Genomic DNA, 113228 nt, shown 5'->3' on the forward strand with positions numbered 1-113228 from the left:
GGCGAGGCCCGCCGCTCGATTCGCCCATCGGAAACGCGGATTTCCTCGATCGCTTCGGCTTTGTCTGCCACCAGCGACCAGAGTCCGATTCCCTCCAGAATATGTCGTGAACCGGCCGCAATGGCGGACGCACGCCCGTCGAACGGCGCCGAAAGCACCTTTCGTGGCTCCTGGGCATCGACCACTTCCACCGACAGGCCGGCACCGGATAATGCGGCAGCCAGCGTCAGGCCGACCAGCCCGCCGCCCGAAATCACGACATCGCAAGAGCGCTCTGCGGGCGCTTGCGTGCTCTTTTCCTCCCGAGAGGACGTGGTCTGCTTGCTCATTTTTCCAGAATCGGCCCTCCCCTCCGCCTTGTCCAGCCTTCTGCGTCACAATGGCCTGACCAAAAAATAGGCATGCATATCTTATTGATTAATTTGTGTGCATATTTGCTTTTCCGCTCCCAAGCGTCTGGACACCTAATGATTTATAACTTGTTGTTTTTTCTTGGTTTTATTCACCTTCTCTTGTTCTGGCACGCTTCTTGAAATTCGTTGATGGAACCATCGCTGCCATCCATGAGGTGACCGCCAACAAGGCAAGCAGCCGGTGCAGCGAAACGGGAACAAGAGAAGGGACCAGGCTCATGAAAATGGTTACTGCCATCATCAAGCCCTTCAAGCTCGACGATGTAAGAGAAGCCCTCACCGCCAGCGGCATTGAGGGCCTGACCGTCAGCGAGGTGAAGGGTTACGGCCGGCAGAAGGGGCAGACGGAGATCTACCGCGGCGCCGAATACGCCGTGAACTTCCTGCCGAAGGTGAAGATCGAGGTCGCCGTGGCCGACGATGTCGTCGAGGGGGTCGTGGAAACCATCCAGAAGACCGCCAATACCGGACGCATCGGCGACGGCAAGATCTTCGTCCTCGACATCTCGCACGCCGTCCGCATCCGGACCGGCGAAACCGACAGCGAAGCACTTTAGGAGAACGCGCATGACGAAACTGCGCCAGATTTCAACGGGCGCCGCCGTGCTTGCGGTCGGCAGTCTGCTCACCACCACCGCCTTTGCCCAGGACGAGGCCGTCGGGGTCTCGGGCGAGGTCGGTTTCATCCTGAACACCTTCCTCTTTCTCATCTGCGGCGCCTTCGTGATGTGGATGGCGGCCGGCTTTTCCATGCTGGAATCCGGCCTGGTCCGCAGCAAGAACACCGCCGCCATCTGCCTCAAGAACATCACGCTCTACTCCATCGCCGGCATCATGTACTACCTGATCGGCTACAACCTGATGTACGTGGATGTCGGCAGCTGGATCGGCTCCATCAGCCTGCTCTACAACCCCAGCGGTGCCGAAGCGGCGCTTGTTGGCGGCAGCGAGGATGCGGACGTCCTCAGCCAGGTGGTCGATGCCGGCTATTCGGTCATGTCCGACTGGTTCTTCCAGATGGTCTTCGTGGCCACCGCGGCCTCCATCGTGTCGGGCACGCTGGCGGAGCGCATCAAGTTCGCGCCCTTCATGATCTTCGTGGTGATCCTGACCGGCTTCCTCTATCCGATCCAGGGCGCCTGGACCTGGGGCGCTGGCTGGCTGACCGAAATGGGCTTCTCGGACTATGCCGGCTCGACCATCGTCCACTCCGTGGGCGGCTGGGCCGCGCTGACCGGGGCCATCATCCTGGGGGCACGCAAGGGCAAGTTCGGCGCCGATGGCAAGGTCAATCCGATCCCCGGCGCAAACCTGCCGCTGGCAACCCTGGGCACCTTCATCCTGTGGCTCGGCTGGTTCGGCTTCAACGGCGGCTCGGTCCTGGCCATGGACTCGGCCGCGGCCGTCACCGAGATGTCGCTGGTCTTCGCCAACACCAACCTGGCCGCGGCCGGCGGTGTGGTGATGGCAGTGATCCTGACCGGCATCATCTACAAGAAGATCGACCTGACCATGGCGCTCAACGGTGCACTCGCCGGCCTGGTCTCCATCACGGCAGGCCCGGATGTCGCCAGCCCGCTTCTGGCCATCATCATCGGCGCCATCGGCGGCATCATCGTGATCGTCACCGTGCCGCTGCTCGACAAGCTGAAGATCGACGACGTGGTCGGCGCCATTCCCGTGCACCTCTTCGCCGGAATCTGGGGCACGCTGGCCGTGGGCATTTTCGGTGGCGGCGACCTGGTGGTCCAGTTCATCGGCATCGTGGCCATCGGCGCCTTCATGGTGGTCACATCGGCCATCGTCTGGCTGGTCCTCAAGGCCATCATGGGCCTGCGCCTCAGCGAAGAGGAAGAGATGTCTGGCCTGGACCAGACGGAACTGGGGCTCGAGGCCTATCCCGAGTTCGCCCAGGGCTCCAAGACGGTCTGAGAACCAACGAAACGAGGCTTTTACGGGAGACACAACAACAAGAGAACAGATCATCACAGTCAGCAACGGCGTCCTCCGCCGAAACTCGAGCCCGGCCCCTGTGGCCGGGCCTTTTTTTGGCGATTGTATATTTGACAAACCCGCATGTCGGGATTTAGTGTCCCAATGTGTTTGAAGCAATCAAAACATACCTCCTTGAGGAGTTGGACGTGCTGACCGGCGCGCCCGTTACATTCACGCTGGCGTGTTTGCTTATTGTTGGGCTTGTGTGGGTGGCAATGCGATGGCGATACGGTGGCGTAGTGGAAACCCTTGAAGCTAGGCTGGTAGGTCGTGACGACAAAATTAAGGACTATCAAGAAAAGCTGGAGGGAGCATCACCGGACGAAGCAAAGGCACGGATTGACGCCCTAGAGTCACGGCTTCAACGGCTTGAGCCACGCCGTATAGAGCAAGAGGAATGCGATACAGCGCGGGAAATACTGTCTAAATTCTCGGGTGCTGTAGCGGTAACTCAAGACATGCAAAGCCCAGATGCGCGCCCGCTATCCATCACCTTAGCCGGAATTTTTCAGTCTGCTGGATGGGATGTAAGCTCGCCTGCCGTTCTAGGTCCGGCCAACCCTCCCGTTGAAGGCATCGCAGTAACGATCCACGACCTCAATAACCCGTCTGACCGGGATAGAGCGATTTTTGAGGCGATGGACGCAATTGGTCACCCCTACGGTAGGAGGGGCGGGCTAAATAGTCGTGAACAACTTGATGCGGAGATTCTAGTCACATCTCAAGTCTGAGTGCCGCCCTGCTTTTCCTTTTTGCTACCCTCCGGCTTCTGCCTCACCAGCTTTTTGAGCCGCTCCTCAAACCGCTCTTCGTCGTCGTCCGTCTCCAGCTTGCGGGCGGCGGCTTTGAACTTGTCGAGTTGGGATTTTTTATCCGTCATGTCTTTTCGCCAGTCGATAGTGGGCCTTTGGATCTCGCTCTTTGGTGGAATAGAAATCCAGAATGCCCCTTCGCTCCCTTGGCCTTCTTCTGCTTGGTGCCGATAAAAGTTTTATCGACCTCGACCACCCCGCCGCCATTGCCGAAGTTCACGGCGTCATCGCTGCGCATAGCTTCGCGGATTCGGTGAGACATGAACCATGCGCTCTTGTGTGTTATTTCCAAAACACGGTGAAGCTGGTGGCTGCTGATGCCCTTCTTGCTGGACACCATCAGGTGTATGGCTTGCAGCCACTTGTGCAGCGGAATGTGGCTTTCTTCAAAGATCGTGCCGATGCGCACGGTGAACTGCTTGCGGCACTCTGCACATTTCTTGAGACCGTGGCGCTCAACGCCTTTCGGGTTCTTCTTTGACGGTTTAGAGCGAACACCTTTCAGTTTGTAGAACTTGCCGCAATTTCCGCAGTGCGGGCAGACCGGACCACCGGGCCAGATGATGCTTTCGACATGCGCAAAGGCTGCGGCTTCGTCGTGCATGTAGGGCTTGGACAGAACGGACATGGCAGGCTCCTATCTCTATTTCCTAGATATAGGATTCCGGATTGGGTTTGTAAAGTATACAGTTTCCTTTTTTAAACAAGTTTCAGGCCTGTGCCGGCAGGATCACGGGCGGCGCGCCCGGCTGGCCGGGCAGCAGGTCCACCGGCGTCTCGTAGACTGCGCTCAGCAGGTCAGCCTCCAGCACCCCTTCGGGCCTGCCCTGTCGCACCAGATGGCCGCCGTGGCCGTTCTGGCCGGGCGCCAGCAGGGCCAGGCGGTCGGCATTGCGGGCCGCCAGGTTCAGGTCGTGCAGCACGGCCAGTACACCGAAACCGCGCGCTGCGAGCCGCCGCGCCACCACCATGACCGTCTGCTGGTGGCGCAGGTCCAGGCTGCTGGTGGGCTCGTCCAGCAGAAGATATCGAGTCTGCGTGGCTTCGGGCTCACCGGACGACTCCGGCCAGATCTGAGCCAGCACCCGGGCCAGCTCCACCCGCTGACGCTCGCCGCCGGAGAGCTCCGTGTAGCGGCGCTCCGCCAACGGCAGAACCTCCGCCAAAGCCATCGCCTCCTCGGCCACCTGCCGGTCGCGGGCAGGTCCCGTGCGGTGCGGAGAGCGCCCCAGACAGACCACTTCGCGCACCGTGAAGGGGAAATTCAGCAGGCTGCTCTGGGGCAGCACCGCGCGGCGGCAGGCCAGGGTCCTGGGATCGTGACGATCCAGCGCCTGCCCGTCCAGGCGCACTCTGCCCGAGGTCGGGGTCAGGCTGCCCGCCATCAGGCGCAGCAGGCTGGATTTGCCGGCCCCGTTGGGCCCGACCAGGGCCAGGAACTCGCCCGCTCCCACCGCCAGGTCCACCGCCTCCAGGATTGGGCGGCCTCGCAGATGCAGGGTGACGGAGTCGGCGCTCAGCATAGCGCACCTCCCCCGCGGGCGCGTTGACGCAGCAGCATCCAGAGGAAGAAGGGCCCGCCCACACAGCTGGTCACGATGCCGATGGGCAGTTCGGCCGGCAGCACCAGTGTACGTGCCAGCAGGTCGGCCAGCAGCAGCAGAGCCGCGCCCAGCAGCGCCGAGGCGGGCAGCAGGAAGCGATGGTCCGGACCGGCCACCAGCCGCACCAGGTGCGGCACCACCAGTCCGACGAAGCCGATCACGCCACAGAGCGCCACGGCGGCCCCGGTGGCCAGGGCTGCCAGCAGCAGGATGAACTTCTTGGCCCGCTCCACCCGGAAGCCCAGGTGCGCCGCTTCGGTTTCCCCCAGCAGCAGCGCATTCAGTGCGCGACCGAGGAAGGGCAGAGCCAGTAGCGGCAGCACCAGGAAGGCCAGGGCCGGAAGCAGGGCGGACCAGTTGGCCCCGGCGACACTGCCCAGCATCCAGAAGTTCAAATCGCGCAGCTGCTGGTCGTCGCTGGCGAAGATCAAGAGCCCGATGCCCGCCCCGGCGATGGCGTTGAGCGCGACACCGGCCAGCAGCAGGGTCGCGACATCCGTCTGCCCATGGCCACTGGCCAGACGATAGGCCAGCAGGACGGCGATCAGGCCGCCGCCAAAGGCGCCGAGCGGCAGGAGATAGGGCAGGAGTTCCGGCGGCAGGCCGGAAAAGAGCATTCCGCCGAAGACGATGGTGGTTGCCGCCGCTAACGCGGCCCCGCTGGAGACCCCAATCAGGCCGGGATCGGCCAGGGGATTGCGGAACAGGCCCTGCAGTGCCGCTCCGGATACCGCCAACCCCGCCCCGGCCAGGGCCGCCAGCAGGGTCCGCGGCAGGCGGATATGCAGAAGGACCAGCCGCAGCTGGTCCGGCACGCTCTTGGCGGCGGAGAGCCCCAGTCCCTCGGCCAGTACGGCTACCGCATCCCCGACCGGGATACGGACCGCCCCCAGTCCGAGCGAGAGCAGCACGACCGCAAACAGGCCCAGGACAAGGCCGGCCATCACCACATGCCGCCGTTCGGGCAGGCTGTGCACGGCGGAGCGCGGCAAGGACAGACTCAACAGCGCCATGAGCTCATTGGCTCCTTGGCGTCTCGGGCAGGGCGAGATTCGGCTGCAGCTCGGCGGCCAGCTCCCGCACGGCCTGCGGCGTGCGTGGCCCGAATCCCAGCAGCAACAAGGCGTCCATGACGACAAGGCGCCCCGTCTCGCCGGCCGGCGTACCGGCAATCTCGGGCCGGTCCAACAGGCTCTCGCGGCCACCCAGCGCCTCCAGGGTGTTGCGCGTCACCAGCAGCACCTCCGGCGCTGCCGAGAGGGCGGCTTCCGGACTCAAGGGCTTGAAGCTTTCGAACGCGCGCACGGCATTGCGCCCGCCCGCCAGGGAAATGATCCCATCCGCCGTCGTTTCTCGCCCAGCCGCCATAGGCGCGCCGCGCCCAACCGACAGCAAAAACAGGACCCGTGGGCGCGGCTCCGCTTCCGCCAGGGCCGCCTCCAGAGCGGTCAGTTCAGACTCCAGGCGCTTTGCCAGGCGATCGGCCTCCTCTGCCAGCCCCAGGGCTGTCCCGACGACGCGGGTCTTCTCCGCGACGCCTGCGGGCGTGGGATCGTTGGGAACGATCTCGACGCGCACGCCGGCAGAACGCAGATGGGCCAAGGCCTCGGGCGGACCGGCCTCTTCCAGCGCAAGCACGAGATCCGGCTTCAACGCCAGGATCGGCTCGGCCGAAAGCGCCCGCAGGTAGCCCACATCCGGCAGGCGTTCGAGCGCGTCTGGGGGATACAGGCTGGTGCTGTCCACGGCCACCAACTGCGCCTCCGCCCCCAGTTCATGGATGATCTCCGTCACTGCCCCGCCGATGGAGACCACGCGCTCGTGCGCGGGCTCCCGGGCAGATGCCGGGGCGGTGACGGCAAGGCAAAGCAGGAGGAAGACACCCGGCAGAAGACGGCCCAGAAGAATGTGACCTTGCATGGTCATGCCGACATTTCCTCCATCAGGTCGGCGACCAGCTGGCGCCAGTCCTCGCGTTCCGGAACGCCCGGCTTGCGCACCCCGAACATCTGCACGATCTGATGCCCCTCCGAGTCATAAGCCTCGATGGAGGTGACGCGGCCATCGCTGGTGGGCTTGCGCACCTGCCAGGTCGAGGCGATGCCGGATTCGTGGAGATGCAGGTTGAAGCCGGCATCCAGCACGTTGTACCAGGCGCCTGTCTCGCGCAGGTTCGTGATCGGGCCGCCGTGGATCTGGATCACGCCCTGGCTGCCCACGAAGATCATGATCGGCACCTGGCGCTCCGCCGCGAGCTGAAGGGCCCTTCGGCTCGCGCCCTCCGGCAAGCTGCTGGCGTAGCCCGGCCCGGTCAGCCGCAGGGCCTGGAGCCGTCCCACGCGATGAGTCTGCAGCAGGGGACGGAAGTCGTGGGTATCCTTGAGATCGTCCCAGCCGGTCCGCAGGGACTCCACGTCGATCTCATAGTCCGGCAGGTCCGGCTTCTCGCGATAGGCTTCACGCACGGCAATGGCCGGTGTCTGGTCCTGTGCCTTCAGACGCTCCACGACCCGCCAGAACAGGGCGGGATCGCTGTCGGGGGCCGTGTAGACCTTATGCACGGCCGTGCCCGTGCGGTCGAAGACCTGCAGGCTGCGCCGCAGCCCGCTCTTCACCTCCTCCTCCACGGCGAAGGCAAAGGCCCAGCGATTGAAGAAAAGGCGCAGGTCGATCTCCGGATCCAGCACCAGGCCATGCGCCTTCATCAAACGAATGTCGCTGTAGGTGCCATGCTTCTCGTGCACCGCATGCTCGTTGCGGGTCAGCGCCATGACGCGGCCCAGGTCGGGCAGCGCGTTGACCAGCGCGTGCCAGTCCTCGTCCAGGCGCACCACGCCTTCACCGATGCGGGCGGCCAGCAGCTCGGCCTCACTCACCTGAAGCCGTCGTGCCAGGTCGCGGGCTCGCAACCCCGGCTCCGATTCCTTCAGGGTTGCTAGGCGCGTAGCCAGACCCACACCCACTTCATTTGTGTCTGATATCTGTTCTTCCATGGATTCCTTCTCCTGAACTGAGCGTCACCAGGTCAGCGTATAACTGACCATCCCCTTGAAATTGCGGCCCGGCTCGGCGGCACCGGTGTAGGTTTGGGCGTAAGTCTTGTCGAAAACGTTATCGATCCCGACATCGATGCGCAGACCTTCCAGGGATCCCTCCTGGGGCACCCAGCCGGCATAGAGATCGTGCACCACGTAACCGTCCCGCTCCTCGGCGGGATCGTCGGTCTTGTCGAAGTCGTCGGCCGCCAGAATGCGCCAACCTACAAAGGAATCGAACTCCGGCAGTTTCAGCGTGCCGTCCAGGTTGACGCGCCGTGGAAACAGCATGCCGAGCTTCTCGCCAGTTTCTTCATTCTCGCCGTCGATATCGGCATAGTTGGCTGCCAGCCGGAACCGTGGATGATCATAGGACGCCTCGATTTCGTTCCCCGAAAGCTTGGCGTCGGCCACGTTCACGTTCTGGGTGGTACCGTTGCAGTTCGGGGGGAAACAGGCCGGTGGCCCCGGCTGAACGACTTCCACGTCAATGAAGTCCTCGCCTTTGGTCCAATAGCGCGATCCCTTGATCTGGAAGCGGTCGCGCGCCTCGAAGATGCCCTCGAAATCCAGACCCGCTCCAATCTCCAGAGTCCGGGTCTTCTGTGGCTTCAGGTCGGGATTGGGAACAAAGTTGTTCACCCCGAAGCCGGGAAGCTGGAAGTGAACGCCCGATGGATAGAGCTCGCCGAAAGTGGGCGCACGGAAGGCCTCGCCGTAGCTGGCAAAGAGCAGGCTCCAGTCTGTCGGCAGATAACTGGCCCCTATGCGCGGGGACAGGGCGGTGTCCTTGTTATCCTCCGCACCGTCGCTGCGGGACTTGTAGTAGTCGTACCGGACCCCCGGAATGACCAGAAACTCACCCGGCAGCGCGCCAAAAGGTTCCCTGAAAGAGAATTCTCCCTGCAGAAAGGCGCCCGCGTAGTCCGATTCCGCATCGGGCACTGAATCCCGCGACCCGCCATCGACTCGCCCGGTCTGCTTGTCCCGGTGGGCTTCCATGCCATAGGTGAAGGTGACATCGCTGCTCTCGGAAAGCTGGAAATGGGAGTGGTTTTCCCCCCGGAATCCCAGTGTCTCGATGCGGCGGAACAATCGTTCGCCTTCCGGGCCCGCGCCCAGGTCGTCCAGGCGCAGGTCCTCGACACTGTTCTCCGTGTAATAGGCGGTCACTTGAGGATTGATCAGAGATTCGTCCGGATTGTCGTAACTGTACGAAAGTCGAAAAGTCCGGTTCTGTATGGTCTTTTCGACCTTGTCCTCCCCGCCGGCACCCTGGCCATTGATGGGCTCGCGGGCATCGTTGTTGAAGAACATGGCCGATGCTTCCAGGTTGTGATGCTCGCCCAGCGTCACATCGGTCTTCACCAGTCCTGAGACGATATCGTCGTTGGTGTTGGTCAGGGTATTGCCGTCGCCGAGCTTGATACGACCAGAAGCGCGGCGCGTGACACTGGCCAGCAAGCCAACGTTCTCGTCGGGACGGGCAGCCGCCGTGGTGGTGGCGTGCCATTCTCGATTGACGCTCTGGCCACCCACCCCGGTTCGCAAACCGATGGTATCCCCTGGATCCAGGATGTCATCGGGCCCGATGGTGCGCAGCTCGATTACGCCGCCCGTGGCGCCGCTGCCGTAGAGCGAGGAACTGGAGCCGCGCAGAACTTCGGCCTCGCGCAGCAGGCTGGGATCGACGAACAGCCGACCGCTGTGGCCCGAGAGAAAGTTCTGGCGTGCCCCGTCAAGCAGGAGGACCAGGTCGGCCCCACTGAATCCACGGATACTGGGCATCTCGCCGGTACGACGCGGTCCTCCGGTAAACTCCACGCCGGGCAGGTGCCCAAGGACGTCGTCCATACTGGACGGCTGGCGTCGCTCCATCTCCTCGCGATCGATCACGGAGACCATGCCGGGATAGTTGAAGGCAGCCACAGGATTGCGCGTGGCTGTGATGCTGACAGGATCGAGGTTGAACTGGTCGGCGACTGCCAGCTGTTCGCTCTCAGCTTCATCCTGGGCGAAAGCGGGCATGGAGAGGGCGGTCGCAAGTGCAAGGCCCCACGACCCAATGGTCAGGCGTGCGATATAGCTGTTCTGCATTACTGTCTTTTCCCCTAGATTACGGGAATCGCAGGCGAAAACCGCGCACAGATGCCTGACCCCTCACCTGGTTCGGGCTTTCATCCCCAACCCTCACAACGAGGGCCTGCTTCCCCTTTTCCGGAGACAGTGATATAAGTATTGAGACTCATTTGCAATGATAATGAGTCTCATTTTTGCTTCTCTTTGAAATTCTGTGTTGCTTTCCGCTGAAACTGCCGTGGGTCAGCCCTTGGGTTGGCGCTCAAGATGCCGGCGCAGCAAGCGCACGTTCTTCCGGTTGGCCTTGAAGCCCACGTCGAAGAGCGTGCCCAGAAGGGGTATCGAGCCCACGGCCCAGTCCAGCGCCACGTTTGCAGCCATTCCCAGCAGCACCATGCGGGAGGCCCCCAGGCGCGCAGACTGCCAAATGAGGTAGGCCGACACACAGGCCGTTGCCGTATCGCCGACAACGGGCAGGATGCTGGCCACGCCATCCAGGCCGAATCGGATGGAGGTTCCCGGTATGCGCCAGCGGGTGTCGAGCAGGTCTGCCAGACGCTCCAGTTCGGCCAGACGCTGGGCAAATTCCGGTTTCGGCAAATTCTCTTCAAGGCTGGAGGTCGTCGCCAACATTCGCTAAAGATGGGAAGGGATCTGCCGGTGTGAAAGAGTTGCACATCGACCGGCAACAGGAGAACATTCCGTGTTTGTTCTTTCGATATCTTGGGAGTCGTTGATTGACCACCCCCAGAAGTGGTTTCTTTCGACAGACTGAGGGTCCCTGTTTCCGGTTTGTCCCGCTCGGAGTCCGGAAGAACGCTCCGACTCGCCGTGCCCGCAACCAAAGAAAGCACAGAGCTTCATGACCTCCATCTCTCCTGCTTCATCCCCGGCCACAGCCCAGGCCCGCCGTGATCCGCGAATCTATCAGCCTTTCATGCGGCTTTCGCATCTACTGGATGGGGAGAAGCCTGGTGCCTCTCCCTTGCCCGACGGCGCCCCCATCAGCCTGTCCATAGGCGACCCCCAGCTGTCGGCGCCGCCCTTGCTGGCCGAAACACTGGCTGCCTATCCCAATGACTGGTCCTGCTATCCGCCTTTCCGTGGAACTCCGGATTTCCGCGCCGCCTGCCATGACTGGCTGGTCCGGCGTTATGGCCTGTCACCGGAAACCCTGGATGCCGACCGCCAGATCCTGCCGCTGCCGGGCAGCCGCGAAGGCCTGTTTTTCGCCACCCTTACGGCCATCAATCGCGGCGCTGCCGAGGGACGCACCAAGGTCCTGATTCCCTCGCCGGGCTATCACGTCTATGCCGGGGGCGCGCTCGCGGCTGGCGCCGAGCCCGTCTTCGTCCCGGCCCGCGCCGACAACAATTTCCTGCCCGATTACGAGGGCCTGCCCAAGGAAACCCTGGATCGCACGGCCATTGCCTTCTTCTGCTCGCCCTCGAATCCGGAAGGCGCCGTGGCTTCGCGCGAACAGTGGCGTGCCTGGATCGAACTGGCACAACGGCATGGATTCGTGCTGGCGGCCGACGAATGCTACGCCGACATCTACACGGACGAACCACCGGCGGGCCTGCTGGAAGCCGTGCAAGGCCCCCAGGGCACAGAGGGCCTGTTGACCTTCCATTCGCTGTCCAAGCGCTCCAGTGCCGCCGGCTTGCGCTCGGGCTTCGTGGCCGGGGACAGCGAACTGGTGGATGGAATCGACGCCTTCATGCGCTATGGCGGTGCCAGCGTTCCCACGCCCATCCTGCATGCCAGTGCGGCCCTCTGGCGCGACGAGGCCCATGTGGTGGAAACACGCTGCTACTATCGGACCCTGTTCGAGATGGCCGAGGAAAAGCTCTGGGCCAAGACGGGGTGGCGCATGCCGGCAGGTGGCTTCTTCGCCTGGCTCGAGGTGGGCGATGGCGAAGCCTTCGCGCTGCGCGCCTGGAAGGAAGCGGGCCTGCGTGTGCTGCCAGGACGCTATCTTTGCCCGGACGAAGAGGGCGCCGCCCCGGAAGACAATCCCGGCGCACCCTATATCCGGGTTGCCCTTGTCCACGAGCCGCAGGTCACAGAGAAGGCGCTGGACCGTCTGGCGGAAATGCTCTAGAGCCCACTGGCGTTCACGGCAGGGGAGCCGATTGCCAACATGGCCGCTTCACGCAGTACAGGTACAGCAAAGCGTACACGCCTGCTGCCTTCGGGCACGGGGGGGTTCCTGCGCCTGCGCCTGATCGAACTCGCAGGTCTGGGCGTCATCCTCCTGGGTTTGGTGTTGGCCGCCATCTGCTTCAGCTATGATCCCCAGGATCCTTCGCTGAACCGAGCGGCCCGCGACCAGGTGAACAACCTGCTTGGCCTTCCTGGTGCCTATCTGGCGGACATCCTGATGCAAAGCCTTGGGCTGTCGGTGTTCGGTCTCTGTGGCCTTTTCATCGCCTGGGGCTGGCGGCTGATCCGGAACCACGCGGTTCCCCGCTGGTGGCTACGCCTGCTTGCCGGGCTGTTTGCGGTGCTTTTTGCGGCTACAACCCTGGCCGCGATTCCGGCGCCGGCAAACTGGCCGCTGCGCAGTGGCCTTGGCGGCTTCTCGGGCGCCCTGATCCTGGGCCATGCCTACCAGGCCAGCAACTTGATGCCGGCCATGCTGGCCGTGGCCTCCGGTGCGCTCGCCCTCTTCCTGGGCCTCTTCAGCCTGGCCGTCAGCCTGGGGGAATGGAAGATGCTTTGGCAGGGTCCGACTCGCCTGGCCCGGACGTTGGCCGGCCTGATACGCCGAAACCGCCAGGAAACCGAAGAAGAGGCAAATCCCCAACCTGTACGCACGCGCAAGAAGCAGGCAGACCAGAAGCGTACGGCAAAGAAGCAGGAAGCCGCGGAACCGGCTCCAGAACCCGAGAAGACAACCGAGAAGCCCGCAGAGACCGCGGATGGCGACCTGATCGCCCCGCGGGCACCGCGACCGGCCCAGAGCAGGAAGGCGCAGAAGGATGTGCAGGGCTCCCTGGCCCTGGGTCCCAGCGGCTATGAGGCGCCACCCCTCACCCTTCTGGCCGAAGCCAAGTCAAATCCTGACGCACAACTGAACCGGGACGCCCTGGAAAAGAACGCACGCCTCCTGGAAACCGTCCTGCAGGACTTCGGTGTACGCGGTGAGATCGTCAAGGTACGCCCCGGCCCCGTGGTTACGCGTTACGAACTGGAACCGGCGCCTGGCACCAAGACGAACCGTGTCATCACGCTGGCCGACGACATCGCCCGCTCCATGTCGGCCGTCTCAGTGCGCGTGGCCGTGGTCCCGGGCTCCAGCACCATCGGGATCGAGCTGCCCAACGCCAAGCGTGAAACGGTCTACCTGCGCGAACTGCTCGCCGCAGAGGCCTTCGAGCAATCCAAGGGCAGCCTGCCGCTGGTGCTCGGAAAGGATATCGGTGGCATGCCGCAGGTGGTCGATCTGGCCCGTATGCCACACCTGCTGATCGCTGGGACCACGGGTTCGGGCAAGTCCGTGGGCATCAACGGCATGATCCTCTCGCTGCTCTATCGCATGCCGCCCGAACGCTGCCGCATGATCATGGTCGACCCCAAGATGCTGGAACTCAGCATCTACGACGGCATCCCGCATTTGCTGACACCGGTTGTCACGGAGCCCAAGAAAGCTGTGGTCGCCCTGAAATGGGTCGTCCGCGAAATGGAGAATCGCTATCGCTCGATGTCGCTGCTTGGTGTGCGCAACATCGATGGATACAACGCCCGCATCGAGGAGGCCCGTAAATCGGGCCAGGTCCTGACCCGCCGCGTCCAGACCGGCTTCGACCCGGACACCGGGCAACCGATTCACGAGGAAGAGGCCTTCGACCTGGAGCCCCTGCCCTACATCGTCGTTGTGGTCGACGAGATGGCCGACCTGATGCTGGTGGCCGGCAAGGAGGTCGAGGCCGCCATCCAACGCCTGGCCCAGATGGCCCGCGCCGCCGGAATCCATTTGATCATGGCCACCCAGCGTCCCTCGGTGGATGTCATCACGGGCACCATCAAGGCCAACTTTCCGACCCGCATCTCCTTCAATGTCACCTCGAAGATCGACAGCCGGACGATCCTGGGCGAATCGGGCGCGGAACACCTGCTGGGCATGGGCGACATGCTCTACATGGCCCACGGCGGACGAATCTCGCGCATTCACGGCCCCTTTGTCAGCGATGCCGAGGTCGAAGCCGTGGTCGCACACCTGAAGGCGCAGGGGCAGCCCGCCTTTGTCGAGGGCGTGACCGAGGAAAGCGGCGACGAGCCCGGTTTCCCTGGCCTGCCGGGGGGCGACGACGGATCCGGCGGCGGCTCGGGCGACGAGCTCTATGACCGTGCCCTGGCTGTCGTGGCCCAGCACCGCAAGGCCTCGACGTCCTTCATCCAGCGCCAGCTGCAGATCGGCTACAACCGCGCGGCCCGCCTTATCGAGCAGATGGAGGCCGAGGGCGTCGTCGGCCCGGCCAATCACGTGGGGCGCCGCGAGGTGCTGTTGCCCGACCACGGAGATCAAGGATAGGTCCCATTTGCGCCCTTGAATGGCCCAAATGGGTCCGCATCTCTAGGGCGAACGAAAAGTCGACGAAAGGCAGATTCGCACATGCGCCCTATCCCGAGCATTCTCGAGAGCACACCGCAGTCCAGAGCAGGCCTCTCCGTCCGGCCGCTGGCCTTTCTGCTGGCCCTGTTCGCGCTGCTTCTCTCCCCCTTGTCTGCCAGCGCGTCGCTGGACGAGTTGGACCAGGAACAGCGTGGTATCCTGGAAGAGGTCGAGGAATACTTGAACGGCATTGGCACCATGGAAGGCCGTTTCGCGCAGGTGACTTCGACAGGCAACTATGCCGAAGGCGAGGTGGCTCTGCGGCGGCCGGGGCGCATGCGATTCGAGTACGACAGTCCCAATCCAACCCTGTTGGTGGCTGATGGCTTCAACCTGACCGTCTATGACCGCGAACTCGAGGAAGCCACCATGCTGCCGCTGCGCCAGACGCCACTCTGGCTGCTGTTGCGCGAAGACGTTTCCTTTGCCGCTGACGACCTTGAAGTCCTCGGCGTCCGCGAGCGCGACGGCACCGTCGCCATCCTGCTGCAGCAGGCGGACGAGCCCGGCATGGGCAGCATCGAGATCCAGCTGACCCGGGACCCCATGACCCTGAAGCGCTGGATCGTGACCGATGCACAGGGGGTTGAGACGACCGTTTCGCTGGCGAATCTCTCCTATGATGTCGAGTTCGAACCGCGCACCTTCAACGTCCAGAACCTGCCTGGCGTCATGGCCCCGGGCATGGATCCGCGCAACCAGAACCGCGGGCGCTGAATATCGCCTACCCGCGCAATCGGAAGGGACGCAGCAGCAGGGTCAGGTAGGGGCGCTCGTCTTCACGCTCCACGCCGATCGGCATATTCGGGCTGCGCACCTTGGAACTGCGCGAGCCGAACAGGGGATCCCAGAAACTGAAGATGGTGCCGTAGTTGGAATCGGTGTCTCGCCGAACCTTGTGGTGATGCACCCAGTGGATCGAAGGCGTGATGAACAGCCTGGAAAGCGCCGTTTCCAGGCCTGAAGGCAGGCGCAGGTTCGAGTGATGGAAGATGCTGGCCAACAGGACCAGGACCTCGAAGACCAGGATCGAACTGACCGGAAAGCCCAGAAGGATGATCACACCGGCCCGCGCCGTCGCCGACAACAGCACCTCGCCGAAATGAAAGCGCAGTGCACTGCTGCTGTCCAGGAATCCGTCCAGGTGGTGGACTTCATGGAACCGCCAGAGAAAGGGCAGTTCATGGTTGGCGCGGTGCCACCAGTAGATCAGGAAGTCCAGGATCACGAGATCCAGGGCCAGGCCCGGCAGGCCAGCCCACCATTGGGGCCGCCAGTCGAGGGCATGACTCGCGGCCCATACCGACAGCGGCAGGACCACCAAGGGTGACAAGCCGGTATTGAGCAACCAGAGCCCAAGGTTGCGGATCACCCGCTGTGCCGAGATCGCAAGACGGGCGAAGATTCTCTTGGGGGCAGCCTTTCCCCTTCCATCAGGATAGGGCGCTGCCGGAAAAAGCCGCTCGAGCAGGAAAAAGCCGGCAAACCAGATGGCAACGGCGATGCCCTTCCAGGCCAGCAGGTTTTCGAGAGTCAGATCCATGCCTCCAGTCTAGGTCGCTCCCGGCCGTGGACAAGGGCTCATGCTTTAAAAGCGCTTGAGACAAAGCTCCAGCGGCGCTAGGAGAAAGCTCCATGATCGCCACAACTCCCCGTCCTCTCGTGGGCCTGTCCGCCTGTTCAAAACAAATCGACGAAGCCCCCTATCACGCCATTGGTGACAAGTACCTGCGCGCTGTTGACGAGGCGGCTGGCCTGCTTCCCGTCGTTTTTCCGGCCTTCGGCGAAGCCCTGGACGTGAACGCCCTTCTGGACGGACTCTCGGGCCTGGTCTTGACCGGCAGCCCGTCCAATGTCCATCCACAGCACTACGAACAAACGGAAAGTGACCAGCACGCGCCCTTTGACGAGGCCAGGGACGGGAGCACGCTCGCATTGATTCCTGCCGCCCTGGAACGCGGCCTGCCGATCTTCGCCATCTGCCGGGGCATGCAGGAACTCAACGTCGCGCTGGGCGGCAGTCTTTGTCCAGCCGTTCATCTTCTGCCCGGACACCTGGACCATCGCCGCCCGGAGACCCCCGATCCCGACATCCAGTATGCTCCACGCCACCCGATCGAGATAGATCCCGACGGTCTGCTGGCCACCCTGCTGCCCGAAGGAGATAAGTCGATCGAGGTAAACTCCCTGCATCACCAGGCCATAGACCGCCTGGCCCAGGACCTGAAAATCGAAGCGCGCGCACCGGACGGCACAATCGAGGCCGTTCGCTATGGCAAGGGCAAGAGTTTTGCTGTGGGTGTGCAATGGCATCCCGAGTACAAGGCTACGGAAAATCCCGTTTCCCGCGCCCTGTTTCGGGCATTTGCCCGTGCCGTGCGCCATTATGCCGCAGGACGGTATCGCCTTTGAATCGCTTCGGTTGTCCGGCGCAGGCCGTGCGGACTCCTGCCGCGTGTGTTGCTCCAGGCGAATAACTGGGCCTCACGCATGCAGGAACTGCAGGTCCCTTACCCTTCTTATCTATTGCAACAGGACCAAACTGCTCTAAATTTGTAGTCAAAGGTGATGTCTATCAAATCACCTACATAGTGGGAGCCTGAGGTCCCCTGCCAAAACTCCCACGTCTCCGCGGAGCTACGGAACGCCCGGCTGCCCCCCGACCGGGCGTTCCTTTTTCCGGGTGGCATTCTGGTCCAACTCCCCCCGTTGGACCAGAATTCCCTGGCTGCCCCTCTCCTACTTAGCGAAAAGTTCCTTCCCACAAGCGGTTTACCTTGCCGGCACGATGCATATGATCGCGCGATCAGTCATTCTTGCATCACCCATGTGAAGGAGGCAGCGGGATCGTGAGCCTGAAAATCGCCACCTGGAACGTCAATTCCCTGCGCCAACGCCTGCCCCATCTGGAACGCCTGTCCAAGGAACACGCCCCCGACGTCCTCTGTCTTCAGGAAACCAAGGTGGATGACCCCCTGTTTCCCGGCGAAGCCCTGTCAGATATGGGGTATGAGCACCAGGCCTTCCGGGGACAGAAGAGCTACAACGGCGTGGCCATTGTCTCGCGCGTCCCCTTCGAGAAACGTGATCACAGGATCTGGTGCCAGAAAGACGACAGGCGTCACGTAGAGGTGGTGCTTCCCGGTGGCCTGGAGTTGCACAATTTCTATGTTCCCTCCGGCGGTCCGGACCCGGATCCGGAAAAGAACGACAAGTTCGCTCACAAACTGTCCTTTCTCGAGGAAATGGCGCAGTGGGCGAAATCCCATACGCGTGGCCGGAAGGTCCTGATAGTCGGTGATTTGAACGTGGCCCCCTTGGAAAACGACGTCTGGAATCACAAGCGGCTGGTCCGCAGCGTCGGGCACACACCGGGCGAATCCCAGCGCATGGCCGACCTGCTGGAGGCCGGCGCACTGGTGGATGCGCCCCGGCATTTCACTCCACCGGATCAACCGCTTTACAGCTGGTGGGGCTATCGCTACCCCTTGGCCTTCCAGAAGGATTACGGGTGGCGCCTGGACCATGCCCTGGCCTCCCAGCCACTGATGCCGGACATCCGGGGAATCGAGACCCTGCGCGACATGCGCGCCTGGGAGAAACCCTCCGATCATGTCCCGGTCATGGTTGAACTGGCCGCATGAGCACGCCGACGGAGACCAGGCTGCATTATCCGCCCGGCCACCTCCTGGGAGATGACCTGAGGGCCCTGGCTGGCCTGGCATTTGCGCTGGGCCTGCTGTTTGCCTCGGACTTCGCTCCGCTGGCCCTCTGGATCTGTGGGCCGCTGGCCCTGCTGTTCGCTCTGTTCGGGCTCAGAACCCTGTTGATGCATGTCACCGAAGCCCAGCTTGCGGATTCCGGGCTTGAACGGCAGATCCGGCTACCCGCCTGGACCTTGGCACGCCGACTGGACTGGAACCAGTTGCAGGACCTGCGCCTGCGCTATTACGCGACCCGGCGCCAGCGCCGTGAGATGGAGGGCGGCTATTTCCAGCTCTCTCTGCGTGATCCTCAGGGCCGGATGAAGTTCGAATCGACTTTGGAAGGCTTTGACGACCTGGCTGAAAGTGCAGTGGAGGCCGCACGAAACCAGGGATTGGAACTGGATGAAGCCACGCGTGACAGCCTGCTTCACCTGGGCCTGGACCCCCGCACCTGAACCTCTTACGGAAACAGGCGATAGCCACCCGGTTCGGTGATCAGGATCTTCGCATCCGAAGGATCCTGCTCGATCTTCTGCCGCAGGCGATAGATGTGCGTTTCCAGCGTGTGCGTCGTGACACCGGCATTGTAGCCCCAGACCTCGTCCAGCAGGGTATCCCGTGGCACAGGACGCGCGCCCGCCCGGTGAAGGTAGCGCAGAATCTGCGTTTCCTTCTCGGTCAGGCGGATCTTGCGGCCACTTCCGCTGTCCACCAGGGATTTGGAGACCGGGTGAAAACTGTAGGGCCCGATGGACAGGACTGCGTTCTCGCTATGATCATGCTGGCGCAGTTGCGCACGTAGTCTCGCCATGAGCACGGCCAAGCGGAAGGGCTTGGTGACATAGTCATTGGCACCGGATTCCAGTCCCAGGATGGTATCGGCATCACTGTCCATGGCCGTCAGCATGATGATCGGCGCCTTCACGCCAGCCCGGCGCAGCAGGCGGCAAAGGTCGCGCCCATCCATGTCCGGCAGGCCCACATCCAGCAGCAGGGCATCGAAATATTCCGCACGCCCGAGCCTCAAACCTTCGGCCCCGCTTTCGGCTTCCTGGGTCACGAATTCCTCGTGCAGGCGCAACTGGTCGCAGAGAGTCGTGCGTAGCTCCGAGTCGTCATCGACCAACAGGATCTTGCGAGGGGCAGTGCCGCGCATCTGGTTCTATTTCCTCCCCGATTCAAGTAACCTGTCCCGGTTCATCTCTTCTCAGTCCGCCAGTCGGTATATGGCCCTGAAAACAGCATGACGGCTGTCCGCTAGGGAGTCGACGATGCTGAAGTGGTTGCGGCCAGGCAATTCCAGGCTTTCGCACTTCTGGCGCGCAGTCTTCCAGGCCTGCACGAAATCGCGTTGCTGATACTGGAATTCCTCCGTTTCCTCCCGCCCGACAGCCACGAAAAGCCGGGGCAACCTGCGTTTTGCGGCGGCAGGTATATGATGCAGCGGGCTCGAGCTCTGCACGGCTTCCTCGTCCAGTTGCAGAACCGGCTGCTGGTAACTGTTCCGCAGGGGCTCCAGGTCGTAGATGCCCGAAATCGAGGCGGCGCCATAAAGCAGCTCCTGCGGCAGACCGTAGTCTTCTTGCCAATCAGTCAGGAGTGCCATGACGGCGAGATGTCCACCCGCTGAATGACCAGCCACGACCATGCGCTCCGAATCAAATCCCAGGTCATCGGCGTTTTTGTAGAGCCAGACGAGCGCTGCGCGCACCTGGGCAACCATATCTGGAATCCGCACCTGTGGTGCCAGGTCATAGTTGATCGAAGCATAGGCAAAACCGGCCTCGCGGAAGGCAGGCGCCGGAAATGTGAAATCGCCCTTGTCCAGCGATTGCCAATACCCACCATGGATGAAGACCAGCAGCGGCGCCCCTGGTGCCTTTGGCGGAACGTAGTCCAGCTTTTGCAACGGGCCCTCGCCATACTCCAGGTCCGTGCGCACAGGCAGCGTCTCACGCACGACGGCGCTCTCGGCCGCCCAACGGCTGAAATGCTGACTGTGCTCGGGTGTGTGTTCGCGCTGGTTCAGTTGGCGATCGAGTTCCGCCTTGTTCCAGCCACGCCAGGCTACATCATTCATGATCTGTCATGCCCCTGTTCCTTTTCTTGCGGCACCATTCTTGATCCAGTGTGTATGGCAAATCAATGCCGCCGCCAACTTGAGATACCGTTGATCGTGAACCAATTATGAGGTCTGTTCGTATGAACATGGCAGCTATAACAGCTAAATCATTGCTCCAGGGCACCTCGTGACGCTTGAATGGCCAAGCCGCCCCCCACATCCATTTGATGGCGAGCAAGCAGCGGAAAGTTGGTTTCATGAATGAATTCCCGGTGAACAGTTCCCTACGCGGTCCAGCTGCCCTCGATCCCGATTCCAGGATTGCGGTGGAGCGCGCTGTTGCCGAGCTGCGCCGGGCCTGCCTGGTTTTCCTCTGCGATGCCGAGGCAGCCAAGGGGCCGGGTTACCTGCTTCTTTCTGCCGAGAATGCAGATCACGAAGCCTTGGCGGCGCTTCATCAGCACGGTCAGGATCAGGGGACCTGCTTGCTCCTGACCGCACCGCGTGCCCAGGCACTCGGCCTCGACAGCGAAGCGAACACCCCTTTGGCGCTCGATTGCACAGGCCTGTCCCTTGAGGAAATCGTCCAACTGGCCAATCCCGCAGGCGACAGCAAGGCTCTGGCGCTCCACAATCGCGACAGCCTGGCTGCACGCATTCGGCCCTTCCCGCAGCTATCGGCAGAAGCCGCGCTGGAGTTGACCAAGCTCGCCCGCCTCCTGCCCGCCGCCGTGATGCAACCGATCTCGCAAAGGCCTGACGGCATACTGTCCGTCTCTCCATCTCAGATACAGCATTACCGCAGCACCGCCGCACTGATGCTGAAACAGGTGGCTTCGGCCGAGGTGCCCCTGCTTGGTGCCGAGAATACGCGAATCGTTGCCTTCCGGCCGGCTGACGGGGGACGTGAACACCTGGCCATCATCGTCGGCAGCCCGCGCAACGACCATCCCGTCCTGACCCGCCTGCATTCGGAGTGCTTCACGGGAGACCTGCTGCGCTCACTCCGCTGCGATTGCGGTGACCAGCTGCGCGGAGCGATAGAGGCCATGACAGCGGAAGGGGCCGGGATTCTGCTCTATCTGGCCCAGGAAGGCCGTGGCATCGGCCTGGTCAACAAGCTGCGCGCCTATCGCCTGCAGGACCAGGGAGCCGATACCCTGGAAGCGAACGAAGCGCTTGGCTTCGATGCCGACGAACGTATCTACGAACCGGCCGCCGAGATGCTGAAGCATCTGGGCTACACACGCATCCGGCTGCTGACCAACAATCCCGAGAAGGTTGCAGACCTGGCGCGTCATGGCATCACGGTGGAGGATCGGGTGACCCACAGCTTCCCCTCCAACGGGCACAACGAGGCCTACCTGGATACCAAGGCCCGGCGCTTCGGACACATGTTCGAGATCTAGGCATACGGCGATCTGACAGCCCCGCAGCGGAAATCACATTTACGCCTTATTTGAGGCCTTTCGAAAACACATTCGCGGCCCAATTTCAGACTCACACGGAGACTTCCCCTCTCTGTCAGAGGTTTTCCAGTCGGCCTCCTCAAATGCCCCCAAGCATAGACTGGAACCGCGGCCACCGGACCGACCCCCGGTGGCCGCTTTTTTTGTGGGCTTGATCGCGCTTTGGCAGATACCCCGCTCTCTGCTATAGCGCTTCATCATGAGCATGGCCCCGCACTCCTCCACACAGCAACCGCCCCTGTCGCAACCAAACCGGCTGGAGGTAACCGCCCTGGACTGCCTGCGTGGCGGTTGGCCGGTCTTCTCGGACCTGCAGTTCCGCCTGGAAAGCGGTGACCTCCTGCTCCTGACCGGCCCGAACGGCAGCGGAAAGTCCAGCCTGCTGCGGATTCTGGCCGGGCTCCTGCCCCCGGCCGGTGGAGACCTGCTCTGGAACGAGGCGCCGCTGCATGGCGGAGACAGCCACCCCCCCTCAATCGGCTATGTCGGTCATCGCAATGCCATCAAGGTCAACCTGACGCTGCAGGAAGACCTGGCTTTCTGGGCCCGCTTTCATGGACAACCGCAGCACAGGATTGCCCAGGCCCTGGAAGCCTTCGACCTGACACCCCTGGCTGCAAGGCCGGGCCGCGTACTCTCCTCGGGTCAGGGACGCCGCCTGGCTCTGGCACGCCTGAAAGTCATGCAGGCCCCGCTGTGGCTTCTGGACGAACCCCTGGTGGGATTGGACAAGGCCGCGGTCCTGGCCGTTCGCAACGAGATCGAAAAGCATCGCCGCGACGGAGGAATCATCGTACTGGCCACCCATCAAGACATCTGGCACGTCGAGGAACAGCGCCTGGACCTGGGCACCTTCACTGTATCGCCAGATCAGTTGCAGGAGCTGGAGGCATGAACGCACTGGCCGCCTTGCTGGCGCGCGACCTGCGCCTGGCCCTGCGCCAGAGCGGTGATGTCTTGCTGGCCGTGCTGTTCTTTATCCTGGGGGCCGCGCTTTTCCCCTTTGCGGTTGGCCCTGAACCAAACCTGCTGCTGCGGATTGGTCCCGGACTGATCTGGGTGATGGCGCTGCTGTCCGTCCTGCTGTCCCTGGACCGCCTCTTTGCTCCGGACCACGAGGACGGGACCCTGGACCTCCTGCTGCTTGCCCCGGCCCCGCTGGAAGGCATCGTGCTGGCCCGCATCCTCGCGCACTGGCTGGCAAGTGGGGGCCCGCTCATTCTGGCCACGCCCCTGCTGGCCGTATTTTTCGGCGTGCCGACCTATGCCCTGCCTGTCCTGCTGGGCTCGCTGCTTCTGGGAACATTGGCGCTCAGCGCCCTGGGCGCCCTGGGCGCGGCCCTGACCCTGGGCGCACGTCGGGCCGGAGTCCTGGTTCCGCTGTTGGTGCTGCCGCTCTACATTCCGGTCCTGATCTTCGGGGCCGGCGCCGTGGATGCCGTCCTGACCGGCCTGGCGGCGCGCCCCCACCTTCTGCTGCTTGCGGCCGTCCTGGTGCTCAGCCTTCCCCTGGCCGCGCTTGCGGGGGCTGCTGCCCTGCGACAGGCCGCGGAATAGCCGGCGCAGTCCAGGCCGTTCCGTCCTAAGCCTCCGCAAGGGGTGGTGGATTGCCGCACTGCGGGGCGATCTCTCTGGACCTTTGGGCCCTGAAAAGCCATTTTAGGCGCCGATAAGCACCCCTTTGTCCAGGCAGGGGCCTGGACAAGGCAGTGGGCGCCGGGAAACCGAAGATACAGTGACGCGCGCAACTTCTACATCCAGGCCAACAGCGAGCGCCGGGTCCTGGCATCGTTTTGCCAACCCGGGGCGCTTCCTGCGCATCTCCGGCCATGTCTACCCCTGGTCCCTGGGGCTGGCCCTGCTGTGCCTGGGCGTCGGCCTTGTCTGGTCGCTGGGCCTTGCGCCGGCCGATTACCAACAGGGCGACTCCGTGCGTATAATGTATGTCCATGTGCCAGCGGCCTGGATGGCGCTGTTCGCCTATAGCCTTCTGGCCGCGGCCGGGGCTTCGCTGCTGATCTGGCGCCACCCCCTTGGCGGTGTGGCGGCAACGGCCATCGCGCCTGTGGGGGCCGCTTTCACCTTCCTGGCGCTGGCCACCGGCTCGCTCTGGGGCAAGCCCATGTGGGGCACCTGGTGGGTCTGGGACGCTCGCTTGACCTCGGTCCTGATCCTGCTGTTCCTCTACCTGGGACACATGGCACTCACCCACGCCTTCGAGAATGCCGAACGCGGACGCAAGGCGGCTGCCGTCCTGGCGCTGGCCGGCGTAGTCAACCTGCCGATCATCAAGTTCTCGGTCGACTGGTGGAACACCCTGCACCAGCCGGCCAGCGTGACCCGGATCGGCACACCCGCCATTCACGAGGCCATGCTCTGGCCCCTGCTGGTGATGGCGGGTGGTTTCATGTTCTTCTTCTTCGCGGTGGTCCTGCTGCGCATGCGGGCCGCTTTGGCGGCCCAGCGGGCCGAGGCCCTTGACCGCCGCATCATGCTGGGACGCTGATTTTTCATGGATGGCCTTTTCTCCTTTCTCTCCATGGGCGGTTATGGCGCCTACGTCTGGCCCAGTTACGGCCTGGCCTTGCTGGTCATGGGCGGGCTGTTCCTGCAGGCGCGGCGGGACTTGCGCCACAGCGAGCAGCGCCTGCTGGACCTTAAGCAAAGGGATGCAAGCCAGCAGGGTGGCCGTGACGGAAAGGATAATCCGGAGGCAAGCCGATGACCCGCAAGCGACGTCGCCTCTACATCGCGCTTTCCGGCTTGCTGTGCATCGCCAGCGCGGCTGCACTGATTCTCACGGCTTTCGAGGACAATCTGGTCTTCTTCTACTCCCCCAGCGACGTGCAGGCCAAGGGCCTGCCCGAGGGACGCACGGCGCGCATCGGCGGCCTGGTCCAGGAAGGCAGCGTGGAACACCTGGACGGCAACCGCGTGGAGTTCGTGGTGACGGATGGCGCCCATGACCTGTCCGTGGTCTACCAGGGGGCCCTGCCCGACCTGTTCCGCGAGGGACAGGGCGTGGTGGCCGAGGGACAGGCTGGCGACAACGGCGTCTTCCAGGCCCGTGAAGTCCTGGCACGCCATGACGAGAACTACATGCCGGCCGAGGTGGCCGATGCCCTGAAGGAAAGCGGGGAGTGGCGGCCCGAATCCGGCGAAGGCCCGAGGGAGGCAGAAGGCCAGTGATACCTGAACTCGGGCATTTCGCACTGGTCCTGGCGCTGGTCCTGGCCGCCGTCCAGGGCAGCATTCCCTTCGTCGGCGCCCTGCGGGGCGACAGCCGCTGGATGGATGTGGCCCGCCCCGCCGCAGTGGGGCAGCTGGGCGCCATTGCCCTGGCCTTCGCGGCGCTCACCCATGCCTACGTGGTCAGCGATTTCACGCTTGCCAACGTGGTCGAGAATTCCCACTCGGCCAAGCCGATGCTCTACAAGGTCACCGGGGTATGGGGCAATCATGAAGGCTCCATGCTGCTCTGGGTCCTAATGCTGGCGCTCTGCGGCGCCGGTGTCGCCGTATTCGGCCGCAACCTGCCCGCCACGCTGAAGGCGCGCGTCCTCTCGGTACAGGCCTGGATCGCGCTCGGCTTCCTGTCCTTCTCGCTTCTGACCTCGAACCCCTTCGAACGAGTGGCCAACCCACCCCTGGACGGCAACGACCTGAACCCCCTGCTCCAGGATCCCGGCCTGGCCTTCCATCCGCCGCTGCTCTACCTGGGCTACGTGGGCTTCTCCGTGGCCTTCTCCTTCGCCGTGGCCGCCTTGCTGGAAGGCCGGGTGGACGCCGCCTGGGCACGCTGGGTGCGTCCCTGGACGCTGGCTGCCTGGTGCAGCCTGACCGGCGGCATCGCCCTGGGCAGCTGGTGGGCCTACTACGAGCTGGGCTGGGGTGGCTGGTGGTTCTGGGACCCGGTGGAGAATGTCTCCTTCATGCCCTGGCTGCTGGGCACGGCTCTGCTGCATTCCGCCATCGTCGTCGAGAAGCGCGATACGCTGAAGGCCTGGACCATCCTGCTGGCCATCCTGACCTTCAGCCTCAGCTTGATGGGGACCTTCATTGTCCGCTCCGGCCTGCTGACCTCGGTCCACGCCTTCGCTGTTGACCCTGAACGCGGCAGCTACATCCTGGGCCTGATGGGCATTGCCACCGGCGGCTCGCTGGCGCTCTTCGCCTGGCGCGCACCGGTCCTGAAGGCCGGTGGGCTTTTCGCACCGGTCAGCCGGGAGGGCGGCCTGTTGCTGAACAACCTGCTTCTGGCCACGGCAACGGCCACCGTCCTGATCGGAACGCTCTATCCGCTGTTTCTCGAGGCCCTGACCGGCGGGCGCGTCTCCATTGGCCCGCCCTTCTACAACTACACCTTCGTGCCCCTGATGCTGCCGCTGGTGGGCGCCATGGGCATTGGACCCTTCCTGGCCTGGAAACGGGCCGACCTGGCCGGTGTATTGGGGCGCCTGCGGATGGCGGCCCTTCTGGCGGTGGTGGTGGCGCTGGCCACCTGGTACCTGCAGAACGGCGGACCGGTGCTCGCCGTGCTCGCCATGGGCTTCGCCGTCTGGCTACTGGCAGCGACCCTGATCGAATGGGCTGAGCGCGTTCGCCTGTTCCGCATCCCCCTGGCCGACAGCTGGCGCCGGGCACGCGGCCTGCCGCGCTCGGCCTATGGCATGTCGCTGGCCCATGCCGGCCTGGCCGTCTGCATTATCGGCATGATCGGCTCCAGCGCCTGGAAGGAGGAACTGGTGGAAGCGGTGCAGCCCGGCGACAGCCTCCAGATTGCCGGTTTCACCCTGACCCTGCAGGATGTGGAAACGCGCCCCGGTCCCAATTACCGCAGCACCACCGGGGTCTTCGAGGTCACGCGGGACGGCCGCACACTGGGAATGCTGGAGCCCGAGCGCCGCTATTACCCCGTTGCGGGCCGCTCCACCACCGAAGCCGCAATCCGGACCAACGGCCTGGGCGACCTCTATGCCACCATCAACGAGCCGCCCGAGGAAGGCCAGGACTGGACGGCGCGCATCTATTACGAGCCCCTGGTCCCCTGGATCTGGGTCGGATCCGCCATGATGATGTTCGGCGGCATACTCTCGCTTGCCGACAGGCGGCTCAGGGTCGGCGCGCCGCGCCGCGCCGCTCGGCAGGGTGCCCAGCCGCCGGCTGCCGCGGAATAGGAGTCTTGATCATGCTGCGTCGCCTGCTGTTTATCCTGCCGCTGCTGATCTTTGCAGCGGCTGCGGCCTTTTTCATGTGGGGCCTGGATCCCGAGCGGGATCCCGGGGAGATTCCCTCTGTCCTGATCGACAAGCCGGTCCCTGAGTTCAGCCTGCCGCCCATACGCGGCAGCGAACCCGGAGAGAGCACCTCCACCGGCCTGTCGAACGCCGATCTCAGCGGAGAGGGCATTACGCTGGTCAATGTCTTTGCCTCCTGGTGCATGCCCTGTCGCGCCGAGCATTCCATCCTGACCGACCTGAGGCGCGAAGAGGACATCCGCTTGGTGGGCATCAACTACAAGGATGAGCCCGATGATGCTCTTGCGTGGCTGGACGAACTGGGCAATCCATATGATGCCATCGGCGCCGACATGGAGGGCGACGCAGGCCTGGAATGGGGCATCTCCGGTGTGCCGGAAACCTTCTTCGTGGACAATGAGGGCATCATTCGCTACCGCCATGTCGGCCCAATTCACGAGACCGAAATCGACGACCTGATTCTGCCGATCCTGGAGGAGTTGCGGTGAGGCGCGTCCTTCTGTTCGCCCTGTTCTGCCTTGTCCTTCCGGGGGCCGCCCTGGCTGTGCAGCCGGACGAGAAACTCGATGACCCCGCATTGGAATCGCGCGCCCGGGAGCTTTCGTCCGAGATTCGCTGCGTTGTCTGCCAGCACGAATCCATCGAGACCTCCAATGCCGGCATTGCGCGCGATATCCGCATTCTGATCCGCGAACGGCTGGCAGAAGGACAGGACGAAGACCAGATCCGTGAGTATCTGGTGTCCCGCTACGGCGACTACATCCTTTTCCAACCGCCGATGAAACCCGCCACCTGGCTTCTCTGGTTCGGTCCGGGCTTCGTCTTCTTGATCGGACTCACAGCCGTCATTGCCTATCTCATGAAACGCCGTTCCGGCCAAACAGCGGAACAACTCAGCGATGACGAGCAGCGGCGTCTGAAACAGCTTGTGGAAGAGGATACACGCCCGTGAGCTGGCTGTTCTGGATCCTCGCCGCCGCCCTGACCGCCCTGATCGCCATCTTGCTGGTTCGCCCTCTGTTGAAGGGTCCCGGCCCCGGTCGCGCAGCGGCAGGCGAGGAAGATCTGCAGGTCTATCGCGCCCAACTGCGCGAAGTCGACCGGGACCTGGAGCGCGGTGTTCTGGCCCAATCGGAGGCCAAGGCTGCCCGTCTTGAGATCGAACGCCGGCTCCTGGCTGCCGATGCACGGCAGAAGCCGGATCGGACCGGCCTGCCACAGGGAGCCACACGTCTGATGGCCCTGGCGCTTCTGATAGTGCTGCCGCTCGGCACACTCGGGGGATATCTCTGGCTTGGGCAGCCTGACCTGCCGGGCCAGCCTCTGGCCCAGCGGGGCGAGGAAGTGCAGGAACAGCGCAACATTGCCGAAATGGTCCAGGGTCTGCGCACCCGGCTGGAAAACAATCCCGAGGACATTCAGGGCTGGGAGATGCTGGGGCGCAGCTATGGTGTTCTTGGCCGTTGGGAAGAAGCAGCCGACGCCTATCGAAAGGCCCTGGAACTGAGCGAGAGGCCCCGGCCGGCCCTGCAGTCTGCACTGGGCGAAGCCCTGGTCACCGTCAACCAGGGCGAGGTCAGCCCGGGCGCCGAACGCGCCTTCGATGCGGCGCTGGAAGAGAATCCCGAAGATGCCCGGGCCCGCTTCTACAAGGCCCTGGCCTTGAACCAGCGCGGAGAATCGCGCGCCGCACTGGAACGCTGGATCGAACTGGCCGAAGCCACACCCCAGGATGCCGGCTGGCGCCCCATGCTGATGCAGCAGATTGCCACAACCGCGCAGGAACTGGGCCTGAATCCCGAAGAGGTGGCACCAGACAGCACGGCCGAGGGCTTGGCGAACCAGCCGGCAATCCAGGACATGGACCCCGAGGAGCAGGAAGCCTACATCCGGTCCATGGTTGACGGCCTGGCTGCCCGGCTGCAGGACGACCCCCGGGATCCGGAGGGCTGGTTGCGCCTGGGCCAGGCGCGCCTGGTGCTGAACCAGTATGATGCCGCCGCTGAGGCCCTGGAGGAGGCGCGCCAACAGATCGAGCAGCTTCCCGCCGATGCGCCAGAGCGCGAGTCTTTACAGCGTGCGCTGGAAGCCCTGGAACAGCGGCTTTAGGACCTCAGGCAAGATTTCGTCTTGGCAGTGCGCCAATCTGGCGACTAGACTCCCCGCCAGAATGCATGGTGGCAGGCTCCAGAGCCTTGCACGCCACCAGAACGAGAACATGACCGTGACAGCCAAAAGTCGCGGCAGACTCACAGGGATGCACAACCATGGGGCCAGCCGACACGGCGCTGCGTGTAGAGAATATCCGCAAATCCTTCGGCAATCTGGAAGTCCTGAAAGGCGTCTCCCTGGCAGCCGAGAAAGGGGATGTCCTCACCTTGATCGGCGCCAGTGGCTCGGGCAAGTCCACGCTGTTGCGCTGCGTGAACCTTCTGGAGATTCCCGATTCCGGACACATCTTCCTGGGCACGGAGGAATTGAAGCTGACGCGCAATCGCGCCGGGCACAGCGTTCCCGCAGACCGCCATCAGGTGGATCGCATCCGCAGCCGTCTGGGCATGGTTTTCCAGTCCTTCAACCTCTGGACCCACATGACCATCCTCCAGAACGTCATGGAGGCGCCGGTCCACGTCCTGAAGAAGCCACGGCGCGAAGCCGAGGAACAGGCCATGGCCCTGCTGGAAAAGGTGGGAATAGCCGAAAAGGCGGCAACCTATCCCGCCCACCTTTCAGGTGGCCAGCAGCAGCGCGCGGCCATAGCGCGCGCGCTGGCCATGGACCCTGAAGTCATGCTGTTCGACGAACCGACCTCTGCCCTGGACCCGGAGCTGGTGGGCGAGGTCCTGCGGGTTATTCGCCAACTGGCCGAGGAAGGCCGTACCATGATCCTGGTGACCCACGAAATGGGCTTTGCCCGCGAGGTTTCCAGCGAAGTGGTCTTCCTGCATGAAGGCCAGGTTGAGGAGCGCGGCACTCCGGACAGGATATTCGAATCGCCGCAATCGGAACGCTGCCGGAAGTTTCTGGCGGCTCACCTGAGGTCCTGAATACACAGGAAACGGGACAGACCCAGGTGCGAGACCATGAATGAAAAGGGAGCTTGGTTATGATGAAGAAACTGCTTGGAACCGCCACACTGGCGGCCGCACTGACACTGGGCCTGAATGCCCAGGCCCAGGATCAGGAAAAGGTCCTGATCGGAACCGAAGGCGCCTACCCGCCGTTCAACTACATCGACTCCGATGGCGAACTAGCCGGTTTCGATGTGGAAATTGCCGAAGCCCTCTGTGATGCCGCCAACTTCAACTGCGAGTTCGTTGTCCAGGACTGGGACGGCATCATCCCCGGACTCCTGGCCAAGAAGTACGACGCCATCATCGCCTCCATGTCTATCACGGAGGAACGCAAGGAAGTCGTCGATTTCACGGACAAGTACTACCAGACCCCGGCCAAGTTCGTGAAACCCGAGGACATGGACCTGGAGATCCCGGAGGACATCGACGAAGCCGCGGAAGTCCTGGACGGCATGACCATCGGGGTACAGCGCGCCACGATCCACGAGAACTTCCTGAAGGACAACTTCCCGAACGTGGATCTCAGCCTCTATGCCAGCCAGGAGGAAGCGAACCTGGACCTGACCAACGGTCGTGTGGACCTGGTGATGGCGGACTCCGTGGTCCTGCTTGAGGGTTTCCTGAACCAGGACGGAGGCGCGGACTACGAGTTCGTCGGCCCTGACTACAGCGAGAAGGAATGGCACGGCGAAGGCGTCGGCATTGCGGTGCGTCCAGGTGAGGACGAACTGCTTGAAGCCTTCAATGACGCGATTGCGGAGATTCGCGAGAACGGGACCTACGAGGAAATCAACGACAAGTACTTCGACTTCGACGCTTACGGCAGTTGAGAAAAGGACTCCGGAGCCGCCCCGCCGACACGGGGCGGCTCCCCTGTCCTTTGACCTCGATTCGTCGCTTGAACTGGGGGGTGCATGCTTGATCTGCAGGGCTATGGCTGGATGCTGTTCGAGGGGTTGCAGGTCACCCTCATGGTGGGGCTCTGTTCACTGGCCCTGGCCATCTGCCTCGGCATCCTGGGCGCCGGTGCCAAGCTGTCCGGCAATCGACTCCTGCGCATGGGGGCAAATGTCTACACCACGGTCATCCGCGGCATACCCGAACTGCTGTTGATCCTTCTGATATTCTACGGCACCCCGACACTGATCCAGAACCTGGCCGGCGAACTGGGCTACGACCTGCGACTCGACTTCAATCCCTTCCTGGCAGGCGTGATGACCCTGGGGTTCATCTACGGCGCCTTTGCCACCGAAGTCTTCCGCGGCGCTTTCCAATCCATACCCAAGGGCCAGATCGAGGCGGCCCAGGCCTGCGGCATGCACCGCAGGCTGATCTTCAGGCGCATCATCCTGCCCCAGGTCTGGCGCTTTGCGCTGCCCGGGCTCGGCAATGTCTGGATGGTACTGATCAAGGCGACCGCTCTCATCTCCGTCATCCAGCTCGAGGAACTGATGCGCACCGCCTCCATCGCCATGGGGGCAACACGGCTGCCCTTTACCTTCTTCTTCATTGCCTCGCTGCTCTACCTAGCGATCACCCTGGCGTCGGTGCTGATCCAGCAGCGTCTTGAAGTCTGGGCCAATCGCGGCATCCGGAGGGCATGAGGGCATGAACCTGCAGCTTGTTGTCGACTCCCTGCCCCAGCTTCTGGACGGCCTGGGCCTCACCCTTCAGATCACCATCCTGTCGATCTTCCTGGGCCTGGTTGTTGCGGTGCCGGCCGCACTCATGCGGCTGTCGCCCAACCCGCTCCTGCGCTGGCCAGCGCACGGCTATATCTTCTATTTCCGGGGCACGCCGCTGCTGGTGCAGCTGTTCCTGATCTACTATGGCGGGGGTCAGTTCCGGGAGGAACTCGATGCGCTTGGACTCTGGACCTATTTTCGCGAGGCCTATTTCTGCGCCGTTCTCACGCTGACACTCAACACGGGCGCTTATACGGCGGAGATCCTTCGCGGGTCGATCCAGGCGGTTCCCCATGGAGAGGTCGAGGCGGCGCGCGCCTGTGGCATGAGCGGCTGGCTGCTCTATCGCAGGATCATCCTGCCCAAGGCCTTTCGACTGGCCCTGCCTGCCTATTCCAACGAGGTGATCTTCCTGTTCCAGGCGACGTCCCTGGTTTCGATCATCACGCTGCTGGATCTGACGGGTGTTGCCCGTTCGATCGTCGCCCGCACCTTTGCGGTCTACGAGATCTATATTGCCGCCGGCCTCATCTACCTAGCCTGCAGCTACGGGATTCTCTTTGTCTTCAAACGCATGGAAAAACGTCTGATGGCCCACCTGCGTCCCGAGGAACGCAGGCAGGCCCAAAAGGCGGCCGATCCGGCACAGGAGAACCTGCCGGTCTGATCGGCAAGGTATCAGGAGGCCAGACGCTGCTGCTTCTGGCTGTTTCCGTTGTTCGGGCGGCGCTTGCGCTGGGGGGCCTGACCGTTGCCCCCGGGACGATTGTCGGAACCACCGTTCCTCGGACCGCTCTTGCGCGCTTTCCCGGACGCCGGACCGCGGCTGTTGCCGGACATTTCTGCCGGCCTGGAACTGCCATCCAGAGTCGCCAGATGGCCACCCGTCAGGCGCTCGATGTCGCGCAGATATGTACGTTCGTCCGGACTGCAGAAGGAAATGGCCAGTCCGGATGCGCCGGCGCGGGCTGTCCGGCCGATACGGTGGACATAGCTTTCCGGCACATTGGGCAGGTCATAGTTGATGACATGCGTCACGCCGCTGACATCGATGCCGCGCGCGGCAATGTCGGTGGCGACCAGGATGCGGGCCTTGCCCTTGCGGAAGGCACCCAGGGCACGTTCACGCTGGCTCTGGCTCTTGTTGCCATGCAAAGCGTTGGACTGCAGACCGGCGGTTTCCAGGTCGCGGGCCACACGGTCCGCACCACGCTTCGTGCGGGTAAAGACCAGTGCCCGGGCATCCGGTGCGTCGGACAGAATCTCGCGCAGCAGGTTCGCCTTGCCGCCGCCCTGTACGAACGCGATCTTCTGGTCGATACGATCGGCCGTCGTCGCGGCAGCAGCCACCTCGACGCGCACAGGATCGTTCAGGAACTTGGCAGCCAGGCCGGCGATGGAGTTGGGCATGGTGGCCGAGAACAGCAGGGTCTGCCGCTTGTTCGGAACCAGCTTGGCAATGCGTTCGAGGGCGTGGATGAAGCCCAGGTCCAGCATCTGGTCGGCCTCGTCCAGGACCAGGACCTCGACGTCGTGCAGCTGTACGGCGCGCTGGTCCACCAGATCCAGAAGGCGGCCCGGTGTCGCAACAAGAACGTCGACGCCCTTGTTCAGCGCAATGGCCTGCTTGCGGACGGGCACGCCGCCGACAACGCAGGCGACATGCTGGTGCGTAAAGCGGGCATAGCTGCGCAGATGATCCGCGATCTGGCCTGCCAGTTCACGCGTCGGGCTGAGAATCAGGGAGCGGCAGCTCTTGGGTGCCGGGCGACGGTCCTGCGCCTTCAGACGCTGCAGCAGCGGCAGGCCGAAGGCGGCTGTCTTGCCGGTTCCCGTCTGGGCAATGCCTAACAGGTCCTTATCCTGCAGCACCAGCGGAATGGCGCGCTCCTGGATCGGTGTGGGGGTTACGAAGTTCTGGGCGCTCAGCGCCTTGAGAAGCTCGGCATTGAGGCCGAGATCGTTGAATGAAGTCAATTTACCTATATTTCCGGTTTGCCCAGACGTGCCGCACAAAAGAACGGCTTGCACGTCTTTCCAGGAAAGGCGTGCGCCCGGGGCTGTATGAAAGCCCCGCGTGAAAAGGCTGACGATAATTCATGATTGAGACTTCGACCGGAAGACAGGGACGCTTTGGCAAGCTCCCGCACGCAGTCGGGTGATCCGGTGAAGTGCCCTAATATGTCTATTGTGCAGCGCAAAAAGTCAAGTTGTCTTTTTCAGGCTTCAGTCAAAAATTGAATCGCTCAGGGAAAATACACAGATCTGAAGGAGGTAAACTTGGCCCGCCTGACCCCCCCCTGTGATTGGGAGAAAAACATGACACTCAAGACCCTGCTCGTTCATGTCGATGACACCCCGGCCGGCAAGGCACGACTTGATGCGGCCGTCACTCTTGCCGGCGATAAGGATGCCCACCTCGTGGGCCTTGGAATTCGCCCCCCGGAACCGGTGCCCGCCTATGGGGCCGCCGTCATACCCAAGGCGCTCGTTCGTGACATCTCCAAGGAGAACGACGAGCACATGAGCGCGCTTCGCAAGCGGTTCGAGGAAAAGCTGCGTCAGGCTGGCCGCGAGGCCGCCAGCGAATGGCGTGCCGTCACCGGTGAGCCGGAGGACTCGGCCAGCCTTCATGGTCGCTACTCGGATCTCATGATCCTGGGCCAGGTGGGACTGAAACAGACACCCGAAGCTCTGCGGGACCTGGCCGAGGCCGTGATCCTGGAAAGCGGCCGGCCGGTCCTGGTGATTCCGGAAAAGGGTGCGTCAACCTCCATCGGACGCCGCATCCTGGTTGCCTGGGATGGCAGCCGTGAAGCCGCCCGCGCCGTGTCGGACGCGCTGCCATTCCTGCGCGACTCCGAAAAGGTGACCCTACTGTCGGTGAAATCCAAAGCGTCCCAGGAATTTCCCGGCGCAGACATAGCCGCACATCTCGACCGCCACGGGGTCAATGTCGAGACCGATAGCCAGACCGCACAGGGCGCCACAGGCGAAGTCATCATGAAGCAAGCCGAGAGCCTTGGCTGTGACCTGATTGTCACCGGCGCCTATGGGCACGCGCGCTGGCGTGAAATCGTGCTGGGCGGCGTCACCAACACGCTGCTTCGGCGCAGTCCGCTTCCGGTCTTCATGTCCCACTGAGCAGCCAGACAGAACCAGATGCAGGAAGACCGGCGGTCACCGCCGGTCTTCCTGTTTTCAACCCGTGTCTGGCGGGGCCGTTCTCAGCGCGGGGCCATCACCATGGTCATCTGACGGCCTTCCATCTTTGGCGACTGCTCGATCTTGCCGAGCTCTTCCGTCTCGTCGCGCACCCGATTCAGCAGCTTCAGGCCCAATTCCTGGTGAACCATCTCGCGTCCGCGGAAGCGCATGGTCACCTTGACCTTGTCGCCCTCGCTCAGGAACCGCTGGATTGCCCGCATCTTCACGTCGTAGTCGTGCTGGTCGATGTTGGGGCGCATCTTGATTTCCTTGACCTCGATGGTCTTCTGTTTCTTGCGCGCCTCGTTGGCACGCTTCTGCGCCTCGTACTTGTACTTGCCGTAGTCAAGTATCTTGCAGACGGGCGGGTCCGCATTGGGAACAATCTCCACGAGATCGAGTCCCGCTTCGTCGGCGCGTTCCATCGCATCGCGTATCTCCACGACGCCGACATTTTCCCCTTCTGCATCGATCAGTCGAACCTTGGGGTTGCGAATCTGATCATTTACGCGCGGTCCATCCTTGCTAGGTGCCGCGTCCATTGGTGGTCTTGCTATGGATATGTCTCCTGTATCTGTTAAGTCCTGTATCCCGGTTCACCGGGGACACTGATTAGTCCGAGGCCCTGTCGGGCGCCCGAGCTTCCCACTCCAGTTTATTCACTGCCTCTTTCAGCGCAAGCGACTCCTGTTCCTTCGAGCCGAGCCAGCGCAGATTGACGCTTTCACTCTCGGCCTCGCGCTTGCCAACCACGGCAATCACCGGAACCTTGGCATGGGAGTGCTCGCGAACCTTGTAATTGATTTTCTCGTTGCGCAGATCCGTTTCCACACGCAGTCCCGCCGCCTCCAGCTGGGCAGCCACTTCCTTAGCGTAGTCATCCGCCTCGTTGGTTATGGTCGTGACCACCACCTGAAGCGGCGCCAGCCACAAGGGGAAGCGCCCGGCAAAGTTCTCGATCAGGATGGCAAGGAAGCGCTCGAACGAGCCCAGGATGGCCCGGTGCAGCATGACCGGGCGCTGCCGGCTGCCGTCCTCGGCCACATAGGTGGCCTCCAGACGCTCGGGCAACACGAAGTCGACCTGCAGCGTCCCGCACTGCCAGTCGCGGCCGATCGCATCCTTCAGCACGAACTCCAGCTTGGGGCCATAGAAGGCACCCTCGCCCGGGTTCAGGCTATAGCTGAGACCCGCCGCTTCCGTGGCTTCCTTCAACGCCTTTTCGGCCTTGTCCCAGACGTCATCGCTGCCGGCGCGGGTTTCCGGCCGGTCCGAGAACTTGACCGTGATGTCGGTGAAGCCGAAGTCCTCATAGACCGTCTTCAAGAGATCGCAGAAGCGCTCGGTCTCGCTGACGATCTGGTCCTCGGTGCAGAAGATATGGGCATCATCCTGGGTGAAGGACCGCACACGCATCAGGCCGTGCAGGGCCCCCGAAGGCTCGTTGCGATGACAGCTTCCGAATTCGGCCATGCGATAGGGCAGATCGCGATAGCTGGTGATGCCCTGCTTGTAGATCTGCACATGGCCCGGGCAGTTCATCGGCTTGACCGCCAGGATACGGTCCTCGCTCTCGGCGATGAACATGTGTTCGCGGAACTTCTCCCAGTGGCCCGAAGCCTCCCAGAGATTGCGGTCGATCAGTTGCGGAGTCTTGACCTCGTGATAATCCGAGTCTTCCAGGCGACGCCGCATGTATTCCTCGACCGTGCGATAGAGCGTCCATCCATGCGGGTGCCAGAAGACCGAACCGACGGCCTCTTCCTGCAGATGGAACAGCCCCATCTCCCGGCCCAGGCGACGGTGATCGCGCTTCGCCGCCTCCTCCAGCATGGTCAAATAGGCCTTGAGGCGCTTTTCGTCCTCCCAGGCCGTACCATAGATGCGCTGGAGCTGTTCGTTGCTGGAGTCGCCCCGCCAGTAGGCACCGGAGACTTTCAGCAGCTTGAAGCCGTGCCCCAGCTTGCTGGTGGTGGGCAGGTGCGGCCCCAGGCAGAGATCCAGCCAACCGCCCTGGCGATAGATACTGATCACCTCGTCTTCGGGCAGGCTGCGGATATGCTCGGCCTTGTAGATCTCGCCGATGGATTCGAAGTGGCGGATCGCCTCGTCGCGGTCCCAGACCTCACGCTTGATGGCCTCGTCGCGCTTGACGATCTCGTGCATGCGCGCCTCGATCTTCTCCAGGTCGTCCTCGGTGAAGGGTTCGTCGCGCGCGAAATCGTAATAGAAGCCATCCGAGGTGGCCGGGCCGAAAGTCACCTGGGTATCGGGATAGAGTTCCTGAACCGCTTCAGCCATGACATGGGCCGCATCATGACGCAGCAGCTCAAGGGCATCCTCGTGGTTGCGCGTGACGATCTCCAGCCGGGCGTCCTGCTCGATCGGCCGCGTCAGATCGCGCAGCTCGCCGTTCACCTTTACGGCCAGGGCCGCCTTGGCCAGGCCGGAGCCGATGGACTCCGCCACTTCCTGGCCACTGACAGTGCCCTCGAACTTCTTTTCCGATCCATCCGGCAGCGTGATCGCAACCATGCCGGCGCCTTCCTTCCCACAAGAGAGTCACAAAACCGATAGAGTGCCGGGACTTAGGGGGCTTTTCATAGGCTGTCAAGAAAAGCCGGGCCTGCTAGCCTGCGGTACAGCCAAGAAAATGCCAGAGAGAAGAGGAGCCGTCATGAGCGAAGCAGAGCGAACCGCCGAATTTCTGACGTCATCCAATGGGACAGACCTTGCCTGGCGGCGCCTCAAGGGCAGCGCCCCCGGCGTTGTCTTCCTGGGCGGCTACAAGTCCGACATGACCGGCACCAAGGCCACGGAGCTGGAGCGCCACTGCCAGGCCAGGGGGCAGGCTTTCCTGCGCTTCGACTACTCCGGGCACGGAGAGTCCGGTGGCACGTTCGAGGAGGGGACCATAGGGCAGTGGACAGCCGATGCCCTGGACGTGATCGACCAGCTGACGGAAGGGCCGCAGATTCTGGTGGGCTCCTCCATGGGTGGCTGGGTCATGCTTCTGGCCGCATTGGCCCGCCCGGAACGTGTCGCAGCCCTGGTCGGAATTGCCGCCGCCCCGGATTTCACCGAGGATCTGATGTGGGAACAGCTGACTGTGGATCTGCGCCAGGAAGTCATGGACAAGGGGCGTCTCGAGGTGCCCTCGGACTATGCCGACTCGCCCTACATCATTACACGGTCCCTGATCGAGGACGGGCGCCAGCGCCTGCTGCTACGCAAACCGCTCGATATTGCCTGTCCGGTCCGCCTGCTCCATGGCATGGCCGACAGCGACGTGCCTTACCGCACCGCCATCCGGCTGGCCGAAACCCTGACGACCCCGGATGTGGAGATCAAGTTCGTCAAGTCTGCGGATCACCGCTTCTCGACGGAGCGCGATCTGAGTTATCTGAAGGAAACTCTGGACCAGATCACAGCCCGGATCACCTGAGCAAAACGGGGGTCAGTCGATCGGCTTCAAGTCCTTCAACAGGGCCGACAGGCCGCGTCGATAGTCCGGATACGCCAGGCTGACGCCCAGTTCCTCCTTGATCCGGTGATTGCTGACCCGCTTGTTGTCGTCATAGAAGCTGCGCGCCATGGGCGACAGGTCCGCCTCCTCGAACGGCACCAGCGGCGGTGGTTCGACGCCCAACAGCTCGGCTGCATGAGCAACCACCTCGGCCGGATCTGAAGGATCATCATCGCAGACATTGTAGGCCCGTCCCGGATTCGGATTGGCCATCGAGGCTTCCAGCACCGTTGCAATGTCGTCCACGTGGATGCGGCTGAAGACCTGACCCGGCTTGAGCAGCCTGCGGGCCTTGCCCTGGCGCAAGCTTTCCAGCTGATTGCGGCCTGGCCCATAGATTCCGGCCAGGCGAAAGAGATGGACCGGCAGACCCGTCTGCCGCTGAAGCGCGAGCCAGGCCGCCTCGGCATCCGCACGGCGCTGCCCCCGCGTGCCACTTGGACGGATGGGGGACTCCTCATCCACCCAGTCTCCATCCGCATTTCCATAGACACCCGTTGTCGAGAGGTATCCGACCCATCTCAAGGAGGTGAGCCTGACAATATCCTGCGCATGGGCATTCAGGACGGGGTCACCATCCTCTGAGGGCGGCACGGAACTCAGCAGGTAATCGCTGCCGCTCAGGGCTGCACCAGGATCGGCCAGCGGTGTCTCGCTATCGAACAGCCAGACCTCGAGTCCGCGTTCGCGTAGGGCGGCCGCCTTGTCTGCGGTGCGGGTCGTCCCGGCAACCTGCCAGCCTTTATCCAGCAGGCGCTCCGCCAACCTCAGAGCGCTGAATCCCAGACCGAAACAGAAGAGTCTGGGTTGTCCCGTGCCAGGGCTTGCTTTCCGTTCTTCCGTCATCCCGGCAAGATGCCCCAGCAGGCCTTGTCGGCCAAGCGGAGAAAGGGGAAACTTCGGATCATGACTTGGATTCGCGAACCTTCCACGCCCATCATTTTCTGCCTGTCCCTTCTGCTGGCAATTCAGCTCCTGGGACAGTCTTCCCTGGCCCAGGACGAACCCTCGGCGCCAGAGACAAACGCGACAGGCCTTGAAGAGGGTGACAACCAGGAACGATACCAGCGCTGCATGGACCTGGCGCGCCATGAACCTGAGAAGGGGTTGGCGGCAGCCCGCCTCTGGCAGGACGAGCCGGATCCAGAGCCTGCGGCCGAACACTGTGCCGCCGAAGCCCTGATCGGACTGGAACGCTATGCCGAAGCGGCCCGCCAGCTGGAGCAGCTCAGTGAGCAGGTGCCGGACGCACGAAAAGGCCAGTTGTTCGCTGACCTGGGCTGGGTCTGGATGATGGCGGAGCAGCCGGAACGCGCCTATGAGGCACAAAGCGAAGCCCTCGCCCACCAGTCCGGCAATGTCGATCTCTATATCGACCGCAGCATCGCATTGGCCGACATGGGACGCTACTGGGACTCGGTGGATGACTTGAGCCGGGCCCACGACCTGGCACCGGAGCGTGTGGATATCCTGACCTTGCGGGCAAGCGCCTATCGCCGTGTGGATGCGCCGCAACTGGCCTTGGACGATGTGCTGCGTGCGCGCGAACTCTCGCCCAACGACCCCGGCCTGAAGATCCAGGAGGGAATCATGCGCGCTGAATTGGGACAGGCAACCCGAGCAGCAAGCCTCTGGCAGGACGTCATCAATTCCCAGCCGGGATCAAGAGCCGCCCGGATTGCCCGAGAGAACCTGGAGCAGCTGGGTGAAGAATCGCCTCCAGAGGATGGCGAAAAAGAAAGCGAATAAAAAAACCGCCGACGAAGTGATCGCCGGCGGGTGTCAAGTCTTGCCCGTAGCTGTAAAACCACAAGCTGAGATGGAAGACGCCTATAGCTGTAATTTCATTTGAGGGGGGTCGTCAATGGAAAATCATACAGTCTCTACATAATATATTGTGGGTATACGGAAAAATGGTGTGATATTTCACCAGCCTGGAAAATAAATCTAGCATATTATACTGAATACACTTTTGTAGACTTCTTCGTCAGAACTTCAGAAGTCCAGGTCGGCGTAGTGCTTTGGCGGTGGATTGCTGGCCAGGAAGTCCGCCAGGATGGGCCGCATGGAAGGCCGCGACTTGATTCGGGCATACCAGTCGCGTGCGCCTGGATGCTGGTCCCAAGGGACGTGATCCAGGTAATCCAGGCAGGAAAGATGAGCCGCCGCCGTCAGGTCGGCCAGCCCAAGGTGATCGCCCGCCAGCCAGTTGCGCCGCTCCGCCAACCAGCCGATGTAATCCAGATGATGGTGGATGTTGTGATTGGCAGCGCGAATCGCAGAGGAATCGGGGTTGCCCATGCTCAACAGGCGCTTCATCACCTTTTCCTCGATCAGCAGTTCGGAAACCTCGCGGGCGAACTTCCGGTCGAACCAGTTGACCAGACGCCGCGCTTCGGCGCGGTCCAAAGCTGTCGACCCCAGCAACGAGGGCTCGCTGGAGGTTTCCTCCAGGTATTCGGCAATCACCTGGGCATCCGGCAGAATGGTTCCGTCACTTTCCACCAGCACCGGGACCTCGCCGGCCGGATTCAGCCTCAGGAAGGCATCGCGCCGTTCCCAGACCTGTTCGGTTTTTAATTCGACCTCCAGGCCCTTTTCCGCCAGCAACAGGCGGATCTTCCGGCACCCGGGATCCAGAGGGAGATGATACAGGAGTCTCATGGGGTTGGACTATAGCGTTGCCGCCCCCCGCCTGAACAGTCCTGCCTTGCAGGGCGCCTGAGAAATGCCACAACACCTCGGACAGGCAGACCGCACCCGTCCACAGGCGTTGCGAGCCGGCATATTCCGCCCTATCTTGCGCCGCAACCGGGCTGGGCCGTAACACAGGGCCCCGTCTCCCAGCCTTTCGATCGAGAGCTCTATGACAACCGACCTCAGGCATATTCGAAATTTCGCCATCGTGGCCCACATCGATCACGGCAAGTCGACGCTGGCCGACCGGCTGATTCAGGTCTGCGGCGGCCTGAGCGAACGCGAGATGAAGGAGCAGGTCCTGGATTCCATGGACCTGGAGCGCGAGCGCGGCATTACCATCAAGGCCCAGACCGTACGCCTGACCTATCAGGCCCAGGACGGCGAGACCTATGTCCTGAACATGATCGACACACCCGGTCACGTGGATTTCAGTTACGAGGTCAGTCGCTCCCTCAAGGCCTGCGAAGGTTCGCTGTTGCTGGTCGATGCCAGCCAGGGGGTCGAAGCCCAGACACTGGCCAACGTCTACCTGGCCCTCGAGCATGATCACGAGATGGTGCCCGTGCTCAACAAGGTGGATCTGCCGGCCGCCGAACCGGACCGCATCAAGGAACAGATCGAGGAGGTGATCGGTCTCGACGCCTCGCATGCCCTGGAAATCTCGGCCAAGACAGGTCAGGGCGTGAGTGACGTGCTGGAAGCCATCGTTCAGCAGCTGCCCCCGCCCAAGGGCGATATCGAGGCGCCCCTGAAGGCGCTGCTGGTCGATTCCTGGTACGATCCCTACCTGGGCGTGGTCACCCTGGTCCGCGTCATGGAAGGACGCCTCAAGGCCGGCATGAAGATCCGCATGCTGGGCACCCGGGCGCTGCACGATGTCACGCAAGTTGGGGTCTTCCGGCCGGGCAAGACCAAGGTGAACGACCTGGGACCTGGCGAGATCGGCTATGTCATCTCGGGCATCAAGGACATTGCCGATGCCAAGGTGGGTGACACCATCACCGAGGAAAAGCGTCCCTGCGGCAAGGCACTGGAAGGCTTCCAGCCCTCGGTGCCTGTCGTCTTCTGCGGCCTCTTTCCCAGCGACACTTCCCAGTACGAGGATCTGCGCGATTCCCTGGGGAAGCTGGCGCTCAACGATTCCTCCTTCATCTTCGAGCCCGAGGTCTCGCCGGCGCTGGGCTTCGGGTTCCGCTGCGGCTTCCTGGGCCTGTTGCATCTGGAAATCGTCCAGGAACGCCTGGAACGCGAGTTTGGGCTGGACCTCATCACTACGGCCCCCTCCGTCGTCTATCATATCTACATGAAGGGCGGCGAGATGAAGGAGCTTCATAACCCGACCGACATGCCGGAGCCCACGCAGATCGACCACATAGAGGAACCCTGGATCAAGGCGACGATCCTGGTGCCCGACGATTTCCTGGGGCCGATCCTGAAGCTCTGCGAGGAACGGCGCGGAGAGCAGATCGATCTCACCTATGTCGGCAATCGGGCGATGGTCGTCTATCGCCTGCCGCTGAACGAGGTGGTCTTCGATTTCTACGACCGGCTGAAATCGGTCACCCGCGGCTATGCCTCCTTCGACTATCAGCTCGAGGGCTATCGCGAAGGCGACCTGGTCAAGCTGACCATCATGGTCAACGGCGAGCCTGTGGATGCCCTGGCCCTGGTGGTGCACCGCAGCCAGGCCGAGGTGCGCGGCCGCGCCCTCTGTGCCCGGCTGAAGGACCTGATCCCGCGCCAGTTGTTCAAGGTTGCCGTCCAGGCCGCCATCGGCGGCAAGGTCATCGCCCGCGAGACGGTCGGCGCCATGCGCAAGGACGTCACCGCCAAGTGCTATGGCGGCGATGCCACCCGCAAGCGCAAGCTCCTTGAAAAGCAGAAGGAGGGCAAGAAGCGCATGCGCCAGTTCGGCAACGTGGAGATTCCCCAGTCTGCCTTCCTCGCCGCCCTGCGCATGGACGAGGACTGAGGGGGCTCACCGCCCCAGAAAAATCCTATGCTCTTCTGCATTGAAAAAGGCGGCCGCAAAGGGCCGCCTTTTTCGTGAGAACACCCGCAAACCGGCAGGTCAGCGGTTCATGCGGTTCTCGACCAGGTCATCGACCACAGCCGGATCGGCAAGGGTCGAGGTGTCCCCCAGGTTGCTGTAATCGTTTTCGGCGATCTTGCGCAGGATGCGTCGCATGATCTTGCCCGAACGGGTCTTCGGCAGGCCGGGGGCCCACTGGATCAGGTCGGGCGAAGCGATGGGTCCGATCTCCTGGCGCACCCACTGCACCAATTCCTTGCGCAGCTCCTCGCTGGGCTCTTCACCGGCGACCAGGGTCACATAGGCATAGATCCCCTGCCCCTTCAGGTCGTGGGGGTAGCCCACCACGGCGGCCTCGGCCACCTTCTTGTGGGCCACCAGGGCCGACTCGACCTCGGCCGTGCCCATGCGGTGGCCGGAGACGTTGATCACGTCGTCCACACGCCCCGTGATCCAGTAATAGCCGTCCTCGTCGCGGCGACAGCCGTCACCCGAGAAGTACTTGCCGGGATAGGTGGAGAAATAGGTCTGGACGAAACGCTCATGGTCGCCATAGACCGTGCGCATCTGTCCCGGCCAGGAATCGGCTATGCAGAGGTTGCCCTCGCAGGCCCCTTCCTGGACCTTGCCGTTGGCATCGACGATTTCCGGCTTCACCCCGAAGAAGGGCTTGGTGGCAGAGCCGGGCTTCTGGTCGATGGCGCCGGGCAGCGGCGTAATCATGATGCCGCCGGTCTCCGTCTGCCACCAGGTATCCACGATGGGGCAACGCTCCTCACCCACCGTCTTGTAATACCACATCCAGGCTTCCGGATTGATCGGCTCGCCCACGGTTCCCAGAAGGCGCAGGGACTTCCGGCTGGTCTTCTTGACCGGCTCGTCGCCTTCGCGCATCAGAGCCCGGATCGCGGTCGGTGCCGTGTAGTAGATACTGACGTTGTGCTTGTCACAGACCTGCCAGTGACGCGCGGCATCGGGATAATTGGGCACGCCCTCGAACATCAGGGTCGTGGCCCCGTTGGCCAGCGGCCCATAGACGATATAGCTGTGGCCGGTCACCCAGCCGACATCGGCCGTGCACCAGTAGACCTCACCATCCTTGTAGTCGAAGACATACTCATGGGTCATCGAGGTATAGACCAGGTAGCCACCGGTGGTGTGCAGCACGCCCTTGGGCTTGCCCGTGGAACCGGAGGTATAGAGGATGAACAGCGGATCCTCGGCGCCCATTTCCTCGGCCGGGCAGTCGTCGTCGACCTTGTCGAATTCCTCGTGATACCAGAGGTCCCGGCCATCCTGCCAATCGATGTCCCCACCCGTGCGGCGCACGACCAGGACATGCTTCACACCCTGGCACTTGGCCAGGGCCTTGTCCGTATTGGTTTTCAGCGGAATCTTGCGCCCGCCGCGCACACCCTCGTCTGCGGTGATCACGAAGCTGGATTCGCAGTCCTGGATGCGCCCGGCCAGGGCGTCCGGTGAAAAACCACCGAAGACGACGGAATGGACCGCGCCGATGCGTGCACAGGCCAGCATGGCGAATGCCGCCTCGGGAATCATGGGCATGTAAATGGTGACCCGGTCACCGCGGGTCACGCCGCGCGCCTTCAGGATGTTGGCCATCCGGCAGACCTGGCGATGCAGCTCGCCATAGGTAATGGTCTTGTCTTCGCCGGGTTCGTCACCTTCCCAGATAATGGCAGCCTGGTCCTTCTTGGCCGGAAGGTGACGGTCAATGCAGTTCACCGCCGCATTGGTCGTGCCATCGGCAAACCAGCGGATATGCACATCCTCCGGGTCATAGCTGACATCCTTGACCTGGGTGAAGGGCTTCATCCAGTCGATGCGTTTGCCGTGCTCGGCCCAGAAGCCTTTCGGGTCCTCGATCGAGCGGCGGTACATATCTTCATAAGCCTGCGCATCCACGTGCGCGCTGCGGGCAATGTTCTCCTTGACGGGGATGACCTGCGAATCCGACATTTTTATGCGACGCTCCCTCTTGAGTGTTTTAATGAAACCCGCGGGATCGAGCCCGTCGGGTTGTCGCTTTTCGCCTTGCTGATATCTGGGAGGGATTAAAGCGGGAATAAAGGCCCGACTCAACCATGGTCCTGTTCTACCATGCCGATAATACTGCACTTTTCGGCCAAAACCCGCATTCACACCCCTCCGGACAACAGGCTTTCAGAGTGCAAAGCGAGTGTTGCGGGACAGGCGCGACAGCGCTAAGTTCCGGCCCCAGACGAGGTGCAAGCCATCTCTGTCGCGTTGGGGCGTAGCCAAGTGGTAAGGCAACGGTTTTTGGTACCGTCATGCGCAGGTTCGAATCCTGCCGCCCCAACCATTCTGCCTCTTTTTCTCAATTTGAATCGTCCTCTGGACCCGCCAGAAGCACGCGGTTCCGGCCGTTTGCCTTGGCACGATAAAGGGCCGCATCGGCCCGTGCCAACGCTCTCGCAGGGCTTTCGTCTTGTGTGGAGAAGAGCTTCGCTCAGGGCACGACAGGACTGTTGGATGAGACGTCCAGGGGAATTTCAGGGCAACGGCAAAGATCCTGTACTCACCCCGGATCCTGATGGCCGTAGCAAAAAGGTCGGGTTAACCCCTCAACTGGTCTGGCGCTGTTTCAAGGCCTCTTCCACGGCATCGCAGATCTGTTTCAAGGTAAAGGGCTTGATCAACACCTTGCAGATAAGCTCCTCGAGGTCATAGGCCCGCTGTTGTTCCGCCGAATAGCCTGTCATGAGCAGGACCGGCAAGTCGGGATAATCCCGTGTCACCCGCAACGCCAAGCCGATTCCGTCCAGCCCTGGCATCACGATATCCGTCACCAGCAGATCGAAACTGTTGTTCTGAAGGGCCTCAAGCGCCTGTATGCCGTCCCCCACAGCTGTCACGTCAAAGCCCTTCTGTTCAAGGGCTCTGGAAACAAAGCTCCGCACGGCCAAGTCATCTTCAGCTATCAGGATATGCGACATGTCCAGTCTCGAATACCTAGGAGCAAGTTCATATAGTCCCCCATGACACAGGCCAAATCAAAGACTCTTTGGGATCATCCAGGGGTTATGTGACTGCTTCAAGGCAGCAGCCAGCGGTCATTTTGCCCTAGTCCTGCTCCAGGAAGATCAATGAGAGGGAGCCTTCATCCGGCGGGTTATCGGTTGCGGTCGAGAATTCAGTGGAATTCCCCGGCGCAAGTTGCGTTTCTTCGGGCTGGAAAGTCCAGCTGTGCAGCTCCTGTCCCCCGGTGTCATTGATCACGGCGCGCATCTCGGGAACGGCCACCTCACGCACACCCTCGTTTGTCACGACCCCCTGGACCTGCAGCTTTTCTTGTCCGTCCACCGTCCGGCGCAGGGACACCACATCGTGAACAACCAGTTGCGCCTCTTGCGCTGCCAAGGGAAGACCCAGCTTTTCGTAAAGCGGCCGCGCTTCGGGAACGCTCGCCACGACCTCTTCCCGCGCGAACCAGCCCGCGGCAGCCAGACCAAGGATCACGATGACAAGCAGTCCCCAGCCAAGAAGCAGGCCCCGTCGAACCGGCTTCCTGTCACGGTCTGTTCCCGGTCGTGGCGCCCAGGCCGAAGCGTCGGAGACCGGCCCGACATCGGACTCATCTCTGCGCGGGCCAGCAGCTTCGGAAAAAGGCGCTTCACTGCCCCTTGCCTCGGCCTCCGGCGCAGCTTCTGGAGTCGGGGTTACGGCAGGCTCCGGCATGGCATGCCAGACGTGGCGGCAATCCCCGCAGCGAACCCGGCGCCCCCCGGCGCCGAGTGAGCCGTCCGGCACGTTGAAGCGGCTCTGACAGGACGGGCAGGTCAGAATCATCGGATTTTACGGTCCCCCATAAGATTTCTTCCATATAAACGTCCGCCCGCTTCCAACGCAAGCAGCGCCGCTTTACCCCGACGCAGGCGCATGCCATCTTGAGCCCGACCCGGGGCGAAGTCGGGCAGATCGCGACAAGGACGTCTGTATCATTGGTTCGCTTTGAAGATGTTTACCTGCGCTATGGGCGTGGACCGGACATCCTGCAGAGACTGGATTTCCGGCTGGAGCCCGGCTCCTTTCATTTCCTGGTGGGGCCAAGCGGCGCGGGCAAATCCTCTCTCCTCAAGCTTCTCTATCTGGGGCAGCGGCCGAGTCAGGGCCGCATCTCGCTGTTCGGCCGCGATGTCTCCAAGCTGGACCGCGACGAACGGGCCCTGCTGCGCCGGCGTATCGGCGTGATCTTCCAGGATTTCCGCCTGATCGCTCACCTCTCCGTCTTTGAGAATGTCGCCCTGCCCCTGCGCATTTCGGGTGAACCCGAAGGAAGGCTGCGTGCCAAGGTCGAGGAACTCCTGGCCTGGGTGGGCCTGGCCGACTGCATCAATGCCTTGCCCGCCACCCTTTCCGGCGGGCAACAACAACGCATTGCCATTGCCCGTGCCGTTATCAGCCGGCCCAGCCTGATCGTCGCCGACGAGCCCACCGGCAACGTGGACGATCGCATCGCCATGCGCCTGATGCACCTTTTCGTCGAACTGCACCGCAGCGGCACGACCGTGGTCATTGCCACCCACAATGAAAGCCTTGTGGAGCGTATTGGAAAACCGGCCCTGCATCTCTCGGGCGGCAGCCTCTACCAGCCTGGCGGCACTCCACTCCCGGAGGAGGCGCTGGACGAAGAGGGTCCGCATAGCAGGGAGGTGAATCCATGATCTCCCTGCGCCGTCGCCCTCGTGATCTTCCCTTGTCCCGCGACGCGTCGGCCCGCTTCCTGCCCTGGCTGATCGCCTTCATGGTCTATCTGGCTGCCATTGCGCTGGCCAGCGCTCTCGCTGCCCAGAAGATCGCGGACCGCTGGGACCAGGACCTCTCGGGCCGCATCACCATTCAGGTTCCGCATGCTGCGCTTTCCGATGCGGGCAATCCTGCCGAATCGGCGGATATCGACGCCCTGGTCGACTACCTGCTTGAGGTGCCGGCCGTCAGCGGCGTGGATGTCCTGGACCGACAGCGCAGCGCGGAACTGGTGGAGCCCTGGCTGGGCGACCTGGCGGGACAGGCCGAGTTGCCCATCCCTCAGCTCATCACCCTGGAGCTGCGCGAGGACCTCAGCTTGCCCGAGGGATTCGAGGCCCGAATCGAGGCTCTGGCGCCCGGCGCCCAGGTGGACGACCACCAGCGCTGGATCGGCGGCCTGCTCGACTTCGCGCAGTCGATCCAGACCGTGGCCCTGCTGGTCGTGCTTCTGGTCGGTGCGGCCGCTGTCATCACCGTGATCTTCGTCACCCGGACGGGACTCGCGATCCATCGCCAGATGATCGAGTTGCTGCACCTGATCGGTGCCCGCGACCGATATGTCGCCGCGCAGTTCCAGGGTCATGCCTTCCGGCTAGGGTTGGGAGGCGGACTCATCGGTCTGCTGGCCGCCGTGGCCACGCTGCTGGGTCTTGAGCGGTTGGTGGATCGCCAGCCGACGGCCCTCTTGCCCGACCTTTCCCTTGGCTATATGGATTGGGCCCTGCTGCTGTTTCTGCCTCTCTTCACCGCTTTGGTGGCGCTGCTTACTGCACGCTTCACTGTCTTGAGAACCCTGGCGCGGCTGACATGACTGTAACATCCGCTTCGCGCCGCAAGCGTCGCGGCCGGCTGCTCCTCTTGTTGCCTGCCCTACTGCTGGCAACCTTCATTTTCGGATTGGCGCGTTTTGCCTCCAACATTCCCACCCAGTCGGACAAGCCCGGCGAGCCCGTGGATGCCGTCGTGGTCTGGACCGGAGGCAGCGGCCGTCTGGACCAGGGACTGAAACTGCTGGAGGAAGGGCAAGCAGAGCGCTTGTTTGTCTCGGGTGTCTATCACGGCGTGGAGGTGGACGAGTTGCTTGAAGTGGCGGCGCGGAATCCCGACGAACTGCGCTGTTGCATCGAGTTGGGCTATGCCGCCGGCAACACCCGGGAGAATGCCCAGGAAACCGCAGCCTGGGCCAGTCACAACGACCTGCGTTCCCTACGCCTTGTGACGGCAGCCTATCACATGCCGCGCAGCCTCCTGGAGATGCGGCGCGCGATTCCGGATGTCGAAATCCTGGCGGAACCCGTTTTTCCGGACGCCTTCCGGCAGGAGGACTGGCGCTGGCGCGCGCGCAGTCTGGCCCTCCTGGTGAACGAATATGCCAAATACCTGATCGCTTCACTGCGCAGGCCCTTGCCCCTAAACGACGACACGGGACCCGAGGAGGCGCTGCCGTGACACACCTGCGCTCACTTGTTTTCAACGGCCTGTTCTATGCCTGGACCACGCTGCTGGCCCTGGCCTACCTCCCGCTGCTTTTCCTGCCGCCGCGCTACATCTGGGCTGCCTGCCGCTTCTGGGCGCGCAGTGTTTTTTTCCTGTTGCGCACCATTGTTGGCCTGGACTGGCGCCTCGAGGGACGCACGCACCTGCCCGATGGTGCGGCATTAATTGCCAGCAAGCACCAGTCGGCCTGGGATACCCTGGTCTTCGTCCTGTTGCTCGACCGGCCGGTCTATATCCTGAAGCAGGAACTTCTGCAGATCCCGCTCTTCAGCACCTATCTGAAGCATATGGGGATGATCGCCATCGACCGGCGCGGCGCCGCCCGCACCCTGCGCAGCCTTCAGCAGCAGGCGCGCGCACGCCTGGCGGAAGGCCGGCCCGTCATCATCTTTCCCGAGGGCACCCGGACCCGGCCCGGAGAAACCCGTCCTTATCAGCCGGGGGTGGCTGCCCTCTACAAGGCCCTGGAACACGAAGCGCCCCTGGTTCCGGCCGCCCTGAATTCGGGCCATTTCTGGGGGCGGCGTTCCTTCCTGAAATACCCCGGCTGCATCACGCTTCGAATATTGCCCCCTATACCGGGCGGGCTTTCGCGCAACGAGGTCATGGCGCAGCTGCACGAAAGCATCGAGGACGCCAGCCGCGCACTTGCCGACCTGCCCGGGCAGAACAACACACCTTCGGCTTGAAGCGCGTGCGCCCCCACGCCAAATCCTTGGCAGTAGAATAACCGCCCGGGCCTGCTGGACAGGCACTTCGGAAATGACCAGGGTTCCTCATGACGGACCTCTCACAGTCCCGAACCGCAAAGTCCGCGCTATCTCCCTTCTCCCAACGCATATGGGAGATGAAATACCGCCTGACCTCGGTTGACGGCAGCGTCAAGGAAGAGACCGTCGCCGACAGCTGGGCACGCGTGGCGCGCGCCCTGGCCGCCCAGGAAGACGAACCCTCCCTCTGGGAGGAGCGGTTTCAGGCCATTCTCGAAGACTTCCGTTTCCTGCCCGGTGGCCGCATCCTGGCCGGCAGCGGCAGTGAACGGGATGTCACCCTGTTCAACTGCTTTGTCATGGGCACGATCCCCGACGACCTGGGCGGGATCTTCGAGCATCTGCGCGAGGCGGCCCTGACGCTGCAGCAGGGCGGCGGCATCGGCTATGACTTCTCGACCTTGAGGCCCACAGGCGCCCATATTCGCAGCATCGATGCCGAGGCCTCCGGCCCGGTCAGCTTCATGGAGGTTTGGGATCGCATGTGCGCGACCATCATGTCCGCCGGCGCTCGACGGGGCGCCATGATGGGCACCTTGCGCTGTGATCATCCGGATATCGAGCGGTTCATTGCCGCCAAGCAACAGAAGGGGCGCCTGACCAACTTCAACCTGTCGGTCCTGGTTACCGATGCCTTCATGGAGGCCGTACGCCAGGATCGCGACTGGCCGCTGCGATTCGAGGGCAGGACCTGGCGCAGCCTGCCGGCACGTACACTCTGGAACCGGATTCTCGAAAGCACTTACGCCTACTCCGAGCCCGGCGTGATCTTCATTGACCGCATCAACCGTCTGAACAACCTGGCCTACTGCGAACAGATCAGCGCAACGAATCCCTGCGGGGAGCAGCCCTTGCCGCCCTACGGCGCCTGCCTCCTGGGGTCGGTGAATCTTATGGCGCTGGTCCGCCACCCCTTCACGGAACAGGCGGACCTAGACCTGGACGCATTGGAGCAGGTGACACGTACGGCCGTACGCCTGCTGGACAATGCCATCGACTCTTCGCGCTTCCCCCTCGTGCAACAGGAACGCGAGGCACATACCAAGCGGCGCATCGGCCTGGGCGTAACCGGGCTGGCCGATGCCCTGATCTGCTGCAACCTGCGCTATGGAAGTCCCGAAGCCCTGGCGGCCATACGCCGCTGGATGACGGTCCTGCGCCGGGCCGCCTACGAGGCCTCCTGCGACCTGGCCGTCGAAAAGGGGCCTTTCCCGCTGTTTGATGCAAAGCACTTCCTGGCCGGTGAAGGCCTGGCCTGGCTGGACGACGACTTGCGCGGGCGGATCGCCGAACACGGCCTGCGCAATGCCCTGCTGACCTCGATCGCGCCCACAGGCACCATTTCCCTGCTGGCGGACAACGTCTCTTCGGGCATCGAGCCGGTGTTCGCCTATGGCTACACCCGCAACCTCCTGACCCGCAGCGGCGAGCGGCAGCAGGAGGAGGTCACGGATCCCGCCTACAAGCTCTACCGGCAAGACTTCGAGACAGATCCCCCGGACGACATCTTCGTGGATGCCCGCAGCCTGTCGCCACGCGCCCACCTGGAAACCCAGGCCGTGGTACAGGACTACATCGATGCCGCGGTCTCGAAGACCGTCAATGTACCGGAGGACATGGCTTTCGAGGATTTCAAGGGTCTCTACGATCTGGCCTGGGACCTGGGCTGCAAAGGCTGCACCACCTACCGCCCCAGCAAAGTGCGCGGCGCTGTGCTGGAAGTGACATGATGGGCCTTGGGGTCCGCTTGTATCGGACGCTTCGAATCCCTGCCTGCTTGTCCCGAAAAACCGCGGCGCAGCGGCATCTTAGAAGAGCCCGGCACGAACGCGCTGACGGCGCGAACCGCCTCACTCCTCCAGATGCCGACCCTCCAGGTAGAAATCGATCAGCGCATGGGCCTCCGGCCCGCTCCAGGGGGCGATGCCCTCGATACGGCCGACCACCTGGCCCTGCGAATCGACAATGAAGGTGGTGGGCAGGCCACGCACCTGGAATTCGCGCGCAAGCTCGCTCTTGGGATCCAGGTAGACATCCAGGTTCGTCAGTCCGTGCTGCTCGAAGAAAGGCAGCACCTGCGCCGCACCGCCCCGATCGTTGGAAATCGTCAGGACCTGCAGATCCTCGCCGCCACGCTCCGCCTGCAGCGCGTCCAGGTCCGGTAGCTCCTCGATGCAGGGCGCACACCACGTGGCCCAGAAATTGACCACCAGAAGCTGTCCCTCGAAATCACCGATATGGCGCTCGACGTCCTTCCCGTCCCGGTACGCGGTGAATGCTGCTTCGGGTGTCTCGTCAAAGGGGATGATTTCGACATAGCTGTCGGCAAAGGCGCCTTCGCGCGGCGGCGCCGGTTGAGCCGCAGCCAACCCTGCGGTCAGCAGCAAGCTGGCCAGCACTGCGCTTGCGCGAAAAAGGTTTTTGTTCATGCCTGTCATCCGCTAAACAATTCCGCTCATGAGTACGCAATCTCCCCGGGACCGCAAGGGGTCCGACAGTCATTCAGGAAACGCCGCCAGCAATACAATGTGGGGCGGTCGCTTCACCACGGCACCCTCCGAGGTGATGGAGCGCATCAATGCCTCCATCGACGTGGACCGCCGCTTCTACGCCCAGGATATCCGGGCCAGTCAAGCACACGCGGCCATGCTGGCGGAATGCGGCATTCTTACCCAGGAGGACAATGCCGCCATCCAGGATGGCCTGGAGCGTATCCGGCAGGAGATCGAGGACGGCGCATTCACCTTCTCCGCCGCGCTCGAGGACATCCACATGAACGTGGAGTCCCGCCTGCGCGAATTGATCGGAGAGCCGGCCGGACGTCTGCATACCGCACGCTCGCGCAATGATCAGGTGGCCACTGATTTCCGCCTGTGGGTGCGCGATACCATTGATGTGCTGGACGATCTTTTGGCCGACCTGCAATCCGCCTTGCTGGACCAGGCCGAGGCCGAATCCGAAACCATCATGCCGGGCTATACCCACCTTCAGGCGGCCCAGCCCGTGACCTTCGCCCATCACCTTCTGGCCTATGTGGAGATGCTGGGACGCGATCGCGGACGCCTCGCCGACTGCCGCAAGCGCCTGAACGAATCGCCTTTGGGTTCCGCCGCCCTGGCCGGCACCAGCTTTCCCATCGATCGCGAGATGACGGCACGGACGCTGGGTTTCGAGCGGCCCATGGCCAACTCCCTGGATGCCGTCTCCGACCGCGATTTCGCGGTCGAGTTTCTCTCGGCGGCCAGCCTCTTGGGTGTACATCTCTCGCGCTTCGCCGAAGAGATCGTGATCTGGTGCTCCGAGGGCTTCCGCTTCATCCAGTTGAGCGATGCCTTCACCACCGGCAGTTCCATCATGCCGCAGAAGAAGAATCCCGATGCAGCCGAACTTGTGCGTGCCAAGCCCGGACGCCTGATCGGCGCGCTCAATACCCTGCTGATCGTCATGAAGGGCCTGCCGCTGGCCTATGGCAAGGACATGCAGGAGGACAAGGAGCCGGTCTTCGAGGCCGCCGACACCCTGGCGCTGGCGCTGTCCGCCACCACCGGCATGGTACGCGACATGAAGGCCGATCGCGCGCGCATGCTTGCGGCCACGACCAAGGGCTATCTCACAGCCACCGACCTGGCCGACTGGTTGGTGCGCGTCCTGAACCTGCCTTTCCGCCAGGCCCATCACGTGACCGGCTCCCTGGTGGCCAAGGCCGAAGCCGATGGCCGCGATCTTGCCGAGCTTTCGCTTGAGGAAATGCAGGCCGTGGAGTCCCGCATCACCAAGGATGTCTATGAGGTACTGACCGTGGAGCGCTCGGTAGCCAGCCGTCGCTCACAGGGCGGCACCGCGCCAGAGCGGGTCCGCGAGGCCATCGCCGCAGCCCGGGAAAGGTTCCTGCCATGACACGTCTGTCTCGTTCCGTCTTGTTGCTTGCACTGCTTTCAGCCCTGGTGCTGCCTGCCTGCGGAAAGAAGGGGACCATCAACCCCCCTGAAGATCGCGAGGATGCCTTCACCTACCCCGAGGTTTATCCGAAACCCTCGACTGTTGTGCCCTCGCGTAAATCGGACGACGACTAAGCCCCTTTGGAAGCCCCGTAATACCATGAACGCCTTTGCCTACCGTGACGGCAGCCTGCATGCCGAAGACCTGCCGTTGGCTCAGCTGATCGAGGAAGTGGGCACACCCGCCTTCATCTACTCGCAGGCGGCCCTGGAATCGGCCTATCGACGCTTCGCGAGCGCCCTCGAAGGGGCCGGCCTGAATGCCCAGGTTTGTTATGCCGTGAAGGCCAATCCGCACCTGGCGGTCATCCGCACCTTTGCCGAGCTGGGCGCCGGCGCCGACGTGGTTTCGGAAGGCGAGTTGCGCCGCGCCCTAGCAGCCGGCGTTCCCGGAGAAAAGATCGTCTTCGCCGGGGTTGGCAAGAGCGATGCCGAGATGGCCCTGGGACTGGAGTCCGGCATCCTGCAGTTCAACGTGGAATCCCGCGAGGAGCTGCGGCGCCTGGACAGCGTTGCCCGCGCTCAGGGAAAAACAGCGCCTGTCGCACTGCGTGTCAATCCCGATGTGGACGCGAAAACGCACGCCAAGATCACCACGGGGAAATCCGAGAACAAGTTCGGCATCGACTTGCAGGACGTGCCCGGACTGCTGCACCTGGCCGATGACCTGCCGGGTGTTCAAATCGAAGGCTTGGCCGTGCACATCGGGTCCCAGATCACGCAGCTTGCGCCCTTCGAGGCCGCCTTCCAGAGGATCGCGGACCTCTTCACCCAGCTGCGCCGGGCCGGACACGACCTGAAACGCCTGGATGCGGGGGGCGGGCTCGGAATCGCCTACCAGGGCGAGGGCCTGCCGTCGGTGGAGGACTATGCCGCCGTGGTCCGCCGGACACTCGGTCCACTGGAGGTCCCCCTGATCTTCGAGCCGGGCCGCCACCTTGTTGGCGATGCCGGAATCCTGCTCTCTCGCGTGCTGTTCGTGAAACAGGGACGCAGCCGGCGCTTTGTCATCCTGGACGCCGCCATGAACGACCTTCTGCGCCCGGCCCTCTATGACGCCTGGCATGACATCCTGCCCCTGCGTGAAGCCGGCCCGGATATGGCGCAAAAGGCCTGTGACGTTGTCGGCCCCGTCTGCGAAAGCAGCGATGTCTTTGCCACGGGGCGCCTGCTGCCCGAACTGGGGCCCGGCGACGGTCTGGCCATCTGCGCTGCCGGCGCCTATGGGGCCACCATGTCCTCGACCTACAATTCACGCCTGCCGGCCCCCGAAGTCATGGTTTCGGGCAAGGACTACAGCATCATACGTGCGCGGCCCGGCCATGCGGACTTGATGGCCCAGGAAAAGCTTCCGGAGTGGTCTTAGCGGACGTCATTCCTGCCTGCAAACCGCCATCTTTGCCGAAGAGTCTGAAAACAGACACTTCAGACAGCCTGCCAGCTCCTGTATCGTGATCGGGAACCATTGAAGCAGGAAAGAAGCCACTATGGAGTCGGCCGCGCGCCCCTGTGTAGCAGCCCATATGTTCCGAGGCCTGCCCCTCTGGGCTTGCGCTTCGACATGATCAGCTGCGCCAGCCTATCGCTCGTCCCGGAGCAATCTGTTCAGGCCCATGGCCCTTCGACGCCGGAAGACCGCGTGAGCCGTATTGGCGTCGCGGTCGGTCAGGAGAGGGTCTGATGCGCTTTCGCTGGCTCCAGTGGCTTTCAAGCGCCGCCCTGGTCTGGGAAACGCTTTGGCCGCGCCTCTGGCCCCTGGGCGGACTCTGCGGGCTGTTCCTTCTGGTGGCCTTGAGTGGCCTGTTGCCGCTGCTCCCCGGCTGGTTACATGGGCTGGTCCTGGCCGGCTTTGGCCTTGCAGGGCTGCTGCTCGTCTATCGGGCATTACACGATCTGCGCTGGCCCAGCCGGAACGCCGCGCAACGCCGCCTCGAGCGGGACAGTACGCTTGCACATCGACCGATCAGCAGCCTGGAGGACAAGCCCGCCGGAGAGGCAAACGGGCTCTCGGCCGGGCTTTGGCATTTGCATCAACAGCGTTTGCAAACGCAATCCGGTCCCTTGAAGCTGGCAGCACCGCGTGCCGGCTGGAGCCGTGTCGACCCATTCGGATTGCGGGCCGCCCTCTGCCTGCTCTTGCTGATCGCCTTTATCGGGGTCGGCGCAAACTGGCAGGAAAGATTGGAAGCCGCCGTCAATCCCGCGGCAGTCCCGTCAGGCAGCCTGCCGACGGCAGAACTCGAGGCCTGGATTTCACCGCCCAATTACGTGGACCGAGCACCGATCTACCTGAGCGAAGACAAGAAGGAACTGGCAATTCCGGAAGGCAGCCGCCTGACGGCACGGGTGAACGGGGGCACTTCGGCGCCCAGTCTTCAACTTGCTGGGAGCGAGTCCGCTTTCGATGCGGCCGGCAATCGCTTTTTCGAAATCGAAAGCCCCCTGCGTCACCAGGGCGAACTTGCCATACTGCAGGATGGGCAGGTTCTGGGCCGCTGGACTGTGGAAATTTCAGCCGACGAACCTCCCAAGGTCCGGTTCGAGGAAACGCCTTCCGAAACGCAGCGCAAGTCACTGCAGTTTGCCTACAAGGCGGAGGATGACCATGGCCTGGCACAGCTGCGGCTCGTGATCCGTCCCATAAGCTCGTCAATCGAAGGCAAGCAACTGGAATTGCCGCTCAGCCTGCCACAAGGCACGCCGCTGGAAGCCGAAGGCCGTGGTATAGAGAATCTGACGGCACATCCATGGGCCGGCCTCAAGGCCCAGGTCTGGCTCGAGGTCGAAGATGCTCGCAACCAGAGCGGAAAGAGCGAAGAGGTCAGGGTAACCCTGCCAGAGCGTGAATTTTCCCATCCCGTTGCCCGAACCCTGATCAAGCAGCGCAAGCGCCTGATCCTCAAACCGGGGCTGCATTTCTGGGTCGCCCGGCAACTGGCTGAAGTCGGCGCGCAAACCCAAGCTTATGACAACGACATCCTGGTGGCTCTGGCGATCCGCTCGGCTGAGCAGCGCCTGCTGCGCGACCGCAGCCGCAAGGCCATGGAGGAGGTGCAGCGCCTGCTGTGGGATACGGCACTGCACCTGGAGGAAGGCGAATCCGCGCTCGCGGAACAGGATCTGCGGGATCTGCAGGAACAGCTGCAGGAAGCCTTTGAATCCGGTGCTTCGAGCGAAGAGCTGTCCGGGCTGATGGAGGAACTGGAATCCGCCATGCAGCGTTACCTGCGCGCCTTGATGGAAGAGGCTTTGCGCGCAGCCGAGAATGGCGATCTTCAGCCGGAACAGCAGCTACAGAGCAATCAGCAAGCCGTCTCTGCCGGACAGCTTCAGGAGATGCTGGATCAGGTACGCGAGCTTATGCAGAGCGGAAACGAGGAAGCGGCGCGCGAGATGCTCGCTGAGTTGCAGTCCATTCTGGAAAACCTGGAAATGCGGGCCGGACCAACTTCGGAAATGCAGCAACAGATGCAGCAGTCTCGCGAAATGATGAACCGGCTGCAGGACATCATGCAGGGACAGAGCGACTTGCTGGACGAGAGTTTCAGGCAGTCCCGCGAGGCCAATCCCGCCGCACCCTCACGGGAGGGACGGACAAATGGAGAAGAAGCCGGGCCTCGGCAAGGCCGAGGACCCGACAGTGCACAGGGCGAGAACACTCTGTCCCAAGCTGCGGGCGAGCAGGAGAGCCTGAGACGGGAACTGGGCGAACTGATGCGCGAGTACGGCAACATGACAGGCCAGCTGCCCCAGCCGCTCGGACAGGCCGAAACCAGCATGCGCTCTGCCCGGGATTCCTTGCAGGACGGCCAGCCGGGGCAAGCCGGCGACGCACAGGCCAGAGCTCTGGATCAATTGCAGCAGGGTATGGACAGCCTTCTGGAGAATTTCGCCCAACAGATGGGGCAAGGCGCTCCCCAGGGTGCGACCGGCCCTCCGGGCCAGGACGGTGGTCAGGGCCGCGATCCACTTGGCCGTCGTTACGGAGGTGACGGGCGCAGCCAGGGGGACGCGGTGCAGCTCCCCGAAGCGGGGGATCTCCAACGGGCCCGGGAAATCCTCGACGAACTGCGCCAGCGCAGCGGACAGCGCGACCGTCCGGAAATGGAGCGTGAGTACCTGGACCGCCTGCTGGAACAGTTCTGAACATCCGCTGATAGGGTCCGGCCATTGCCCTTAAGAAGCCGCGGCCCGGAGTCAGGAACTGATTCGCACCGGTGCCTGTTTCGGCAAGACGGCCTCGGCCAGTGTTGCGCCCCGCAAATCGACCCCGGCTATTTCGGCATGGCTCATCACAGCCCCCGTCAGGTTGGCCTTGCGCAGGCGGGCGCCGCGCAGGTCTGCATGGTGGAGCACCGCTCGCTCCATCCGCGAAGCCAGCATCCGCTCCTGTCCCAGAGGCAACGGCCCCAGGTCACATTCACGGAGGTTGCAGTGATGCAGGCGCGCACCGGTCAGATTGATACCTCGCATGTCGGCACCTGACAGGTCGGTCATCCGCAGGTCTGCACCCTCGAGCTGGGCCCCCTGTAGATGAACCCCCTTCATGTCCAGCCCGTAGAAGACGGCACCACGGGCCTTCATGCCGGCCAGATTCAGCCCAGCCAGGCTCTCCGCGGAACGCAGGTCGATCTCATCCAGCTCTGCGGTGCGACCTTCACGTCCCAGACTACTGACATAGCGATCGTGGTCCTGCAGCATTTCCGCCAGCGGACGAGGAAGACTGCTCAAGGGCTTGCCCACCGGAACATCGCTCAGGACACCGTCCATCTCGGCACCGGAAAAATCCGTCTCCACGGTTTGTGTGTGACAGATCACGGCTTCACGCAGATCCGCGCCGGAAAGATCGGCCCCGCTCAGGTCCGCTCCGTCCAGGTTGGCGCCATGCAGGGTGGCCCGTTTCAGGTTGGCACGCACCAGACGGCAGCCCTTCATCACGGCATCTGTGAAATCGGCGGCCACTGCGGAGGCGCCGGACAGCCGGGCCCGTTCCAGATTGGCATTGATCAGGAGAGCGCCGTCCAGGTTGGAAGGGTCCTTCTCGTGCTCGAGGTAGTTCAGGCCGTTCTTGCGGTTGCGCATGGCAATCACGCCTTCCCGCAAATCGGCATCGTAGAGATCACTGTCCACCAGAATTGCGCCACGCAGCAGGGCCCCGCGCAGGTCCGCGCGGCGCAGGCTGGCCCGCGTGAAGTTGGTTTCTCTCAGGTCGGCGGCAAAGAGATTGGCGCCGTCCAGCTTGGCACGGGCAAAGTTGGCTCCATAGAGCGCAGCTCCGGTGAAGTTGGCCTCGCACAGATCCGCGCCAGAAAAATCGAGCCCTCGCAGGTCCTTGAAGGAGAAATCCGCACGCACGCCTCCGTCCTGGCCACGCGACAGCTTTTCATGGCGTTTGCGCAGCCCGTTGACCTGCTCCTGGCTCAGTTTCTCGAAAGCGCTGCTTTTTTCCTGCTGCATCGATTAACCCCCGGTCCATGACCGCCATTCAGGCCGGCCTCCTGGCCTGGATTATCGGAGAGTCAAGGTTAACAGAAGGTTGATGCAATCTTCCTAAAATGCCACTTTAATAGCCTTCGCCTTCAATCACGGCCGTGGGCCTGCCGTCAGAAGGAGGAATCGGGTTCCTTCAGGAATTGCGCCTCGGCTTCCGTAGTCTCGCGGCCCAAGGCGGCATTGCGATGGGGAAAGCGACCGAATCGGGCCACAATATCGCGATGGCGCTGGGCGTAATAGGTCCAGGACTCATCGCCAAGCGCCGAGATCAGCGCCAGTGCGCGTTCCTGGTCATCCAGGTTTTCGCTGTGTTCGAAGGGTAGATAGAGAAAAAAACGCTCCTCGATGGAAAGCTGCTGGTCGAAATCGGCGGCAATCGCTCCATCTGCAATGGCCAAGGCCCGCGCATCAAAGGCAAAGGCGAGGGACTGGCCCCGGTGCAGATTCCTTGGCACCTGGTCGAGGAGCAGCACGAGCGCCAGTGCACCTCGCGGAGATTCCCGCCAATCCTCCAGAACTTCCGCCACGGCCAGGCGATGCAGTGGAGCCAGGACCTCTTCCACTGCAGCATCGAAGCCTTGGGACTGCTGGAACCAATAGGGCCGGCTTTCCGGGGCGAACCAGAAATCCAGTACCTGGTCAGGGTTGGCCTGGGCGACGGAATCCGCACCGGTCATTTCTTTGCCCCTCTTCTCCAAATCTCCAGAGCTAGTCCGCCTTCATCGTCATGAGCTTGGTCACCGTCCAGCGCGTCGGGCAGAGCAATGCCTGCTGAAAGAGGGCCGGCCGAGGCCAGAAAAGTCATGATCGCTGGCCGCCCCCGGGTGCATAGCTGCATTCCCTTACTCTCGATACGCATGAACCAATCTGAACTACCATTACGCGACGAAAAATGCCAGACTTACTGGCCTTTCTCCCGGACAGGCGACCATCGCAGATCAGGCTGCCAGGGCCTGCTTCAGGTCAGCTTCCAGGTCCACCGCATCCTCCAGGCCAACGGAAAGCCGGATCAGGCCGGGTGTGATGCCCTGGGCCAGCTGTTCGTCTGGCGTCAATCGCTGGTGGGTCGTTGTCGCGGGATGCGTGGCCAGGCTCTTGGAGTCGCCCAGATTGTTGGAGATGCGGATCAGTTTCAGGGCATTCAGGAAGCGGAAAGCGCGCTCCTTGCCGCCCTCGACCTCCAGGGTCACCATGGTGCCCCCCGAGCGCATCTGACGGCGGGCCAGAGCTTCCTGCGGATGATCGGAGCGGAAGGGATAACGCGTTTGCGCAACGCCATGCTCCGCCGCCAGGAAGTCGGCAATGCGAGCGGCGCTGGCGCTCTGCCGCTCGATACGCAGCGGCAAGGTTTCCAGCCCCTTGAGTAACAGCCAGGCATTGAAGGGGCTGAGCGCAGGTCCAGTATGACGCAAGATCTGGGTCAGGTGGTCAGTGACGAACTGCTGGCTGCCCAGCACGGCCCCGCCCAGGCAGCGTCCCTGCCCGTCAATGTGCTTGGTGGCGGAATAGACCACCACGTCAGCGCCCAGTTCCAGCGGCTTCTGCAACAGCGGGGAGGCAAAAACATTGTCCACCACAACGCAGGCTCCGGCCTTGTGCGCCAGCTCGGCCACGGCGGGCATATCCACCAGTTCCAGACCGGGATTCGAAGGCGTTTCAAGGAAAACCGCCTTGGTTGGCTGGGACAGGGCGCTTTCCCACTGCTCCAGGTCGGCGCCATCGACGAAAACCGTCTCGATCCCGAAACGCGGCAAAAGCTGGTTCAGGATCACGGTGCAGGACCCGAAAAGTGCTCGCGAGGCCACGACGCGATCGCCAGACTGAAGCTGGGCGATCAGTGCCGCCCAGACCGCAGCCATGCCGCTGGCCGTGGCACGGCAGGCCTCTGCTCCCTCAAGCTGGCAGAGTCGCTGTTCGAACATCTCCACTGTGGGATTGCGAAAACGGGAATAGACGAAACGCAGGCCGTCGGTCTTGAATGCGGCCTCGGCTTCCTCGGCAGAATTGTAGACATAGCCAGAGGTCATGTAGAGCGCTTCGCAGGTTTCATCGAAACCGCTGCGCTGCACGCCGCCCTGGACAAGCTGCGTGGCCTCGCTCCATCCCTCCGTGGGGGGATGGCTGCCGTCGGTACAGCCGGGCGTATCGTGACTGGAGTGATCGTTCATCGGCGCGTCCTCCTGGGAACTCCTGGTTTATCGTGCCCGTCAGGAACTGATCCGGCGGGCATAAAAAAGACCGTCTCTGACAAGGGAAACGGCCGTCTCGACTTACAGGCGCGCCGACCCCTTTAGCTGCTGTTTAACGTGGCCGCAATCCGGTCAACAAATCGCCACGGGTCTACAGTGCTAGACCGCGGTCCGCTTCCTGTCAAGGCAGCGCCGGGCCGTATCTTCCTGGGATCTCACATGTCCGGGTAATGCAGTTTCGTCTCATGCCCGTGGGCTCTTGGTTCAGCCCATTGCCCCGGCGTTAGCGTGTGGGAACGGGCGTGTCCCCGCTGTAGTCGTAGAATCCCCGTCCCGCCTTGCGGCCGACCCAGCCGGCCTCGACATACTTCACCAGCAGCGGACAGGGGCGATACTTGCTGTCGGCCAGGCCGTCGTAGAGCACGTGCATCACAGCCAGGCAAGTATCCAGACCAATGAAGTCGGCCAATTCCAGCGGACCCATGGGGTGATTGGCGCCCAGCTTCATGGCGGTGTCAATGGCTTCCACCGACCCCACGCCCTCATAGAGGGTATAGACCGCCTCGTTGATCATGGGCAGCAGAATGCGGTTGACGATGAAGGCCGGGAAGTCCTCGGCCGCCACCGGCGTCTTGCCCAGTTGCTCGGTCAACTGGCGAATCGTGGCGAAGGTGTCCTCGTCCGTGGCAATGCCGCGGATCAGCTCCACCAGCTGCATGACAGGCACGGGGTTCATGAAGTGCATGCCCATGAAGCGGCCAGGGCGATCGGTGGTGGACGCCAGGCGGGTCACCGAGATCGAGGAGGTGTTGGTGCAGATGATGGCATTTTCCTTCAGATGCTCACAGAGCTCATGGAAAATGCTGCGCTTGACGTCCTCGTTCTCCGTCGCCGCCTCGATCACCAGGTCGCAATCGGCCAACTCCGAGATTTCCGTTGCCCGGGAGATCTGCTTGAGTGCGGCGTCCTTGTCCTTGGCGGAGATCTTGTCCTTCTTCACCTGACGATCCAGGTGTTTCTCGATGCCGACCAGAGCCTTGTCCAGCTGTTCGCTTCCCAGGTCCTGCAGCAGGACATCATAGCCCGCCTGGGCACAGACCTGGGCGATACCGCTGCCCATTTGTCCGGCGCCGACGACGCCGACTTTAGAGATGGTGAAATCTGCTCGACTGTTATCCTGGGACATCTTGATCTGGCTCTTTCTTCCTGAGGGGCTTGTTGCCGATGGAAAGGCTTACTGGTCCAGGGCCTTTTCCAGCTCGGGCACCGCCTCGAAGAGGTCGGCGACCAGGCCATAGTCGGCCACCTGGAAAATCGGGGCCTCCTCGTCCTTGTTGATGGCAACGATCACCTTGGAATCCTTCATGCCAGCCAGGTGCTGGATAGCGCCGGAAATCCCCACGGCGATGTAGAGCTCGGGCGCCACCACCTTGCCGGTCTGGCCGACCTGATAGTCGTTCGGCACGAAGCCTGCGTCAACAGCCGCCCGGCTGGCCCCCAGTGCTGCGCCCAGCTTGTCGGCGACACGCTCAAGGATGACGAAATTGTCGCCGCTCTGCATGCCGCGTCCGCCGGAAATGACCACACGGGCCGTGGTCAGCTCGGGACGCTCGGATTGGGTCAATTCCGAACCGACATGGCTTGAAAGCCCGGAATCGCCGGTCCCTTCGAGCGTTTCCAGTTCGGCACTTCCACCCTCGGCTGGCACGGCATCAAAAGCCGTACCACGCACGGAGATCAGTTTCTTGGCATCGCCGCTCTGCACCTTGGAGAGCGCGTTGCCGGCGTAGATCGGACGCACGAAAGTGTCGCCGCTTTCCACGGCAACGATATCGCTGATGGGCTGGACATCCAGAAGCGCTGCCGCGCGCGGCAGGACATTCTTCCCGAATGTTGCGCTGCCCGCCAGTACGTAGTCATAACCCTCGGCCAGTTTCACGACCAGTGGCGCCACATTCTCGGCCAGCAAGTGATCGTACTCCTCGGAGTCTGCCAGCAGCACCTTCTTGACTTCGGGCAGAGTCTGGGCGGCCTTGGCGGCCTCGGCACAGCCCTTGCCCGCGACCAGGACGTGGATGTCACCACCCCCCTTGGCGGCAATTTGCTGAGCCGCATTCAGTGTGCTCAGTGTCGCGGACCCTAGCGCGTCGTTCTCGTGATCGGCAATTACCAGGATGCTCATCAGATCACCTTCGCTTCGTTCTTCAACTTGTCCACCAGGTCCGCAATGCTCTCGACACGTACACCGGCTTGGCGCGCCGGGGGTTCGGAGACATTCAGCACTTTCAGGCGCGGCGCGATATCCAGGCCAAGCTCTTCGGCCTCAATGGTTTCAATCGGCTTCTTCTTCGCCTTCATGATGTTGGGCAACGAGGCATAGCGCGGCTCGTTGAGTCGCAGGTCGGCCGTCACGATGGTGGGCGTCGCCAGGTCCAGCGTCTCCAGCCCGCCATCGATCTCGCGCGTGACGCGCAGCTTGCCGTCCTGCTGCTCGATCTTGGATGCGAAGGTGCCCTGAGACCAGCCCAGCAGGGCGGACAGCATCTGGCCGGTCTGGTTGAAATCGTTGTCCACGGCCTGCTTGCCCAGCAGGACAAGGTCGGGCTGCTCCTTCTCGACCACCGACTTGAGCAGCTTGGCAATGCCCAGCGGCTGCAGTTCCTCGTCGCTCTGCACCAGGATACCGCGATCGGCACCCATGGCAAGGGCCGTGCGGATGGTCTCCTGATTGACCTGCGGGCCACAGGAAACAACAACCACTTCGCTGGCGATTCCCTGCTCCTTCAGACGCACCGCTTCTTCCACGGCAATTTCGCAAAAGGGGTTCATGGACATCTTGACGTTCGCGGTTTCAACGCCGGATCCGTCGGACTTCACGCGGACCTTAACGTAGGCGTCGATGACGCGCTTGACGGCGACCAGTACCTTCATGGGCTATCCTGCAGTCCTGCTTTCGTTAGATGAAGCTGTTTCGTCTTTGCGATAGAAACCGGCAGGACGCTGCCCGCACGGCCAGTGGTTCTGTCCTGCCCCGTCATTCGCCTGAAAAAGGGCGCTTTCCGGGACTGTGCGCTGCACCATAGGAAGGCCTACAGGATGTGTCAATTGCACGCTCCGTCCTGTTTCCTCGCCGCCCTGAGGGCAGGGAAAGCCCGGCAGCGGAGTTCCATCTCCCTTATCGATTCTTTCCCGGCACCCAGAGAACGTCGTTCCGACCCTTTTCATTCAGATAGCGTCCCAGGACGAACAACAGGTCGGACAGGCGATTGACGTACTTGACGGCCTCGGGATTCAGGGGTTCCGCCTCGGCCAACTCGGTTGCATCCCGCTCGGCACGGCGCACCACGGTGCGGGCCAGGTGGAGCCAGGCCGACGCCTTCGTTCCGCCGGGCAGGACAAAGGTCTTCAGCGGTTCCAGGTCAGCGTTGTAGTGATCGATCTGCTGTTCAAGCCAGGCCACCTGGGCCTCGGTGATGCGCAGTGCCGGGTATTCGGGCTCTGGGTCCTCGGGCGTCGCCAGATCGGCACCCAGATCGAAGAGGTCGTTCTGAACCCGGACCAGTAGGTTGCGCTCACTTTCCGCAAGTCCGTCCTCTGCCAGCAGCAGACCCAGCACGGCGTTGGCTTCGTCCACCGTCCCATAGGCGGTCACGCGCAGGTCGTGTTTGGGAACGCGCCGGCCGGAAGCCAGCGAGGTCTTCCCCTTGTCACCGCCGCGCGTGTAGATACGGGTCAGCTGTACCATCTGGTCTCTCCCGACGTTCCTGTCAAAGCGTGCATTGCCTAGTTGCCGGCCATCGCGGCAAGCGCGAAGAGCAGCAGAGCCACACCCTGCATGATGACGCGCCAGCGCATCAGCTTGTTGCCGTACTTCTGATTGAACTCACCACCCCGGGCCATGGAGAAAAGGCCTGCGAAGAGGACGCCCAAGGTGATCAGCATGGCGATCACCACCAGGACCATCATGAAACCGTTCATATGTGTAGCCTATCCATTGTATCCATCAGCCTGTCCCTGGCTGCCTTCCACATCCCCAAGCCTTGTCCACAAGCCATACCTCCATCGCGGGGCCGGCTCAAACCCTAAACCGGGGCCGGTACCGGAGTGACGGCCGTGGAATAGAGATAGGAAAGGTAGGTGGCGTAGAGAATGACAAAAATGGCCCCCTGCCAGCGCCGTATGCGCAGGCCGAAGGTTGCCGCCAGGATCAGCAGAAGCGAAGCGCCCAGCAAGACCCAGTAATCCAGGCGCATGATCTCGTCGGGCACGGGGATGGGCTTCACCATGGCGGTTACCCCCATGATGCCGAAGAGATTGAAGAGGTTTGAGCCCAGGATGTTGCCGAAGGCCACGTCGGCGTGACGTTTCAGCGCAGCAATCACCGAGGCAACCAGTTCCGGCAGGGACGTGCCGATGGCCACCACCGTCAGGCCGATCAGGGTGTCCGAAACCCCGGCCAGGCGCGCCAGTTCAATCGCCGAATCCACCAGCAGGCTGGCGCCCACCAGAACGGCCGCCAGACCGCCCAGGGCGACCAGCAGGTTCTTCATCAAGGAGCCCGGCAGAGCTTCGATCTCGGCGGCCTCGGCTTCGTGCAATCGCGCGGCTGCCGTACTGCGCCGTTCCTGAATATAGCAGAACGCCAGATAACCTGCCAAAGCGAGAAAAAGGCCCAGGCCGATCGCGCGTGTGATGAATCCCAGGTAGCAGACGCCACCGAAGATGATCGTGGCCAACAGCATCACAGTCCCGTCGCGTTTCAGGGCAAAGCGACTGCAGAGGATTGGCATGATGACTGCGGTCGAGCCGACAATCAGGAGGATGTTGGAGATATTCGATCCGACGACATTGCCCACGGAAATGCCGGGTGCCCCGGCCAGGGCCGCCTGAACAGACGCCACCAACTCGGGTGAAGACGTACCGAAGCCCACAAGGGTCAGGCCGATCAGCAGCTGTGAGATCCCCAGGTGCCTTGCAACTCCGACCGACCCACGCACCAGGAACTCCCCCCCGCCGCACAAGAGGATCAGGCCGACGAGCAGTAGGATATAAACCATGAAAAGCCCGAAATCGATTACGGAGCGGGGTGGAAGACAGAAGCTGAAACGGCTGTCTCCCTAGATCTGATCTCTCCGTTCGCTTTACAAGTCGGTTCCATCGAACTTCCCCCTTTCCTGGTTGATGGCAGACGGTTCACAGACCGCCGCAATACACGACCCAGTGGTCTTCAGCCTTTTCGGCGCCCCCGCCCTGTTGGCTGACCACTCTTGCTGTTCCTGCTCTTGCCGTTCCCCGTGGAACTCCGGCTCTTCTTCTGGGCCTCGGCACGCGCAACCTTGTCCGCGAAACCGTCCTGGCCAGCAGCCCCCCTGGCTGCGCCAGGCGGCAGTTCCAGTTCGCTGGCTTCCAGCTTGCGGATTTCATCGCGCAGGCGGGCCGCCTCCTCGAACTCCAGGTTCGCGGCAGCATCGCGCATGCGTTTTTCCAGGTCCTCCAGATGGGCTTTCAGGTTGTTGCCCACCAGGTGGCGGCTCTCCTCATCACCCGTCTCCACCGTGACATGGTCGCGCTCATAGACGCTTTCCAGGATGTCCGAGATCTGCTTGCGGATGGTTTCCGGCGTGATGCCATGCTCCTCGTTGTAGGCCTTCTGCTTCTCGCGCCGCCGCTCCGTCTCGCCAATGGCGGCGTCCAGCGATTTCGTCATCCTGTCGGCATAGAGCAGGACGCGACCGTCCACGTTGCGCGCCGCACGTCCGATGGTCTGGATCAGCGAGGTGGTGGACCGCAGGTAGCCCTCCTTGTCCGCATCCAGAATGCAGACCAGGGCGCACTCGGGAATGTCCAAACCTTCTCGCAACAGGTTGATACCCACCAGCACGTCGAAGACCCCAAGGCGCAGGTCGCGGATGATCTCGATGCGCTCCAGGGTGTCCACGTCGGAGTGGATGTAGCGCACCTTCAGGCCGGCCTCGTGCAGGTATTCCGTCAGATCTTCGGCCATGCGCTTGGTCAGTGTGGTAACCAGCACGCGATAGCCCTGCTCCGTGGTCGCCCGGCATTCGGCGATCACGTCGTCCACCTGGCTTTCCGTGGGCCGGATCTCGCAACGCGGATCGATCAGGCCGGTGGGCCGGATCAGCTGTTCGACGAAGACGCCACCGGTGCGCTCCATCTCCCACTTGCCCGGCGTGGCCGAGACATAGACCGTGGGCGGGCGCATCAGGTCCCATTCCTCGAACTTCAGCGGCCGGTTGTCGATGCAGGATGGCAGGCGGAAGCCGTATTCCGACAGGGTCGACTTGCGCGCGTAGTCGCCGCGGTACATGCCGCGGATCTGCGGCACCGTCACATGGCTCTCGTCGACGATCAGCAGGGCATCCTCGGGCAGGTATTCGAACAGCGTCGGCGGTGGTTCGCCGGGCTGGCGGCCCGAGAGGTAGCGCGAATAGTTCTCGATGCCGGCGCAGGAGCCGGTTGCCTCCATCATCTCCAGGTCGAAGGCGGTTCGCTGCTGCAGACGCTCGGCTTCCAGCAGCTTGCCGGCGGCGACGAACTCGTCCACACGCAGTTTCATGTCCGCCTTGATCTGCTCGATGGCCTGCAGGATCGTCGGTCGCGGCGTCACGTAGTGGCTGTTGGCGTAGATCTTGACCGACTTCAGGTTTGGCCCCTTCTCGCCGGTCAGCGGATCGATCTCATGAATGGCCTCGATCTCGTCGCCGAACATGGACACCCGCCAGGCACGATCCTCATAGTGGGCTGGGAAGATCTCCAGGCTGTCGCCACGCACACGGAAGGTCCCGCGCACGAAATTCATGTCGTTGCGCTTGTATTGCAGTTCCGTCAGGCCTGCCAGCAACTGTTTCTGGTCGACCCGCTCTCCCGCCTCCAGGGACAGGGTCATGCGTGCGTAGGTCTCGGGCGAGCCGATACCGTATATGCAGGAAACCGAGGCGACGATGATGACATCCCGTCGTTCGAAAAGCGCGCGCGTGGCGGCGTGGCGCATGCGATCGATCTGCTCGTTGATCGAGGATTCCTTCTCGACGTAGGTATCGCTGCGCGGCACATAGGCTTCGGGCTGGTAATAGTCGTAATAGGAGACGAAGTACTCCACCGCATTCTCCGGGAAGAGTGATTTCATCTCGGCATAGAGCTGGGCAGCCAAGGTCTTGTTAGGCGCCAGGACCAGTGTCGGGCGTTGCAGGTTCTGGACGACATGCGCCATGGTGAAGGTCTTGCCGGACCCCGTAACCCCCAGCAGAACCTGATCGCGCTCTCCTTGATGCAATCCCTCGGTCAGGCTGGTGATCGCCTGAGGCTGATCGCCGGCTGGCTGGTACTCGGACTCCAGGACGAAACCGGCCGGGGTTCCGGTCGGCGGCTGAAAAACACTGCTGTCTTCGGGTTTGGTGGGTGTGACTGCTTCAGACATTCTGCCCTATGTAAGAGTCCTGCGGGCCTTGAGCCAGAGGCCAGGCACCTTTCCAGATTAAAATTTCAACTCCGCCTGTCATGGGCAAGTGCATTGTCAGGCATTTCCATCTCTCTGTCAGGGCGTAAGCCTGCAGATTAAAACCATTCCAAAATTCTTCTTGACGGGGATGCGAAAGCCTCTTAGTTAAGTATCGCGTTTTGGAAGCATTCCAAAAAATTTTCCTTCTCTGTTGGAAAGACCCCCTGAACCGCCCATATGGGTAGATACCGCACTGCAGCATTGGCAGTGCAACAAAACACTCGATAGGAGACAGACAGACCATGCTTACAGTTGGCGACAAGCTTCCTTCCTTCAGACTTCAGGCCGTTCCCGAGGGTCAGCCAAAGAACCCCAGCGAGGCCTTTACCGAAATCTCCGACAAGTCCTTTGACGGCAAGTGGCTTGTGCTCTTCGCCTGGCCGAAGGACTTCACCTTCGTCTGCCCGACGGAAATCGCGGCCTTCAGCCAGTTGAACGAGGAATTTGCCGATCGCGACGCGCAGATCCTGGGTCTCTCCACGGACAGCGAGTTCGTGCACCTGGCCTGGAAGCGCGACCATGAAGACCTGCGCGACCTGAAGTTCCCGATGCTCTCCGACCTGAAGCGCGAGCTCAGCCAAGAGCTGGGTATCCTGGACAAGAACGAGGGCGTCGACCTGCGCGCGACCTTCATCGTCGATCCGGACGGCATCATCCGCCATGTCTCCGTGAACGACCTCAGCGTCGGCCGCAATCCGCAGGAAACCCTGCGCATCCTCGATGCCCTGCAGACCGACGAACTCTGCCCCTGCAACTGGCAGCAGGGCGAAGAGGTCCTTCAGGTCGCCTAACTGCTTTCTAAAAGCCGGATCTTGCCGGCCGGCCCCGCGGGGCCGGCCACGCAAGAGACTGAATGGCGACGAAGCACACGTCCTTACAGTCCTATATCCCCCGCAATCGTCAGCAACGAGCCGAGGCTAATGCCATGTCCATCGACACCCTCAAGAGCCAGATTCCCGATTACGCCAAGGATCTGAAACTCAACCTGTCCAACATCCTGAGTTCGACCGCGCTGAACGAGCGCCAGGTCTGGGGCGCCGTGCTGGCCTCCGCACTTGCCAGCGGCAATGCCAAGGTTATCGCCGCTATCGCCGAAGACGCCGCGCAGCACCTCTCGGAAGAGGAAACCAAGGCAGCCAAGTCTGCTGCGGCGATCATGGCGATGAACAACATCTACTACCGTTCCCTGCACCTGCTCTCGAACCCGGAATACGGCAAGATGCCGGCACGCCTGCGCATGAACGTCATCGCCAACCCGGGTGCGGAGAAGCTGGATTTCGAGCTCTGGTCCCTGGCCGTCTCCGCCATAAATGGCTGCGGCATGTGCCTGGAATCCCACGAGCGTGAGGTCCTGAACAAGGGCGCCAGCAAGGAAGCCGTGCAGGATGCCCTGCGGATTGCCGCCGTGGTTCATGCCGTCTCTGCCACTTTGACTGGTGAGGAGTCCCTCCCTGAGGCCAAGCAGGCAGCGGCCTGAGCCCACGAAAACGATAGAAGACTTATGAGTTTCGGAATTTTCTGAATTCCGAATTCAAAACCCCGGTGTGCAGCACTCTCCCCCTGCACGCCGGGGTTTGTGCTTTCTGGCTGGGGAACGGGGCTTGTTCACGGATGGTCTGGCGTTATCATGCCTTGCATGGCGGATACAACAGATCTGATTGTCTTTCCCGATAGTGAAGGCTGGCTGGCCACGTTCGGCACGCGGCAATTCCGCTGCGCCATTGGTCGCGGCGGCGTGGTCCCGGCCGAAGGCAAACGCGAAGGCGATGGTGCAACACCACTTGGCCGCCTGCCCATGCGCCGCCTATTCTATCGCCCGGATCGCGGGGCACCACCGCCCTGCCGTATCGACTGCCGGGGACTGCGGCCCGATGACGGCTGGTGCGACGACCCCGCCCATCCAGACTACAACCGTCTGGTCAAGCTGCCCTTCGAGGCCAGTCACGAGAAACTCTGGCGCGAGGACGAGCTCTACGACCTGATTGTGGTTCTGGGCCATAACGACAGTCCGCCCGAAGCCTATCTGGGCAGTGCCATCTTTCTGCACTGTGCGAAACCGGATTATTCGCCTACATTGGGGTGTGTGGCCCTGCGACGGCCGGACCTGGAAGTCGTGCTGGCCGGTATCACGCCCGAGTCCGTGGTCGAGGTGCGCGAAGCCTGAAGACGAGAAGTGCGCACTTATTCCTGAGGGGGACGCGCACCAAAGATGGCCGTTCCGACACGAACATGCGTGGCCCCCAGCTCCACTGCCGTTTCATAGTCGCCACTCATACCCATGGACAGGCCGGTCAGGCCGTTGCGTTCGGCAATCTGCCGCAGCAAGGCAAAATAAGGAGCCGGCGCTTCCTCCAACGGCGGGATGCACATGACACCCGCGAGCGGCAGCTCGTAGTCGTCGCGGCACAGCCTTATGAAGGCATCGGCCTCCTCGGGCAGCACCCCCGCCTTTTGCGGCTCCTCGCCCACATTGACCTGAACGAAACAGCGCGGCCGCCGCTCCAGCTTGTCCATGGCCTTGCCCAGGGCCTTGGCCAATTTCTCGCGATCCAGGCTCTGGATGACATCGAACAGCGCGACCGCATCCTCGGTCTTGTTGGTCTGCAGCGGACCGACCAGGTGCAATTCAAGCGCTGGCCAGGTTTCCTTCAATTCCGGATACTTGGACTGGGCCTCCTGCACACGATTCTCGCCGAAAATGCGTTGACCCGCGGCCAGGGCCGCTTCCACCTTCTCCTTGTCATGCGTCTTAGAGACGGCAATCAGGGTGACGTCGTCCGGATTTCTGTCGGAACGCTGCGCGGCACGCGCGATGTGCTGGTGGATCTCTTCAAGGTTGGCCGCTATGTCGGGCTCACTTCCCGCCGTCATGGCTATTCTCCCTTCGCGGACAGCCCCATGAGATTGCGCGCAAAGCTTTCGGCCTCGAAGGGGCGCAGGTCCTCGGCCGATTCCCCCACGCCGATGGCATGGACCGGCAGGCCATACTGCTCGGCCAGCGCCACCAGGACGCCTCCACGGGCTGAGCCATCCAGCTTGGTCACCACCAGGCCGGTCACATCCACCAGTTCGCGGAAGGTGCCGACCTGTTGCACGGCATTCTGGCCGGTGGTGGCGTCCAGGACCAGCAGCACTTCGTGCGGTGCCTCGGGATCCTGCTTGGCCAGCACACGCCGGATCTTCTGCAGCTCGGCCATCAGGTTGGACTTGTTGTGCAAACGTCCGGCCGTGTCGATGAACAGCAGATCGGCATTGCTGGCCTTGGCACGCTCCAGCGCCTCGTAGGCGAGGCCCGCCGCATCGGCGCCCTGTTTGCCGGAGACCACTTCGCAGCCACTGCGCTCACCCCAAACCTTGAGCTGCTCGATGGCGGCCGCACGGAAGGTATCCCCTGCTGCCAGAACCACCGAACGGCCCGCCTCGCGGTTCAGCTTGGCCAGCTTGCCGATGGTGGTGGTCTTGCCGCTGCCGTTCACACCCACCACCAGCACCACATGCGGACGATGGTTCGGATCCGGGGTCAGGGGCTGGGCGACAGGGTCCAGGATTCCGGCAATGTCTCCCGCCAGGGCCTCGCGCACCTCCTCGTCGGACACATCCTTGTTGAAGCGCGTCTTCGCCAGACTGGCGGTCAGCTTGCCCGCCGTGGAAACCCCCAGGTCCGAGGAGATCAGCAGGTCCTCCAGCTCCTCCAGGGCCTCGTCGTCCAGCTTGCGCTTGGTGAAAATCCCGGTGATGCCATCCCCCAGCTTGGAGGAGGAGCGGGAAAGCCCCTTTTTCAGCCGTGAAAACCAGCCACCGCCTTCGCTCATGCAGGTACCCCCGTCAGTTCGCCATTTTCTGAATTCAGAATTCTTGCTTTCTGGATCGCACCGATTTCACCGTCCAGACGCACCGGCGCGTAATGTTCGCAGCGTCCGCGCGGGCCCTTTCCATCGCCGGGGTCTTCCTCGATCAGGACCTGGGCCATGGTACCGATCCGGCTCTCCAGGAAAGCCGCCTCGGCCTGCTGGCCGGCCGCGCGCAGGCGGGCCGCACGCTCCTTGCGCTCAGGCTTGGGCACGGCAGGCATGCGGGCTGCCGGCGTGCCCGGCCGTTCGGAATAGGGAAAGACATGAAGCCAGGTGAGTCCGGCCTCCTCCACCAGCCGCAGGGAGTTCTGGAACATCTCCTCGCTCTCGGTCGGAAAGCCGGCAATAATATCGGCGCCGAAGACCGCGTCGGGCCGAAGGTCCCGCACCTTGCGGCAGACGTCCAGCACATCGCCGCGCAGGTGCCGGCGCTTCATGCGCTTCAGGATCATGTCATCGCCCGCCTGGACCGACAGATGAAGGTGCGGCATCAGCCGCGGCTCCTCGGCCAGCAGGCGATAGATATCGTCGTCGATTTCCACCGGGTCCAGTGAGGACAGGCGCAGGCGCGGCAATTCCGGCACCAGGGCCAGCAGGCGGCGCATCATCTGTCCCAGGCTCGGCTGCCCGGGCAGGTCGCTGCCATAGGAAGTGACGTCGACCCCGGTCAGCACCACCTCGCGCACGCCCCCGTCCACCAGCTTGCGCACCTGGGTGACGATCTCGCCCATGGGGACAGAGCGGCTGGGGCCGCGCCCATAGGGAATGATGCAGAAGGTACAGCGGTGGTCGCAGCCCTGCTGAACCTCTATGAAGGCGCGCGTGCGTTCGGCAAAACCCTCGATCAGGTGGCCTGCCGTTTCGCGCGCGCTCATGATGTCGTTGACCAGCAGCCGGGGCACGCCTTCGGCGGCAAAGCTGCGCGGATCCAGCTTCTCCATGTTGCCAAGGGCGCGGTCCACCTCCGGCATGGCTGCATAGCGTTCGGGGTCCACCTGCACGGCACAGCCCGTGACGATGATCATGGCATCAGGCCGTTCCCGGCGCGCGCGGCGCACAGCCTGGCGGAACTGCCGCTCGGCCTCCGTGGTCACGGCACAGGAATTGAAGATCACCACGTCGCTCAGCCCATTGGCCCGCGCATGATCGCGCATCACCTCGGACTCATAGGCATTCAGGCGGCAACCGAAGGTCACCACCTCCGGTTCCTGTTCCGTCTGTGAAGGCGGGTCCAGGGACGGCGTTATGGTGGAAGCTGTCTGCATAAAGCGCCTTATAGGGGGCCAAAGGCCCCGGAGTCCATGCCCCTGCCTGCTCGCAGCGCGGGGGTCAGCCTTGCAACAGGCTGGAGTCGAGTTCGCCGGTAAAGGCCGTTGCCACGGGACCGGTCATCCAGACATGGCCATTGTCTTCGCGCCAGTCCAGGGTCAACCGCCCGCCCGGCTGGTCCACACGTGCCTTGCGTCCGACCAGGCCGCGCCGGGCCGCCGCCACCATGGCTGCGCAACCGCCGCTGCCGCTGGCCAGCGTCAGGCCGGCGCCGCGCTCCCAAATGCGCTGGCGCAGGTGATCCGGGCCGGCCAGCGAAACAATCTGTACATTGGTGCGATTGGGAAACAGGGGATCATGCTCGATCTCGGGCCCCAGCTGCTCCAGGTCGATCGCGTCCACATCCTCGACGAAGAAGACCACGTGCGGGTTGCCCATGGACAGCGCCACGGGATCCACCAGAGCTCCGCAATCGAAATCCAGGTGCAGGGTGTCGGCCTTCTCGGCCAGCGGCACCTCGTCCCACGCCAGGTAGGCCGGCCCCATGTCCACACTGACCTCGCCACCCTCGGCCAGGCATGCCGGCAAACGCCCGCCCAGCGTGCGTATCACGACTTCGCGGCGGCCGGTCTCGGCGAACAGCAGCAGGGCAACGCAGCGCGTGGCATTGCCGCAGGCCTCGGCCTCGCTGCCGTCGGCATTGAGGATGCGCATGAAGAGGTCGGCATCGTCGCTCGTCCGCTCCATGACGATCAGCTGGTCGCAGCCCACGCCGCGGCGGCGGTCGGCGATGCGCGCCGCCTGCCCGGGCGTGAAGAACGTCCCCGTCTGCCGGGCATCCACGATCACGAAATCGTTGCCCAGGCCATGCATCTTGCGGAAGGAAATGCGCGCGCTCATGGCCTTCTTATAGGCTGCCGTCGGAGCCGCGTCCATGACAGCAGGCGGATGAGATTCTCACTCGGAGTGCGACCAGTCCCAATAAAGCTCACGGGCCATCTTGTAGAGTGGCCCCGGCTGCAGCTCGCGGTCTTCGATACGGGTAACCGGCATGACCTTGCCATAGTTGCCGGTACTGAATATCTCGTCGGCTTCCAGGAAATCTCGGTAGGTCAGCTGGACCTCCTCCACTGGCAGGTCGGCTTCCTGGAACAGCTTGATGATGCGCTGGCGGGTGATTCCGTTCAGGAAGGTCCCGTTGGGCACCGGCGTGCGGGCCACGCCGTCCTTGCTGAGCCAGATGTTTGCCGTCGCCAGCTCGGCCACGTTGCCCAGCGCGTCCAGCATCACCGCGTTGCCAAAACCGCGCGCCTTGGCGTCCCGCAAGGCCCGGCCCGCATGAGGGTAGAGACAGCTGGCCTTGGCGTGCGTGGGTGCCGTTTCCGGCGTTGGCCGGCGGAAGGGAGAGAGCGTGATGGCCGAGCCCTTCGGCTCGGGCATTGGCGCCTCGTGAATCGTCAGGCAGAAACGCGTGGTCTCGGGATCGGGATCGACGAAGCCCTCCTCGGCCCAGTAGGCCGGACGGATGTAGAGCTCGTCCTCGGGGTCGAAGTGCTTGAGTCCTTCGCGGCAGAGCTCCAGAAGCTCGTCTGCGCTGTGGAAAGGCGCCAAGCCGATGTTGCGGGCCGACTCAATCACGCGAGCACAGTGCAGGTCCAGGTCAGGGGCAATCCCCTCATAGGCGCGGGCCCCGTCGAACACCATGGAGCCCAGCCAGAAGCTGTGGCTCATGGGCCGCAAAAGCGGTGGGTTTCCCTCGATCCATTCGCCTTCATGGAAATTCCAGACCTTCACGACGCCCCCTCCAGATAATCTTCTCGAATCGCATTTCACGCAGATTACGCGATTGCCCAGGCCGCGGCAAACACCCTCAACAGCTGCCGATGGAGGCGTCCAGGAGTGTCCTCCCATGTCTTGGTTCTGGTCATACGCGTGTGAATCGCTAGTCTCGATCAAAGCGGAACTCAAAGAACAGCAGGGCAAAATGACCAATAGCAGTTTCATCTACCATGTCTGCCACCGGACAGACTGGACAGAGGCCGTGGACCAAGGATCCCACCAGGGTTCGGAGGACGACCGGCGTGACGGCTTCATCCATTTCTCCACCGCTGCGCAACTGCGCGAATCCGTGGCGAAGCACCGCGCCGGCCAGGATGACCTGGTCCTTCTGGAGGTGGCGCCTTCCAGTCTTGGCAAGAACCTGAAGTGGGAAGCTTCGCGCAACGGTGCCCTCTTCCCCCATCTCCATGGTCCGCTGGATCCTGCAGTCGTGCGGCGTAGCTGGCCCCTGCCGCTGGGCCAGAATGGCTCGCACCTGTTCCCCGAGGACCTCTAGAGGCACAGCCAGGCCATGCGCAGCGATCTCTTTCCTCTCGTCCGGCCGCTTCTGCATGCGCTGGACCCTGAACGGGCCCACCGCCTCACCCTGCAGGCGCTGAAGGCTGGCCTGGGGCCAAAACCTGGACAGCGAGACGAGTCCCGCCTGCAGGTGCGGCTCTGGGGCAAGACCTTTGCGTCTCCGCTGGGACTGGCCGCCGGTTTCGACAAGGATGCCGAAGCCGTCGAACCCCTGCTGTCCCTGGGATTCGGGTTTGTCGAGGTCGGCAGCCTGACCCCGCGACCGCAAACGGGAAACCCGCGCCCGCGCCTTTTCCGCCTGTCCGAGGACCAGGCCGTCATCAACCGCATGGGCTTCAACAACGGCGGCATCGAGTCCGCGGCCGAACGTATCCGCCACTGGCGCGAAAGCGACGGCCAGGGCCTTCTGGGCATCAATCTCGGCAAGAACAAGGACAGCCCTGATGCTGCCGCGGACTACGCGCGCGGAGCCGCCCTGCTGGCGCCCTTGGCAGACTACCTGGTCATCAATGTCTCGTCACCGAATACACCGGGACTGCGTGCCCTTCAGGGACGCGGGGAACTGGAGAGACTGATCGCCGCTGTACAGGACGTCCTGCCCCAGCCGGCACCACCGCTGGTGCTCAAGATCGCCCCCGACCTGACGCCGGAAGACCGGGCGGACATCGCCGCCGTGGCCTTGGCGGCACCGTTGCAGGGCCTGATCGTCAGCAACACCACCATCGCCCGGCCGGACAGCCTGAAGAGCCGGCACCGGAGCGAGACAGGTGGGCTGAGCGGCCGTCCTTTGATGGGACCGTCAACGGAACTGCTGGCCGAAATGCATCGCCTGACCGAAGGCCGCATGCCCCTGATCGGCACCGGCGGCATCGCCAGTGGTGAGGATGCCTACCACAAGATTCGCGCCGGCGCCTGCCTCGTCCAGCTCTACACCACCCTGGTCTACCAGGGGCCAGCCCTGATCAAGTCGATCAATCAGGGCCTGATCGATTGCCTGGAGCGCGACGGGTTCAATCAACTGTCTCAGGCAGTCGGGATCGATGCAGCTTGAGGCCCTATAAAATCTCCAGTGCTTTCTCGGGCGGGCGGGCCACCACGGCCTTTTCGCCCTTCAGGACGATGGGACGTTCGATCAGGATGGGATTGTCCACCATGGCCTTGATCAGGGCCGCATCGTCCAGGCCACGGTTGTCCAGGTCCAATTCCTTGTAGGGCGCCTCCTTGCGACGCATCAACTCCCGCGGCGTCAGCTCCAGACGCTCGAGCAGGCCCTTCAGAGTTTCCGCATCCGGCGGGGTTCGCAGATACTCGACAATACGCGGCTCCTCGCCCTGCTCGCGCAGGAGAGCCAGCGCCTGCCTGGATTTGCTGCATCGCGGATTGTGATAGATGGTGACCGCCACCGGACAACTCCCTTCCCTGACCATCCCCCTTCCGGGTCATCCGGAACAGGCGGAGGATACCTGTAAACGTGGTAGCTTTCCGTTAACCTTATTTCAAGAGGAAGCGGCGCACTCTGCCACGATGATTCTGAATGTCGCAGCTTTCCTTTTCTATCTTCTGCTGGCCCTGGGTGTGGGGCTGGCAAGCTACAGCCTGTGGCCGATGCTCGGCCTCGGCAGTGCCATCCTGTTGTCCTGCACGATCCTCCTGGCCGGCGCTCTGGTCCATGAAGCGATCGACCGCCGACGCGGGCAGGCCGAGAGCCGCCGCCAGATCATGCTGCTGAAACAGAGCGCACGTCACAACGAAGAGGAACTGCGCTGGGCCCGGCGCGAGATGCGCAACCTGCTGAGTGCCCTGGAAGACAGCGGGGTCGGCCGCAGCTCCGCCAGCCAGCAGGCGGCCCTGGACGAGGTGATGACCGAGGTGCGCATGCTGCGCTCGCTGGTCGAGGACCTGTCCGGGGAATCAGGTGCGGCGGACGGCCAGGGCATGGTGAGCTCGACGGAATCCGAAGATTCCGCGCCGCTCGATGCGGAAGAGGTTCTGCCCCTCGTGCGCGAAGCGCTGAGCCATGACCGTGTGGACGTGGTCCTGCAGCCCATCGTCAGCCTGCCCCAACGCAAGCGTCGCTTCTATGAATGCTTCACGCGCCTGCGTGACGGCGAAGGCAATGTCCTGCTGCCCGAGGTTTACCTTTCGGTGGCACGGCAGGCAGGCCTCGTGGCCGCCATCGACAACATGCTGCTGTTCCGCTGCATCCAGCTGGTACGCGGCATCCAGCGTCGCCATGCCTCGGTTGACTTCTTCTGCAACCTGTCGGTATCGACCCTGCAGGATGAGGACTTCTTCGCCGATTTCGTGGACTACCTGGGTTCACATCGTGAACTGGCCGCCAACCTGGTCTTCGAGTTCCCGCAGGAAGACCTGGAGCAGCACGGGCCGCGCATCCGCAAGCTCCTGGAACAGCTACATGCCCTGGGCTGCCGCTTCTCACTGGACCGCATCCAGGACCTCTACCTGGACCTGGACGATCTGGCCGCACGTCACATCGCCTACGTGAAGATCGAGGCCGATGTCCTGCAATCCCTGGCCCAGGCGCGCGGCTCCCATGCCGTGGTCGGCCTGATCACCGAACTGGCCGAAAGCGACATCGACCTGATCGTGGAAAAGATCGAGGACGAGAAGCTGCTGAAGGAGCTTCTGGACTACGGAATCGACTTCGGCCAGGGCTACCTGTTCGGAGAGCCGCGCTTCGCCCGGCCGGCCTCCTGAGTCTCCCAGGGCATCTCTGGCTGCCCTTGGTGGTTTCCATCCTGTCGACCTTGTGGCAGAAAACGCCCCATGAAGACAGACTCACAGACCTCCACCCCTGCCCTTGAAGGTTTCGCGCCCCTGGCCGAACGCTATGACGGTTTCATCTGCGACCTCTGGGGCGTTCTCCACGACGGCGTCATCGCCTTCCCCCATGCCCTGGAGTGCCTTGAAGCACTCAAGGCGCGGGGCAAGAAGATCGTCATCCTGTCCAATGCGCCGCGGCGCGCCGCCGAGGTCGAGGGACGCATGAACGAGATGGGCATCCGCCCCGACCTCTATCAGGGTGTCATGTCCTCGGGCGAGGAAACCTGGCGTCACCTGAAAACGCGGCCCGATTCCTTCTACCAGTCGCTTGGCCAGGCCTGCTTCCACCTGGGACCCGATCGCGACCAGGGCATGCGCCAGGACCTGGACTATCGTTTCGTGGAAACCATTCCCGAGGCCGACTTCCTGCTCAATACCGGCGCCCACATGTCCGAGGACACGCTGGACAACTATCGTCACGAACTGGAAGAGGCAGCGCAGCACAAGCTGCCCATGATCTGCGCCAATCCGGACCTCGAGGTGATTCGCGGCGGCAAGCGAGAGATCTGTGCTGGCCTTCTGGCCGAAGCCTACGAGGAACTGGGTGGCAAGGTCCGCTATCACGGAAAACCGCATGTGGAGATCTACGACAGCTGCTTCGCCATGCTCGAGGGCATTGACCGCTCCCGGATCGCCGCCGTAGGCGATTCCCTGCGCACCGACATTGCCGGAGCGCAAGCTGCGGGCGTGGACGGACTTTTCGTGGTCGGCGGCATACATGCCGAAGCCCTGGGCATCGCGGAAGGCCAACTGCCCTCAGCAAGTTCCCTTGACGCACTCTACCGTGACCGAGGCATCACACCGGCGGCTGCCCTTCCCGTTTTCCGCTGGTAGGCGAAACGGCTCGGCCAAGTGTGGCCGACCTGCGGGAAATGGACAGCCGGGTTCGCGGATGGTTATATGCGCGTAGGCAGCGCAGCTACATTGCTGCCCTTGCGCAAAACCACAAGCAGGCAGGAGTCCATGGCCGATTTTTCCAAGCCGTCACGCGAAGACTGGGAAGCCCTGGCCCGCAAGGAACTGAAGGATGGCGATCCCGAAAGCCTGAACTGGCAGACGCCCGAAGGGATCACGGTCAAGCCACTCTATACGGCCGAGGATCTGGAAGCACTCGAGCTTGAGCCCGGCCTGCCGGGTTTCGCGCCCTTCCTGAGGGGCCCCCGCGCCACCATGTACGCCGGCCGTCCCTGGACCCTGCGCCAGTACGCCGGCTTTTCCACGGCGGAAGACTCCAACGCCTTCTACAAGGACAACCTGAAGGCCGGGCAGAAGGGCCTGTCCGTGGCCTTCGACCTGGCGACCCACCGCGGATACGACTCCGATCACCCGCGCGTGCGCGGCGACGTGGGCAAGGCCGGAGTGGCCATCGATTCCGTGGAGGACATGAAGATCCTCTTCGACGGCATTCCCCTGGACGAGATGACGGTCTCCATGACCATGAACGGCGCCGTTCTGCCGGTCATGGCCAATTTTATCGTCGCCGCCGAGGAACAGGGCGTGCCGCCGGAGAAGTTGGGCGGGACCATCCAGAACGACATCCTGAAGGAGTTCATGGTCCGCAACACCTATATCTATCCGCCCGAGCCCTCCATGCGCATCGTGGCCGACATCATCGCCTATACGGCAGAGAAGATGCCGCGCTTCAATTCCGTGTCCATCTCCGGCTACCACATGCAGGAAGCCGGCGCGACGGCGGTGCAGGAACTGGCCTTCACCATTGCTGACGGACTGGAGTACGTGCGCGCCGCCCAGGCCCGCGGTCTGCAGGTGGACTCCTTCGCCCCGCGCCTGTCCTTCTTCTTCGCCATCGGCATGAACTTCTTCATGGAGGTCGCCAAGCTGCGCGCGGCGCGCTACCTCTGGGCGGACTTCATGCGTGACCTCTTCGCGGCCGAAGACCCGCGCTCGCTGATGCTGCGCACCCACTGCCAGACCTCGGGCGTCTCATTGACCGAGCAGGATGCCTACAACAATGTGGTGCGCACCACCATCGAAGCGCTGGCCGCGGCCCTGGGGGGGACACAGTCCCTGCACACGAACGCCCTGGACGAAGCCGTTGGTCTGCCCACTCCCTTCTCGGCGCGTATTGCACGCAACACCCAGCTGATCCTGCAGGAGGAGGCAGGGATCACCAATGTCGTCGACCCCCTGGGCGGCAGCTATTACGTGGAAAGCCTGACCGCCTCGCTTGTCGAGCAGGCGCGTGAGTTGATTGCCGAGGTCGAGGACCTGGGCGGCATGACCCGGGCGGTTGAAAGCGGCATGCCCAAGCAGCGCATCGAGGAAGCCGCGGCCCGCCGGCAGGCGCGCATTGACAGGGGCGAGGAAAGCATTATCGGGGTCAACCGCTACCGCTCCGAGGCGGCCGAGGAGATCGACATCCTGGACATCGACAACAGCCAGGTGCTGAAATCCCAGACAGCGCGCCTGGAAAAGCTGCGTGCCGAGCGCGACGCGGCTGCTTGCGCCAAAGCCCTGGAAGCCCTGAGCGCGGGGGCCGAGGACGGCCAGTCAAACCTGCTGGAACTTTCGATCGAGGCGGCGCGCGCCCGTGCCACCGTTGGGGAGATTTCCGATGCGCTTGAAAAGGTCTTCACGAGGCATCGGGCCGTGACGCGGTCGATTGCCGGTGTCTATGGCTCAGCCTACGAGGGCGACGAGGGCTTCCGCCGCATCCAGAAGGAGGTGGAGGCCTTTTCCGAACAGCACGGGCGTCGGCCACGCATGCTGGTGGTCAAGATGGGGCAGGACGGCCATGATCGCGGCGCCCGCGTCATCGCCACGGCCTTTGCCGACATCGGATTCGATGTGGACGTGGGCCCGCTTTTCCAGACACCCGAGGAGGCCGCACGCCAGGCCATCGAGAACGACGTGCACGTGATCGGCGTTTCCAGCCAGGCGGCAGGGCACAAGACCCTGGTGCCGGGCCTGATGGAAGCCCTGAAGGCCGAGGACGCCGGGGACGTCCTGGTGGTTTGCGGCGGTGTCATTCCGCCCCAGGACTACGACTTCCTGCGCGGCCAGGGGGTCTCGGCCATCTATGGCCCCGGCACCAACATCCCCGAGGCGGCGCACGACATCATGCGCCTGCTTGGGACACAGGCAAGCCATGCCGCAGAATGACGGGCAAACGACAGAAAAACAGGGGGGAATAACCGTGCAGGCGCAGCAGACAAGCGCTTCGTCCGAATCGAAAAGCCAGGCTTCAGGCACGCCTGCCGGCAAGAGCACGGACGCGCAAAAACCAGGCACGGCACGCGAAACGACGCCCGATCCCCTGTCCGAGCGCAGGGCCATGGCACCCGGACTGCTGCTCTTCGGCATTCTTGTCAGCGGTGTCTGGATTGCAGCCGCCCTCTGGTACCTGGACAGCCAACTCGGCTGGGCCGTCCTGGAATCCCTGCTGCCTCACGAACTGGCCCTGATTGCCTCGGGGACGCTCCTGCCTCTGCTCTTCCTCTGGCTGCTGCTGTTCTTCATCGGTGTCAGCCTGCGTCTGCAGGCACAGAATGCCGTTCTCGGCACTCACCTGAAGGAATTGCTGGCCCCAGCCGACGCACAGAACAAACGGGCCCGCGAACTGGCCGATAGCCTGGAAAAACAGAAGAACATGGTGTCCCAGGCCGGAGAAGCCCTGTCGGAGCGGCTGGAAAAGCAACAGTCGGCCCTGGAAAAACGCACACACTCGCTGGAAAGCCTGAGCCAGGCACTGGACAGCTCGTTGGGGCAACGCGCCGAGCAGATATCCTCGGCCACCCAGACCCTCAACTCCGAGCTGGACCGTTCGCGCAGCACCACCGAAGAACAGGTGGAGTCACTGGAACGCGCGGCCGCCCGCGCCCGCTTTGCCGCCAAGGACGTGGCCGAGGCCCTGGGCGAACCCGTCTCGCGTCTGGCCCATGCCGCCGAGGTGGCCGTGGAGGGCAGTGCCCAGGCCAGTTCCGTCATGGGACGCTATGCCGGCGAACTGCAGGAGACCTGTACGCAGATTCGCGAAGCGACCGAACAGGTCCGCAGCGCCCTGGAACAGGACGTCAGCTCGATCCGCAGCAGCACTCGGGAGCTGGCCGAGGAAAGCCGCTCGTTCGGTGAAAACGTCCGCGACCAGGTGGCCCAGTTGGGTGCAGCCTTCGATCACGGTGTCAACCAGGCTGACTACCTCAAGGCCACGCTGGGCAGCCAGCTTGAAGACCTGCAGGCGCTCTCCGGCGAGATTGACAGCCGCACGCGCAACCTGACCGAACAGATCCAGCCGATCGTGGCCGAACTGAACTCGGCCTTCGACGAAACCGCAGCCGAGGCACGCCGTCTGGGCAGCAGCTTCCAGCAGCAGTCGGCCATGCTATCGGACACAGCGGAACAGGCCGCCGGCCGACTGCGCGGTGCCGTGGAATCGGCGCGCAGCGACCTGGAAGCCAGTGGCCAGGCAACGTCACAGAGCTTTGCCGACATGACAGGCCATGTGGTGCGCCGCCTGCAGGAGGCCGGCGACGCCGTGCGTCCGCATGTCCAGTCGTTGATCGCAGCTTCGGACCGCGCCTTCGAACGCGCCGAACAGGCCGGCGGTACCTTCAAGACGCGGGCCGGGGAGCTGCGCGAGGCAACCGACGGTGCCGTGGCTGAGATCGAGCGCAGCAGTGAATCCCTGCGCGGCCTGGCCGAGGAATTGAACCGCAGCTCGCAGGAAGCCCAAGCGGCCGGCAAGGATACGCTGGGCAGCCTGCAGGAGCAGAACGAAGCCCTGAATGCGTCCTCCACCGCGGCACAGCGCTCGGCCGGGAACCTGAGCGGAGCTGTCCGCGAGGAACTGCGCCGCCTGGCGGGCCTGGTCACCGAGCTGGAAAAACTCTCAACAGCCACGCGTGGCCTGATGGCCGACCAGGAGAAGAACCTGCGCGAGGCCAGCCGCGAGGCCGTCAAGACCTCCGAGAGCGTCAAGGGCGAACTGGACAGCCAGACGCAGTCGCTGAACCGGCAGAGCGAGCAGCTCCTCGAGCGCCTGCGCCAGGTGGGCGAAACCCTCAACGAGCGCTCGACCGCCCTGATGGAGACCACCGACAAGGCCCTGGCACGCGCCGGCGAAGTGGGCCGCAGTTTCGACAGCCAGAGCGAAAGCTTCTCCCGTACCGTGCAGCAAACGGCCCGTCAGTTGAAGGAGGTCAGCGATCTTTGCGTGCAGCAGGCCGAGGAGCTTCGCCGGGCCTCGGACGAAGCCGGCCAGACCTCGGTCCGCCTGAAGCAGAGCGACCTGGAAACGCGGCGCGACCTCTTCCTGCGCAGTGCAACGGTCATGCTCCAGGACCTGCAGTCGAACTCCGTCGAATTGGCGAAATTTCTCGAGGAGGACGTGCCCGACGACCTGTGGAAGCGCTGGCGCAAGGGCGAGAAGAACGTTTTCCTGCGCCGCCTGCTCAAGCGCCGCGAGGACGGCTACGCCCAACAGGCCATCACCCAGCGCTACGAGAACGACGAGAACTTCCGCGAGCAGGCCAACCGCTACATGACCCAGTTCGAGACCCTGGTGAACCAGGCCGCAGACTGCGATCCGGAAAACATCCTGACCGCCACCTTCATGACCGCCGACGTCGGCAAAGTCTACCTGCTGCTGGCCCGCTCCACGGGGCGCCCCGGCCTTGCGCAGGAGTAACAAGGGACCCGAGCTCAAGCTGGACACGGGCGCCCAAAGATCGCACTGGAAGACCCTGTACGACCTGCTGCCCGAACTCTGGCCTCCGGATCGGCCGGACCTGAAACGACGCGTCTTTGCCGCCATGATCTTCCTGGTGGCCGCCAAGCTGGCCACGGTGGGTGTGCCGCTGATCTACAAGGCCGCCGTCGACAACCTGACGGCCTTCACCGAGTCCAGCGGGGCGGTCTCGGGCGAACTGCTGCTGCCGGTCTGGCTAATCCTGGCCTATGGCGGCGCCCGCATCATCTCGCTGTCATTCCAGGAGCTGCGCGACGCGCTGTTCGCCCGGGTCGGCCAGCGCGCGGTGCGCCGGGCCGGACTGCGCACTTTCCGCTACCTGCATGCCCTCTCGCTGCGCTTTCACCTGGACCGCCAGACCGGAGGCCTCTCGCGGGTCATCGAACGCGGCACCAAGGCCATCGACACGCTTCTGTCATTGGCGCTCTTTTCCATTGTGCCCACGGTCATCGAACTGACCCTCACCGCCGGTATCCTCTGGTGGCTCTATGGCTTCGAGATCGCCGCGGTCACCTTCGTGACCGTCGTGCTTTATATCCTCTACACCTACCGCATCACGGAATGGCGCCTGAAGCTGCGCCGGCGCATGAACGAAAGCGACCAGCAGGCCAACACGCGGGCCATCGACAGTCTGCTCAACTACGAGACGGTCAAGTACTTCAACAACGAGGAGCGCGAGGCCGCGCGCCTGGACGAGGGACTGCGCGTCTATGAAGGGGCGGCCACCCAGTCGAAGACCAGCCTGTCCCTGCTCAACATCGGCCAGGCCGCCATCATCTCCATCGGCGCCACGAGCCTGATGATCATGGCCGCTTTCCGGGTCTCAGCTGGCACCATGACCATCGGTGACTTCGTGGCGGTCAACACCTACATGATGCAGCTCGCACAACCGCTCAATTTCTTCGGTTTCGTCTATCGTGAGATCAAGCAGTCGCTGGTGGACATGGAGACCATGTTCTCCCTGCTGCGCGTACCGGCCGAGGTCACCGACCGGCCCGATGCGCCGGATCTGAAGGTGGAAGAGGGCCGGGTCACCTTCGAGGAGGTGCACTTCCATTACCAGCCGGAGCGCGAGATCCTGAAAGGCGTGAGTTTCGAGATCCCGCCCGGACGCAAACTGGCGGTCGTGGGGGCCAGTGGAGCAGGCAAATCCACGCTCTCGCGCCTGCTGTTCCGCTTCTACGATGTCACCGGCGGCGACATCCGGATCGACGGACAGGATATCCGCGAGGTCAGCCAGGATTCCCTGCGCGCCGCCATCGGAATCGTTCCCCAGGACACCGTGCTGTTCAACGATACGCTCGGCTACAACATCGCCTACGGTCGCCCGGACTGCAGCCGCGACGATGTCGAACGGGCCGCGGCCGTCGCCCAGCTGGACCGCTTCGTCGCCAGCCTGCCCCAGGGCTATGACACCCAGGTTGGCGAACGCGGCCTGAAGCTCTCTGGCGGCGAGAAGCAGCGCGTGGCCATCGCCCGCATGGTCCTGAAGGAGCCCTCGATCCTGATCTTCGACGAGGCCACCTCAGCGCTCGACAGCCAGACGGAGCAAGAGATCCTGAAAAGCCTGAACGAGGTCAGCCGGGCGCGCACCACACTTGTCATTGCCCACCGCCTGTCCACAATCGTCGATGCCGACGAGATCGTGGTCCTGGACGCCGGGCGTGTGGCGGAACGAGGCAACCATACCGACCTGCTGGCCCGCGACGGACTTTACGCCGCCATGTGGCGACGCCAGCAGGAACAAGCGGAGCAACCGAAGTCCGGGGATTTGCAGCCCTGAAATGAATTCGGAATGCAGAAATAGGCGCCGCTATTCCTTTGCAGCGACCCAGCACCGAGGATAAATTGCCCGATCATGATGTCCACCCAGAGTAATCCCGAAACGAACCAGGACCACACCATCGATGATCCTCAGCTGGTGACCCTGGCCGAACAGCTGCGCGGTGGCAGTCGGCGTGCGCTCGGACGTGCCATCACGCTGGTGGAATCCACACGGCCGGACGACCGGGCGCGGGCTGAAAACCTGCTCCAACTGCTTCTGCCCGAGACCGGCAACTCGGTGCGTATCGGCATTTCCGGTGTTCCGGGTGTGGGCAAGTCGACCTTCATCGAGGCCTTCGGCCTGCACCTGATCGAATCGGGTCATCGAGTCGCCGTGCTGGCCGTGGATCCCTCCTCGCGTCGCACCGGTGGTTCCATCCTGGGCGACAAGACACGCATGGAACTGCTTTCCCGGGCCCCGGAGGCCTTCATCCGGCCTTCGCCCACTGGCCGCTCCCTGGGCGGCGTTGCCCGGCGCACCCGCGAAGCCATGCTGATCTGCGAGGCCGCAGGCTTCGATCACATCCTGGTGGAAACCGTGGGCGTAGGACAATCCGAAACAGCCGTGGCGGAGATGGTCGATCTTTTCCTGTTGCTACTGGTGCCGGGCGGAGGCGACGAGCTGCAGGGCCTGAAGAAGGGCATCGTCGAACTGGCCGACCTCGTGGTGGTGAACAAGGCCGATGGCAATCTGAAGGACGCCGCCCGTCGTGCCGTGGCCGAATACAAGTCTGCGCTGCGCATGTTGCGCCCCCTGACAGAGGATTGGCAGGTGCCGGTCCTTTCCTGCTCCGCCCTGGAGAAAACCGGCTTCGAGGCAGTCCAGCACCGTATCGGGGATTATCTCGGCACGCTTGGCGAAGCCGGGCTGAGCGCCAAACGCAAAGCCCAGGCCCGGGACTGGATGTGGAACGAAATCGACGAGGAACTGCGCCTGGCATTTCGCCGCGACCCACAGGTTGCATCCCTCCTGGAGCAGGTGGAAGCCGACGTGACCCAGGGCCGCCTGCCGCCCGGACGCGCCGCACAGGAACTCCTGAACGCCTTTCTGGGCGCGCAGAGGCAAGAGGATAAAGAATGACCACCATCACCCCGTCCGCGTTTGCCTTCCCCGGCTTCCGCAACGTCCTGCTGCTGTCCATCTGTCAGGCGATCTATCTCTCCTGTGCCATCATCGGCGTGACCATGACCGGATTGGCCGGGGCCGAGATGGCGCCCACACCGGCCCTGTCCACCCTGCCATTTACCCTGCTGACCGTGGGTACGGCCCTGTCCACCATTCCCGCGTCCTTCCTGATGAAGGCCTGGGGACGCCGGCCGGGCTTCGTCCTGGGCAACCTGGCCGGTGTTTTGGGCGGCGGCCTGTCCACCTGGGCCATCCTGCAAGGCAACTTCCTGCTGTTCTGCTTCGCCAATCTCTTCCTGGGCACCTTCCAGGCCACCGCGCTGTATTACCGCTTTGCCGCGGCCGAGGTGGTTTCACATGACGTCCGGGCACGCGCCATTTCCTATGTCATGGCCGGGGGTGTCGTGGCCGCGATACTCGGACCCGTCATCTCGGTCTGGACCCGCGGCCTGCTGGCGCCGGTGGACTATGCCGGCTCCTTCCTGGCCCTGGCAGGACTGGCCCTGCTTGGCAGCGTGATTGCAGCCCTGGTCCAGGTTCCGCCAAAGCAGGAAAGCGAAATCAATGGCAGCGGACGCCCGCTGCTGACCATCCTGCGGCAGCCCCGCGCTTTTGTGGCCATTGCCAACGGCGTGGCCGCCTATTCCGTCATGGTGTTCGTCATGACGGCCACACCGCTGGCCGCCGTGCATCACGACCATGGTGTCGATGCCGCCAGCTGGATCATCCAGGCGCATGTCTTCGGGATGTTTGCGCCGGCGCTCATCACGGGCTCGCTGATTGCGCGCTACGGCCTGTTCTCAATCCTGCTCTCGGGCTGCCTGATGCTGCTGGCCAGTGCGGCGGTGGCCATAGCGGGGGTCTCGCTGGCCCACTTCTGGATTTCCCTGCTGCTGCTGGGCGTCGGCTGGAATTTCATGTTCATCGGCGGCACCACCCTGCTGACCGAGGCGCATCGCCCCGAGGAAAAGGCCAAGACCCAGGCGCTCAACGAATTCATGACCTTTGCCATCGTGGCCGTGGCCTCGGGTTCGTCCGGCGCCGCCTTCTATGCAGCCGGCTGGACCGTCATAAACATGGCCGTTCTGCCCTTCCTGGCACTGACCGGCCTGCTGACACTGGTCTATCGTTCTCATATGCCCGCTACAGAGGAGAAACCGGCCTGAAGGACGTACATTCAACGCCGGAAGCGTTGATGCCACTGGAGGACTGGATTAGAGTTTTGCCCGAACCCGCTTTCGGGCGGGGATTTCATTTCCTTTCGTTCTTTTAACTGCAGGACACCCCTGAACCATGTCTTTCCTGGCCTCCCGCCTGTCGCGCATCCAGCCCTCTCCCACCATTGCCGTCACACAGAAGGCGCGCGAGTTGAAAGCGGCGGGCCGCGACGTGATCGGGCTGGGTGCCGGGGAACCCGATTTCGATACACCGGACAACATCAAGCAGGCCGCGATCCGCGCCATAGAAGCCGGCGATACCAAGTACACTGCCGTCGACGGCACCCCGGCCCTGAAGCAGGCCATTGCCGCCAAATTCAAGGCCGACAACGGCCTGGATTACGAAAGCGACCAGATCACGGTGGGCACCGGCGGCAAGCAGATTCTCTACAACGCCCTGATGGCAACCCTGGATCCGGGCGACGAAGTGATCATTCCCGCCCCCTACTGGGTCAGCTATCCCGACATGGTCCTGCTGGCCGAGGGCGAGCCCGTGATCGTTTCCTGCCCACAGAACAACGGCTTCAAGCTGATGGCCGAAGACCTGGAGAAGGCGATCACACCCAGGACCAAGTGGATCATCCTCAATAGTCCCTCCAATCCCACGGGTGCCGGCTATAGCCACGCGGACATGAAGGCACTGACCGATGTACTGGTCCGTCACCCCCACGTCCATGTCATGACCGACGACATGTACGAGAAACTGGTCTACGACGACTTCGAATTCTGCACGCCGGCCCAGGTGGAGCCCGAACTCTACGACCGCACCCTGACAGTCAACGGCGTCTCCAAGGCCTATTGCATGACCGGCTGGCGCATCGGTTTTGCCGGTGGACCGAAGGAACTGATCAAGGCCATGGCCAAGGTCCAGTCCCAATCCACCTCCAACCCCTCATCGGTTAGCCAGGCCGCCGCGGTCGAGGCGCTGTCGGGTCCGCAGGACTTCATCGACGAGAACAACAAGGTCTTCAGGCAGCGCCGTGATCTGGTGGTCGAGGTCCTCAACCGGTGCGAAGGCCTCTCCTGTCCGCGACCGGAGGGCGCCTTCTATGTCTATCCCTCCTGTGCCGGCCTCATCGGCAAGAAAACCCCCGACGGCAAGACGCTGGAGAATGATGAGGATTTCGTGACCTACCTGCTGGAAAGCGAGGGCGTAGCGGTCGTGCAGGGTGCCGCGTTCGGCCTTTCGCCGCATTTCCGCATTTCCTACGCCACCTCGACGGAGGCTCTGGAAGATGCCTGCCAGCGGATCCAGCGCGCCTGCGCCGCGCTCAGCTGAGGACCTGAACGGGGCGGACGGGAGACGCGGAGTGCCGCGGCCGTGAAGGGCCTGGCCCTGCGGCTCCGAATCCGGGCAGCCTGGCGCGCCCTGCGCAACCGTAGTGTCGCCCTGAAACTTTCGGTCCGGCTGATCGTGGCTGGTCTGCTGGGGATGCTGGTGGCCAGGCTTGCCGACCTGCCCCAGGACTACTGGATCGTGATTGCAGCCCTGCTGGTGGTGCAGGGCAGCGTCGGAGCGACCCTCGTCACGGGCCGCGATCGCATGATCGGGACGCTCTTCGGCGCCCTGGCCGGCGGACTGGTCGCCCTGCTGCTGCAGCCGGAAACCATGGAGGAGCGCAGCCTGGCGGTGATCATCACCCTGGGTCCGCTGGCGGTTCTGGCCGCCTTTCGCCCGCCCATGCGCATTGCTCCGGTCACGGCGGCCATCGTTCTTCTGGCCGACCCCAGTCATACCCATATCGTGGAATCGGCAGCGTACCGGGTCCTGGAAATCTTCATCGGCACCCTCATCGGTTTTGCCGTCTCGCTCTTCGTCCTGCCTGCCCGGGCGCACAAGCAACTGGTCGGCCAAGCGGCCCAGAGCCTGCGGCTGATGGAGGACCTGCTGCGCCATTACGAGAACTCCTTCGGACAGAAGCCTCCGGACGACCGGCTCGACTCCCTTCACGAACGCCTGCGCACCCTGCTGGCGGAAGTCGAGACCACAGTGGGCGAGGTGCGCCGGGAACGCGCCAACCGCATGGCCGAAGCGCCGGATCCCGAACCGCTGGCCCGCAACCTCAGGCGCCTGCGCAGCGACGTGGTTTTCATCGGGCGGACCCTGGCACAGCCCATGCCCCGTCCCGTCGCCACACGCCTCTCGCCGGTATTCGAGGAAGTGGCCGAAACAATTCGCAGTCATCTGCGCCAAGCCGCGCGTGCCTATGAAACGGCCGCGCCTCCTCCGTCGCTGGCGGATGTGGAGGCCGCCCTGGCGCATTTCTCTGATGCGCTGGAACAGATACGCTACCAACACCTGACCCAGCCGCTCCCAACCACGGAGGTGGGACAGATCTACGCCCTGCCCTTTACCCTGGACAACTTCCAGGAAAACCTGCGCGATCTGGATGCCCGCATCGCCGAGCGGCAGTCCGACCCGCGCCGCAGCCTCGACAAGGAGCGCAAGGGCGATCCGCAGACCGGTCAACAGCCGCAGTGACGAAAGGACCCTTCCTGCCGTGTTGCCTTTGTTTTGCCCCCGTCCAGTGGTAGTTTGACCGTAATATGCAATTCACCTGAATGGATGGAGTGACCTGCGTGTCAAGATCTCAGCCCGCACCTGGCTGGCTACAGCCGGTAACGGACTACGTGCCGCTTACCCTCTTCCTGATCGCCTACCTGACCACGGATATCCTGACGGCAACGGCCGTCTTGATCGGGGCAACCCTGCTGGCCCTGATCCTCTCCTATTCCGTGGCACGCAAGGTCCCGGTCCTGGCACTGCTGGCCGCCGGCGTGGTGGCTGTTTTCGGCGGGTTGACCCTGTTCTTCGAGGACGATCTCTTCATCAAGATCAAGCCCACAATCGTGCAGGTCCTCTTCGCGGCGGCCCTCTATGGCTCCTATCTGTTCGGGCGACCTGTCCTGAAACTGGTGCTGGGCACCGCCTTCCCCCTGAAGGAAGAGGCCTGGCGCCCATTGACCATCCGCTTCTCGGTGTTCTTCCTGGTCATGGCAGCCGCCAATGAGGTGATCTGGCGCACACAATCCACCGATTTCTGGGTGGCCTTCGATACGATCGGACAGATCGTCATCACCTTCGTCTTCATGATGACGCAGGTCCCCTTCCTGATGCGTCACCAATTGGAAGAGAGCAAGGGCGCCGAAACCCAGGACTCCTGAAGAGCAGGCGCCGGTTCAAACCACATTCAGTTCGCGGATCGGCCGGTTTTCCAATAGGCGGTTGTAGGAAAAGGCCGAGAGATCCAGGCTGCGCCAGGCACCGTGGATGACGTGTTCGCTCAGCCCCCGGCCGACGGCCGGGCTCTGCTGCAGGCCATGGCCACTGAATCCGTTCGCAAACAGAAAGTTGGAAACCTCGGGATGGGGGCCCAGAATGGCATTGTGGTCGAAGCTGTTGACGTCATAGTGCCCGGCCCAGGCGCCGGTAGGACGGATGGCCTCGAAGGCCGGCACGCGTTCGGCCAAAAGGGGCCAGAGGCGCTCCTCGAATAGCTCGTGGTTGACCTCCAGGTCATCGCAATCCGGGTCCTCCTCGCCTTCACCCGGGGAAATTCCGGTGATGAAACCACCGCTTTCCGGCCGGAAATAGAGCCCGCTGGGGTTAATGACGAGCGGACAATCCGGCAAGGCTTCACGACAGTCGAAGACAAAGACCTGCCGTTTGCGCGGATGAACGGGCAGCTTCTCGATCCCGGCCATGGCGGCGATATCGGCGGCACGGATTCCGGCCGCATTTACCAGCCAGCCGCAGGTCAGACTGGCGCCGCTCGCCAGCTTGACCTGGGATACGCGCCCTTGATCGACGGACAGGCCGGATACCTCGTCTTCCAGGTAGGTCGCGCCCAGTTGCCGTGCCTTGCGGCGGAAGGCCTGCAGCAGGCCATAGGGATCGAACCAGCCCTCGGAAGACAGCCCAAGCGACCCGCCAGCCAGATCATCCACGCGCATCCAGGGATAACGCGCCTGCAGATCCTCGACTGACAGAAGCGCCGTATCCGCCCCTTCAGCTTTCTGAATCGCATGATTGCTCTCAAGGACCGGACGTCCCTCTTCCGTGGCCAGGAACAGATAGCCCTTTTCCTGGAAACCGACGTCAGGAACCGTGCCATCAACAGCCAGGTAATCCCCGATGTTGCGCAGGAAGTCCGCCCCATACTGTGAAATGCGCACGTTCACCGCTGTGGAGAACTGCTGACGGATCGAACCCGCCGAGCGCGCCGTCGCGCCCGTCTGATAGGTCGGGTCTCGCTCGACCACCGCCACGCGCCCCTGGAAATCCGGATCGGCCAGCAGAAAATAGGCAACCGCACTGCCGATTACCCCACCGCCGGCAATTACCACATCGTAGCTGTCAGTCGAGTTCCGACCGCTTTCGCCTGACTGACCTGTCACCTTCAACCTCCCTGGCCGTGTCGGCCGGCGGCCGACGGTTGTTTATGAGGAACCTTAGAAAGCACAGCACAGGGTGGTGTTCAACGCGGTTCGTACCCGTCCCCCTCATCGGGAGAGTCGTCATCATCACTTTCTTCCACGGGATGTTCGACGGGAATTTCACGCGTCTTGGCGTGATCCGCATCCCCCTTCTTGCCGACACTCTCCTGTTCTTTTTGGCTGGTAATGGGAACCGGTTTCACGGCCTCACTGGCCTCGCTGTGCACCACGTGTGCAGGCGGAGCCAGGCCATCCTTGTTCTGACCAAAGAACAGGGTCGTGTGGGGGAAGGGTATCTCGATACCCCGTTCGTCGAAGACACGCTTGATCCGCCGGTTGAACTCACGCCGGATTCCCCATTGCATCAAGGGCTTGGTCTTGAAGCGGCCGCGGACAATCACAGCCGAGTCATCGAAGCGGTCCAGGCCGAACACCTCGAACTCGCCCACGATATTGCTGGCGAAGGGCTCGTCCTCTCGCATGCCGGCGGCGACCTCCTCCATGATTTCCATGACCTGGTCCACGTCTTCACGATAGGCGACACCCAGATCAATCAGGGAGTAGGCGTATTCCTTGCTGTAGTTCTGGATTGTCGAGACCTGGCTGAAAGGCAGCGTGTGCACATTGCCTTCCAGGTCGCGCAACTGGATCGTCCGGATGGTCAGCTTCTCGACCGTGCCCGTGTGTGTGCCCAGGGTCACCACGTCGCCGACGCCCATGCTGTCCTCAAGAAGGATGAAGACACCGGTGATGATATCTTGCACCAGGGTCTGGGCCCCGAAACCGACAGCCAGTCCGATGACACCGGCGCCGGCCAGCAGTGGTGCGATGTTGAGGCCCAGCTCGGCCAAAACGATCAGGGCCACCATGACAACCAGAACAATACGCAAGGCATTGCGCATCAGTGGCAGCAGTGTCTGGATACGCTGGCTGTTCTCGCTCTCAGCCTGTCGCCTGAGCTGTTTCTCGGCCACGACCGAAAAGATCTCCCAGACCACAAGGGCAACAGCGAGGATCAGGAGGATCGACATGATCGTTCCGAGCAGGCCGCTTCCCGCGTCCGTCGCGAGCCAGACAAATGGCTCTGCCCCCCAGACCTGAAGCAGTACAAGCAGGGTGATGATGGCGATGAAGCTGTTCAGGATTCGATGGAAGACGGGCAGGTAGCGATTTGCCCGTATCTGCAGCAGCGGATAGCTTTCCGTAAGTCCTGAATTCAGTTGAAAACTTTTGTCCACCAGCTTGCTGATCAACTGGCTGACAAGCCGGGCGGCCACCAGCACGACCAGGGACAGGGCCGTGGCGCGTGCCAGATAGAGGAAGCCCCCTGGCACCTCCAGTGTCCAGACAATGAAGACTGTCAGCAGGTAGATGACCGCCAGCACATGCCAGACGTCCGCCAGACGCGCACGTACACCGGACAGGCGTCCACCTTCTTCGGGCTTGCCGCGCAAGCGTACGGCCACGGGCTGACGCACCTGCAGAATCAAGACAATGCCCAGTGCAGTGACCACAAGACCCAGCAGGGTCAGCAGCAGTTCATAGGCTGCCGGGTCCAATCCCAGAAGCAACAGGGCGTCGAGTATGAAGTAGCCATAGACAGCCGGCACCGTCATGCGGCGCAGCCAGAGATAGCCGTAGGCCGCGCTTTCGTCATTGAGCGGCAGGATACGCAGTCCCGAGACGCCAGGCGAAAGCACCATCCGGCCACCGGCCGCGATCACGCGCGAGACCACGTTGGCATTGATGAGCGCCAGCGCCACAAGGCGTGTGAGATCCCGGGGTTCGCTTACAAGCAGTACGCCATAGGCGACAGCCGCAAAGACCGCAATGGGCAGGATGTCCAGGATCGTGCGCAAAAGCAGATAGAGCACACGGACCAGGAGGGAGTCTCCAGCGCGGTCGCCCAGGATGCGTTGCGGACGGGACAGCAGGCGTTTGACCAGGAATTCAGCAGCAAGGCCCGCGACAAAGACCAGCACCAACTTGCCGACGATCTCGAGAAAACGGTTAAGAGCCTCCCGCTCCTGAAGCTCTTCGGCCGCCGTGGCGACCTCCTGGGGCAAGCCCGACAGGGCCGAGCCCGCGTCGACAAGCTGTTCCGAAAGACCGGCAAAAGACTCCGACACCGCACCGAGCAGCTGGGCTCCCAGCCCACCTTGTTCACCTTCGCTATCCCCCTCGCCGGATCCATCCGGCTGCGCAGCGCCTGAGGTGCTCTCTCCAGAGGAGTCTGCTTCTTCCGAGCCTGCCGGCGCCGCCTGCATCAGCGCTTGAAGCTGCCGGATCAGCTTTTCCCGCTCCTCCGGGCTCTCCAGCGTTTGGACCAGTTCACGCAGATCCTGTTCGCTTACCTCCTGTGAAGCCGTCCCCTCGCTTCCATTCGGCGCACCTTCAGCACTGCTGGAGGCTGCTTCGTTGCTTGTGGTTGACTGGGCTGCAACCGGCAGGGCGGTGCTCAGGGCAAGCAGGCACGCCAGAAGCAGGGCACCTGCCAGAGAGGAGGGAGAGAGGTGTTTCCAGGCATTTTTCATCGTGCTCAAACTGTCGTCCCCTGCCGTACGGTCAAGTCAGTCGGGTGTGGTTGCCCCTTTTTTGGCCGCCTACAATCAACTATGAACAGCGTGGATCGCAAGAGGCTGTGGAAATACGGTGACAGAAAAGCTCAAGTCCCCACTGGTGCGCTATCGCCGGTTGGTCGAGAAGGAAGAGATAGCCGCCGACCCTGCTCAGGAAGAAGCAGCACGTCGGCTGGATGCCCTGCACGACAGCCTGAAGGACTATCGCCCACCTCGGCGCAAGCGGGGCCTGAAATCCATCCTTGGACTGGCCTGCAATGCCCCCACACCCCCTAAGGGGCTCTACCTTGCCGGCGGTGTGGGCCGGGGGAAGTCCATGCTGATGGATCTGTTCTTTGAGACCGCCCCGGTCAGTCGCAAACGGCGGGTGCACTTTCACGCGTTCATGGCGGAGATCCATGACCGGCTGCACGCCCGCCGGCAGGGGGCCAATGCCGAGAAGCGCGACCCCCTGCCTGAAGTTGCCAGGGAGGTGGCCGAAGACGCCTGGCTGCTCTGCTTCGATGAGCTGGTGGTGGAGAACATCGCCGATGCCATGATCCTGGGCCGGTTGTTCGAAACCCTGTTCCAGGAAGGCTGCGTTGTGGTGACAACCTCGAACTTTGCCCCGGATCGCCTTTATGAGGGGGGGCTGCAACGAGAGCGCTTCCTGCCCTTCATCGACCTGCTCAAGCACCGCCTCGAAATCTATGACCTGGGCGCGGGCCGCGACTATCGCCTCGACCGCCTGCAGGAACAGCCCGTCTACTACAGCCCGCTGACGACCGAGAACCGAAAGGCTCTGGACCAGGTCTTTTCCGACCTGACGGACGGAGTTGAGGCTCAGCCCGAAAGCCTGACGGTCAAGGGGCGAGAGGTCAAAGTGGCCGCCGCTGGGCATGGCGTCGCGCGCCTGTCCTTCCGCGACCTCTGCGAACGCCCGCTGGGCGCGGGCGATTACCTGGCCCTGGCCGAACGCTATCACACGGTCGTACTGTCCGGCGTGCCCTGCATGGAGTCCGACCAGCGCAATGCAGCGCGGCGCTTCATGCACCTGGTGGACGCACTCTACGAGAACTCCGTTGTCCTGTTCATGACGGCAGACGGTCCACCGGAAGACCTCTATCCAGAAGGCGACGGGACCTTCGAATTTGCCCGAACAGTCAGCCGCCTGCAGGAAATGCAATCCCGGGATTACATTGAACAGGCCCGCAGCCGACGCGCGCGGGAACACATTGACACAACGCCGGGTCAGAGCGATTTCGATGCACGTCAGGAGGAAGTTGTCTAACATTCAGCCAATGACATAGGCTGCGGCAACTTGGCCGTTTCATTGACTTGCCTCCTGCAGCGCACTAAACCATTTCTGATGTGTCGTCAGGTTCGGGACGGCCACCAGGAACGAGGGGAATAGCATGTCTGCCGACCATCGCCCGCTTTCACCACACCTACAGGTTTACAAGCCGCAGCTCACCTCGGTGATGTCCATCCTGCACCGTATCACGGGTGTTGCGCTGGCTGTCGGCACATTGCTGCTGATCTACTGGCTGGCTGCGGCCGCCGGAGGTCCGGAGCGCTACGCGGCCGCCCAGGGCTTCATGGCCTCGCCAATCGGCCTGCTTCTCCTGTTCGGCTGGACCCTGGCCTTCTTCTATCATCTCAGCAACGGCATCCGGCATCTGTTCTGGGACGCCGGCTACGGATTCGAGCTGCCGACGGTCTACAAGTCGGGCTGGGCCGCGCTGATCGCCGCGGCCGTATTGACGATCCTGAGCTGGGCCATTGGCCTGGCGGTGATGTAAGGAGGCGATGAAATGAATTTGCGCACGCCCCTGTCCCGTGTCCGACATCTCGGTTCGGCCAAGGACGGGACCCATCACTGGTGGGCCCAGCGGATGACGGCCCTGGCGCTGATTCCGCTCAGCATCTGGTTCATCGCCTCCGTGCTGTCCATGATCGGAGAGAGTCACCAGAACTTCGCGCTCTGGGCCGGAGGGCCCTTCACCGCTTCGTTGTTGATACTGCTCATCCTGGCCACCTTCTATCACGCCTGGCTGGGCCTTCAGGTGGTGATCGAAGATTACGTGCATGCCACAGGCGTGAAATTCGCGCTCTTGCTCCTGGTCAAGGCAGCCTGCATCCTGCTGGCCACCATAGGCGTGATTTCAGTCCTGGTCCTGTTGTTCCAATAACGCAAAGAAATCAAAGGCGAGATACGATGCCAGAGGCATACACCAAAATCGACCACACCTACGACGTGGTGGTGGTTGGCGCCGGCGGTGCCGGCCTGCGCGCCACTCTGGAACTGGCTCGCGCCGGGCTGAAAACAGCCTGCATTTCCAAGGTCTTTCCCACACGCAGTCATACCGTGGCCGCCCAGGGTGGCATCTCGGCGGCCTTGGGGAACATGGGCGAGGATGACTGGCGCTGGCACATGTACGATACCGTCAAGGGCTCGGACTGGCTGGGTGACCAGGATGCCATCGAGTACATGACGAAAGAGGCCATTCCGGCCATCATCGAGCTGGAGCACTACGGCGTGCCCTTCAGCCGGACCGACGCCGGCAAGATCTATCAGCGGCCCTTTGGCGGTATGACCACGGACTACGGCAAGGGAACGGCCCAGCGCACCTGTGCCGCCGCCGACCGCACGGGGCACGCCATCTTGCACACCCTTTACCAGCAGTCCCTGCGCAACCACGCAGAGTTCTTCATCGAGTACTTCGCACTCGACCTGATCATGGAGGACGGCGAGTGCCGGGGCGTCGTCGCCTGGAACCTGGATGACGGCACCATCCACCGCTTCCGCGCGCACCGTGTGATCCTGGCCACCGGCGGCTATGGCCGTGTCTACTTCTCCTGCACCTCTGCCCACACCTGTACGGGCGACGGCAACGCCATGGTCCTGCGCGCCGGCCTGCCGCTGCAGGACATGGAGTTCGTGCAGTTCCACCCCACCGGCATCTATGGCGCCGGCTGTCTGATCACCGAGGGCGCGCGCGGCGAAGGTGGCTATCTGACCAATGCCGAGGGCGAGCGTTTCATGGAACGCTATGCCCCCTCGGCCAAGGACCTGGCCAGCCGCGACGTGGTCAGCCGCTCCATGACCATGGAGATCAACGAAGGCCGCGGCGTCGGTACGAACAAGGACCACATCCACCTGCACCTGGAGCACCTGGACCCCGAGGTCCTGAACCAGCGCCTGCCGGGCATTTCGGAATCGGCCCAGATCTTTGCCGGTGTGGATGTCACCAAGGAGCCGATCCCGGTCCTGCCCACCTGTCACTACAACATGGGCGGCATTCCAACGAACTATCACGGTGAGGTCCTGACGGTGAAGGATGGCGACCCCGACAGCGTGGTCCCGGGCCTCATGGCCATCGGCGAAGCCGCCTGCGTCTCCGTCCACGGGGCCAACCGCCTGGGCTCGAACTCTTTGCTCGACCTCGTGGTCTTCGGACGTTCCGCCGGCAAGCGCTGTGCGGAAACGCTGGCCCCGGGCGAAAGTCACCGCCCCTTGCCGGCCGATGCCGACGAAATGTCACTTTCGCGTCTGGATCACTTCCGCAACGCCAAGGGCGATACGCCAACCGCGGCACATCGCCTGGACATGCAGAAGGTCATGCAGAGCCATGCCGCCGTCTTCCGCACCGGGGAAACCCTGGGCGATGGCAGCAGCAAGCTGAAGGATGTCTGGGCCCGGCGTCAGGATATCTCTGTTTCCGACCGCTCCATGATCTGGAACTCGGATCTGATGGAAACCCTGGAATACGACAACCTGATCTACCAGGCCGTCGCCACGATGGAATCGGCCGCGGCCCGCGAGGAAAGCCGTGGCGCGCATGCTCGCGAGGATTTCCCCGACCGCGACGACGAGAAATGGATGAAGCATTCGGTGGTCTGGGTCGATGACAAGGGCAAGGCAACATTGGACTCCCGTCCCGTGCACATGCAGCCGATGACCAACGACGTACAGACCTTCCCGCCGAAGGCGCGCGTCTACTAAACTCCGTTCAACGAGAATTAATCAGGCAGACGATCGATGGTTGCTCTAACGCTCCCCACCAACTCCCGGATCAAGGATGGCAAGGCCTGGTCCGCCGCCAGCGACAGCTCGAAGAACGTCAAGCGGTTCAAGGTCTATCGCTGGAACCCCGACGATGGGGGCAATCCCAAGATGGACACCTACGAAGTCGATCTGGACAGCTGCGGACCAATGGTCCTGGACGCCCTGATCAAGATCAAGAACGAGATCGACCCCACGCTGACCTTCCGCCGCTCCTGCCGTGAAGGTGTTTGCGGGTCCTGCGCCATGAACATCGATGGCACGAACACGCTGGCCTGCACCATGAACCTGGATGAGGTCGAGGGGGACGTGAAGGTCTATCCCCTCCCGCATATGCCGGTGGTCAAGGACCTGATCCCTGACCTGAACCATGCCTATGCCCAGCTGGAATCCATCGAGCCCTGGCTGAAGACCTCCACGCCGGCGCCGGAACGCGAGCGCCTCCAGACCCCCGAAGACCGGGAGAAGCTGGACGGCCTCTGGGAATGCATACTCTGCTTCTGCTGTACGACGTCCTGCCCCAGCTACTGGTGGAACGGCGATCGCTACCTGGGCCCCGCCATCCTGCTGCAGGCCTATCGCTGGATCGCAGACACGCGCGATGAATACACCGGCGAGCGTCTGGATCAGCTGGAAGATCCCTTCCGGCTCTACCGCTGCCACACCATCATGAACTGCACGCGCACCTGTCCCAAGCATCTCAATCCGGCCAAGGCCATTGCCGAGATCAAGAAGCTGATGGTGGAGCGCAAGAGCTAGAAGTCGGTCCGGAACGGCTGCCGCGTCACTTCAGAGGGATCTCGCCTTCCACCACATGGGGTTCATCGAGGCCGTCGAGCGTCAGAACCATGCGCGCCTTGATCGGACCTTCGCCGATCTTGCCTGATTCCAGGCCTTCGCGGACCGTCTCCTCGATCACCTTCTGTGAGGTGACCCCGACGCGCTTGAGAAACTTGCGCAGTTCCATGTTGAAGGCATCTTCGTCCATCATGCTTTCGCCCTTTCTTGCAAAAAGCGTTCGGCTGGCCGGCAAAAGGTTATGGGCCTGCCGTTCCGCTTGTGATATGTCCCGGTCATCATGAAACATTACCTTGATTTCGAAAAGTCTGTTGCCGAACTCGAAAACAAGATTGAGGAGTTGCGACACCTCACCAGCGATAGCGATATCAATATCGCCGAGGAGGTCACGCATCTGCAGAACAAGGCCGAGCGAGAGCTGAACAGTATCTACAGCAAGCTTTCGCCCTGGCAGAAGTGCCAGGTGGCACGCCACCCCGAGCGCCCGCATGTGCGTGAATATATCTCGGCCCTGGTCGAGGATTTCACCCCGCTGGCCGGGGATCGGCTCTATGGCGAGGACCAGGCCGTGGTTGGCGGCCTGGGACGCTTCCAGGGACGCAGTTGCGTTCTTGTCGGCCAGGAAAAGGGCCATGACACCAGCAGCCGTGTTGCCCACAACTTCGGCATGGCGCGTCCCGAAGGCTACCGCAAGGCCCAACGCCTGATGAACATGGCCGAGCGCTTCAGGCTGCCTTTCATAACCCTGGTGGATACGCCCGGCGCTTATCCCGGTGTTGGCGCCGAGGAACGCGGCCAGGCCGAGGCCATTGCACGCTGCATGGAAATCTCCCTGGGGCTTTCCGTTCCGGTAGTCTGCGTGGTTATCGGGGAAGGCGGTTCAGGCGGGGCAATCGCGTTGGCCACCGGCGACCGCATCCTGATGCTGGAACATTCGATATATTCCGTGATCTCCCCTGAAGGCTGTGCCTCGATCCTCTGGCGCTCCTCAGACCAGTCGCGCGACGCGGCCGAGGCATTGCGTCTGACCGCTCAGGATCTGGACAAGCTGGGCGTGATCGACCGCCTGATCCGCGAGCCCATCGGCGGCGCCCACCGTGCCCGCACGGAAACCATCCGCGCCGTGGGCCAAGCCATTTCCGATTGCCTGAAGGACCTGAGCGACAAGGATCCGGACAGCCTGCGCAAGGAACGGCGCGAGAAGTTTCTTGCCATGGGGCAAAAGGGTCTGTCCTGACAGGCGCGTCCCACTCCTGAGAATCCTCGAGAACGAGCCCGGTCCAGAGGGCGGAGATGACCGCCGGACTCCATTCGGTTCAGGTCAGCTTGCCGTGACAGTGCTTGTACTTCTTGCCGGATCCACAGGGGCACGGCGAATTTCGGCCTGTCTTGCTCCAGGTCGAAGGATCGTTGGGATCCATCTCTGCCGCAGCCGCTCCAGCCACGCCGCCTGAAGCGGCTGCTGTTCCGCCCGCGGCGGCTGCCGTGGAGCCACTCGCGCCCGCCTGCTGGGCAAAGGCCGGATCCTCGCGGCTCTCCTTCATCTGTTGCGGGGTGCGCTGAGGCATCAGAGATTCCGGCTCCTGCACGCGAATCGAGACGTGACAGAGCAGCAGAGTGACTTCCTCGCGCACCTTGGCCAGCATGCTTTCGAACAGATTGAAGGCCTCGGCCTTGTATTCATTCAGCGGATTGCGTTGGGCATAGGCACGCAGACCGATGCTGTGACGCATGTGATCCAGCGCCAGCAGATGTTCCTTCCACATCTTGTCCAGGGTGCTGAGCAGGATCTGCTTTTCCGCCGAGCGCATGAGTTCGGCGCCGAAGGCCTCTTCCTTGTCCTGCATCTTCTGCTCGATGGCCTGGCGAATGCGTTCCAGAATCTCCTGGTCGGCAATGCCCTCTTCCTTTGACCAGTCGTGGACCGGCAGATCCAGGCCGAACAGGCGCAGGCACTCCTCGTGCAGCGAGTCGATTTCCCACTGCTCGGCATAGGCCTTTGGCGGAATGCAGCGCGATACCAGGCTGGAGGTCACTTCATCGCGCATGCCCAGGACCGTGTCGTGGACGTCCTCGGCGCGCATCATGTCCTTGCGCTGCTCGAAGATGACCTTGCGCTGGTCGTTCATCACGTCGTCGAAACGCAACAGGTTCTTGCGGATTTCGTAGTTGCGCGCCTCGACCTTTTCCTGCGCCTTCTCCAGCGCCCGGTTGACCCAGGGGTGCTTGATCGCCTCACCTTCCTGCAGACCGAGACGCTTCAACATACTGTCCATGCGCTCGGACCCGAAGATGCGCATCAGGTCGTCTTCCAGGGACAGGAAGAACTTGGAGCCACCGGGATCGCCCTGTCGCCCGGAGCGGCCGCGCAACTGGTTGTCGATGCGCCGGCTCTCGTGGCGTTCGGTTCCCAGCACGAAGAGCCCACCGCCTTCCAGGGCCTTGGCGCGCTTGGTCTCGATGTCCTTGCGGATTTCTTCGGTCTTGGCCACGCGCGCAGCCTCGTCCTCAAGGATCATGGCTTCCTGCTGGATGCGCATGTCAACGTTGCCACCCAGCTGGATGTCGGTCCCGCGTCCAGCCATGTTGGTGGCAATGGTCACGGCGCCGGGCGAACCCGCCTGGGCGATGATATAGGCTTCCTGCTCGTGATAGCGGGCATTGAGCACCTGATGCGCGATCTTGCGTTTTGTCAGCATGCTCGAGAGAAGCTCGGACTTGTCGATGGACACCGTGCCCACCAGGACCGGCTGTCCCCGCTTCTGACAGGTGTCGATCTGCTCTATGATCGCGGTATACTTCTCGTCCGTCGACCGGTAGACCTCATCGTCATAGTCGATGCGCTGAACCGGGACGTTGGTCGGAATCTCGACCACCTCCAGGCTGTAGATTTCACCGAATTCGCCGGCCTCTGTGACCGCCGTCCCGGTCATGCCGGCCAGCTTGGGATAGAGGCGGAAGAAATTCTGGAAGGTGATCGAGGCCAGGGTCTGGTTCTCGTTCTGGATGGTCACACCTTCCTTGGCTTCCAGGGCCTGGTGCAAGCCATCGGAATAGCGGCGGCCTTCCATCATGCGGCCGGTAAACTCGTCGATGATGATGACCTTGTCATCCTTGACGATGTAGTCCGTATCCCGGCTAAAAAGCGTGTGGGCGCGCAACGCCTGGGTGATGTGGTGCAGGACGGCGACATTCTGGATGTCGTAGAGTGAGCCGTCCTCGATCAGACCCTCGGCCAGGAGCAACTCCTCGACATATTCGGTTCCCTCGTCCGTCAGCGTGACCGAGCGTGCTTTCTCGTCCTTCTCGTAATGCTCCTCGGTCACCTTCGGCATGACCTTGTCGACTGCGCGATACATATCCGAGGAATCCTCGGCCGGCCCGGAGATGATGAGCGGCGTGCGGGATTCGTCGATCAGGATCGAGTCCACCTCGTCGACAATGGCGTAGTTGAATTCCCGCTGGACCATGTCTTCCAGACGGTACTTCATATTGTCGCGCAGGTAGTCGAAGCCGAGCTCGTTGTTGGTGGCGTAGGTTACGTCACAGGCATACTGCTGACGCCGTTCCTCGTCGGGCAGACCCGGCACGATGCAGCCAACGTTCAGGCCCAGGAAGCGATAGATCTCGCCCATCCACTCGGAATCACGGCGGGCCAGGTAATCGTTCACCGTCACCACATGCACGCCCTTGCCGGACAGGGCATTGAGATAGACCGCCAGGGTCGCGACCAGCGTCTTGCCTTCACCGGTCTTCATCTCGGAGATCATGCCCTTGTGCAGGACCATGCCGCCGATCAGCTGCACATCGAAATGACGTTGGTTCAGGGTCCGTTTGGCCGCTTCACGCACGGTGGCAAAGGCCTCGACCATCAGGTCGTCCAGCGTTTCACCCTTGTCCAGGCGCTCACGGAACTGGAAGGTCCGCGCACGCAGAGCTTCGTCGTCAAGCTTCTCGAGCTCGGGCTCCAGCGCATTGATCGCTTCGACGTCGCGGCGCAGGGACTTTATGTATCGGTCATTGGCAGACCCGAAGAGGCGCTTGGCAATCGCGCTCAGCATGAAACCCTCGGTGTCGGAGGAACGTATAGAAGCGCAGGAACCCATACGGGCTGCGCGATAAGTCTGACAGATATGACCCCTATTGCATTCTGTCAACGCGTGAGCGACCGGCGGGGGCCAAAAAGCCGCGGCCTTGACCCCGGCTGCAACGGACACCACCACAAGGGCTTCACTTGTGATTTCGCGCACCATCTGCATATTTGCCCAAGCGGCCGGATCATTTTTCGCCGGTCTACAAATGTAACGGAGGTTTTATGTCATTCCAGATTCCTGCCCTGTCTTTAGCCCATGTCGAGCCCCCTCGTGCTTCGCGGCGGCTCCTGTCAGCGCTGACCCTGGCCGCGTTCCTGTCGGCCGGCACCGCGCTGCTCCCCGGAGGCACAGTCCAGGTGCAGGCCCAGGACAATGCTGCCGAACAGTCCGGCCAGGCGGAAGGCGCCGGCTTCGATCCGGATCGCGTTCTGGCGACGGTCAATGGCAAGGATGTCACCATGGCCGATGTCATCGCCACGGCCCAGGACCTGCCTCAGCAGTATCAGTCTCAACTCTCCAGTCTGTTTCCGGCCCTGGTTGAACGGCTGATCGACTTCAAGCTTCTGGAGGAAGCCGGCCGCGAGGAAGGCCTGGCTGACAACGAACAGGTTCGGGAAGCGGTCGAACGCGCCGAAAGCGAAGCCATCGGTCAGATCTATCTGCAGCAGGCGATAGACGAAGCGGCCACCGACGAACGCCTGCAGGACGCCTATACGCAGTACAAGGCCGATTTCGAGGCCAAGAAGGAAGTGCAGGCACGGCACATCCTGGTCGAGGAAAAGGAACAGGCCGAAGAGCTGATTGCCGAACTGGATGCAGGTGCGGACTTCGCCGCTCTGGCGGACGAGCACTCCATGGATGAAGGCACCGAAGGCGGCGATCTTGGCTACTTCACCCAGGACCGCATGGTGGAACCCTTCGCTGACGCGGCCTTCGAGATGGAGTCGGGTAGCTACAGCAAGGAACCTGTGGAGACCGAATTCGGCTGGCACGTGATCAAGGTCGAGGACAGCCGGATGACCGAGCCGCCTGAGATGAGCGAGGTTCGCGGAGAACTGGAACAGCAGATTGCCTCCGAGGCCATCGAGGAAATTCTCGCCGACTTGCGGGCCGATGCCGATATCGAAATGAAGGGCACCGCACCGCAGTCGGTTCCAGAGGACGCGCTGGAGGAAGAGGATCTGCCCGAAACCGGAACCTCCAACCAGTAACCGCTTCGTTCAACCCAAACCCAGAGAGACTGCCGGACATGCCTGAGTTGTCGCCGTTGGCCCCCGATTCCTTTCCCCTTCTGCCGCCCGTCGAGGGCGTGGAACTGGCCACGGCGGCAACCGGCTTGCGCTACAAGAAACGCGACGACGCCCTGCTGATGCGTTTTGCGCCCGGCACGACCGTGGCCGGGGTCCTGACCCGCTCACAGACGGCAGGGGCCCCGGTTCTCTGGTGCCGCGAAGCCCTGGCCGGTGGCCGGGTGCAGGCCATTCTGGTCAACTCCGGAAACGCCAATGCCTTTACCGGCCGCGCCGGTATTGCGTCGGTCGAGCGCTGCGTCTCGTCCACGGCCAATGTGCTGGACTGCTCGAACCGGGAAGTATTCGTGGCTTCAACGGGCGTGATTGGCGAACCCCTTCCGGATAACAAGCTGACCGACAGTCTGCCGGAGCTGCTGGACAGCTTGAGCCAGGACAGATGGGAAGCCGCGGCGCGGGCCATAATGACGACCGACACTTTTCCCAAGGGGGCGACCCGGACCACGGACATCGATGGCAAGACCGTGACCCTGAACGGCATTGCCAAGGGCTCGGGCATGATCGCGCCCGACATGGCGACCATGCTGGCTTTCGTGGCCACGGACGCCGACCTTTCCGCCGATGTCCTGCAACAGCTGCTGACCCGTGCCAACAACCGTTCATTCAATTCCATAACGGTGGACGGGGACACCTCGACAAGCGACACACTGCTTCTGGCTGCCACAGGCAAGGCCGGGAATACCCCAATCCGCAGCATCACGGACCCTCGCCTGCGCCGCTTTTCGCGGGCGCTCGAGGAGCTGCTGATTGATCTTGCCCAACAGGTGGTGAAGGACGGCGAAGGCGCCAGCAAGTTCATCACCGTCGAGGTCACAGGGGCCACCAGTGCGCGCTCGGCCCGCCGCATGGGCCTGGCCATCGCCAATTCCCCCCTGGTGAAGACGGCCATTGCCGGGGAAGATGCGAACTGGGGACGGATCGTGATGGCCGTGGGCAAGTCCGGGGAGCGGGCCGACCGTGACCGTCTGGCGATCTCGATCGGTGGTGTGGAGATTGCCCAGGACGGCCAGCGCGTCGAGGATTATGACGAAACGCCGATCGCCGAACACATGAAAGGTCAGGACATCCTGATCCAGGTGGATGCCGGTGTGGGACGCGGTCGCGCGCGGGTCTGGACCTGCGATCTGACCCACGGCTACATCGACATCAATGCCGATTATCGGAGCTGAATGATGCCGCCGGCTGAAAGCGGGTGCTGGCAGGCCGGCGAACGCATGGCCCAGAACGCTGGGTCCACAAACCTGCTGCTGGTTGCTGCCGCGGCCCTTGTGGATATCGATGGCCGCGTCCTTCTGACTCAACGTCCGGAGGGCAAGGAGATGGCAGGCCTCTGGGAATTTCCCGGCGGAAAGGTGCATGTCGGGGAAACGCCTGAAGCCGCGCTGATCCGGGAACTCAGGGAAGAGTTGGGTATCGACACCCGGCAGAGCTGTCTGGCAGCTCTTGCCTTTGCCTCACACGCCTATGAGTCCTTTCATCTCCTGATGCCGCTTTTCGCCTGTCGCGTCTGGCAAGGCAATCCGCAGGGACTGGAAGGCCAGGCCCTGGCCTGGGTCAAGCCAGTCCGAATGATGGATTATCCCATGCCACCTGCCGACCAGCCACTGGTCGCCCTGTTGCGGGATTTCCTCTGAAACCAATCGGTTATCACGGAATCCATTCCGCCAAGGCCTGGTTTTCCACGTCACCACTTTCCCTGAGACCCTCTGCGATACGCTGCCGGTCACTGTCTGATTTGTCCTGGCTCGCTTTCGCCTTGCCCTCAAGGCGCGTGATCTCCAGGCGCAAGCCGACAATCCCCTTCAGCTTGGCCTCCACGAACTCCTCCGGTGCATCACGGACGGCCCAGGGATTCTCCCGATCCGCTTCGTGCCGCTCCGTCAACTGCGAGACCAGCTGCAGCATTGCTTCACGCTCGGTGAAGAATTCCACGACCCCATAAGCGTGAACCGCCGTATAGTTCCATGTTGGCACCACCTTGCCCGTCTCCTGCTTGGCGCCATACCAGGCCGGTGTCACGTAAGCCGAGGGGCCCATGAAAATGGCAAGTGCATCGCCCTGGACATCCATTTTCCACTGGGGGTTGGCACGCGAGAGATGGCCGTAGAGCGTGCCAAATTCACCTTCCCGATCCTCGAGAAGCAAGGGCAAGGCCGTTGCGTGCAGGCCTTCCGGCCCTGAAGTCACCAGATTGCACAGACGTGTCGCGCGCATCATCTGGTGAATTTCAGAGCGATCCTCGACACGGAATTGCGGGGGTCTGTACATGGCGGCTTCCCTCCTGGCCGTCGCGGCAGTTTCGATCCGGAGGCGGGCGCAGGTGCCTGTCCGGCTATACTGCTGCTTCGTTCGCCAGCATCGCCTCCAATTCCTCTGCATCCTCGGCTTCGATCACGCGCCTTGCAAGCGCATAGCTGAACCCCTGACGCCCCAGCGCGGCAAGATCCCGCGTGCGCCGTTCTTCACGCGCCTGCGTTTCACGAAAGGGTCCGAGCCGGCGTCGGCGGGCAAAAGCAACGGCAGCACGGAATTCCGAATTCGGTTTATCCTCTTCCAATTCCCTGAGGGCTGTTTCGATTTGCGCAGCCTCAACTCCCTTTTCGCGCAGCTTGCCCTCGATAGCGCGCGCTGACTTGCCTCGCCGGTGCAGACTGCGCGCCAGGCCGCGGGCATAGGCTGCATCGTCCAGGAATCCGTTGCGCCGCAAGCGAACGATCAACTCCTCGATCCAACGATCGGCTTCCTCGAAATCTCCGCCATGCACCTCGAAAGAGCGTTTCACCTTGCGCCGCAGGATGCGCCGAAGGTTGGCTTCGGAACTCACATAACGCTCAAGATAGAAAAGCGCGGCCCGTTCCAGGTAAGCCGGCGTTATCCGGCGTGGTTGCCGCCGCTGTTTCGACTTTTCCGAGTCACCTGAGGCGCTTTCCTGTCTTCCTGTGCTGTCCATGAATATAGTCTGCCATGTGCCGTACGCAGATGCGAACTGTAACCAGTGCGCTTGTTTCCCGTCTGCCCCGGGTATATCTCCTAGCGCATGACCGAGATCAGCGATACGCCTACAACCGCCTCGCCTGCAACAGAGGAATCCGGCGCAAAGCCGGCCACGCAGGTTGGTCCACGCATGCTGGGCCGCTTCAACCTAATGGGCCTCTGGACACTTTACCTGAAGGAAGTCCGGCGCTTCCTGAACGTGCTGACCCAGACGGTGGTCGCACCCGTGGTCATGTCGCTTCTGTTCCTGGCTGTCTTCACGCTGGCGCTCGGCCGGGGCTCCATGTCGGTTGCGGGCATTCCCTATCCGGAATTCCTGGCCCCCGGGCTGATCATCATGCAGATGCTGCAGAATTCCTTTGCAAACACCTCCTCCTCCTTGGTGATCGCGAAGGTTCAGGGCAACATCGTCGACGTGCTTATGCCCCCCCTGTCGCCGGGCGAACTGACCCTGGGATATGTGGGTGGCGGCATGACGCGCGGCCTGCTGGTGGGGTTTGCGGCCGGCCTGGCCGTCTGGCCCTTCGTGCGCTACGGCATCCATGATCCGCTGGCCATCATCTACTACGCCATCAACGCATCCATGATGCTCTCGCTTCTGGGGATTCTCGGCGGTGTCTGGGCCGACAAATTCGATCACATCGCAGCCGTGACGAACTTTGTGATCATGCCCCTGTCCTTCCTGTCCGGAACCTTCTATTCGGTGGAGCGCCTGCCGGAAAACTGGGTCTTCGTGGCGCACCTGAATCCCTTCTTCTACCTGATCGACGGTTTCCGCTATGGAATCATCGGTCACAGCGACAGCCCCATCTGGATGGGCGCCCTGATCGTGGCCGGGGTCAACGTCATTCTCTGGACGCTGACCTACCGGATGCTGGCCACGGGCTACAAGCTCAAGCCATAGAACGGAGCGTCAAGTGTCCAGGCTGTCTTCCGGTCCCAACTGGCGCGGACTCTGGGCTCTTCTCCGCCGTGGACTGCTGCGCTATCTGCGCAGCCTGCCGGAAATGGCCGGCGGGACAGCCAGCATGGGCCTGCTTTTCCTGCTTGTCTTCTCTGTGGCACTGCCGGAAGGCACGGCCTTTCAGCCCGGCGTGGATGCCCTGCAGTTCCTGGTTCCCGGCCTGATCGCCTGGGGCATGTTCTCAAGCGCTTTCGAGAACGTTGGCTTTCCCCTGCTGTTCGATCGCATGGAAGGCATGATCCAGGACGTCATGATGGCACCCCTTTCCCCGCTGGAACGCTTGGCCGGCTATGTTCTGCCCGGTATCTGCTGTGGCCTGATCACCGGCGCAATCATGCTGGCGCTCTTTTCCGTCTTCATCGATATCCCCCTGGATGCACCCTGGCGCAGTGCCGGCTTTGCCCTTGTAGGCTGTGTTCTCTTTGCCCTGATTGGCAGTCTGACCGGACTCTGGGCCGAAAAGTGGGACCAGTTCGCACTGGTGGAGAATTTCCTGGTCCTGCCCCTGGGACTGCTTTCCGGGACCTTCTTCACTCTGGACAGCCTGCCAGACGGCGGCCAGTTGGCCATCCTTGGCAATCCCGTCTTCCACATCATCGACGGCTTCCGCAGTGGCTTTACCGGCACCCTGGAGAGCACCGGGTTCCTCAGCCCCCTCCTGGCCCTCTTGCCGAGTCTCTTCCTGCTCTATTTCACCTGGCGCCTCTTTGCGCGTGGATACCGCGTGACGACCTGAACGCACGCGCGACGGCAGCCGGGGCCAGCGTTGACAGGTCATGGGCAACCCGGCATCGTCACGCCTTTCCCGTTGTGCGGGCGAAAGCCGCGCAGGATGACAGCCTTGGCAGCAGAAAATAAGGATTGCTGACGTGAGTGATGCCTTGATGAATACCTACGCCCGTGCCGACATTGCGTTCGAGCGCGGTGAAGGCCCCTATCTGATCACCCGGGAAGGGGACCGCTACCTGGATTTTGCCAGCGGCATCGCCGTGACGTCACTGGGCCATGCGCATCCACACTTGGTCAAGGCCCTGCAGGATCAGGCCGCACGTTTCTGGCACTGCTCGAACCTGTTCCGCATTCCCGAAGGCGAGCGCCTGGCTGAACGCCTGGCGGCAAATTCCTTTGCTGACCGTGTCTTCTTCTGCAACTCCGGTGTCGAGGCCTTCGAGGCGGCCGCGAAGCTGGTCCGCAAGTACTTCGACGACAGGGGGGAAGCGGATCGCTGGCAGGTCATCACCTGCAACGGGGCCTTTCATGGACGCTCCCTGACCGCAATTTCCGCCGCCGGCAACGAGAAGTACATGGCCGGCTTTGCGCCGCATGTCCCCGGCTTTACCCAGGTGGCTTTCGAAGACCCCGATGAACTGCGCGCCGCCATTACCGACGAGACCGCCGCCATTCTGGTGGAGCCGATCCAGGGCGAGGGGGGTATTCGTGCTCCGGAACTGGATTACCTGCGGGCGCTCAGGCAGATCTGCGATGAATCGGGACTGCTCCTGGTCTTCGACGAGATCCAGTGCGGCATGGGCCGCACGGGAACGCTCTTTGCCTATGAACAGGCCGGCATTGCCCCGGATATCATGATGCTGGCCAAGGGGCTGGGGGGCGGATTTCCCATCGGCGCCCTGCTGGCTACGGAAGGGGTCGCGCGCTCCTTCGGTCCCGGCAACCACGGCACGACCTTCGGCGGCAATCCCCTGGCCATGGCCTGCGGCAATGCCGTGATGGACGTGATGCTGGAAGACGGCTTCCTGGCCCAGGTGCAGGCCGTCAGCCGGAACCTGCGCGGACAGCTGGAGGACCTGGTCCAGCGGCACCCGAACGTCTATGCCGAGGTACGAGGAATGGGACTTCTGCTCGGCCTGCGCTGTGCTGTGCCCAATACGGATGTGATCGCTGCCCTGCGCCAGAAAGGCCTGCTAACGGTCGGGGCGGGTGACAATGTCGTTCGCCTTCTGCCACCGCTTATCATCACCGAGGCCGAGGTCGAAAGGGCGATTGGCATACTGAATTCAGTGGCGGAAGACTTTCGCCAGGCTGCGGAGTAGCATCATGTCCAGCGCAAGCAAACCCGGACTTCGTCACTTTCTAGACCTCGACACCTTCTCATCCGAGGAACTGAGAAAGATCCTCGACCTGGGCAAGGCCTGCAAATCCGGGCGTGCCGGCGCGGAAAAGCCTCTGGCTGGCAAGTCGCTCGCCATGATCTTCGAGAAACCCTCGACGCGCACCCGCGTTTCCTTCGAAGTCGGCATTCGTCAACTGGGTGGCGAGC

At 62.8% G+C, this 113228-nt stretch carries 108 protein-coding genes, 1 tRNA gene and 1 riboswitch (2 of these 110 cut by a window edge); of the genes, 65 read left to right on the forward strand and 44 right to left on the reverse strand.

Annotated elements, in window-relative coordinates:
- On the reverse strand, positions 1–329 hold the 5' portion of the coding sequence (locus BP38_RS0104230; protein WP_051608956.1) for a UbiH/UbiF/VisC/COQ6 family ubiquinone biosynthesis hydroxylase. 964 nt of this gene lie to the left of the window's left edge; 329 of the gene's 1293 nt are visible here — the first part of the coding sequence; its start codon is at positions 327–329; its stop codon lies off the left edge, out of view.
- Between the two features lie 302 nt (positions 330–631).
- Here BP38_RS0104230 and BP38_RS0104235 point away from each other — a divergent pair, with 302 nt between their 5' ends.
- The 3 genes from BP38_RS0104235 to BP38_RS0104245 all read left to right on the forward strand — a co-directional run bounded on the left by BP38_RS0104235 (position 632) and on the right by BP38_RS0104245 (position 3139).
- Entirely contained in the window at positions 632–970 is a 339-nt protein-coding gene (locus BP38_RS0104235; protein WP_026986716.1) for a P-II family nitrogen regulator, read from the forward strand.
- A gap of 10 nt (positions 971–980) precedes the next feature.
- On the forward strand, positions 981–2345 hold the full coding sequence (amt, locus tag BP38_RS0104240; RefSeq protein ID WP_026986717.1) for an ammonium transporter: 1365 nt from the start codon (positions 981–983) through the stop codon (positions 2343–2345).
- A 167-nt stretch (positions 2346–2512) separates the two neighbouring features.
- Positions 2513–3139, forward strand: coding sequence for a hypothetical protein (locus BP38_RS0104245; protein WP_026986718.1), 627 nt, complete (start codon positions 2513–2515; stop codon positions 3137–3139).
- On the opposite strand, the gene BP38_RS22890 is transcribed toward BP38_RS0104245, so the two are convergent.
- From BP38_RS22890 to BP38_RS0104285, 8 genes are all read right to left on the reverse strand, one after another.
- On the reverse strand, positions 3130–3288 hold the full coding sequence (locus tag BP38_RS22890) for a hypothetical protein (protein WP_169737828.1): 159 nt from the start codon (positions 3286–3288) through the stop codon (positions 3130–3132). The genes BP38_RS0104245 and BP38_RS22890 overlap by 10 nt on opposite strands.
- The gene (locus BP38_RS18945; RefSeq protein ID WP_155992189.1) at positions 3285–3848 is read right to left on the reverse strand and encodes an IS1595 family transposase; all 564 of its coding nucleotides are present in this window, start codon (positions 3846–3848) and stop codon (positions 3285–3287) included. Before BP38_RS18945 ends, BP38_RS22890 begins: the two co-directional genes overlap by 4 nt.
- Before the next feature lie 82 nt (positions 3849–3930).
- Entirely contained in the window at positions 3931–4743 is an 813-nt protein-coding gene (locus tag BP38_RS0104260) for a heme ABC transporter ATP-binding protein (RefSeq protein WP_026986719.1), read from the reverse strand.
- A complete protein-coding gene (locus tag BP38_RS0104265; RefSeq protein WP_035723566.1) occupies positions 4737–5837 on the reverse strand; it encodes a FecCD family ABC transporter permease in 1101 nt (366 codons plus the stop codon). The genes BP38_RS0104260 and BP38_RS0104265 overlap by 7 nt, the downstream gene beginning before the upstream one ends.
- 4 nt (positions 5838–5841) lie before the next feature.
- A complete protein-coding gene (locus BP38_RS18950) occupies positions 5842–6750 on the reverse strand; it encodes a heme/hemin ABC transporter substrate-binding protein (RefSeq protein ID WP_051608957.1) in 909 nt (302 codons plus the stop codon).
- Complete coding sequence (locus BP38_RS0104275; RefSeq protein ID WP_081816450.1) at positions 6747–7817, reverse strand: hemin-degrading factor; 1071 nt, start codon at positions 7815–7817, stop codon at positions 6747–6749. Before BP38_RS0104275 ends, BP38_RS18950 begins: the two co-directional genes overlap by 4 nt.
- Positions 7818–7841: 24 nt before the next feature.
- Positions 7842–9956: a TonB-dependent receptor domain-containing protein gene (locus tag BP38_RS18955; protein WP_035723568.1), complete on the reverse strand. Its 2115-nt coding sequence runs from the start codon at positions 9954–9956 to the stop codon at positions 7842–7844.
- Between the two features lie 225 nt (positions 9957–10181).
- Positions 10182–10538 (reverse strand): DUF4112 domain-containing protein, encoded by a 357-nt coding sequence (locus BP38_RS0104285; RefSeq protein ID WP_026986722.1) that lies wholly within the window; start codon positions 10536–10538, stop codon positions 10182–10184.
- Between the two features lie 262 nt (positions 10539–10800).
- Here BP38_RS0104285 and BP38_RS0104290 point away from each other — a divergent pair, with 262 nt between their 5' ends.
- The 3 genes from BP38_RS0104290 (at position 10801) to BP38_RS18960 (ending at position 15273) form a co-directional block, all read left to right on the forward strand.
- Positions 10801–12042 (forward strand): aminotransferase class I/II-fold pyridoxal phosphate-dependent enzyme, encoded by a 1242-nt coding sequence (locus BP38_RS0104290; RefSeq protein ID WP_026986723.1) that lies wholly within the window; start codon positions 10801–10803, stop codon positions 12040–12042.
- Positions 12043–12081: 39 nt separating this feature from the next.
- A complete protein-coding gene (locus tag BP38_RS0104295) occupies positions 12082–14475 on the forward strand; it encodes a DNA translocase FtsK (protein ID WP_026986724.1) in 2394 nt (797 codons plus the stop codon).
- Positions 14476–14556: 81 nt separating this feature from the next.
- Entirely contained in the window at positions 14557–15273 is a 717-nt protein-coding gene (locus tag BP38_RS18960) for a LolA family protein (protein WP_051608959.1), read from the forward strand.
- A 7-nt stretch (positions 15274–15280) separates the two neighbouring features.
- On the opposite strand, the gene BP38_RS0104305 is transcribed toward BP38_RS18960, so the two are convergent.
- Positions 15281–16099 (reverse strand): sterol desaturase family protein, encoded by an 819-nt coding sequence (locus BP38_RS0104305; protein WP_035723570.1) that lies wholly within the window; start codon positions 16097–16099, stop codon positions 15281–15283.
- Between the two features lie 92 nt (positions 16100–16191).
- Between BP38_RS0104305 and BP38_RS0104310 the strand changes: the two genes are divergently transcribed.
- From BP38_RS0104310 to BP38_RS0104320, 3 genes are all read left to right on the forward strand, one after another.
- Positions 16192–16968: a gamma-glutamyl-gamma-aminobutyrate hydrolase family protein gene (locus BP38_RS0104310; protein ID WP_026986726.1), complete on the forward strand. Its 777-nt coding sequence runs from the start codon at positions 16192–16194 to the stop codon at positions 16966–16968.
- 437 nt (positions 16969–17405) lie between these two features.
- Positions 17406–18200 carry an exodeoxyribonuclease III gene (gene xth, locus BP38_RS0104315; protein WP_245602317.1) on the forward strand — a complete coding sequence of 265 codons (795 nt, stop codon included), beginning with the start codon at positions 17406–17408 and terminating at the stop codon, positions 18198–18200.
- Positions 18197–18718 (forward strand): hypothetical protein, encoded by a 522-nt coding sequence (locus BP38_RS0104320; RefSeq protein ID WP_026986728.1) that lies wholly within the window; start codon positions 18197–18199, stop codon positions 18716–18718. The genes xth and BP38_RS0104320 overlap by 4 nt, the downstream gene beginning before the upstream one ends.
- Before the next feature lie 5 nt (positions 18719–18723).
- Here the strand turns inward: BP38_RS0104320 and BP38_RS0104325 are convergent, their stop codons facing one another.
- The 3 genes from BP38_RS0104325 to BP38_RS22500 are packed head-to-tail and all read right to left on the reverse strand — an operon-like array spanning position 18724 to position 20584.
- Positions 18724–19419 (reverse strand): response regulator transcription factor, encoded by a 696-nt coding sequence (locus tag BP38_RS0104325; protein ID WP_026986729.1) that lies wholly within the window; start codon positions 19417–19419, stop codon positions 18724–18726.
- Between the two features lie 51 nt (positions 19420–19470).
- On the reverse strand, positions 19471–20343 hold the full coding sequence (locus BP38_RS0104330) for an alpha/beta hydrolase (protein WP_035723573.1): 873 nt from the start codon (positions 20341–20343) through the stop codon (positions 19471–19473).
- The gene (locus BP38_RS22500) at positions 20336–20584 is read right to left on the reverse strand and encodes a hypothetical protein (protein ID WP_155992191.1); all 249 of its coding nucleotides are present in this window, start codon (positions 20582–20584) and stop codon (positions 20336–20338) included. The genes BP38_RS0104330 and BP38_RS22500 overlap by 8 nt, the downstream gene beginning before the upstream one ends.
- On the opposite strand from BP38_RS22500, the gene ribA reads away from it, so the two are divergent.
- From ribA to BP38_RS18975, 14 genes are all read left to right on the forward strand, one after another.
- Positions 20583–21734 (forward strand): GTP cyclohydrolase II, encoded by a 1152-nt coding sequence (gene ribA, locus BP38_RS0104335; RefSeq protein WP_026986731.1) that lies wholly within the window; start codon positions 20583–20585, stop codon positions 21732–21734. The genes BP38_RS22500 and ribA overlap by 2 nt on opposite strands.
- A gap of 265 nt (positions 21735–21999) precedes the next feature.
- Positions 22000–22689, forward strand: coding sequence for a heme ABC exporter ATP-binding protein CcmA (ccmA, locus tag BP38_RS0104340; protein WP_081816451.1), 690 nt, complete (start codon positions 22000–22002; stop codon positions 22687–22689).
- Positions 22686–23351: a heme exporter protein CcmB gene (ccmB, locus tag BP38_RS0104345; RefSeq protein WP_026986733.1), complete on the forward strand. Its 666-nt coding sequence runs from the start codon at positions 22686–22688 to the stop codon at positions 23349–23351. The genes ccmA and ccmB overlap by 4 nt, the downstream gene beginning before the upstream one ends.
- A gap of 178 nt (positions 23352–23529) precedes the next feature.
- Entirely contained in the window at positions 23530–24300 is a 771-nt protein-coding gene (ccmC, locus tag BP38_RS0104350) for a heme ABC transporter permease CcmC (RefSeq protein WP_051609030.1), read from the forward strand.
- A 6-nt stretch (positions 24301–24306) separates the two neighbouring features.
- Positions 24307–24519, forward strand: a complete 213-nt coding sequence (ccmD, locus tag BP38_RS18965) for a heme exporter protein CcmD (RefSeq protein WP_035723576.1) — start codon at positions 24307–24309, stop codon at positions 24517–24519.
- Positions 24516–24983 (forward strand): cytochrome c maturation protein CcmE, encoded by a 468-nt coding sequence (ccmE, locus tag BP38_RS0104360; protein WP_026986735.1) that lies wholly within the window; start codon positions 24516–24518, stop codon positions 24981–24983. The genes ccmD and ccmE overlap by 4 nt, the downstream gene beginning before the upstream one ends.
- A complete protein-coding gene (locus BP38_RS0104365) occupies positions 24980–26971 on the forward strand; it encodes a heme lyase CcmF/NrfE family subunit (RefSeq protein WP_026986736.1) in 1992 nt (663 codons plus the stop codon). The genes ccmE and BP38_RS0104365 overlap by 4 nt, the downstream gene beginning before the upstream one ends.
- Positions 26972–26982: 11 nt before the next feature.
- Positions 26983–27540: a DsbE family thiol:disulfide interchange protein gene (locus BP38_RS0104370; protein ID WP_026986737.1), complete on the forward strand. Its 558-nt coding sequence runs from the start codon at positions 26983–26985 to the stop codon at positions 27538–27540.
- Positions 27537–28004: a cytochrome c-type biogenesis protein gene (locus tag BP38_RS0104375; protein ID WP_026986738.1), complete on the forward strand. Its 468-nt coding sequence runs from the start codon at positions 27537–27539 to the stop codon at positions 28002–28004. The genes BP38_RS0104370 and BP38_RS0104375 overlap by 4 nt, the downstream gene beginning before the upstream one ends.
- A complete protein-coding gene (gene ccmI / locus BP38_RS18970) occupies positions 28001–29161 on the forward strand; it encodes a c-type cytochrome biogenesis protein CcmI (protein ID WP_051608960.1) in 1161 nt (386 codons plus the stop codon). Before BP38_RS0104375 ends, ccmI begins: the two co-directional genes overlap by 4 nt.
- Before the next feature lie 158 nt (positions 29162–29319).
- Complete coding sequence (locus tag BP38_RS0104385; protein ID WP_026986739.1) at positions 29320–30099, forward strand: ABC transporter ATP-binding protein; 780 nt, start codon at positions 29320–29322, stop codon at positions 30097–30099.
- A gap of 59 nt (positions 30100–30158) precedes the next feature.
- On the forward strand, positions 30159–30956 hold the full coding sequence (locus tag BP38_RS0104390; RefSeq protein WP_322098938.1) for an ABC transporter substrate-binding protein: 798 nt from the start codon (positions 30159–30161) through the stop codon (positions 30954–30956).
- An 84-nt stretch (positions 30957–31040) separates the two neighbouring features.
- Positions 31041–31730, forward strand: coding sequence for an ABC transporter permease (locus BP38_RS0104395; RefSeq protein WP_026986741.1), 690 nt, complete (start codon positions 31041–31043; stop codon positions 31728–31730).
- Between the two features lie 4 nt (positions 31731–31734).
- On the forward strand, positions 31735–32478 hold the full coding sequence (locus BP38_RS18975; protein ID WP_051608961.1) for an ABC transporter permease: 744 nt from the start codon (positions 31735–31737) through the stop codon (positions 32476–32478).
- Positions 32479–32489: 11 nt separating this feature from the next.
- Here BP38_RS18975 and BP38_RS18980 read toward each other — a convergent pair whose 3' ends face one another.
- On the reverse strand, positions 32490–33788 hold the full coding sequence (locus BP38_RS18980) for a DEAD/DEAH box helicase (protein ID WP_051608962.1): 1299 nt from the start codon (positions 33786–33788) through the stop codon (positions 32490–32492).
- 342 nt (positions 33789–34130) lie between these two features.
- Here BP38_RS18980 and BP38_RS0104410 point away from each other — a divergent pair, with 342 nt between their 5' ends.
- Positions 34131–34955 carry a universal stress protein gene (locus BP38_RS0104410; RefSeq protein WP_026986742.1) on the forward strand — a complete coding sequence of 275 codons (825 nt, stop codon included), beginning with the start codon at positions 34131–34133 and terminating at the stop codon, positions 34953–34955.
- 83 nt (positions 34956–35038) lie between these two features.
- Here BP38_RS0104410 and infC read toward each other — a convergent pair whose 3' ends face one another.
- Positions 35039–35560: a translation initiation factor IF-3 gene (gene infC / locus BP38_RS0104415; RefSeq protein WP_035723580.1), complete on the reverse strand. Its 522-nt coding sequence runs from the start codon at positions 35558–35560 to the stop codon at positions 35039–35041.
- A 70-nt stretch (positions 35561–35630) separates the two neighbouring features.
- Entirely contained in the window at positions 35631–37553 is a 1923-nt protein-coding gene (gene thrS, locus BP38_RS0104420; protein ID WP_026986744.1) for a threonine--tRNA ligase, read from the reverse strand.
- A 142-nt stretch (positions 37554–37695) separates the two neighbouring features.
- Between thrS and BP38_RS0104425 the strand changes: the two genes are divergently transcribed.
- Positions 37696–38463 carry an alpha/beta hydrolase gene (locus tag BP38_RS0104425; RefSeq protein ID WP_026986745.1) on the forward strand — a complete coding sequence of 256 codons (768 nt, stop codon included), beginning with the start codon at positions 37696–37698 and terminating at the stop codon, positions 38461–38463.
- A gap of 12 nt (positions 38464–38475) precedes the next feature.
- Here the strand turns inward: BP38_RS0104425 and BP38_RS0104430 are convergent, their stop codons facing one another.
- On the reverse strand, positions 38476–39390 hold the full coding sequence (locus BP38_RS0104430; protein ID WP_051609031.1) for an SDR family oxidoreductase: 915 nt from the start codon (positions 39388–39390) through the stop codon (positions 38476–38478).
- A gap of 60 nt (positions 39391–39450) precedes the next feature.
- Between BP38_RS0104430 and BP38_RS0104435 the strand changes: the two genes are divergently transcribed.
- Positions 39451–40293, forward strand: a complete 843-nt coding sequence (locus BP38_RS0104435; protein ID WP_155992193.1) for a tetratricopeptide repeat protein — start codon at positions 39451–39453, stop codon at positions 40291–40293.
- 246 nt (positions 40294–40539) lie between these two features.
- Here BP38_RS0104435 and BP38_RS0104440 read toward each other — a convergent pair whose 3' ends face one another.
- Positions 40540–41208, reverse strand: coding sequence for a glutathione S-transferase family protein (locus BP38_RS0104440; protein ID WP_026986748.1), 669 nt, complete (start codon positions 41206–41208; stop codon positions 40540–40542).
- A 202-nt stretch (positions 41209–41410) separates the two neighbouring features.
- Here BP38_RS0104440 and lepA point away from each other — a divergent pair, with 202 nt between their 5' ends.
- Positions 41411–43216 (forward strand): translation elongation factor 4, encoded by a 1806-nt coding sequence (gene lepA / locus BP38_RS0104445; protein ID WP_026986749.1) that lies wholly within the window; start codon positions 41411–41413, stop codon positions 43214–43216.
- 99 nt (positions 43217–43315) lie between these two features.
- Here lepA and acs read toward each other — a convergent pair whose 3' ends face one another.
- Positions 43316–45256, reverse strand: a complete 1941-nt coding sequence (gene acs / locus BP38_RS0104450; protein WP_026986750.1) for an acetate--CoA ligase — start codon at positions 45254–45256, stop codon at positions 43316–43318.
- Positions 45257–45545: 289 nt separating this feature from the next.
- Here acs and BP38_RS0104455 point away from each other — a divergent pair.
- Positions 45546–45620, forward strand: a tRNA-Gln gene (locus tag BP38_RS0104455).
- A 262-nt stretch (positions 45621–45882) separates the two neighbouring features.
- Here BP38_RS0104455 and BP38_RS0104460 read toward each other — a convergent pair.
- Together BP38_RS0104460 and BP38_RS0104465 are read right to left on the reverse strand one after the other, a co-directional pair.
- Positions 45883–46254: a response regulator gene (locus tag BP38_RS0104460; RefSeq protein ID WP_026986751.1), complete on the reverse strand. Its 372-nt coding sequence runs from the start codon at positions 46252–46254 to the stop codon at positions 45883–45885.
- Between the two features lie 127 nt (positions 46255–46381).
- A complete protein-coding gene (locus BP38_RS0104465; protein ID WP_026986752.1) occupies positions 46382–47107 on the reverse strand; it encodes an MJ0042-type zinc finger domain-containing protein in 726 nt (241 codons plus the stop codon).
- 152 nt (positions 47108–47259) lie between these two features.
- Between BP38_RS0104465 and ftsE the strand changes: the two genes are divergently transcribed.
- From ftsE to BP38_RS18995, 5 genes are all read left to right on the forward strand, one after another.
- Positions 47260–47982, forward strand: coding sequence for a cell division ATP-binding protein FtsE (ftsE, locus tag BP38_RS18985; protein ID WP_051608964.1), 723 nt, complete (start codon positions 47260–47262; stop codon positions 47980–47982).
- Positions 47979–48878, forward strand: coding sequence for a cell division protein FtsX (locus tag BP38_RS0104475; protein ID WP_035723584.1), 900 nt, complete (start codon positions 47979–47981; stop codon positions 48876–48878). The genes ftsE and BP38_RS0104475 overlap by 4 nt, the downstream gene beginning before the upstream one ends.
- Positions 48875–49516, forward strand: a complete 642-nt coding sequence (locus BP38_RS0104480) for a YdcF family protein (RefSeq protein ID WP_035723586.1) — start codon at positions 48875–48877, stop codon at positions 49514–49516. Before BP38_RS0104475 ends, BP38_RS0104480 begins: the two co-directional genes overlap by 4 nt.
- Positions 49513–50253: a lysophospholipid acyltransferase family protein gene (locus BP38_RS18990; RefSeq protein WP_035723588.1), complete on the forward strand. Its 741-nt coding sequence runs from the start codon at positions 49513–49515 to the stop codon at positions 50251–50253. The genes BP38_RS0104480 and BP38_RS18990 overlap by 4 nt, the downstream gene beginning before the upstream one ends.
- An 89-nt stretch (positions 50254–50342) precedes the next feature.
- The gene (locus BP38_RS18995; protein WP_081816452.1) at positions 50343–52064 is read left to right on the forward strand and encodes an adenosylcobalamin-dependent ribonucleoside-diphosphate reductase; all 1722 of its coding nucleotides are present in this window, start codon (positions 50343–50345) and stop codon (positions 52062–52064) included.
- 120 nt (positions 52065–52184) lie between these two features.
- Here the strand turns inward: BP38_RS18995 and BP38_RS19000 are convergent, their stop codons facing one another.
- On the reverse strand, positions 52185–52763 hold the full coding sequence (locus BP38_RS19000) for a TlpA disulfide reductase family protein (RefSeq protein ID WP_035723830.1): 579 nt from the start codon (positions 52761–52763) through the stop codon (positions 52185–52187).
- A 28-nt stretch (positions 52764–52791) separates the two neighbouring features.
- Between BP38_RS19000 and argH the strand changes: the two genes are divergently transcribed.
- The 4 genes from argH to BP38_RS19005 all read left to right on the forward strand — a co-directional run bounded on the left by argH (position 52792) and on the right by BP38_RS19005 (position 58478).
- Complete coding sequence (argH, locus tag BP38_RS0104500; RefSeq protein ID WP_026986755.1) at positions 52792–54231, forward strand: argininosuccinate lyase; 1440 nt, start codon at positions 52792–52794, stop codon at positions 54229–54231.
- Positions 54228–54407, forward strand: a complete 180-nt coding sequence (locus BP38_RS0104505; RefSeq protein ID WP_026986756.1) for a hypothetical protein — start codon at positions 54228–54230, stop codon at positions 54405–54407. Before argH ends, BP38_RS0104505 begins: the two co-directional genes overlap by 4 nt.
- A gap of 25 nt (positions 54408–54432) precedes the next feature.
- Positions 54433–55698, forward strand: a complete 1266-nt coding sequence (gene lysA, locus BP38_RS0104510) for a diaminopimelate decarboxylase (RefSeq protein WP_026986757.1) — start codon at positions 54433–54435, stop codon at positions 55696–55698.
- 314 nt (positions 55699–56012) lie between these two features.
- A complete protein-coding gene (locus BP38_RS19005; RefSeq protein WP_051608967.1) occupies positions 56013–58478 on the forward strand; it encodes a TIGR02302 family protein in 2466 nt (821 codons plus the stop codon).
- 51 nt (positions 58479–58529) lie between these two features.
- Here BP38_RS19005 and BP38_RS0104520 read toward each other — a convergent pair whose 3' ends face one another.
- The 10 genes from BP38_RS0104520 to uvrB form a co-directional block, all read right to left on the reverse strand.
- Entirely contained in the window at positions 58530–59789 is a 1260-nt protein-coding gene (locus BP38_RS0104520) for a pentapeptide repeat-containing protein (protein ID WP_026986758.1), read from the reverse strand.
- 146 nt (positions 59790–59935) lie between these two features.
- Complete coding sequence (locus BP38_RS0104525) at positions 59936–60502, reverse strand: DUF924 family protein (protein ID WP_051608968.1); 567 nt, start codon at positions 60500–60502, stop codon at positions 59936–59938.
- Between the two features lie 261 nt (positions 60503–60763).
- Positions 60764–61993: an O-succinylhomoserine sulfhydrylase gene (metZ, locus tag BP38_RS19010; protein ID WP_051608969.1), complete on the reverse strand. Its 1230-nt coding sequence runs from the start codon at positions 61991–61993 to the stop codon at positions 60764–60766.
- Positions 61994–62094: 101 nt separating this feature from the next.
- Positions 62095–62171: riboswitch (SAM riboswitch) on the reverse strand.
- Between the two features lie 126 nt (positions 62172–62297).
- On the reverse strand, positions 62298–63200 hold the full coding sequence (locus BP38_RS0104535; protein WP_035723591.1) for a 3-hydroxybutyryl-CoA dehydrogenase: 903 nt from the start codon (positions 63198–63200) through the stop codon (positions 62298–62300).
- Between the two features lie 48 nt (positions 63201–63248).
- Positions 63249–64196 carry an electron transfer flavoprotein subunit alpha/FixB family protein gene (locus BP38_RS0104540; protein WP_026986761.1) on the reverse strand — a complete coding sequence of 316 codons (948 nt, stop codon included), beginning with the start codon at positions 64194–64196 and terminating at the stop codon, positions 63249–63251.
- Complete coding sequence (locus BP38_RS0104545; RefSeq protein WP_026986762.1) at positions 64196–64945, reverse strand: electron transfer flavoprotein subunit beta/FixA family protein; 750 nt, start codon at positions 64943–64945, stop codon at positions 64196–64198. Before BP38_RS0104545 ends, BP38_RS0104540 begins: the two co-directional genes overlap by 1 nt.
- Positions 64946–65189: 244 nt before the next feature.
- A complete protein-coding gene (locus BP38_RS0104550) occupies positions 65190–65759 on the reverse strand; it encodes a cob(I)yrinic acid a,c-diamide adenosyltransferase (RefSeq protein ID WP_026986763.1) in 570 nt (189 codons plus the stop codon).
- A 38-nt stretch (positions 65760–65797) separates the two neighbouring features.
- Positions 65798–65992: a twin transmembrane helix small protein gene (locus tag BP38_RS0104555; protein ID WP_026986764.1), complete on the reverse strand. Its 195-nt coding sequence runs from the start codon at positions 65990–65992 to the stop codon at positions 65798–65800.
- A 104-nt stretch (positions 65993–66096) separates the two neighbouring features.
- Complete coding sequence (locus BP38_RS0104560) at positions 66097–67071, reverse strand: calcium/sodium antiporter (protein ID WP_026986765.1); 975 nt, start codon at positions 67069–67071, stop codon at positions 66097–66099.
- A 170-nt stretch (positions 67072–67241) separates the two neighbouring features.
- The gene (uvrB, locus tag BP38_RS19015; RefSeq protein ID WP_051608970.1) at positions 67242–69452 is read right to left on the reverse strand and encodes an excinuclease ABC subunit UvrB; all 2211 of its coding nucleotides are present in this window, start codon (positions 69450–69452) and stop codon (positions 67242–67244) included.
- 323 nt (positions 69453–69775) lie between these two features.
- On the opposite strand from uvrB, the gene BP38_RS0104570 reads away from it, so the two are divergent.
- The 3 genes from BP38_RS0104570 to BP38_RS0104580 all read left to right on the forward strand — a co-directional run bounded on the left by BP38_RS0104570 (position 69776) and on the right by BP38_RS0104580 (position 71697).
- Positions 69776–70324 (forward strand): peroxiredoxin, encoded by a 549-nt coding sequence (locus BP38_RS0104570; RefSeq protein ID WP_026986766.1) that lies wholly within the window; start codon positions 69776–69778, stop codon positions 70322–70324.
- A gap of 62 nt (positions 70325–70386) precedes the next feature.
- Positions 70387–71010 (forward strand): alkylhydroperoxidase, AhpD family, encoded by a 624-nt coding sequence (gene ahpD / locus BP38_RS0104575; RefSeq protein ID WP_437123990.1) that lies wholly within the window; start codon positions 70387–70389, stop codon positions 71008–71010.
- A gap of 159 nt (positions 71011–71169) precedes the next feature.
- Positions 71170–71697, forward strand: a complete 528-nt coding sequence (locus tag BP38_RS0104580) for a L,D-transpeptidase family protein (RefSeq protein ID WP_035723597.1) — start codon at positions 71170–71172, stop codon at positions 71695–71697.
- A 17-nt stretch (positions 71698–71714) separates the two neighbouring features.
- Here BP38_RS0104580 and BP38_RS0104585 read toward each other — a convergent pair whose 3' ends face one another.
- The 5 genes from BP38_RS0104585 to BP38_RS0104605 form a co-directional block, all read right to left on the reverse strand.
- On the reverse strand, positions 71715–72404 hold the full coding sequence (locus BP38_RS0104585) for a YggS family pyridoxal phosphate-dependent enzyme (RefSeq protein WP_026986769.1): 690 nt from the start codon (positions 72402–72404) through the stop codon (positions 71715–71717).
- A 2-nt stretch (positions 72405–72406) separates the two neighbouring features.
- Positions 72407–73345 carry a signal recognition particle-docking protein FtsY gene (gene ftsY / locus BP38_RS0104590; RefSeq protein WP_026986770.1) on the reverse strand — a complete coding sequence of 313 codons (939 nt, stop codon included), beginning with the start codon at positions 73343–73345 and terminating at the stop codon, positions 72407–72409.
- On the reverse strand, positions 73342–74649 hold the full coding sequence (gene mtaB, locus BP38_RS0104595) for a tRNA (N(6)-L-threonylcarbamoyladenosine(37)-C(2))-methylthiotransferase MtaB (protein WP_051608972.1): 1308 nt from the start codon (positions 74647–74649) through the stop codon (positions 73342–73344). The genes ftsY and mtaB overlap by 4 nt, the downstream gene beginning before the upstream one ends.
- A 64-nt stretch (positions 74650–74713) precedes the next feature.
- Positions 74714–75553: a diaminopimelate epimerase gene (gene dapF, locus BP38_RS0104600; protein WP_026986772.1), complete on the reverse strand. Its 840-nt coding sequence runs from the start codon at positions 75551–75553 to the stop codon at positions 74714–74716.
- A 57-nt stretch (positions 75554–75610) separates the two neighbouring features.
- Complete coding sequence (locus tag BP38_RS0104605) at positions 75611–76447, reverse strand: branched-chain amino acid aminotransferase (protein WP_026986773.1); 837 nt, start codon at positions 76445–76447, stop codon at positions 75611–75613.
- Positions 76448–76637: 190 nt separating this feature from the next.
- On the opposite strand from BP38_RS0104605, the gene BP38_RS0104610 reads away from it, so the two are divergent.
- Both BP38_RS0104610 and BP38_RS0104615 read left to right on the forward strand, forming a co-directional pair.
- Positions 76638–76988 (forward strand): DUF952 domain-containing protein, encoded by a 351-nt coding sequence (locus BP38_RS0104610; protein ID WP_026986774.1) that lies wholly within the window; start codon positions 76638–76640, stop codon positions 76986–76988.
- A gap of 15 nt (positions 76989–77003) precedes the next feature.
- On the forward strand, positions 77004–78062 hold the full coding sequence (locus BP38_RS0104615; RefSeq protein ID WP_026986775.1) for a quinone-dependent dihydroorotate dehydrogenase: 1059 nt from the start codon (positions 77004–77006) through the stop codon (positions 78060–78062).
- A gap of 4 nt (positions 78063–78066) precedes the next feature.
- Here the strand turns inward: BP38_RS0104615 and arsC are convergent, their stop codons facing one another.
- Positions 78067–78414 carry an arsenate reductase (glutaredoxin) gene (gene arsC / locus BP38_RS0104620; protein WP_026986776.1) on the reverse strand — a complete coding sequence of 116 codons (348 nt, stop codon included), beginning with the start codon at positions 78412–78414 and terminating at the stop codon, positions 78067–78069.
- A gap of 121 nt (positions 78415–78535) precedes the next feature.
- Between arsC and BP38_RS19025 the strand changes: the two genes are divergently transcribed.
- The 10 genes from BP38_RS19025 (at position 78536) to BP38_RS0104670 (ending at position 92894) form a co-directional block, all read left to right on the forward strand.
- A complete protein-coding gene (locus BP38_RS19025) occupies positions 78536–79729 on the forward strand; it encodes an EAL domain-containing protein (protein ID WP_051608973.1) in 1194 nt (397 codons plus the stop codon).
- 69 nt (positions 79730–79798) lie between these two features.
- Complete coding sequence (locus BP38_RS0104630; protein ID WP_026986777.1) at positions 79799–80689, forward strand: TIGR01459 family HAD-type hydrolase; 891 nt, start codon at positions 79799–79801, stop codon at positions 80687–80689.
- 129 nt (positions 80690–80818) lie between these two features.
- Positions 80819–82978: a methylmalonyl-CoA mutase gene (scpA, locus tag BP38_RS0104635; protein WP_026986778.1), complete on the forward strand. Its 2160-nt coding sequence runs from the start codon at positions 80819–80821 to the stop codon at positions 82976–82978.
- Complete coding sequence (locus tag BP38_RS0104640) at positions 82965–85502, forward strand: coiled-coil domain-containing protein (protein WP_026986779.1); 2538 nt, start codon at positions 82965–82967, stop codon at positions 85500–85502. The genes scpA and BP38_RS0104640 overlap by 14 nt, the downstream gene beginning before the upstream one ends.
- A complete protein-coding gene (locus tag BP38_RS19030) occupies positions 85489–87345 on the forward strand; it encodes an ABCB family ABC transporter ATP-binding protein/permease (protein WP_245602320.1) in 1857 nt (618 codons plus the stop codon). Before BP38_RS0104640 ends, BP38_RS19030 begins: the two co-directional genes overlap by 14 nt.
- 78 nt (positions 87346–87423) lie before the next feature.
- Positions 87424–88467, forward strand: coding sequence for a methylmalonyl Co-A mutase-associated GTPase MeaB (gene meaB, locus BP38_RS0104650; protein WP_081816483.1), 1044 nt, complete (start codon positions 87424–87426; stop codon positions 88465–88467).
- Positions 88464–89678, forward strand: coding sequence for an MFS transporter (locus BP38_RS0104655; RefSeq protein WP_051608974.1), 1215 nt, complete (start codon positions 88464–88466; stop codon positions 89676–89678). The genes meaB and BP38_RS0104655 overlap by 4 nt, the downstream gene beginning before the upstream one ends.
- A gap of 127 nt (positions 89679–89805) precedes the next feature.
- Positions 89806–91008, forward strand: a complete 1203-nt coding sequence (locus BP38_RS0104660; RefSeq protein ID WP_026986782.1) for an aspartate transaminase — start codon at positions 89806–89808, stop codon at positions 91006–91008.
- Positions 91009–91050: 42 nt separating this feature from the next.
- On the forward strand, positions 91051–92211 hold the full coding sequence (locus BP38_RS0104665) for an FUSC family protein (RefSeq protein WP_026986783.1): 1161 nt from the start codon (positions 91051–91053) through the stop codon (positions 92209–92211).
- 98 nt (positions 92212–92309) lie between these two features.
- The gene (locus BP38_RS0104670) at positions 92310–92894 is read left to right on the forward strand and encodes a septation protein A (protein WP_026986784.1); all 585 of its coding nucleotides are present in this window, start codon (positions 92310–92312) and stop codon (positions 92892–92894) included.
- A 15-nt stretch (positions 92895–92909) separates the two neighbouring features.
- Here the strand turns inward: BP38_RS0104670 and BP38_RS0104675 are convergent, their stop codons facing one another.
- The gene (locus tag BP38_RS0104675) at positions 92910–94127 is read right to left on the reverse strand and encodes an NAD(P)/FAD-dependent oxidoreductase (RefSeq protein WP_051609032.1); all 1218 of its coding nucleotides are present in this window, start codon (positions 94125–94127) and stop codon (positions 92910–92912) included.
- An 80-nt stretch (positions 94128–94207) separates the two neighbouring features.
- Complete coding sequence (locus BP38_RS19035; protein WP_051608976.1) at positions 94208–96700, reverse strand: mechanosensitive ion channel family protein; 2493 nt, start codon at positions 96698–96700, stop codon at positions 94208–94210.
- Positions 96701–96818: 118 nt separating this feature from the next.
- Between BP38_RS19035 and zapE the strand changes: the two genes are divergently transcribed.
- The 5 genes from zapE (at position 96819) to BP38_RS0104705 (ending at position 101549) form a co-directional block, all read left to right on the forward strand.
- Complete coding sequence (zapE, locus tag BP38_RS19040; protein WP_169737829.1) at positions 96819–98015, forward strand: cell division protein ZapE; 1197 nt, start codon at positions 96819–96821, stop codon at positions 98013–98015.
- A gap of 124 nt (positions 98016–98139) precedes the next feature.
- The gene (gene sdhC, locus BP38_RS0104690) at positions 98140–98526 is read left to right on the forward strand and encodes a succinate dehydrogenase, cytochrome b556 subunit (RefSeq protein ID WP_026986786.1); all 387 of its coding nucleotides are present in this window, start codon (positions 98140–98142) and stop codon (positions 98524–98526) included.
- 12 nt (positions 98527–98538) lie between these two features.
- The gene (gene sdhD / locus BP38_RS0104695; protein ID WP_026986787.1) at positions 98539–98916 is read left to right on the forward strand and encodes a succinate dehydrogenase, hydrophobic membrane anchor protein; all 378 of its coding nucleotides are present in this window, start codon (positions 98539–98541) and stop codon (positions 98914–98916) included.
- 26 nt (positions 98917–98942) lie between these two features.
- Positions 98943–100730: a succinate dehydrogenase flavoprotein subunit gene (gene sdhA / locus BP38_RS0104700; protein ID WP_026986788.1), complete on the forward strand. Its 1788-nt coding sequence runs from the start codon at positions 98943–98945 to the stop codon at positions 100728–100730.
- A 36-nt stretch (positions 100731–100766) separates the two neighbouring features.
- Positions 100767–101549, forward strand: a complete 783-nt coding sequence (locus BP38_RS0104705; RefSeq protein WP_026986789.1) for a succinate dehydrogenase iron-sulfur subunit — start codon at positions 100767–100769, stop codon at positions 101547–101549.
- A 25-nt stretch (positions 101550–101574) separates the two neighbouring features.
- Here the strand turns inward: BP38_RS0104705 and BP38_RS0104710 are convergent, their stop codons facing one another.
- Positions 101575–101781, reverse strand: coding sequence for a DUF6494 family protein (locus BP38_RS0104710; protein WP_322098939.1), 207 nt, complete (start codon positions 101779–101781; stop codon positions 101575–101577).
- 87 nt (positions 101782–101868) lie between these two features.
- Here BP38_RS0104710 and BP38_RS0104715 point away from each other — a divergent pair, with 87 nt between their 5' ends.
- The gene (locus BP38_RS0104715; RefSeq protein ID WP_026986791.1) at positions 101869–102825 is read left to right on the forward strand and encodes an acetyl-CoA carboxylase carboxyltransferase subunit alpha; all 957 of its coding nucleotides are present in this window, start codon (positions 101869–101871) and stop codon (positions 102823–102825) included.
- Between the two features lie 79 nt (positions 102826–102904).
- Here BP38_RS0104715 and secA read toward each other — a convergent pair whose 3' ends face one another.
- Complete coding sequence (secA, locus tag BP38_RS0104720) at positions 102905–105649, reverse strand: preprotein translocase subunit SecA (RefSeq protein ID WP_026986792.1); 2745 nt, start codon at positions 105647–105649, stop codon at positions 102905–102907.
- A gap of 254 nt (positions 105650–105903) precedes the next feature.
- Here secA and BP38_RS19045 point away from each other — a divergent pair, with 254 nt between their 5' ends.
- From BP38_RS19045 to BP38_RS0104735, 3 genes are read left to right on the forward strand one after another with little or no spacing between them, the layout of a single operon-like run.
- The gene (locus tag BP38_RS19045) at positions 105904–106893 is read left to right on the forward strand and encodes a peptidylprolyl isomerase (RefSeq protein WP_051608977.1); all 990 of its coding nucleotides are present in this window, start codon (positions 105904–105906) and stop codon (positions 106891–106893) included.
- Positions 106894–106931: 38 nt separating this feature from the next.
- Positions 106932–108161 carry a bifunctional glutamate N-acetyltransferase/amino-acid acetyltransferase ArgJ gene (argJ, locus tag BP38_RS0104730; RefSeq protein WP_026986793.1) on the forward strand — a complete coding sequence of 410 codons (1230 nt, stop codon included), beginning with the start codon at positions 106932–106934 and terminating at the stop codon, positions 108159–108161.
- A complete protein-coding gene (locus tag BP38_RS0104735) occupies positions 108162–108626 on the forward strand; it encodes a (deoxy)nucleoside triphosphate pyrophosphohydrolase (protein ID WP_081816454.1) in 465 nt (154 codons plus the stop codon).
- Between the two features lie 13 nt (positions 108627–108639).
- On the opposite strand, the gene BP38_RS0104740 is transcribed toward BP38_RS0104735, so the two are convergent.
- Positions 108640–109260 carry an FMN-binding negative transcriptional regulator gene (locus BP38_RS0104740; RefSeq protein WP_026986795.1) on the reverse strand — a complete coding sequence of 207 codons (621 nt, stop codon included), beginning with the start codon at positions 109258–109260 and terminating at the stop codon, positions 108640–108642.
- Positions 109261–109324: 64 nt separating this feature from the next.
- The gene (locus BP38_RS19050) at positions 109325–109942 is read right to left on the reverse strand and encodes a regulatory protein RecX (protein ID WP_051608978.1); all 618 of its coding nucleotides are present in this window, start codon (positions 109940–109942) and stop codon (positions 109325–109327) included.
- 174 nt (positions 109943–110116) lie between these two features.
- Between BP38_RS19050 and BP38_RS0104750 the strand changes: the two genes are divergently transcribed.
- From BP38_RS0104750 to argF, 4 genes are all read left to right on the forward strand, one after another.
- Positions 110117–110890 (forward strand): ABC transporter permease, encoded by a 774-nt coding sequence (locus BP38_RS0104750; RefSeq protein WP_026986796.1) that lies wholly within the window; start codon positions 110117–110119, stop codon positions 110888–110890.
- A 13-nt stretch (positions 110891–110903) separates the two neighbouring features.
- Positions 110904–111686, forward strand: a complete 783-nt coding sequence (locus BP38_RS0104755; protein ID WP_026986797.1) for an ABC transporter permease — start codon at positions 110904–110906, stop codon at positions 111684–111686.
- A gap of 133 nt (positions 111687–111819) precedes the next feature.
- Positions 111820–113001 carry an aspartate aminotransferase family protein gene (locus tag BP38_RS0104760; RefSeq protein ID WP_026986798.1) on the forward strand — a complete coding sequence of 394 codons (1182 nt, stop codon included), beginning with the start codon at positions 111820–111822 and terminating at the stop codon, positions 112999–113001.
- Between the two features lie 4 nt (positions 113002–113005).
- A protein-coding gene (gene argF / locus BP38_RS0104765) for an ornithine carbamoyltransferase (protein WP_026986799.1) crosses the window boundary here: on the forward strand, positions 113006–113228 show its start. It continues 704 nt past the right edge of the window; 223 of the gene's 927 nt are visible here — the first part of the coding sequence; it begins with the start codon at positions 113006–113008; its stop codon lies off the right edge, out of view.

This window comes from Fodinicurvata fenggangensis DSM 21160 (assembly GCF_000686045.1).
In the GTDB taxonomy this organism is placed as follows: Bacteria; Pseudomonadota; Alphaproteobacteria; order Kiloniellales; family DSM-21159; genus Fodinicurvata; species Fodinicurvata fenggangensis.

What these genes read in the sequence shown, in the direction of transcription:
- BP38_RS0104235 (WP_026986716.1), top strand. Translation starts at nt 632, where the DNA reads ATGAAAATGGTTACTGCCATCATCAAGCCCTTCAAGCTCGACGATGTA.
- amt (WP_026986717.1), top strand. Translation starts at nt 981, where the DNA reads ATGACGAAACTGCGCCAGATTTCAACGGGCGCCGCCGTGCTTGCGGTC.
- BP38_RS22890 (WP_169737828.1), bottom strand. Translation starts at nt 3,288, where the DNA reads ATGACGGATAAAAAATCCCAACTCGACAAGTTCAAAGCCGCCGCCCGC.
- BP38_RS18945 (WP_155992189.1), bottom strand. Translation starts at nt 3,848, where the DNA reads ATGTCCGTTCTGTCCAAGCCCTACATGCACGACGAAGCCGCAGCCTTT.
- BP38_RS0104260 (WP_026986719.1), bottom strand. Translation starts at nt 4,743, where the DNA reads ATGCTGAGCGCCGACTCCGTCACCCTGCATCTGCGAGGCCGCCCAATC.
- BP38_RS0104265 (WP_035723566.1), bottom strand. Translation starts at nt 5,837, where the DNA reads ATGGCGCTGTTGAGTCTGTCCTTGCCGCGCTCCGCCGTGCACAGCCTG.
- BP38_RS18950 (WP_051608957.1), bottom strand. Translation starts at nt 6,750, where the DNA reads ATGACCATGCAAGGTCACATTCTTCTGGGCCGTCTTCTGCCGGGTGTC.
- BP38_RS0104275 (WP_081816450.1), bottom strand. Translation starts at nt 7,817, where the DNA reads ATGGAAGAACAGATATCAGACACAAATGAAGTGGGTGTGGGTCTGGCT.
- BP38_RS18955 (WP_035723568.1), bottom strand. Translation starts at nt 9,956, where the DNA reads ATGCAGAACAGCTATATCGCACGCCTGACCATTGGGTCGTGGGGCCTT.
- BP38_RS0104290 (WP_026986723.1), top strand. Translation starts at nt 10,801, where the DNA reads ATGACCTCCATCTCTCCTGCTTCATCCCCGGCCACAGCCCAGGCCCGC.
- BP38_RS0104295 (WP_026986724.1), top strand. Translation starts at nt 12,082, where the DNA reads ATGGCCGCTTCACGCAGTACAGGTACAGCAAAGCGTACACGCCTGCTG.
- BP38_RS18960 (WP_051608959.1), top strand. Translation starts at nt 14,557, where the DNA reads ATGCGCCCTATCCCGAGCATTCTCGAGAGCACACCGCAGTCCAGAGCA.
- BP38_RS0104305 (WP_035723570.1), bottom strand. Translation starts at nt 16,099, where the DNA reads ATGGATCTGACTCTCGAAAACCTGCTGGCCTGGAAGGGCATCGCCGTT.
- BP38_RS0104310 (WP_026986726.1), top strand. Translation starts at nt 16,192, where the DNA reads ATGATCGCCACAACTCCCCGTCCTCTCGTGGGCCTGTCCGCCTGTTCA.
- BP38_RS0104320 (WP_026986728.1), top strand. Translation starts at nt 18,197, where the DNA reads ATGAGCACGCCGACGGAGACCAGGCTGCATTATCCGCCCGGCCACCTC.
- BP38_RS0104325 (WP_026986729.1), bottom strand. Translation starts at nt 19,419, where the DNA reads ATGCGCGGCACTGCCCCTCGCAAGATCCTGTTGGTCGATGACGACTCG.
- BP38_RS0104330 (WP_035723573.1), bottom strand. Translation starts at nt 20,343, where the DNA reads ATGAATGATGTAGCCTGGCGTGGCTGGAACAAGGCGGAACTCGATCGC.
- ribA (WP_026986731.1), top strand. Translation starts at nt 20,583, where the DNA reads ATGAATGAATTCCCGGTGAACAGTTCCCTACGCGGTCCAGCTGCCCTC.
- BP38_RS22500 (WP_155992191.1), bottom strand. Translation starts at nt 20,584, where the DNA reads ATGAAACCAACTTTCCGCTGCTTGCTCGCCATCAAATGGATGTGGGGG.
- ccmA (WP_081816451.1), top strand. Translation starts at nt 22,000, where the DNA reads ATGGCCCCGCACTCCTCCACACAGCAACCGCCCCTGTCGCAACCAAAC.
- ccmB (WP_026986733.1), top strand. Translation starts at nt 22,686, where the DNA reads ATGAACGCACTGGCCGCCTTGCTGGCGCGCGACCTGCGCCTGGCCCTG.
- ccmD (WP_035723576.1), top strand. Translation starts at nt 24,307, where the DNA reads ATGGATGGCCTTTTCTCCTTTCTCTCCATGGGCGGTTATGGCGCCTAC.
- ccmE (WP_026986735.1), top strand. Translation starts at nt 24,516, where the DNA reads ATGACCCGCAAGCGACGTCGCCTCTACATCGCGCTTTCCGGCTTGCTG.
- BP38_RS0104370 (WP_026986737.1), top strand. Translation starts at nt 26,983, where the DNA reads ATGCTGCGTCGCCTGCTGTTTATCCTGCCGCTGCTGATCTTTGCAGCG.
- BP38_RS0104385 (WP_026986739.1), top strand. Translation starts at nt 29,320, where the DNA reads ATGGGGCCAGCCGACACGGCGCTGCGTGTAGAGAATATCCGCAAATCC.
- BP38_RS0104390 (WP_322098938.1), top strand. Translation starts at nt 30,159, where the DNA reads ATGATGAAGAAACTGCTTGGAACCGCCACACTGGCGGCCGCACTGACA.
- BP38_RS0104395 (WP_026986741.1), top strand. Translation starts at nt 31,041, where the DNA reads ATGCTTGATCTGCAGGGCTATGGCTGGATGCTGTTCGAGGGGTTGCAG.
- BP38_RS18975 (WP_051608961.1), top strand. Translation starts at nt 31,735, where the DNA reads ATGAACCTGCAGCTTGTTGTCGACTCCCTGCCCCAGCTTCTGGACGGC.
- BP38_RS0104410 (WP_026986742.1), top strand. Translation starts at nt 34,131, where the DNA reads ATGACACTCAAGACCCTGCTCGTTCATGTCGATGACACCCCGGCCGGC.
- infC (WP_035723580.1), bottom strand. Translation starts at nt 35,560, where the DNA reads ATGGACGCGGCACCTAGCAAGGATGGACCGCGCGTAAATGATCAGATT.
- thrS (WP_026986744.1), bottom strand. Translation starts at nt 37,553, where the DNA reads ATGGTTGCGATCACGCTGCCGGATGGATCGGAAAAGAAGTTCGAGGGC.
- BP38_RS0104425 (WP_026986745.1), top strand. Translation starts at nt 37,696, where the DNA reads ATGAGCGAAGCAGAGCGAACCGCCGAATTTCTGACGTCATCCAATGGG.
- BP38_RS0104430 (WP_051609031.1), bottom strand. Translation starts at nt 39,390, where the DNA reads ATGACGGAAGAACGGAAAGCAAGCCCTGGCACGGGACAACCCAGACTC.
- BP38_RS0104435 (WP_155992193.1), top strand. Translation starts at nt 39,451, where the DNA reads ATGACTTGGATTCGCGAACCTTCCACGCCCATCATTTTCTGCCTGTCC.
- BP38_RS0104440 (WP_026986748.1), bottom strand. Translation starts at nt 41,208, where the DNA reads ATGAGACTCCTGTATCATCTCCCTCTGGATCCCGGGTGCCGGAAGATC.
- lepA (WP_026986749.1), top strand. Translation starts at nt 41,411, where the DNA reads ATGACAACCGACCTCAGGCATATTCGAAATTTCGCCATCGTGGCCCAC.
- acs (WP_026986750.1), bottom strand. Translation starts at nt 45,256, where the DNA reads ATGTCGGATTCGCAGGTCATCCCCGTCAAGGAGAACATTGCCCGCAGC.
- BP38_RS0104460 (WP_026986751.1), bottom strand. Translation starts at nt 46,254, where the DNA reads ATGTCGCATATCCTGATAGCTGAAGATGACTTGGCCGTGCGGAGCTTT.
- BP38_RS0104465 (WP_026986752.1), bottom strand. Translation starts at nt 47,107, where the DNA reads ATGATTCTGACCTGCCCGTCCTGTCAGAGCCGCTTCAACGTGCCGGAC.
- BP38_RS0104475 (WP_035723584.1), top strand. Translation starts at nt 47,979, where the DNA reads ATGATCTCCCTGCGCCGTCGCCCTCGTGATCTTCCCTTGTCCCGCGAC.
- BP38_RS0104480 (WP_035723586.1), top strand. Translation starts at nt 48,875, where the DNA reads ATGACTGTAACATCCGCTTCGCGCCGCAAGCGTCGCGGCCGGCTGCTC.
- BP38_RS18995 (WP_081816452.1), top strand. Translation starts at nt 50,343, where the DNA reads ATGACGGACCTCTCACAGTCCCGAACCGCAAAGTCCGCGCTATCTCCC.
- BP38_RS19000 (WP_035723830.1), bottom strand. Translation starts at nt 52,763, where the DNA reads ATGAACAAAAACCTTTTTCGCGCAAGCGCAGTGCTGGCCAGCTTGCTG.
- argH (WP_026986755.1), top strand. Translation starts at nt 52,792, where the DNA reads ATGAGTACGCAATCTCCCCGGGACCGCAAGGGGTCCGACAGTCATTCA.
- BP38_RS0104505 (WP_026986756.1), top strand. Translation starts at nt 54,228, where the DNA reads ATGACACGTCTGTCTCGTTCCGTCTTGTTGCTTGCACTGCTTTCAGCC.
- lysA (WP_026986757.1), top strand. Translation starts at nt 54,433, where the DNA reads ATGAACGCCTTTGCCTACCGTGACGGCAGCCTGCATGCCGAAGACCTG.
- BP38_RS19005 (WP_051608967.1), top strand. Translation starts at nt 56,013, where the DNA reads ATGCGCTTTCGCTGGCTCCAGTGGCTTTCAAGCGCCGCCCTGGTCTGG.
- BP38_RS0104520 (WP_026986758.1), bottom strand. Translation starts at nt 59,789, where the DNA reads ATGCAGCAGGAAAAAAGCAGCGCTTTCGAGAAACTGAGCCAGGAGCAG.
- BP38_RS0104525 (WP_051608968.1), bottom strand. Translation starts at nt 60,502, where the DNA reads ATGACCGGTGCGGATTCCGTCGCCCAGGCCAACCCTGACCAGGTACTG.
- metZ (WP_051608969.1), bottom strand. Translation starts at nt 61,993, where the DNA reads ATGAACGATCACTCCAGTCACGATACGCCCGGCTGTACCGACGGCAGC.
- BP38_RS0104535 (WP_035723591.1), bottom strand. Translation starts at nt 63,200, where the DNA reads ATGTCCCAGGATAACAGTCGAGCAGATTTCACCATCTCTAAAGTCGGC.
- BP38_RS0104540 (WP_026986761.1), bottom strand. Translation starts at nt 64,196, where the DNA reads ATGAGCATCCTGGTAATTGCCGATCACGAGAACGACGCGCTAGGGTCC.
- BP38_RS0104545 (WP_026986762.1), bottom strand. Translation starts at nt 64,945, where the DNA reads ATGAAGGTACTGGTCGCCGTCAAGCGCGTCATCGACGCCTACGTTAAG.
- BP38_RS0104550 (WP_026986763.1), bottom strand. Translation starts at nt 65,759, where the DNA reads ATGGTACAGCTGACCCGTATCTACACGCGCGGCGGTGACAAGGGGAAG.
- BP38_RS0104555 (WP_026986764.1), bottom strand. Translation starts at nt 65,992, where the DNA reads ATGAACGGTTTCATGATGGTCCTGGTGGTGATCGCCATGCTGATCACC.
- BP38_RS0104560 (WP_026986765.1), bottom strand. Translation starts at nt 67,071, where the DNA reads ATGGTTTATATCCTACTGCTCGTCGGCCTGATCCTCTTGTGCGGCGGG.
- uvrB (WP_051608970.1), bottom strand. Translation starts at nt 69,452, where the DNA reads ATGTCTGAAGCAGTCACACCCACCAAACCCGAAGACAGCAGTGTTTTT.
- BP38_RS0104570 (WP_026986766.1), top strand. Translation starts at nt 69,776, where the DNA reads ATGCTTACAGTTGGCGACAAGCTTCCTTCCTTCAGACTTCAGGCCGTT.
- ahpD (WP_437123990.1), top strand. Translation starts at nt 70,387, where the DNA reads ATGGCGACGAAGCACACGTCCTTACAGTCCTATATCCCCCGCAATCGT.
- BP38_RS0104580 (WP_035723597.1), top strand. Translation starts at nt 71,170, where the DNA reads ATGGCGGATACAACAGATCTGATTGTCTTTCCCGATAGTGAAGGCTGG.
- BP38_RS0104585 (WP_026986769.1), bottom strand. Translation starts at nt 72,404, where the DNA reads ATGACGGCGGGAAGTGAGCCCGACATAGCGGCCAACCTTGAAGAGATC.
- ftsY (WP_026986770.1), bottom strand. Translation starts at nt 73,345, where the DNA reads ATGAGCGAAGGCGGTGGCTGGTTTTCACGGCTGAAAAAGGGGCTTTCC.
- mtaB (WP_051608972.1), bottom strand. Translation starts at nt 74,649, where the DNA reads ATGCAGACAGCTTCCACCATAACGCCGTCCCTGGACCCGCCTTCACAG.
- dapF (WP_026986772.1), bottom strand. Translation starts at nt 75,553, where the DNA reads ATGAGCGCGCGCATTTCCTTCCGCAAGATGCATGGCCTGGGCAACGAT.
- BP38_RS0104610 (WP_026986774.1), top strand. Translation starts at nt 76,638, where the DNA reads ATGACCAATAGCAGTTTCATCTACCATGTCTGCCACCGGACAGACTGG.
- BP38_RS0104615 (WP_026986775.1), top strand. Translation starts at nt 77,004, where the DNA reads ATGCGCAGCGATCTCTTTCCTCTCGTCCGGCCGCTTCTGCATGCGCTG.
- BP38_RS19025 (WP_051608973.1), top strand. Translation starts at nt 78,536, where the DNA reads ATGATTCTGAATGTCGCAGCTTTCCTTTTCTATCTTCTGCTGGCCCTG.
- BP38_RS0104630 (WP_026986777.1), top strand. Translation starts at nt 79,799, where the DNA reads ATGAAGACAGACTCACAGACCTCCACCCCTGCCCTTGAAGGTTTCGCG.
- scpA (WP_026986778.1), top strand. Translation starts at nt 80,819, where the DNA reads ATGGCCGATTTTTCCAAGCCGTCACGCGAAGACTGGGAAGCCCTGGCC.
- BP38_RS0104640 (WP_026986779.1), top strand. Translation starts at nt 82,965, where the DNA reads ATGCCGCAGAATGACGGGCAAACGACAGAAAAACAGGGGGGAATAACC.
- meaB (WP_081816483.1), top strand. Translation starts at nt 87,424, where the DNA reads ATGTCCACCCAGAGTAATCCCGAAACGAACCAGGACCACACCATCGAT.
- BP38_RS0104655 (WP_051608974.1), top strand. Translation starts at nt 88,464, where the DNA reads ATGACCACCATCACCCCGTCCGCGTTTGCCTTCCCCGGCTTCCGCAAC.
- BP38_RS0104660 (WP_026986782.1), top strand. Translation starts at nt 89,806, where the DNA reads ATGTCTTTCCTGGCCTCCCGCCTGTCGCGCATCCAGCCCTCTCCCACC.
- BP38_RS19035 (WP_051608976.1), bottom strand. Translation starts at nt 96,700, where the DNA reads ATGAAAAATGCCTGGAAACACCTCTCTCCCTCCTCTCTGGCAGGTGCC.
- sdhC (WP_026986786.1), top strand. Translation starts at nt 98,140, where the DNA reads ATGTCTGCCGACCATCGCCCGCTTTCACCACACCTACAGGTTTACAAG.
- sdhD (WP_026986787.1), top strand. Translation starts at nt 98,539, where the DNA reads ATGAATTTGCGCACGCCCCTGTCCCGTGTCCGACATCTCGGTTCGGCC.
- sdhA (WP_026986788.1), top strand. Translation starts at nt 98,943, where the DNA reads ATGCCAGAGGCATACACCAAAATCGACCACACCTACGACGTGGTGGTG.
- BP38_RS0104705 (WP_026986789.1), top strand. Translation starts at nt 100,767, where the DNA reads ATGGTTGCTCTAACGCTCCCCACCAACTCCCGGATCAAGGATGGCAAG.
- BP38_RS0104710 (WP_322098939.1), bottom strand. Translation starts at nt 101,781, where the DNA reads ATGATGGACGAAGATGCCTTCAACATGGAACTGCGCAAGTTTCTCAAG.
- BP38_RS0104715 (WP_026986791.1), top strand. Translation starts at nt 101,869, where the DNA reads ATGAAACATTACCTTGATTTCGAAAAGTCTGTTGCCGAACTCGAAAAC.
- secA (WP_026986792.1), bottom strand. Translation starts at nt 105,649, where the DNA reads ATGCTGAGCGCGATTGCCAAGCGCCTCTTCGGGTCTGCCAATGACCGA.
- BP38_RS19045 (WP_051608977.1), top strand. Translation starts at nt 105,904, where the DNA reads ATGTCATTCCAGATTCCTGCCCTGTCTTTAGCCCATGTCGAGCCCCCT.
- argJ (WP_026986793.1), top strand. Translation starts at nt 106,932, where the DNA reads ATGCCTGAGTTGTCGCCGTTGGCCCCCGATTCCTTTCCCCTTCTGCCG.
- BP38_RS0104735 (WP_081816454.1), top strand. Translation starts at nt 108,162, where the DNA reads ATGATGCCGCCGGCTGAAAGCGGGTGCTGGCAGGCCGGCGAACGCATG.
- BP38_RS0104740 (WP_026986795.1), bottom strand. Translation starts at nt 109,260, where the DNA reads ATGTACAGACCCCCGCAATTCCGTGTCGAGGATCGCTCTGAAATTCAC.
- BP38_RS19050 (WP_051608978.1), bottom strand. Translation starts at nt 109,942, where the DNA reads ATGGACAGCACAGGAAGACAGGAAAGCGCCTCAGGTGACTCGGAAAAG.
- BP38_RS0104750 (WP_026986796.1), top strand. Translation starts at nt 110,117, where the DNA reads ATGCTGGGCCGCTTCAACCTAATGGGCCTCTGGACACTTTACCTGAAG.